This is a genomic window from Acidocella facilis ATCC 35904 (genome assembly GCF_000687875.1).
In the GTDB taxonomy this organism is placed as follows: Bacteria; Pseudomonadota; Alphaproteobacteria; order Acetobacterales; family Acetobacteraceae; genus Acidocella; species Acidocella facilis.
Genome location: NZ_JHYG01000004.1, coordinates 1 through 112,445, shown reverse-complemented (window position 1 = coordinate 112,445; position 112,445 = coordinate 1). Strand labels below are relative to the sequence as shown.

Sequence of the window (112,445 nt, the reverse complement as noted above, 5' to 3'; positions counted from 1 at the left end):
TTAGGGCCGTCCAAACGGCGGACATAATGGCCGGTGGCCAACGCGTCGGCGCCAAGATCCTTCGCCATGTCCAGCAGATCGCCGAATTTCAGATGCTGGTTGCAGGCGATGCAGGGCACCGGGGTCTGGCCGTCCGCGTAGGAATCGGCGAAGGCGGCCATGACGCTCTGTTTGAAGCGGGTTTCGCTGTCGATGACGTAATGGGCGATGCCGAGTCTATCGGCGACGCGCTTGGCATCGCTGATATCCTGCCCGGCGCAGCACGCGCCCTTGCGCCCCACCGCCGCCCCATGGTCGTAGAGCTGCAGCGTGACGCCGATCACCTCGTGCCCCTCGCGCGCCATCAGCCCGGCCACGACCGAGCTGTCGACGCCGCCGGACATGGCGACCACCACCTTCATCTTAGCTCTTTTTGGAGCGCGGCCGCCCCACCATCCCCGCGCTCATTTGCCCGCGTTCCGGGTGGCGGAAGGGAGCTTGACCACCAAGCCGTCCAGAGCCTCGGACATCACGACCTGGCAGCCCAGGCGCGAGGTCTTTTCCAGGCCGAAGGCGAGGTCCAGCATGTCTTCCTCGTCCTCGGACGGGCCTTTCAGCTTCCCGAACCAGTCCGGGTCCACGATCACATGGCAGGTCGAGCAGGCGAGCGAGCCTTCGCAGGCGCCTTCGATGTCGACGCCATGCTTATGCGCCACTTCCAGCACCGACAGCCCGACCGGGGCCTCGACCTCGCGGCTGGTGCCGTCGCGCTCGATGAAAGTCATTTTCGGCATGAAATATCCTTGAATTCGCTTCGGCGGTGCTTACGCCGATTGGACGGTTTTCCGCAAGGCGCGGCGTGCCATGGGCTCATAGGCCGCCTGGAAGGCGCGCACCATTTCAACATCGGCATTCCAGGGCAGAGAGACGCGGATGGCTTGGCCGGCGAGATCCCCCTGCCCCATCGCCAGCAGCACATGGCTGGCGGTGACCTTGCCCGAGGAGCAGGCGGAGCCGGCGGAGACGCAGATGCCCGCCATGTCCAGCCCAATCAGCTGGGTTTCGGCGCGCACGCCGGGCAGAGCGAGGCAGATGGTGTTGGGCAGGCGCGGCGCCCCGGCGCCGATGGCAACCGCCCCCGCCGCCAGGGCGGCCTGTTCGATCTCATCGCGCCAGCCGGCGATCTGCGCGGCGTCGTACGGGGCGCCCAGGGCCGCCGCGAGGCCGGCGATGGCAGGCAGCGCCGGGGTGCCGCCGCGCCTTCCCAGCTCCTGGCCGCCGCCTTTGATCAGCGCCCGGATTTCCAGATTTTCCCGCACCACCAGCGCCCCCGCCCCAGGCGGGCCGCCGAATTTATGGCCGGAGAGGGCAAGGCTGGCGGCCCCCAGCGCCAGCCAATCCTGGTTGCAGCGGCCGATCGCCTGCACCGCATCCACATGCAGCAGCGCCCCGGCCTCGGCACAGAGGGTGGCGGCGGCGGCGATGTCGTGCAGCACGCCGGTCTCGTTATTCGCCGCCATCAGGCAGACCAGGGCGCCGGGATGGGCGACGAGCAGGGATTTCAGCGCGGCGAGATCCACCTGGCCGTCCGGCTGCACCGGGATGATTTCGGCATGGGGTGCGGCGGCGCGGATGGCGTCATGCTCGGTGGCGCCGATCAGGATCGGGCGGTCGTGGCCCAGCGCGTGGAGGGCCAGGGCGTTGGCCTCCGTCGCCCCGGCGCAGAAGATCACATCCGCCGGGCGGGCGGCACAGAATGAAGCCACCCGCTCGCGGGCTTCTTCCAGGATTTTGCGCGCGGCGCGGCCGGCCTGGTGCACGGAGGCGGGGTTGCCGCCTGTCTCCATCGCCGCCAGCGCCGCGGCGCGGGCCTGCGGGCGCAGCGGCTCGGTGGCATTCGCGTCAAGATAGATCATCTTACCGGTTTACAGCCGCTCATCCTGCCGCTCGTGCACCTGCAGCCGGGCTTCCAGCGCCGTCAGCTCAGTGCGCAGCAGCTCGATTTCATGAAACAGCGGGTCGATGCAGGGATCGCAGGGCGTGCCATAGGCGTCGAAACGCGGCTTGCGGGCCTCGCGCTCCACCGGCCGGGCGGGGATGCCCACAACCGTGGTGCCCGCCGGCACCGGGGCCACCACCACCGCATTGGCGCCGATGCGCGCCCCCTCCCCCACCTTGATCGCGCCCAGCACCTTGGCACCGGCGCCGATGATGACATTGCTGCCGATGGTCGGGTGGCGCTTGCCTTGCGCGCTGCTGGTGCCGCCTAGTGTAACCTGATGATAAATATAGACATCATCGCCGATTTCGGCGGTCTCGCCGATCACCACCCCCATGCCGTGATCGATCACCAGGCGCTGGCCGATGGTCGCCCCCGGATGGATTTCGATGCCGGTGAGGAAGCGTCCGAGATGCGAGAGCCAGCGCCCGGCGGTGATGAAACCCGCCTTCCAGACCGCGTGGGCGAGCCGGTGCATCACCACCGCATGCAATCCAGGATAGCAGAGCCAAACCTCCAGCATGGAGCGTGCGGCGGGGTCGCGCTCGCGGTAGGCTCGGGCAGTCTCGCGCAAAAACATGAAAGGCATGCGAATTTCCGTGGATAAACAGCCTGGAAGCAGTCTATATTGAAAAGCCTGAGACGATTTTAGATGTTGAGAGACATCAGTAACCTTAGTCACGATCTTGAAGGAGCATTTAGGTATCAAAGCCTTCCTGGTCAATTAATACGGTTAGCAGGGAGAGTTATTTTCCGCGCAGCGGACAAGCTGTAGAAAATCCTGTCCACACTCTGTGCCAGCCCTGGTGCGTCACGCTTTTCTTTACGGTTTCCAGCCGGGGGAAGGCTTCGAGGATCGGGGCTGCCAAACGATGAAAGACGAGTTCGAGTATGCCTGAAGTGATGTTTGCTGGCCCGGAGGGCCGTCTAGAGGGTCGTTATCACCATGCGAAAGAGCGTGGCGCCCCGCTGGCCCTGGTTCTGCACCCCCACCCGCTGCATGGCGGCACCATGAATAACCGCATCACTTATACGATGTACCAGGTCTTCCAACGCCTGGGCTTCTCCGTGATGCGCTTCAATTTCCGCGGCGTTGGCCGCAGCCAGAGCAAGTTCGATGGCGGCATGGGCGAGATCAACGATGCCGCGGCGGCGTTGGACTGGATGCAGGCGCTGAACCCGGGCCATGGCGGGCTGTGGATCTCCGGCTATTCCTTCGGCGCCTTCGTCGGCATGCAGCTGCTGATGCGCCGCCCGGAAGTCTCCGGCTGGGTGTCCGTGGCGCTGCCCGCCGCCGGCTATGATTTCGGCTTCCTCGCCCCCTGCCCGACTGGCGGGCTGATCATCCATGGCGATGCGGATGAGCTGGTGCCGGAAAATTCCGTGCGCAAGCTGGTCGATAAGCTGAACCAGCAGAAGGGGGTGGCCATCGATTACCGCGTGTTCGAGGGCGCCGACCATGTCTTCGCCAATCATGCGGAGAAGGTGAGCGAGGCGGTGGAAGGCTATGTCAGCCAGTCCTTGGCGCGCAAGCAGATGGCGCTGGCGGCGGACTGAACCGCTCCTTTTGCCCAACAAAAACCGCCGAACAAAAACCGCCCTTCCGGGCGGTTTTTTTATTCGCGTGGCGGCGGTTCAGGCGGCGGCCCTTTCGGCCATTTGCTGCACGCTCTCCTCCGGGATCAAACTGCCAATGGCGAGGATGGAGATGATGCGGTTATCCATCATCACCAGCCCCTGGATGAATTCGCGGGGCATCTCGCTGCCGGTATCGGGGGTGCGCTGGCGCATTTCATCGGTGACGGTGATGATATCGCACACCGCATCCACCAGCAGCCCGGCGGCGCGGCCCTGATGCTCCACCACCACCACCACGGAGGCGGCCCCCGGTTCCGCGGCGGAGAGGCCGAGCCGCTCCGCCAGATCCACCACCACCAGCACGCTGCCGCGCAGATTGATCATGCCTTTGATGAAATGCGGCGCGTAAGGCAGGTGGGTGGAGGCGATCCAGCCGCGAATTTCCCGGATGGAACGGATATCGAACGCGAATTCCTGCGCGCCTAAGCGGACGGAGAGGAACTCCGCGCGATGCTCATTGGCTTTATATTCGGCCTGATGGGACATGATCTCTCGCTTGCGTTGGCTCGGGTTTGGAGGTTTTCGGGTTTTTGACCGGCCGGCCGCCGGCGATTTCAGCCTAGGGCGGACGGGTTAAAATTTGGTGGACGGGATTTAGAACATCTCCAGCTCGCCCGAGATATGCCCCTGATCCAGCGGCACGGGCGCACCTTTCAGCCGATATTGCAGCTCGGCCAGCCGGATCGAGGAGAGCGCGTTGCGGGAATCCACCGCCAGATCATCCGGCAACATCGCGCTGATATCGAGAATATAGCCCGAAAGTGCCGCCAGCCGCTGGGAGAGCAGGTCCAGGGACTGCACATCACGGTGACATTCAGGGTCCAGCGCCAGGCGGCGCACGGCCGGGCTGAGGCTGAGCTGAAAACTATCGGTAAAATGCCCAAGCTCCCGAAATTCCTCACCGATGGCGGTAAGGATGGAGCGCAGGGGGGTATGGTGGTCAGCGGCTTGGGAATTAAAATTTGTCATCATACCACTCCTATGCTTCAGCTTTGCGTCTCCCCCGGCGCTGTGCAGGCCTGCCGGGGTGACCGATCCGTTCAGAACAATTCCACCTGTCCAGCGCCGGAGCGCAGAACCGGTTGGCGCGTGGTTTCTTCGCGCATGATCGATTCTGTCTCCTTCTGCAGCAGCGCCTGGCGGGCCCGCCCGCCAACCGGCCAGAACTGGATGCGCCGCCCATGCACGCCGCGCAGGCTGCCGCCGACCAGCTCGATGCCCTCCTCGCGCAGAAACGCCTCGGCAAAGCTGGCATTGAGAGCGCCGATATCGGTCAACCCCTTGATCATCGCCGCGCCGCCAAACAGCTTCGCCTTCATGCGGGGCTTATGGGCGCCCATGCGCAAAAGATCGTTGATCAGCAGCTCCATCAGATTGACGCCGTAGCGCTGCGCGTCGCTACGCGGTGCCGGGGTGCGGGCATTGGCATCGCCGGGCAGAAGGAAATGGTTCATGCCCCCGACCTTTGCCGCTGGATCCCAGATGCAGGCCGCGATGCAGGAGCCGAGAATGGTGGTCAGCACCGCGTTGGGGTCGTTATCCACATGATGAAAGCCCTGAACGATATTGATCCGCTTCTCCCGCCCGGCGGGCGAGGAGAGATTGGAGAGACTCATGCGACGGAGCTCCTTTGCCGGGTATTGGTCAGGGCAAGGATCTGCCCGCCGATTTTGTCGAGCGGGCATTGCTTGGCCACCGCCCCCAGCTCATAGGCCACACGCGGCATGCCATAGACGACGCAGCTCGCCGCATCCTGCCCCAGCGTCTCGGCGCCGGCCCGGCGCATCGCCAGCAGCCCCTCCGCCCCGTCATTGCCGAGGCCGGTGAGGATCACCCCGACCGCCTGCGCCCCGGCTTGCTTCGCGACGGAATTGAACATCACATCCACCGAGGGGCGATGGCCATTGACCTTGTCCGCCTGGCTGAGCTGCAAGGTGAACTGGCTGCGCCCGGAGATTTCCATATGGTGATCGCCAGGGCAGAGATAGATATGGCCTGTCTCCAGCCGCATGCCCGGTTCCGCCTCGCGGGCCTGCGGGCGGCATAATTTATCCAGCCTGGCGGCGAAGCTGCGGGTGAAGCTGGGCGGCATGTGCTGGCTGACCAAAGTGGGCGGGCAATTGGCTGGGAATTTCGAAAAAATCTCGATCAACGCCTCGACCCCGCCGGTGGAGGAGCCGATCGCGACGATCTTGCCGTCCGGATCGTAATTCTGCACCGGGCTGAACGCGGCTTCGCGCAAGGGCCGGCGCCGCCGCCCCGACTGCGCCGCCGCCTTCACCTTTTCCGCCAGCAGCCGGAAACTATCCGGCGCGTAGGAGGAGGGCTTGGCCACGCAATCAAAGGCACCGATTTCCAGGGCACGCAGATTCACATCCGCCCCGGCCTGGGTGAGGGTGGAGACCATCACCACCGGTGTCGGCCGCAACCGCATGATTTTATCCAGGAAGGAAATACCGTCCATGTTCGGCATTTCGATATCCAGCGTGATCACATCCGGGGCGAGCTGCTTGATCATTTGCCGCGCCTCCAGCGGATCACCCGCCTGGCCGACAACTTCGATCTGCGGGTCCGATCGCAGCGTTGCGGTGATGAGGCCGCGCATGGTGGCGGAATCATCCACGACGATGACACGAATACTCATGTCCTGGCGCCTCCAGCGCGTTTGCGGTAGATGGTCACGCCATCACTGACCAGAAGCTGCTCCGCCGCGCCCGAAACACGTTCGGAATGACCGATATAGAGCGCGCCTGCATCTTCCAGTAATGGCGTGAAGCGCGACCAGATCCGTTCCTGGGTCGGGTTATCGAAATAGATCACGACATTGCGGCAGAAAATAATCTGGAACTTGCCTTTCATCGGCCATTGGCCAATGAGATTCAGCGGCTTGAAGCTGATGAGTTGGCGCAGCTCGGGGGCGGCCTGATGATGCTCCCTGCCATTGCTCACCGGTTTGAACCAGGCTTGCCGCAAAGAAGGCGGCACCGGTTCCAACTGGGAGTCCTCGTAAATGCCCGCCATGGCGGTGGCGAGAACATTCTGGTCGATATCAGAGGCCAGGATGCGGATATCAAAACGCGGCGCGTCCGGCATCTCCTGAAGCAGGGTCAGCGCCATCGAGTAGGGCTCCGGCCCGGAAGAGCAGGCGGCGGACCAGAGCCGGATTTTCTCCCCCGCCCGGGCGCGCCGGATCAACCCGGGCAGCATCTTCGTGCGCATATGCTCGAAATGATGCGGTTCGCGGAAAAACCGTGTCACATTGGTGGTCAAGGCGGCGACCAGCTCACGCCGCTCCTGCTTACCCTCCGGCGCCTCCACCAGTGCGCAATATTCCGCGAAGCCGGGCAAGCCGAGCTTGCGCACGCGCTTGGCGAGGCGGGAATAGACCAGATTGGCCTTCGCGGTGGAGAGGGTGATGCCGGTTTCCTGCATCATCAGCCGGGAGATCACCTCAAGATCGGCCGCGGTAAAGCGGAATTCGCTGTTCTCCACCAAAACTTTGGCTGTGGCGGTGAGCTGGGCCATCAGGCCGCCTCCAGCTCGTCCGCCGGCAGCACGTCGTCCAGCGTGATCAGGCTCACCATGCGCCCATCCATCGGCAATAAGCCCTTGACGAAGCCTTTCACCAGATCCGATGTCACATCCGGCACCGTCTGGATGAGATTATCGTTAGCGGTGAGAATATCCGAGACCGCATCGACGAGAATTCCGATCTGGCGCTGCGCCAGCTGGACCACGATGATGACATTGCGCGCCGTCGGCTCCGTGCCCGGCATGCCGAGCCGGGTGGCGAGATCGACAATTGGCAGCACCGCGCCGCGCAGATTGATGACGCCCTTCACATAACGCGGCGCGCGCGGCAGGGTGGTGGCCGCGGTCCAGCCGCGAATTTCGCGCACCATCATCACATTGATGCAGAATTCCTGCCGGCCAACACGAAAGGCAATCAATTCGCGCCCTTCGCCCAGACGCTCCAAAACATCGCTCATGCCGCCCTCCCGCTCAATTCAAGCGCCTTCATCTCGGCGGAATTGCGATTCATGTCGGCGCCGGCATTCACCACCACCGCATCCACATCGACAATCAACGCCACCCGCCCATCTCCCATCACCGTCGCCGCGGCGACGCCGGGCACGGCGCGATAATTGGCCTCCAGACTCTTGATGACGACCTGGCGCTGGCCGTGGATCGCATCCACCATCAGCACCGCGCGCGCGCCGCCCTCGCCTTCCACCAGCAACGCCACGCTCTGCTCCGGGTCGGCATGTTTCGTGCTGTAGCCTAGGCAAAACGCGACATCGACCACCGGCACATAGCCGCCGCGTAGGGCCAGCATGTTGAGATCCCCATCCAGCGGGAACACATCCTTGGCACGGGGCTTCAGCGTTTCCATGATGGCGCCGAGCGGGATGATCAGCGTGTTGCCTTGGGCGGAAACGACCATGCCATCCAGCACCGCCAGAGTCAGCGGCAGCGAGAGGGTAAAGGTCGAGCCCTGGCCGGGCCGGGAGGAAATCGAAATCCTGCCGCCCAGCGCCTGGATGGATTGGCGCACCACATCCATGCCGACGCCGCGGCCGGAAATATCTGAAACTTTCGCCGCCGTGGAAAACCCTGGCAGGAAGATGAGATTATCGATCTCTTCATCGCTGAGCTGGGCATCCGCGGTGATCACGCCATTTTCGATCGCCTTCTGCCGCACGCGGGCGCGGTTGATGCCGCCGCCATCATCGGCGACTTCCAGCACGATGCGTCCGGAACGATGCACGGCGGTCAGCCGCACCGTGCCCTCGGCCGGCTTGCCGGCGGCAAGCCGCGCCTCTGTGGGTTCCAGCCCATGATCGATGTCATATGGGTCAAAGGATCGGCGATGCGTTCGATGACGGTTTTATCAACCTCCGTCGCCTCGCCTTCGGTGACCAGCTTGACCTGCTTGTTGGTCATCGCCGCCACTTCGCGCACCAGGCGCGGCATGCGCTGGAACACCGAGCGCACCGGCTGGGCGCGGATGGCCATCACGCTATCCTGGATTTCACGGGTCAGATGCTCAAGCTCTTCCAACGCCATGGCCACGCCGGAGGAACGCGCGATGCCGGCTTCCAGCACACGCTGGCTCAGCATCGCCTCATTGATCACCAGCTCGCCCACCAAATCGATCATGCGATCCACCCGGTCGAGATCGACACGGATGGTGGCGCCGACGGCATTCGCGGCCTCGGCCTTGGCGGCCATGGCCTGCACCGCCGGGTTGGCGGGGCCAGGTTCGGGCGGCGCGGCGGGTTTGGGGGGCGGGGGAGCCGCGCGGGGGGGCGCGGCTTCTGGCACGGCCGGGGGCGTGGGCTCCTCCGGCGCCTCATCCTGCGGCTCGGAAGGCGGGAAGAATTCGAAGCAGAAGCCGTTATCGCCGGTGATCACCGTGCCGGGTGCGAAGCCGGATTCATCCGTGGCCGGGGCGGTGGCGCCTTCTAGCCCGGCATCGTGCCGGGTGATGCTGAGCCGGCAATCATCCTCGACAAATTCAAAGAGATCGGCAATTTCTTCCTTGCTGCAATCGCTGTTCAGAAGAATGCGCCAGGAGAGATAGGCACCTTCCGGGTCCAGCTCTTGCAGTTCCGGCAGTTCGCTGTCATCCAGCGTCACCTGCGTTTCGCCCAACCGTTTCAGCTCGCGCAACAGCAAGGCGGCTTCATTGGCCTTGGCATAAAGCGCCGGGTGCGGGGTGAACAATATCTCCCAATGCCCGGCGGCTTCCGGCGCTGGGCTGCTGGGGGGCGTGGATGCGGACTCCGGCGCGGCGCCGGCCTGGTCGATCTGGTTGAACTCCCCCGTCACGGCGGCGATGCGGGCTTCGTCCACGCTGCCGCCATCACGCGCGGCGCGGACGAGATCCGCCAGAATATCCGCCGCGCGCAGGAACACCGCGACCACCGGCGGCGAGGCCACCAGCAGGCCGGAGCGGACCTTGTCCAGCGCGGTCTCGAACACATGCGCGAAGCGCACCAGCGCGTCGAGCGCGAAAATGCCCGCCCCGCCCTTCATCGAATGCACGGCGCGGAATACGGCATTCACCGTTTCGGCTTCGGCGGTGCCATTCTCCATCGCGATCAGCCCGGTTTCCAGTTCTGCGAGCTGCTCCTCGCATTCCTGGAAAAACGTATCTCGGATTGCGGCTAACGGGTCTTCCATGCGGCCCTCCTTGAGGCTCAGGCGGCGACGCGGCGGATCGCATCCACCAGCTTCTCGGGGTCGAAGGGCTTCACGATCCAGCCGGTGGCGCCGGCCTCACGCGCGCGGTTCTTCTTTTCGATATCGACCTCGGTGGTGAGCACCAGCACCGGGGTCGCGCGGCGGGCTTCGTCCTGGCGCACGGCCTGGATGAAGCCGAACCCGTCCATGCGCGGCATATTGATATCGGTCACGATGACATCCGGGGATTCAGAGGCCAGAATCTCCAGCCCGTGCAGCCCGTCCTCCGCCTGGATGACGCGGAATCCCGCCGCCACCAGGGAATGTCGCAACATGTCCCGCATCGCGCGGGAATCATCGACGGTCAAAATGGTCATGCTCATGGTTTCGGTTCCCCGCAAATATCGTTGGACTGGTGCGTCAGATCGTCAGGTTTCAGCCCCATCAGCTCCAGCGAGGCGATGAGATCCTCGGAAGGGCTGTGCAGAAGCAGGCTGTTATCCTCCGCCGCCCAGGCGACACGGGCGGCCAGCAGCACCTGCAGGCACTGCCCGCCCAGCCGCTGCACCTGTGCGCCGTTGAGGCAGACATCCTGGCCGCGCCGTTGCAGGAACATCTCCTGCAAGGCGGGGGCGGCCACCAGATCCATCACCGCCGGCAATTCGATCTCGTCTGTCATGGTCTCGACCTTCGCTGCCAATCATTCATGTTTGGTTACGGGGACTGGATCAGAATTCGTCCCAATCATCCGCGCCGGCGGGTTGCGGCTGCATCGGCGCGGCTGCGGGCGCGCTGGCCCGGGGCGCCGGGGCGGTGTGCTTGGGCGCCGGGCGGGCCGCCTTCGGCTTGGCCGGCGCCGGGCGGGCATGCGCGGCGGGCGCGCTGGCCGGCACATCGCCGATCTTGAACTGGTTCACCAGCCGGGCCAGCTCGTCCGCCTCGGCGGCGAGGGAGTGGCTGGCGGCGGTGCTTTCCTCGACCATGGCGGCATTTTGCTGCGTCACCTGGTCCATCTGGTTGACCGCGCTATTCACCTCGGCCAGGCCTGTCGCCTGTTCCTGGGCGGAGCCGGCGATATCGGTCACCAGCACATTCAGCCGCGCCACCTGTTCGACGATGCGGGTAAGCGCCTGGCCGGTTTCGTTCACCAGCCGCACCCCGACCTGAACCTGCGCGCCGGAGGCGTTGATGAGGGTCTTGATCTCCTTCGCCGCATCGGCCGAGCGCTGGGCCAGGGCCCGCACCTCCGTGGCGACCACGGCGAAGCCCCGCCCGGCATCGCCGGCACGCGCCGCCTCGACCCCGGCATTCAGCGCCAGTAGGTTGGTCTGGAAGGCGATTTCATCGATGACGCCGATGATGTTGGAAATCTTCTTGGAGGATTCCTCGATCCCGCCCATCGCGGTGACGGTCTCGCCGACCACCAGCCCGGAGCGCTCGGCATCCTGTTTCGCCTCGTTCACCACGCCGCGAGCCTCGTTGGCGCCTTCGGAGGATTTACGTACGGTGGCGGTGATCTCTTCCAGCGCCGCGGCGGTTTCCTCCAGGCTGGCGGCCTGCTGCTCGGTGCGGCGGGCGAGATCGTCCGAGCTTTGGGTGATCTCGCCGGCGCTGGCGCGCACGCCCTGGGCGTTGGCGGCAATCTGCTGCATGGTCTGCTGCAGCGTCGCCACCGCCTTGTTGAAATCGGCCCGCAGTTTTTCATATTCGTCGGAGAATTGCTGATCGATCCGGAACATCAGGTCACCCACGGAGAGGCGCTCCAGCCCGTCGGCCAGGCTTTCCACCACCTTCGCCAGCATCGCGGCGGCCTGTTCGCGGGCGGCGGCGGCCTGGGCGCGTTCGGCCTCGGCGGCGGCGGCATTGCGGCGCGCCTCCTCCTCGACACGCTGCTTCTCCAGCCCGGCTTGCTTGAAGACCATGACGGCGCCGGCCATCTGCCCGACCTCGTCCTTGCGGCCCATCTCCGGCACCTCGGCCGCGAGATCCCCGCCGGAGAGGCGCGCCATCGCGTCACGCAGGCGGGTCAGCGGGTTGGAGACCCAGGCGGCGATGGCGAAATAGGCGCCGATGGCCACGGCGGCGAGCGCCAGCACGATGCCGATGAGCGACGTCCACATCGTATAAGCGGCGCCGCGCTGCACAGCATCCAGCTGCGTGGTTGCCAGCTGGGTCAGTTGATCGCGTTCCGCCCGCAAATCCCGGGCCAAAGGCGGGAAGACGTTGGCGCAATTCTGGTTGAATTCTGTCTGCGCCGCCTCGTTACCTGCCAGCGTGGTGGAGGCATTGCCCATCTGCGCCGCTTTGGCGCAGCTGGCATCAAAGGCGGCATCGCCACGTTGGCGCAGCTGGTTCAGAGCATCGGCCTGTGCCGGAACCAGGTTGGCGGCCTGGGTCATGGAATTGTCGAAGACCGCGCGTGCGTCGGTGATTTCCTTGCTGGCCTGCGCGTCGAGGTCAGCCCCCAACGTGATCAGCAGCCATTCCAGCGCGGCGCGCTGGCGCTGCAAGGCGCCGTTGGCATTGGCGACATCCACCGCCGCCTGCATGCTCGTGGCGTTGATCTGCGCGCCCCGGTCGGCGACCGTGCGGATCTGCGTGGCGACGAAGCCGGTGGCGATAAGGGCGACCAGCCCCAACACGCCGAGCACGGCAAGGAATTTAACGATGATCGGCTGGTTCTTCATATCGGCCCCTCGGGAATGGAACGGCCGGGACCTCCGCCCCGGTGGCACCCGCGAAGGGCGCTTGGGGCGGTGATAATGAATGAAACTTAAGGTTCGGTTGCCTGCTTTTCGCGCCCGGGGCGAAGTGTCAGCCCAGTGCCTCGCCGACCAGCACTAGAACCGGGCCGCTGGGCGCGGCGCGCGCCACCGCGCCGGCGAGGCTGGCCAGGGTGGCGCGCAGCACGCGCTGCGCAGGCAGGCTGGCGGATTCCACCGCGATCGCCGGCAGGCCAGGGGCCATGCCGGCTTCCAGCAATTTCTCCACCAGGCCGGGCAGATGCTTGCTGCCCATATAGATGGCGAAGCTGCCGCCGGCGCGTGCCAAAGCGCTCCAATCATGCGCCGGCAGCCCGGCATCCGCGCCATGGCCGGTGATGATGTGCAGGGAGCGGGCGATGCGGCGCTGGGTGAGGGAGAGCTCCAGCCCGGCGGCGGCGGCGGCGGCGGCGGTGATGCCGGGCACCACCTCGAAGCTGAACCCGGCGGCGCGCAGCGCCTCCATCTCCTCGGTCAGGCGGCCGAAAATCACCGGGTCGCCGCCTTTCAGCCGCACCACCATCCGGCCGGTCCGGGCATATTCCACCAGCAGCCGGCAGATTTCCGCCTGCGGGGCGGAGGCGCGGCCGCAGCGTTTGCCGACATCGACCAGCTCGGCGTCAGGGTTGATCAAGGCCAAGATGCCGGGGCCGACCAGGCTGTCATGCAGCACCACCTCCGCCTCGCGCAGCAGCCGGGCGGTTTTCATCGTCAGCAACTCGGGATCGCCCGGGCCGGCGCCGGCCAGGAAGATGCGTGTCATGTCGGGCCTCTCATCAGAGGCCGCTCTTCGGACATCGTGCGCGGGCTGGCAAGGGGGTTGCCGTTCTTTGCCAAAAAACCAAGGTTTTTGCAGCTTTTTGAAAAAAGCTGCACCAAAAACTTTTACTTTTTTAGGGGATTTTTTAGGCGACCAGTTCGGCTTGCGGCTCGGGTTTGCGCGGCGGCGGCAGCTTGATCGCGCCGATGACCGAGCGCACCTCGTTGCGTGCCGCGATGTGGGAGAGGCCCAAAGCGATGCCGATATTGGCCTCCTTCACATCCATCAGCGTCAGCCCTTGCAGGTACAGCTCACGGAAGATCACGCGCTCGCCAAAGCCTTTCAGCGTGCGAAAGCCGATGCGCTTGGCCAGGGTTTCCAGCGTCTCGCCGACATCGCGCTTGTTGCGCGCCTCCACCGCCGCCAGGCGGTTGCGCATCACGATCCAGTCGATCTTGCCCTTGTCGCGGTTGAAGCGGGTTTTGCGAGCTTCCCAGACCATCTCGGAATAGATGCTGGGCTTGATGATGTCGTGATTATCCGCATCCACCTTCGCCAGCATGGAGAAATCCACGAAGCTGTCATTGATCGGGGTGATCAGCGTGTCCGCGAATGAATGGCCGTAGCGGGAGAGGTAGTTGTCGGTGCCCGGGCAGTCGACGACGATGATCTCGGCGCCGGCCTCGACCAGAGAGGCCACGCCTTCGTCGAAATTATTGCGTTCTTCTTCCTCGATCTCGGCGCGGGTATCGGCTTCCGAGCGCGGCACCGGGCGGAATTCGGGTAGCGGCAGCTCGATGCCCTTGGCCTCGACGAAGGCCTGACGCGCGGCCAGCGTGCCGGCCAGCGTGCCCTGGCGGGCGTCGAGATCCATGGCGCCGACCTTATAGCCGTCGCGCAGCAGCGAGACGATGACATGCACCGAGGTGGTGGACTTGCCGCACCCGCCTTTCTCGTTGCCGAGCACGATGAAATACGGTTTTCTCGCCGCCTGCTCCGTCATGCCTCTGCTCCTTCACGCCGCTGAACCGGCCCGCAGGATAGCCGAGTCCCGCGAGTCGCCCCAATGATTCATGCGGCGTGTTTAGCGCCCGTATGCGGCAGGAACGCGGCGGCGAGGCCGATCAAAGGCAGAAAGGCGCAGATTTCATAAACCTTCACGATGCCGATGGCGTCCGCCAGCGTGCCCAGCACCGCCGCCCCGATGCCGCCCAAGCCGAAGGCCAGACCGAAGAACAGGCCGGAGACGGCGCCGATCCGCCCGGGCATCAGCTCCTGCGCATAGACGACGATGGAGGAGAAGGCGGAGGAGAGCACCAGCCCGATGATGACGCTGAGCAGCAGGGTGAGATTGAGCCCGACATAAGGGAGTGCCAGCGCGAAGGGGGCGACGCCCAGGATCGAGCCCCAGATGACGAGCTTGCGGCCGATTTTGTCACCCACCGGGCCGCCGATGACAGTGCCGATGGCGGCGGCGGCCATGAAGATGAACAGATCCACCTGCGCTTCCTGCACCCCCAGATGAAAGCGCTGCATCAGATAGAAGATATAATAAGAGGTGAAGCTGGCGATGTAGAAGAATTTCGAGAACATCAGCGCCAGCAGCACGACCAGGGCGGTGATCACCTGCTGGCGGGGCAGCGCCGGGGCGCTGGCGGCGCGGCGTGGCGCGCGTTTGGCATGGCCCTGGGTGCGGTACCATTGGCCAAGCCCGGTGAGCAGCACGATCGCCCCGAGCGCCACCAGGGCGAACCAGGCCAGGCTGGCGCGGCCATGCGGCAGGATGATGAAGGCGGCCAGCAGCGGGCCGATCGACTGGCCGAAATTGCCGCCGACCTGGAACACTGATTGCGCCAGCCCATGCCGCCCGCCCGAGGCCAGGCGCGCGATGCGTGAGGCTTCCGGGTGGAAGATGGAGGAGCCGACGCCCATCAGGCTCGCCCCCAGCAGCAGAATGCCATAGCCCGGCGCGTAGGCCAGGGTGAGCAGGCCGGACATTGAGAAGGCCATGCCGACCGGCAGCGAGAAGGGCAGCGGCTTTTTATCGGTGAACAGCCCGACAAGCGGCTGCAGCAGCGAGGCGGTGATCTGGTAGGTCAGCGTCAACGCGCCGATCTGGCCGAAATTCAGGTTGAAGCCGCCTTTCAGGATCGGGTAGATCGCCGGCAGCAGCGATTGCACCAGATCATTCAGAAAATGGCAGACACTGACCGCGCCCAGCACCGTGCTGGCGGTGCCGGCTGGGCGCTGCGGCGCGCTGATGACGTCACTCATAGCTTTGCATCCCCGTGCCGCTCGCGTTTCGCGGCGACATATTATTGCGTGTGAGAGGGATAAGACTTAAGGGACGGAGAGCAGGCCCACAACCGCAGGCGGGCCGAAAATTTACGCGAGTGGGCCATGGTCTGGAATAGCCGGGTTGAACTTCTTGACGATGTCGCGCGGCCCTTGCTGGCGCTGGGCACGGATTATGTGGACGGGTTCGCCGTTCCCATGCACCGGCACCGGCGCCACCAGCTTTTGTTCGGCGCGGCGGGGACGGTGATTGTCACCACCAAGGGCGGGAGTTGGATGATCCCGCCGCAACAGGGCATCTGGCTGCCGGCGGGCACCGACCATGCGGTGCGGATGCTGGGCCAGGTGCAGATTCGCAGCCTGTATCTGGAGCCGGAGGCGATCACCTCCATGCCGGCCGATTGCCAGGTGATGGCGATCCCGCCTTTCGTGCAAGGGCTGATGCGCGAGGCGCTGGAACTGCCGGCGGAGTATGACCAGGATAGCCGGGCCGGGGCGCTGATGACACTGCTGCTGCATGAGCTGCAGCACCTGCCCGCCCTGCCCTTGGGTTTGCCGATGCCGGTGCGCCACCCGGCTTTGCTGGCGCGCTGCCAGGGATTTCTGAGCGCGCCGACGCCGCATGCGACGATCGAGGACTGGGCGGCGGCGTTGGGGGTGAGCCGGCGCAGCTTCACCCGGCTGTTTCGCCACGAGACGGGTTTGAGTTTCGCCGCCTGGCGCCAGCGGGCCTGCCTGCATGCCGCCCTGCCCCGGCTGGCCGCCGGGCAGAGTGTCACCAGCGTGGCGCTGGAGCTGGGCTATGACAATCCGGCCGCCTTCACCGCCATGTTCAAGCGCTGCCTGGGGGTGCCGCCACGCCATTATCTGGCGCGGGGGGGCGGGGTGATCAGGCCTGGTTCACCTTCGCCGCGAAGGTGATGAATGCCTCCAGCATTTTCGCCAGGAAGGCGCGGGTAGGTTCGTCAGTGAGTTTGCCGTCCTGGAATTTCGCCCCGGCGCCGCCGATGAAAACCTCCGGCTGGCCGAGCAGATGCAGGTTGAGCACGCCCAAAGTCTGGCGCAGCGGGTACTGGCCGCGGGCGGTGCCCAGCACGCCCGGGGAAACGCCGATGATGGCGGCGGGTTTGTCGGCCCAGACATTGCCGCCGCGCGAGCCCCAGTCGATGGCGTTTTTCAGCGGCGCGGGGATGGAGGCGTTATATTCCGGGGTGGCGAAGAGGATGGCATCGGCGCCGCGTATCTCCTGGCGCAGGCGCTCGACTTCCGGGGGAAAAGTGCCGTCTTTTTCGAGGTCCTGGTTCATCAGCGGCAGATCGCCAATTTCGGCGATGCCGAGGTGATGCTCCGGCAGCAATTCGGCTGCGGCGTGCAGGGCGCTGGTGTTCCAGGAACCGGTGCGCAGGCTGCCGGAAATGCCGAGAATTTTCATGAGGACCTCATCCTTTATGACGCTGCGATTGGAAAATATTTCAAAAATTTTTGGGGTGCAGCCCTTTTTGAAAAAAGGGCTGCAAAACGTCTGGGGTGATGGCAACGGCGTTGCACACGCCCCAACCTCTTCGCCGCTTTTTTGAAAAAAAGCGGCACCAAAAAACATTTGCAAATAAAAAAGCCGCCCTGTTGGGCGGCTTTTCCAAGTCATTTGCCGGTGAGGAGACGTTCCACCAGCTGCTTCACCGAGGGGATGAAGCCGTTGGAATAGAACGGGTCCGAGCCGAAGCGATGGGCGTTATGGCCGGCGAACATCAGATTATTATCCATCGCCGCCTCGTCACCCTCCGCCGCGTGGGCGATGTTCTGCAGCGTCTTCTGGATGCAGAAGCTGCGCGGGTCGGCCTTCTTGCCGTTATCGAAGGTCGGCTCATGCTGGGACCAGTTGGAGAAGCGGCACTGGCTGAGGCAGCCCATGCAGGCCACCTGGTCCTCATGGATTTCCGCCGCCTTCTCAGGGGCGACGAAGATCAGCGTCGAATCCGGGGTGCGCAGCGCCTCGGTGAAGCCCTCATCCTCCCAGGCCTTGGCGCGGGCATAATCAGGTGCGGTGAGATAGACCGGGCGCTTGCGCGCGCCGACGCCATATTCCACCAGATGCTCACCCACCGCCTCGGGGCTGTAGGCCACCTGACGGTCGCTGCGGGCGCGCAGCTCGCGCATGAAATCATTATTCACGGCGGAGGAATAAAAGCCGGTCGGCGAGAAGCGGTTGAGGAAGACGTCACCGGGCTTCAGCTTGAACAGGCGCTCCTTCCAGCTTTGCGGGATCGGGCTTTCCTTGGTCAGCAGCGGGCGGGTGCCGAACTGGAAGGCGATCGGCCCGATTTCGGGATTATTGATGTAATCCTTCCACTCATCCAGGGCCCAGACGCCACCGGCCATGATGATCGGGGTTTCGTGCAGGCCGAAATCGCGCATCACCTTGCGCAGCGCGACCAGGCGGGGATAGGGGCTCTCGGGCTTCGCCGGATCCTCGGAGTTGGAGAGGCCGTTATGGCCGCCGGCCAGCCAGGGATCCTCATAGACCACCCCGCCCAGCAGATCCGCCGCCTTGGAGTAGGCGCGCTTCCACAGCGCCGCGAAGGCGCGGCCGGAGGAGACGATGGGGTAGTAATGCACGTTGAATTTGGCGGCGATGTCCGACAGCCGGTAGGGCATGCCCGCGCCGCAGGTGATGCCGCTGACGATGCCCTTGGTGCGCTCCAGAATGCCGTTGATGACGCGCTCCGCCCCGCCCATCTCCCACAGGATATTGGCGTGGATGCGGCCCTTGCCGCCGGAAATCTCCCAGGCGCGCCGGGCCTGCTCCACCCCGCCATCGATGGCGAACTGGATCAGCTCCTCATGCCGGTCCCGGCGGGTGCGGCCCTTATAGATCTGCGGGATAATGCGGCCCTGATCGTCGAAACTATCGGCATTCACGGCGGAGAAGGTGCCAACGCCGCCGGCCAGCGCCCAATGCCCGGCGCTGATGCCGTTGGAGGCGGAAACGCCCTTACCGCCCTCGACCAGGGGAAGAATATCCATGCCACCCATACGGATGGCGTTAATCGCCGTCATTTCTAAGAAAACCTCATCACCTGGACGTGCTCTCGCCGGAACACAATATGCATCCGCCGTTATTACCAGATTGATAGCGGGCTTGAAAGGCTCTCACGTTTGGTCCCGCGCGCGGAAGCATAATATAAGCCCGCTCATGGATTTGAATTTCTCGGAAGCGGAAATCCAGCGCTATTCGCGGCATATCTTGCTGCGCGAGCTGGGCGGCACCGGCCAGGCCAGGTTGAAGGCCGCGAAGGTGCTCATCGTCGGCGCTGGCGGGCTGGGCTCGCCCTTGGGGCTGTATCTGGCGGCGGCGGGGATCGGCACGATCGGGCTGGTCGACCCGGATGTGGTCGAGCTCTCCAACCTGCAGCGCCAGGTGGCGCATGGCGTGGCGGATCTCGGCCGGGCCAAGGTGGAGAGTGCCGCCGAGTCGCTGGCGCGGATCAATCCGCTGGTGCGGGTCGTGCAGCATCGGGAAAAGCTCGATGCACGGAATGTCGGCCGGCTGCTCGGGGATTACGACCTGATCTGCGATGGCACGGATAATTTCACCAGCCGGTTTCTGGTGGCCGATGCCTGCGTGGCGGCGAAGAAGACCCTGGTCTCCGCTGCGGTGCTGCGGTTTGAGGGGCAGATTTCAACCTTCAAGCCGCATGTCAGCGGGCCCTGTTACCGTTGCCTCTACCCCGAACCGCCGCCCGAGGGGCTGGTGCCGCCCTGCTCCGAGGCCGGGGTGCTGGGCGCGGTGACCGGGGTGATGGGCACGCTGCAGGCAACCGAGGTGATCAAGGAGATCGCTGGTATCGGCCAATCGCTTTCCGGCTTCTTGCTGGTATGGGACGCGCTGGCGGCGGAATTCCGCAAGGTGAAACTGAGAAAGGACCCGGAATGCCCCGTTTGCGGCTGATAGTGCTGCTGTTGGCCCCGCTGCTCTGCGCCGCCGCCCCTGATCCTGGCACCGGCCCTGGCCCTGGCAAAGGCAGCAATACCGGCCTGCCGGTGCCGCGCTTTGTCTCGCTGCGCTCGGATGAGGTGAATGTGCGCGCCGGGCCGGGGTTTCAATATCCGGTGAACTGGGTCTATCAGCGCGCCGGGCTGCCGGTGGAGATCATCGGCGAATTCAATGTCTGGCGGCAGATCCTGGCGCCGGATGGCGGCACCGGCTGGGTGCATGAGGCGACCATCCGCGCCAAGCGCGGCTTCTATATCACCGCCGACAAGGCCGCCTTGCGCAGCGGGCCCAGCGCCGGGGCGGGTGTGGTCGCCTATCTCGCCCAGGGCGTGTCCGGGGCGTTGCTGCGCTGCACGCCCACCAGCGATTACTGCAAGGCTGCCACCAAATATGAGACCGGCTACCTGGCCCGCAGCGATTTCTGGGGCGCCTTTCCGGGCGAGGATGTGAAGCCCTGAGCTGGCGAGTTTGAGTTTTCCACAGAAAAGGACTCGTGAAAACGTCACAAGAGATTGCTACGCCCTCTCGCAGCCTCTACTGTATCTAGTAGTTACAGCATGGAGGCCCACAAAATGGAGTGGACAGACGACAGCATTGCGCGGCTGCGGAGTTTGTGGGCCGAGGGCTTGTCGACCGCGGAGATCGGCCGGCGGCTGAATATTTCCAAGAATGCCGTGGTCGGCAAGGCGCACCGGCTCAATCTGCCGGCTCGCCCCTCGCCGATCCGCCGCTCCACCGGCGAGACCGCGCCGCGCCCGGTGGCGCCCAAGCGCACCCAGGGCCCGACCTTGCCGCCGCTTTCCGCCTCGGTGAGCCAGCCTGTGCCGGTGCTGCGCGCGATCATGCCAGCGCCGAAACCGCAGCAGCCCCGCGCCACCCCGTGCTGCTGGCCAATCGGCGAGCCCGGCAAACCGAGTTTTCACTTTTGTAATGCCGCGGCGGTTTCCGGGAAGCCCTATTGCGAGGACCACGCCGCCATCGCCTATGTCCGCGTGCGCGACAAACGCGAAGACGTGGCCTGACTCCTTGCGAACGTTACGCCGCCGGCACCTTGCCGGCGGCGTTGTTGTTTCAAAAATCCGCTGCAATGCAGCAAAAACTTTGGAATTGATCGTTCCTGGCAAATGCGCTTAAATTCCGTTTCGTCCGGAGCGATCCGGCGAAATGACCCAAGCCCAAAAGAACGGGCAAATAAAACTGGGCAAAGAAAGGCGCCACATGGAAACGATGCAAGACACCCAATCCTCGTCGCAGGCTGAGTCTCAGACCGGCGTGGTGAGATGGTTCAACCCCGGCAAAGGCTATGGCTTCATCGCCCCGGACGAGGGCGGGAACGATATTTTTGTTCATATCAGCGCCGTGCAGCATGCCGGCCTGCGCAAGCTGAATGAGGGCGAGCGGGTGCGCTTCGTTCTGCAGCAGCGCGAGGGCCGCGTTGCCGCCATCGGGATCGAACGGCTGCACTGAATAAGGGGCGGGGTAACCCGCCCATCCTTGCGCTGATCTCTCGCGACCCGGGTGCGCTGGCAGGAGCGCGCCCGGTTTGATCTCTGGGCAGCGCCTTTAGAGCATCAAGTTTTTAGCTTGATGCTCTAAGTTTTGTTTTAGCGAGCAATTTCATGTGTTTATCTTGACGTTGGCGCGTCAACCTAAACACATATTGCTCTAGGTGCCGCGCCGCGCCTTTGCCGCGATGACAGGCCCCCCGCCCCGGCGCTAGCATGCCGGCATGACATATTCCCCTTTACAATTCCTCGACCAACCCTCTGGCCTGGCGCATGTGCCTGGCCCGTCTCTGCCCTTGTACGCGGTACGCCCGGAGGGGCTGGGTGCATGCCTGGCCGCCCTTCCGGAGGCCGCCGCGCAGGCCAGGCTGCTTGGCTTCACCGGCGAGGCCGGCCGCGTGCTGCTTTACGCGGATGCGCAAGGCGCGCTGGCCGGGGCCTTGCTCGGGCTGGGCAACGCGCCGGAGAGCATCGGCTTCGGCGCCGCCGCCGCCGCCCTGCCCGCCGGCAGCCTGTGGCATATCGAGCCCGGCGGGTTCGATCCTGAGCGGGCGGAGCGGGCTTTTCTGCTGGGGGCCTATCGCTACCAGACGCAGCGCGCCCGCCAGGCCGATTTCGCCCAGCTGGCCCCCCAGCGCGCCCAGGCGCAGCCACGCGCGCGCATCCTGGCCGGCAGCATGATGCTGGCCCGCGAGCTGATCAACACACCGCCCAACCTGCTCGGGCCCCCCGAGCTGGCGCAGGCGGCGCTGGATGTGGCGCAGCATTTCGGCGCCGAGGCGGAGGCGATCACCGGTGCGGCGCTGGAGGCCAACTACCCGACCGTGGCGGCGGTGGGTGCCGGTTCGGCGCGCGCGCCAGCGGTGGTGGTGCTGCGCTGGCAGGGCAGCCAGGCGGGGACGGAGGCGAAGCTGGTCTCGCTCTGCGGCAAGGGGGTTTGTTTCGATACTGGCGGCTACAACCTCAAGCCCGGCGGCTCGATGCGGCTGATGCGCAAGGATATGGGCGGGGCGGCGATCATGCTCGGGCTGGCCAGCGCGATCATGGCGCTGGATCTGCCGATCCGGCTGGAGTTGCGGCTGGGCTGCGTGGAGAACAGCGTCTCCGGCCATGCCATGCGCCCCTCCGATATTCTGCGCACCCGTGCGGGGATCAGCGTCGAAGTCGGCGATACGGATGCGGAAGGACGGCTGGTATTGTGCGACCTGCTGCATGAAGCCTGCGGGGCGCAACCGCACTGGCTGATCGACGCCGCCACCCTCACCGGGGCGGCGCGCGTGGCGCTGGGGCCGGATCTGCCGGCGCTGTTCAGCAATGACGACGCACTGGCCCAGACGATTCTTGAATCTGGACTCATCGAGAACGATCCGCTCTGGCGCCTGCCGCTGCACGCGCCTTATGCCGCCTGGCTGGAGACCCCTTATGCGGATTTGTGCAACATCTCTTCAAAGCCGATGGCCGGCGCGGTAACCGCCGCATTGTTCCTGCAACATTTCATTTCAAAAAACACGCATTGGGCGCACATCGACACTTATGCGTGGAACGATGCAACCAGACCGGGCAAGCCCGAAGGCGGAGAGGCGCAAACTCTGCAGGCCTTGCTTGCGGCAATCGAGGGGCTGAGCCGTCCCCACGCCATGTGACGTCCGAAAAATGCAGCGGCCGGGTCTTATTTTTGATCCCGGTCGCGAATCGATAAAATAGGATGCGCACAAACCAGTTTACATATTGTCTTATCAAAACGTAAGATTTCAGCAATAAAGAGCGAATATTTAGTTTTCGCAAAATCAACAAACTTCGTTACAAAACAAATCGTTCGACCGCAGAGGGATCATTTCGCCTTTTCAGTATGTTAGTGATACGGACAAAGAATTTTTCTTAATCATATTGAAGAGATTTTGTATTTACCTATACTATTATGTACTAACGGTTCAGTCTAGAAACGGCTTCGGCGAAATCTTCCGTCTGAAACGGTTTTTATGAGCCTGTTTCCATGGAGTTATAAAATGGCATCCGCTCAACTGTCTTCCGATCAGCTCGTGGGCATTCTACGAGACACGGTCGTGTCCTTGGTTCGCCGTGACGGCGTGGATCTTTCCGCGCGTCAGCTCGGCGTGTTTCTCACCTGCTACCTGAATGAAGGCGGCCATACCGTGCGCGGCCTGGCGCAGGAGCTGAACGTCTCCAAGCCGGCGATCACCCGCGCGCTCGACCGGCTGACCGAGCTCGATTTCGTTCGCCGCAAGGTCGACCCGTCCGACCGCCGCTCGGTGCTGGTGCAGCGCACCGTCAAGGGGGCTGCTTTTCTGCGTGAGACGCGCCATATTATGACCGATGCTTTCTCTGCGAACAAAACCGAGGCCGCCAGCCGCCGCGCGGCGAGCTGATTGTCCCTCCCGCCGCCAAGCCCTTGGGCTGGCGGCTGCCTGTTCAGGGTTGCTGCTCGGGTGGCCATTGGCCGCCCAGGCAGCGCCCTTGGCGCTCACCGCGGCGGATAAGACCCTTATCGCCCAGATCGAGGCCTATCTGAACGCCCAGAAGGGGCTGACCGCCAACTTCCTGCAAGTTGCGGCGGACGGCGCGACGCGCACTGGCAAGGCCTGGTTGCAGCGCCCCGGCAAGATGCGCTTTGCCTATGACCCACCGGACCCGCAACTGCTCGTCGCCGGCTTTGGCCTGCTGGTCTATCACGACCCCGCCCTCGGGCAGACCACCAATATCCCGCTCAGCGCCACCCCGCTTGGCATTCTGCTGGCCCCGCATGTCAATCTTGAATCCGCGGGGGTGTATGTCACCGCCATCAACCGCCAGCCGGGCCAGGTGAATATTTCCCTGGTCCGCAAGGGCAAGGAAGCCGCCGGCACGCTGACCTTGAGTTTCGCGACCGACCCGCTTGAGCTGCAATCCTGGATCGTCACCGATGCGCAGGGCAAACAGACCAGCGTGCATCTCTATGATATAGCGCCGGGCGGACCGTTTCCGGATTCGCTGTTCCAGTATAATCCGTCCTCCGGGCCCAGCACGGTCGGGGGATAGGCAGGCGGTGAAAAGCCTGTAGAGATCCCCCATGACCCTCACCATCGCCACCTGGAACATCAATTCCCTGCGGCTGCGCCAGGCGCATCTGCACCAGCTCGTCGGCCAATTGCAACCTGACGTGATCTGCCTGCAGGAAACCAAGGTTCCTGACGAGCTGTTTCCAGAGGCGATCGCGGCGGAGATTGGATTTCCGCATGTGCTGAAGCGCGGCATGAAAGGTTACAATGGTGTCGCCATATTTTCGCGCCTGCCGTTGATGCTCGCGGAAAACACGCCGGATTGGTGCAATAAAAGTGATTGCCGGCATCTCTCCGCCAGTATCGCCACGCCGCGCGGGCCGCTAACAATCCATAATTTCTACGTTCCCGCCGGCGGCGATGTGCCGGACCGCGCGGCGAACGAGAAATTCGCCCACAAACTTGATTTTCTGGCAGAAACCACCGGGCATTTTTCGGCCTATCCGCCGCAACGCGCGATTTTGGTCGGCGATCTCAACATCGCGCCGCTCGAACATGATGTTTGGAGCCATAAGCAGCTACTGGACGTTGTTAGTCACACCCCGGTTGAGGTGGCGGCCCTGAATGGCTGGCGGGCGCAGGGTTTCTACGATGCGATCCGGCATTTCGTGCCGGAGGACCAGAAATTATATACCTGGTGGTCCTATCGCAACCGCGATTGGGACGCCTCCAACCGCGGCCGCCGGCTGGATCATGTATGGGTGACGCCGGATCTGAAACCGGCCTTGAGCCGCCACCAGATTCTGCGCGAGGCCCGCAACTGGGCGCAGCCCTCTGACCATGTGCCGGTGGCGCTGACCTTGGATCTGGACCGGATCTGAGGCCCGCCCGGCGGGTTGATTCACGCCACGCGCGGCCCAACATACAAAGGCAAGCCTTGCGATAAAGCTTGCATGGCTCCCTGGATGAATCCGCGCATGCGGTTTCATTAAAAATCCGTCATAGGCGGCAGGCCGTTTGTACAGCGCTTGGCGCCACCGGTTTCGCGGGACGGTAAAGGAGTGTTTGACATGAAAGGCTTCATGCCGCCGCCGGCCATCATGATGGTGGCGCTGCTACTCGGGATCGGCATTGCCGCGCTGACCGGCTAGAGCGTATTCCGTTCACGTTGGTGCACGGAATACGCCCTAGCTTTTTGTTCGAGCGAGCAACTTTATCCGATCAAACGAGTCCGTTTGATCGGATGTTGCTCTAGATCCCCAGATCGGGGCTGGTGGCCTGCCAGCCTTCGCCGGTATGGTCACAAAAGATCGGGAGGGCGTGCGCGGTGCGCCCTTCCTTGGGCAGCCCCATGAGTTCGCGCATGGCCCGGAACACGCCGCCATGCGCCACCAGCAGCACCGGCCCCTGCTGCGTTTTCAGGATTCGCCTTAATACCGTCTCGACGCGCCGGGTGAGCGCAGCGAAGCTCTCCGCCCCGTCCGGCGTGGCGCGGCCTTCCAGCCAGTCCGGAAACCAGGGCAGCAAGGGCTCGCCTTCCATGCTGCCGAAGGCGACCTCGCGCAGATCCGGCTCGATGCTGAGCGGCAGGCGCAGGAATTCATTGATGATCTCCGCCGTCTGGCGGGCGCGAAGCAGGGGCGAGGCGATGATGGCGGTGATCTCCTGCCCCGCCAGCAAGGGGCCGGCGCGCTCCGCCTGGGCGCGGCCAGTGGCATTCAAGCCAGCATCGATGCCCGCCCCCTGGGCGAGCCGGGCGGCATTCAGGTCGGTTTCGCCATGGCGAAGGAACCAGAAGGGCCGCGCCGGCAAGGCCATGTTCAGCTCAACCCCTCGCTGGCCAAAGCGCGCTGCACGGCCGGGCGGGCGCGCATGCGCTCCAGATGCGATGCCAGGGCCGGCGGCAGCGTCATCTTGGCGCGCTGCACCCCCCAATGGGTCAAATAGAACAAGGCCGCATCGGCGATCGAGAGATCGCCCAGCAGATAGGCCTTCGCGCCAAGGCTCTGCGCCAGCTGCTTGAAGCCGGCCTCCACAATCTCGCGCCCGGTGCGCTGCACGGCGGGTTCATCCGCCGTGGTCGGGGTGAAATTCGCCGGGCGGAAGATGCGGGTGAAGCCGCGCATATGCACGGTGGCAACCATGTAATCCAGCAATTCCAGCGCCTTCACCTCGCCTTCCAGGGTGGTGGGCAGCAGATGCGCTTCCGGATTGGTCTTCGCCAGATACCAGGCCACGGCCGGCCATTCGGTGATCACGCTGCCATCCTCCAGCGCCAGAGCCGGCACCTTGGATTTCGGGTTCAGTGAAATGAAGGGCTCCTTATATTGCGCCCCGGAGGCGAGATCGACCTTCACCAGCTCGAACGGCTTGCCGATTTCCTCAAGCAGGACATGAATCCCAAGCGAGCAGGCATTCGGGGAATAAAAGAGTTTCATGATGGCTCCCAGCAAATCGCGGCCCTGTGGCCGCCGCCGGGGGAGTTTAGGGCAATAAAAAACCGCGTCCAGCCTGGGGCCGGACGCGGTTTTTTAGGTCGAGACGTGGGGGCTCAGTCGAACAGCGAGGAGACCGAGCTTTCGGTGGAGATGCGGCGCATCGCCTCGGCCAGCAGCTGGGCGACGGAAAGCTGGCGGATATTATGCGCCAGACGTACCGCCTCGGTCGCCATGATCGAGTCGGTGATGGTCAGCATCTCGATCGGCGAGGCGGCGATGCGCGCCACGGCGCCGCCGGAGAGCACGCCATGCGTCACGTACACTTCGACCGACTTGGCGCCATTGGCCAGCAGCGCCTCGGCGGCGTTGCAGAGCGTGCCACCGGAATCGACGATATCATCGACCAGGATGCAATCGCGCCCCTCAACCTCGCCGATGATGTTCATCACCTCGGAGACGCCGGCGCGCTCGCGGCGCTTATCGATGATGGCGAGATCGGTATTCAGCCGGCGGGCGATGATGCGCGCGCGCAGCACGCCGCCAACATCCGGGGAGACGATCATCGGGGTGCGGCCGGCGAAACGCTCCTCGATATCGCGGGAAAAGAGCGGGGCGGCGGGGAGGTTATCGACCGGGATGTCGAAGAAGCCCTGGATCTGGCCGGCATGCAGATCCATGGTCAGCACGCGGCTGGCGCCGGCCTCGGTGATCAGATTGGCGACCAGCTTGGCGGAGATCGGCGTGCGCGGGCCGGATTTACGGTCCTGGCGGGCATAGCCGAAATACGGGATCACCGGGGTGATGCGCCGGGCGGAGCCGCGGCGCAGCGCATCGCAGGTGATCAGCAATTCCATCAGATTGTCATTGGTCGGGTAGGAGGTGGATTGGATGACGAAGACGTCCTCACCACGGACATTCTCGTGAATTTCGACGAACACTTCCATGTCCGCGAAACGCCGGACGGAGGCTTTCGCCAGCGGCAGGTTCAAACCGGCGGCGACAGCCTCGGCCAGAGGGCGGTTGCTGTTGCAGGCTACGATCTTCATGCGCGGTGATCCCCGAATTCAACTCGCGCGCGGTGTAGCAACCAGGGGCCTTAAAGTAAATTAAGCCGAGAGGGCGCGGGAGCGATCCGTGGCGGCCTGGATGGCTTCCCTGAATATTTTTGGCAGAGCGTCATCCGCGCGCAACAGTTTCAGCGCCTCGGCGGTGGTGCCGCCGGGGGAGGTTACAGCCACACGTAGGGCTTCCGGGGTTTCGGCGGAGGCGGCGAGCAGGCTGGCGGAGCCGATCACGGTCTGGCGGGCCATGATGCGGGCGAGATCGGGCGAAAGCCCCTGATCCAGCCCGGCCTGCTCCAGCAATTCGGTCAACAGGAAGACATAGGCCGGGCCGCCGCCGGAAATCGCGGTGACGGCATCCAGCGCGCCCTCATCCTCAACCCAGGCGACCTGGCCGACGGCCTCCAGCAGCCGGGTGGTGAGATCGCGCTGCGCAAGCGAGACGCCCCCACCAGGGAAGGCCACGGTGATGCCCTGGCGCACCGCCGCCGGGGTGTTGGGCATGGCCCGGACCACAGCCTTGGCGCCGCCGAGCAATGAAGCCACGCCCTGGGCGGTTTTGCCGGCCATGATGGAGATGAAGAGCGCGGTTTCGGCGAATTTCGCATAAGCGGGCAGCGCGGCGGCCGCCATTTGCGGCTTCACCGCGAGAATAACCGCTTCCGGCGCGAAATCCGCCGGGAGCTGGGCGGCATCGGCCAGCACGGTCACGTCCGGCCCGGCCAGGGTTTTGGCGCCCTCGGAAGGGTCGATGACGAAAGCGCGGGAGAGGCCCTGCTCACGCCAACCGGCGAGCATGGCGCTGCCCATGCGGCCACCGCCGATGAGCAGAAGAGAGGGAAGAGCGGTCATATAACCGCTCTAACCCATTGAAGGGCGGTTTGGAATGTAGGGGTTACGCCTCGCCGACACATTCCAGCATGGCCGCCTCGAGCGCCTCATCCGCGCTCTTGCCGCCCCAGATCACGAACTGGAAGGCGGGGAAGAAGCGCTCGCACTCGCTGATGGCGATGTCGATCAGGTCCTCGATCGATTCCGAGGCGGCGCTGGGGGCGCCGCGCAGCAGCATGGCGTGGCGATAGACCGGCATGCCGGTCTCTTCATCCATGCCGAAATGGCCGATCCAGAGCCGCTCATTGGCCTTGGCCAGCAATTCATAGAGGCCGGTGCGCTGCTTCGGCGGGGCCTTCATGTCAAAGGCGGCGGAGACATGCATGACGGAAATCTCATCCGACCAGCAGAAATACAGCCCGTAATCGCACCATTTGCCCTGGGCCTCGGCGGCGAGGTCGGACTCGGAGCGGCGGTCGAAGATCCATTCATTTGCTGAGATGACCTGTTCCACGAGGTCGAGCGGATTGGCAACGTTGGTTACGTCGTCATCATTGGCGTAGGCCAGAGCGGTCATGCAAGGAACCTCCTTGTCACCATGAAAACCGGGTGAGACGATACTGGCAAAAGAGCCTGGACTGGCAAAAGAGCTTGGCGTCCCGCGCAGAGTTTCTCCCCACGACTCGGATTTTATGGGGTTTTGTGCGCCGCGTACATTAATATTCCGTCCTTAAAGATTGTTTCGTCTGGCTGTCACCCATCCGCCGCAATGGATTATTATGCTAGAGACCCCCATATGACAGGCCGGATGCCTCAAGGACTCCTGATATGAGCAAATTCTCTCTTCCCCTATTGGCGTTGGCCAGCGGGTTGATGCTGGCCCCTGCCCTGCCCGCGTTCGCGCAGGATGCGAGCCCGCGCCAGATCCAGACGATGATCGATAACGGCCAGAGCGGCCAGGCGATCAGCCAGCTGAAATCCGTGCTGAACACGCACCCGGATAGCGGCACCGCCTGGTATCTGCTGGCCGAGGCGCAGGATGCGCGCGGCAATGAAAACGCCGCCGCCCAGGCGCTGGCCAAGGCCGACCAGTACGCGCCGGGCCTGCCTTTCGCCAATGCGGCGAAGGTTTCGGCGCTGCGGGCGCATATCAATAACGGCTTATCCTCAGCCCAAGCGGGGGAGAGGCATCATGGAGGTGTCAGCATGGTGATGTTGGTGATTGGCGGGTTGATCCTGCTGTTCGTGGTGCTGCGCCTGGTCTCCGGTTTCCGCCGGCAGCAGGTGTACCGCCCGTTCCCGGGCAATCCGAACATGCCGTATAATAATTATCCGCAAGGTGGCCCCGGCCCTTATGGCCCCGGCGGCGGCTATGGTCCGGCGGGCGGCATGGGCGGCGGGCTTGGCAGCTCCATCGTTTCCGGGCTTGCGGCCGGTGCGGGGTTTGCGGCCGGTGAGCGGATTGTGGATGGCATGATGGGCGGGCATGAGGCCCAAGCCGCGCCGCCGCAACAGGATTTCGGCCAGAGCCAGGATGACGGGCTGATGGGCAATCCCGGCTGGGATGATGGCGGCAGCAGCGACGATGATTTGAATAATAACAGCTGGTAGAAAGAAAAAAGCGGCCTTTTTGAAAAAAGGCCGCTTCTTTCATAGCTATGAAACCAACGCTGCATGAGACGCCAAGGCAACCCATGCAGCCATATCGACGACCTAGGGTCGCAGACGTTTTTTGGTCCCGCTTTTTTTCAAAAAAGCGGGTTTTTCTTACCCAATCTTGCGCATCATCGGCCCGTAATACCGGCCGGTGCCGCCCAGCTCCGCCTCGATGCGGATCAGCTGGTTATACTTCGCCATACGGTCCGAACGGGCCAGCGAACCGGTCTTGATCTGGCCGCAATTGGTAGCAACCGCGAGATCCGCGATCGTGGCATCCTCGGTCTCGCCGGAGCGGTGCGACATGACGGCGGTGTAGCCGGCGCGGTGGGCGATTTCGACCGCTTCCAGCGTCTCGGTCAGGGTGCCGATCTGGTTGACCTTGACCAGGATGGAGTTGCCGACGCCAGCGGCGATGCCGCGGGTCAGACGCTCCGGGTTGGTCACGAACAGATCGTCACCGACCAGCTGCAGCTTGCCGCCGAGACGCTCGGTGAGCAGCTTCCAGCCCTCCCAATCATCCTCGGAGCAGCCATCCTCGATCGAGGCGATCGGGTAGCGGGTGCAGAGATCGGCCAGGTAATCGACGAACTGGCCGGCATCGAGTTTCTTGCCCTCGCCTTCGAGGTCGTAAATGCCATTCTTGAAGAATTCGGTGGAGGCGCAATCCATCGCGAAGGTGATGTCCTCGCCCAGCTTGTAGCCGGCCTTCTCGACGGATTTGGCGATGAAGCCCAGCGCCTCGTCGGCGGATTTCAGGTTCGGCGCGAAGCCGCCTTCATCGCCGACATTGGTGTTGTGGCCGGCATCGTGCAGCTGCTTCTTCAGCGTGTGGAAAATCTCGGCGCCGATGCGCACCGCTTCCGCGATGGAAGAGGCGCCGACCGGCTGGATCATGAATTCCTGAATGTCGATCGGGTTGTCGGCATGCTGGCCGCCATTGACGATGTTCATCATCGGCACCGGCAAAGTGCGGGCGGAGACACCACCGATATAGCGATAAAGCGGCAGGCCGTTATCGACCGCGGCGGCCTTGGCCAGCGCCAGCGAGACGCCGAGGATGGCGTTGGCGCCGAGCCGGGCCTTGTTCGGAGTGCCGTCCAGATCGATCAGTATATTATCGATGCCGACCTGGTCTTCGGCGTCCAGCCCGCCGATGGCGTCCAGGATCTCGCCCTCGACGGCGGCGACGGCCTTGAGCACGCCCTTGCCGTTATAGCGGGACTTGTCGCCATCGCGCAGCTCGACGGCCTCATGCGCGCCGGTGGAGGCGCCGGAGGGCACGGCGGCGCGGCCAAAGGCGCCGGATTCCAGCAGCACATCGACCTCGACGGTCGGGTTGCCACGGCTATCGAGAATTTCGCGGGCGACAATGTCGGCAATGGCGGTCATGGACGGCTCCTCTGGTTTGCCCTGGCGAGGTAAACCAGCCCTTGCCACGATGCAAGAAGGCGAAGCGGACCGGAAAACGCGCTGGTTTAAGCCGCGGTGAGCTGCAGCGGCGCTTCCAGCGCGCCGGTGGCGAGACGGTAATTCGCCTGATCCGCATAAACCGCCCGCAGCAGCTGGTTGTTCAGCGCGTGGCCGGTACGGCTGCCGATGAACCGCCCGGAGATGGGCGCGCCGGCGAGATAGAGATCGCCGATCACATCCAGCAGCTTGTGGCGGACGAACTCATCCGCGTAGCGCAGCCCTTCGGGATTCATGATCTTATCGTCATCCACCACCACCGCATTGGCGAGCGAGCCGCCACGGGCGAGCCCGGCCTGGCGCAGCGCCTCGATCTCACCGCGCTGGGTGAAGGTGCGGGCCCGGGCGATCTCATCGGCGAAGCCGGCGGTGGAGAGGTTGAAATGATAGGCCTGGGCGCCGATGGCGCGGGCGGCGAATTCGATGGAGAGGGAGATATCGAACCCGGTGCCGCCATCAGCGTGCGGGCGTAGCTCGGCGAAGGCGCCGTTCTGCTCGACGCGCACCGGGCGCAGAATTTCCAGCACCGGGCGGGCGCCGCCATGCTCGATGACGCCGGCGCTCTCGATCAGAAACAGGAAGGGGGCGGCGGAGCCGTCGAACACCGGCAATTCTGGGGCGTCCACCTCGACGATGAGGTCATCCACCCCGGCTGCGGCCAATGCCGCCATCAGATGCTCGATGGTTCCGATTTTGGCATCGCCGCGCGAAATCAGGGTGCACAGGCGGGTGTCGGTGACATTGTCGAACTTCGCGGCGACATCGACACCGAGATCGGTCCGGCGGAAGACGATGCCGGTATTCAGCGCCGCCGGGCGCAGCGTGAGGCGCACATCCGCGCCGCTATGCAGCCCGCGCCCCACCGCCGAAATCGGCGCCTTCAGGGTGCAGCGGGCGGCAGCGTCGCGCTGGATCATGCTATATCTGTCACGCAAAGACGACATTGAAATCCTGTCCATTAACCAGGCTCTAAATTACGCGTCTCGCTGCATTGCAGCCAATAAATCATTATTTCTGATTATTTCGCCATAACCATCTGATTTTAAATGAAGTTACAGAGCGCAACAAAGGATTGTGGCACGCCGCCTCAGATTGTTTTCGGCTTGTTCACGGGCCGCGCTCAGGCTCTGGTTGCGTAACGAACGCGCGCCGCACCGGTCATAAAAAAACCCCCGGGCTTCTTGCCCGAGGGTTTTTCGGCGGGGAGAGAGGGCCGCCTGGCCGGCTTGCGCCTTACTGGTTGCGGCGCAGGAAGGCGGGAATTTCCAGGCCGACCTCATCCATCTGCGCCGGGCGCACGGCGGCGCGGGGCTGTTCCTGCTCGTCAGCGCGCATCGCCGGCTCCTGGCGGTGCTGCGGCTGCGGCGCCGGGGCGGGCGCCTTGCTGGCGCCGAACCCGAACACGGATTTGAATATGGAGGTGGGCTTCGGCGGCTCCGGGGCACGCACCGGCGCCGGGGCGGGGGCCATGGCGGGGCGCATGGGGGCTGCCGGGCGCGGTGCCGGGGCCGGCTCCATATGCGCTTCGACATGCGCCGGGGCGACTTCATGCGGGCGCTGCTCGACGAAGGCCTTGGAGACCAGCGGCGCGGCCGGCGGCTCCGGCACGTAGCCGGCCGGGCGGCCGGAGCCCTGCTGGGCGGCGTGCTGCGAGGCGACCGCCTGCACGAAATTATTATTTTCGGCGCTGCCGTTGACGACTTTCAAATTCGGCATGGCAACCGGGGCGGAATCGATGCCTGTGGCGACCACGGAGACGCGCACCTTGCCGGCCATGGTCTCATCCAGAGACATGCCGAACATGATGTTGGCGTCGGTATCGACCTCCTCGCTGACGCGATTGGCCGCCTGGTCGATTTCGAACAAAGTGACATCGGAGCCGCCGGTGATGTTGATCAGCAGGCCGCGCGCGCCGCGCATGTTGGTGTCTTCGAGCAGCGGGTTGCTGATCGCGGCTTCGGCGGCGCGGATCGCGCGGTCCTCGCCCTCGGCCTCACCAGTGCCCATCATCGCCTTGCCCATCTCGCGCATCACGGAGCGGACATCGGCGAAGTCCAGATTGACGATGCCGGGCATCACCATCAGATCGGTGACGCCACGCACGCCCATGTACAGGACGTTATCGGCCATCTCGAAGGCTTCTTTCCAGCCGGTGCGCTCATTCGCGACCTTGAAGAGATTCTGGTTCGGAATCACGATCAGCGTGTCCACATAGGCCTGCATCTCGATGATGCCTTCCTCGGCGGAGCGCATGCGGCGCTTGCCTTCGAAGGCGAAGGGCTTGGTGACGACGCCGACGGTGAGGATGTCCCGCTCGCGCGCCATGCGTGCGATCACGGGTGCCGCGCCGGTGCCGGTGCCACCACCCATGCCGGCGGTGATGAACACCATATGGGTGTTCTCAAGATGGCGGGCCAGCTCATCAGCGGCTTCGTCAGCGGAGAGCTTGCCGATATCCGGGCGGCCGCCAGCGCCATTGCCCTGCGTGAGGTGCGGGCCGAGCTGGATGCGCTTTTCCGCCAGCGAGCGCTGCAGCTGCTGCGCATCGGTGTTGGCGACAACGAATTCCACGCCGGGGAGATTCATCTGAATCATGTTGTTGACGGCATTACAGCCGCCGCCGCCGACGCCGAACACGGTGATCCGGGGTGTGAAATCCGTATGTGTGGGCTTATCGACTGACAAATGTAGGACCATGACTCTCTCTCCTCGAACAATACCGCTAAAGACCGCGTCGATTCTCTGTCAAACGCGATTTTTCAAAAAATCGACGAAGCTGCCGAACCAACCGGCACTGCGCTGGGCTTCAAAATTAATGTCCTGCAGGGGCTGGCCATCGCCGGTGGCGAAGGCGAGCAGGCCGACAAGGGTGGCGAAATTCGGCGCGCCAGCCGCATCGGCCAGGCCGATGACGCTGGCCGGATGCCCCTGGCGCACCGGGCGTTCCAGAATTTGCGAGGCCAGATCACGCACCCCGCCAAGCTGCGAGGCGCCGCCGGTGAGCACGACGCGGCCATTGCCGGCGCGGCCGAGACCAGCGGTCTCGAGTCGGTCCTTCACCAGCTCGAAAATCTCCTCGAGTCGCGGCTTGATGCAGGAGATCAGATGCGAGCGCGGCACCTGCGCGATCTGATGTTCCGCCTCGCCAACGGAGGGCACCGGCAGCAATTCCCGCGCATCGTCCGGCGAAGGATGGCAATTGCCGTGCAGCGCCTTGAGACGTTCGGCATGGGCGAGCGGGGTGGAAAGCCCCATCGCGATATCGGCGGTGACGTGATTGCCGCCGACCGGGATCTGCGCGGTATGCACCACCTGGCCTTCGAAGAACACCGCCATGGTGGTGGTGCCGCCGCCCATATCGATGATGGTGGCGCCAAGCTCGCGCTCATCGCGCACCAAAGCCGCCAGCCCCGCCGCGTAGGGGGCGGAGACCAGGGCGGCAATATCCAGCTCGCAGCGCGAGAGGCAGGCTTGCAGCGTGCGCAGCGCGGTGGAGCTGGCATCAACCACATGCAGCTGCGCGGTGAGCGTGTCGCAGAACAGGCCGCGCGGGTCGGTGACACCGGGGGTTTCGTCGGCGGAGAAATTCAGCGGCAGCGCATGGATGGTGACACGGCCTTCGGTGGAGGCGCGGGTGCGGGCCTCGCGCACCACGCGGCGAATATCATCGCTGTTCACCGCGCGGCCATCGACCGGCCATTGCACGTTGAACAAACGCGATTCCGGCTGGCCGCAGGAGAGATTGACATAGACGGATTTCAGCCGCTGATCCGCCATATCCTCGGCGGCGCCGACGGCGGCGCGGATGGTGCGCTCGGCCTGGTCGAGATCGACAATGCCGCCAGCCTTGATGCCCCGGCTCTGCTGCCAGCCAAAGCCCAGAGCGCGCAGCCGGCCATCCGCCTCGGCCCGGCCGATCAGGCAGGCGACCTTGGTGGAGCCGATATCCAGCACCCCGAACGGGCCGGATTTCACCGCCCGGCCGCGCGGCAAATCCTCAGGCAGGGCGGGCTTGTTTTCCAACTGGGCGGCGCGGCGCGTCATGTTGTTCATTGTCCCTCCTGGCGGGTGTCAGGCTTGTTCTTTTTCTTCGACCCGTCGGATGTCGGGGTGGCGTAGGGGCGCACGACCAGCCTGCCATCCTGGCGCAGATCGATCGCCTCCACCGGACGATCCAGCAGCTGCATGGAACTTTGCAGACCGGCGAGCTGGGAGAGCGCATCCGCCTCATGCTCGGCCGGCAGCTTCACCACCGTCTGGTTCTTCAGGATCAGGTTCCAGCGCAGCCCATCCACCCATTCCGCCGCGGCGACATGCGACAACACGCTGGGCACGGCTTGCAATTCCGGGATCAGCTTGGCGGCCTGCTGCGGCGCGCCGGGGCCGGAGATCAGCAGCAGGCCGGGCTGGCGATGCTTCGCCGCCGCCGCATCCTGGTCCTGGATCACGTTGCCCTTCTTGTCGATGAGCTGGAACACCACCTTGCCATTCTGCACGCTCTGCCAGATGGCGTAGACATCGCGCTCGGTGACATTCACCACCAGCGTGCCGGGCAGGATGCGCTCGACCGTGGCACTCTGCACCGGACCCAGCGCCTGCACCCGTTGCTGGATGGTGGCGAGGGAAAAACCAAAGGTGGGATCACCATCCGTCACCCCGATCGCCTGCATCAGCGCGGCATGATCGGTGGTGACAGCGCCGTTCACCTGCACCGCGCCGATGCGAAACCCGATGCCGGCCAGCGCATCCGCGAGCAGGCCGGGCTGCACCACGCGCGCGGGTGCTACAGGCGGCGCCTGGGTGATTTCGGTCGGCGCCTCGGCGACAGCGTGGTGCGGCGCGCTGGGGAGGCTGCGCACCAGTTCTGTTCCCACCACCAGCAGCGCGATGCCGCCCATGATCCACAGGCCCGGCTTCAGGCTGCGTTTCACCCGGCGGAAGAACAGCACGCGTGGGCTGAGCCTATCCTGCGGCGGCGCCTTCTTGCCGCGCGGGCTGTTGCGCCGTGGGCGCGGCGTGGGGGCCAGGGGGCGTTCCAGCGTTTCTACACGCGGCATGCGGCCCTCTCCACCAGCCAGCTGCACAGGGCCGGGAAATCCATGCCCTGATGCGCTGCCTGTTCAGGCAGCAGTGAGGTCGCGGTCATGCCCGGCTGGGTGTTCACCTCGAGCAGGATCAGCCTACCTGTGTCTTCGTCGTAGCGCAGATCCGCGCGCGAGGCGCCGCGGCAGCCCAGCGCCTTATGCGCCGCCACCGCAATCTCCTTGGCGGATTGCGCGATATTTTCGGGCACCTGCGCCGGCAGCACGTGGCGGGAGCCGCCGGCGGCGTATTTGGCGTGATAATCGTAAAATTTCTCAGTCGGCAGAATTTCGGTGACGACCAGCGCGCGGTCTTCCAGCACGCCGACGGTGAGTTCGCGACCGGGGACATATTCCTCCACCATCGCCGCACCGAAATTCCAGGCGGAGACGATTTCCGCGCGGCGATTATCACCGGCCTTGACGATGGAGACGCCGACGGAGGAGCCTTCATTCACCGGCTTCACCACGTAGGGGCGCGGCAGCGGGTCGTGTGCCAGCAGCTCCTCGATCTCGATGATCTTATGCGCGGCGATCGGCAGGCCGGCGGCGGCGAAGATCGCCTTGGCCGCGCCTTTATCCATCGCCAAAGCCGAGGCGCGTACACCGGAATGGGTGTAGGGCAGGCCGATATAATCCAGAATGCCCTGGATGGTGCCATCCTCGCCAAAGCGCCCGTGCAGCGCGTTGAAGACGACATCCGGGCGGGGCTTCAGCGCTTTCAGCAGCGCCTCAAGATCGTCCGAGACGATAATCTCCGTCACCTCGAACCCGGCCTGGCGCAGCGCGCCGGAGACCTGCGCGCCGGTGTTGAGCGACACTTCGCGCTCGGAGGACATGCCGCCCATCAAAACCGCAACACGCATCACGCCGGCACTCCAATTCGTTTGATTTCCCACCGCAGCGAAATGCCGGATTTCTCCAGCACGCGCTTGCGGACTTCCTCGCCCAGCCCTTCCAGCTCAGCCGCCGTGGCGCCGCCGAGATTGAGCAGAAAATTGCAATGCAAGTCCGAGACCTGGGCTTGGCCGATGGTCAGGCCACGGCACCCTGCCCCATCCACCAGCTCCCAGGCTTTCTGGCCGTCCGGGTTGGCGAAGGTGGAGCCGCCGGTGCGGGCGCGGACCGGCTGGGTGGCTTCGCGCTTGGTCTTGATCTCGGCCATGCGCGCGGCAATCAATGCCGCCTCGCCGGGTTGGGCGCGCAGCCGGGCACGCACCACCACCGCATCGGCGGGCAAGTTGGAATGACGGTAGGTTAGCCCCAGTTCCTGCACGGCCAGGCGTTTCAGCTCGCCGGCGCGGGTGACGATCTCGACCCAGTCCAGCACCCCGGCCATGTCGCCGCCATAGGCGCCGGCATTCATCGCCACCGCACCGCCAATGGTGCCGGGAATGCCGGAGAGGAATTCCAGGCCGCTCAAGCCAGCTGATGCCGCGTGCTCGGAGACGGTGATATCCAAGGCCGCCGCGCCGGCGATGATGCCATCCGCCTCGATCTCAACCTCGCCGAAGCCGCGCGCCAGCTTGATGACGACGCCGTTGATGCCGCCATCCCGCACGATCAGGTTGGAAGCGGCGCCGATTACGGTGATCGGCATTTCCAGCGGCAATTGCGCCATGAAATCGCACAGATCCTGGACATCCGCCGGGCGCAGCAGGAACTCCGCCGGGCCGCCGACGCGAAACCACGTCATCGGCGCCAGCGTTTCGTTTTCCTTCAGGCGCCCGCGTGTCGCCGGGATCGTGCTTGCCATCATCGCCTGGCCCCCGCCGCCTTGGCCTGGGCCTGCAGATCGTTGAGCTGATGCGGCAAAGCGGCCGCCCATTGGGTGATGCTGCCGGCACCGAGGCAGACCACGTAGTCGCCATGGCGGGCGATGGCGTGCACCATCTCGGGCAGATGCGCGGGGTCGGCCATCGCCACCACCGAGCGGTGGCCGCGCGCGCGCAGCCCTTCGACCAGAGCTTCCTTATCGACACCTTCGATCGGCTGTTCGCCGGCGGCGTAGACATCCGCGACGATGACGGTGCCGGCATCGTTCATGCAGGCGCAGAATTCCTCGAACAGGCTTTGCAGGCGCGAGAAACGATGCGGCTGCACCACGGCGACCACATCGCGCGCGCCGGCCTGGCGCGCGGCCTTCAGCACCGCGGCGATTTCCACCGGGTGATGGCCGTAATCATCGATCACGGTGATGCCGCCGGCCTCGCCGGTTTTGGTGAAGCGCCGCTTCACACCGGCGAAATTCGCCAAGGCGGCTCTGATGTTCTGCTCGTCCACCTCCATCTCCAGCGCCACGGTGATGGCGGCGAGGGCGTTCTGGACGTTGTGGTTGCCGAGCATCGGCAGCTTGAAGGGGCCGGCGCGGCGGGCACGGCCGGTGATGCGGTCCGAGATGCGGACCTCGAAGGTGGCGCCATCCTTGGACGAGATGATGCGCTCGGCGCGCACATCCGCCTGCGGCGAAAAACCGTAGGTGATGACACGATGATCCGACAGAGCCGGGATCATCTGCTGGACGGCGGGATGGTCGATGCAGAGCACCGCGAACCCATAGAAGGGAATATTGGCGACGAATTGGCGATAGCCGGCTTCCATCGCCTCTTTGCTGCCCCAATGGTCGAGATGTTCCGGGTCCATGTTGGTGACGATGGTGATGACGGCGGGCAGGCGCAGGAAGGAGCCGTCCGACTCATCGGCCTCCACCACCATCCAGTCGCCGGAGCCAAGGCGGGTGTTGGAGCCGTAGGCATTGATGATGCCGCCATTGATCACGGTCGGATCAAACCCCGCCCCTTCCAGCACGCAGGCAACCAGCGAGGTGGTGGTGGTTTTGCCATGGGTGCCACCGATGGCGACGGCCCATTTCAGCCGCATCAGCTCCGCCAGCATTTCCGCGCGGCGCACCACAGGGATCAGCTTGGCGCGGGCGGCGAGGACTTCCGGGTTGTCCTTCGGCACGGCGGTGGAAATAACAACGACCTGGGCCTGGCCAAGGTTTTTCGCATCATGGCCCACGGCGACCTGGATGCCGCCGGCGCGCAGGCGCTGCACATTGGCGTTTTCGGACAGGTCCGAGCCTTGCACCTGGTAGCCCAGCTCATGCAGCACCTCGGCGATGCCGGACATGCCGATGCCGCCAATGCCGACGAAATGGATCGGCCCGATGGAAAGCGGAAGCGCTCTCATGCCGCCATCCTTTCCTGCACCAGATCCGCCAGCCTGGCGGCCGCTTGCGGCTGCCCCAACTGCGCGGCGGCGTCCGCGGCCTTCACCAAACTCTCAGGATTCATCAGTAACGTCTCGATCTTTTCAGCCAGGATGGCGGGGGTGAGACCATTTTGGTCCAAACGCAAAGCGGCACCGAAGGCGGCCAGGGCGTCGGCATTGGCGCGCTGATGGTCGTCAATGGCGCCGGGCAGCGGGATGAAGATGGCGGGACGCCCGGCAACGGCGATTTCCGCGACGCTGGAGGCGCCGGCACGGGAGATGACGAGATGAGCACCCGCCAGCAAGGCGGCGACATCCGCGAAGAAGGGGGAGAGCTCGGCCTCGATGCCGGCGGCAACATAGGCGGCGCGCACGCTGTCCAGATCATCCTTGCGGACTTGCTGGGTGACGTGCAGGCGGGCGCGCAGCGCCTCGGGGAGCATCGCCAGAGCTTCGGGGACCAGGGTGGAAAAGATTTTCGCGCCCAGAGAGCCGCCGAGCACCAGCAGGGCGATCACCTCGCCGGGTGGCGCATAGCCCTGCCCGGCCAAAGCGGCCACCGCCGGGCGGACCGGGTTGCCGACCGCGATGGTTTCGATCTTGCCCGGCAGGCGCGTGGTGTTGGCGAAATTCAAAGCCAAGATGTTGGCGAAGCGCGACAGGAAGCGGTTGGCACGGCCGAGCACGCCATTCTGTTCATGCAGCACCACCAAAGGCTTTTTGCCGCCCAGCAAGGCGGCGGCGAGTACGGGCGGCACTGAAGGATAGCCCCCGAAGGCCACCACCGCGCCGGGGCGCAGGCCGCTCATGATGGCGCGCGCCTGCACCACACCTTGCGCCAGCGCCAACGAGGCTTTCGCCGCGCGCTGCACGCCGCGCCCAGCCAGCCCGGCGCCGGAGAGCACGTGGTTTTCGGTCTGCGCGAAGACCGGGGAGTTGAGCCCGCCGGAGCGCGCATCGGTCATCAGCACCACGCGCTCGCCGCGCGCGATCAGCTCTGCCGCCAGCGCTTCGGCCGGGAAAAAATGCCCGCCGGTGCCGCCGGCGGCGATGACGATGGGAGCGCTCATTGCGGGATTCGCCGCATCAATCGTCATTGCGTGTCCCCCGCATGGCGTTTTCGGGTCAGCGCCAGCAGGAAGCCCATCTGGATGGAAATCGCCAAGGCCGAGGAGCCGCCATAGGAAATGAAAGGCAGCGTCATGCCCTTGGTCGGGATCAGCGAGAGCGAGGAGGCCATGTTGACGAAGGCCTGGAAGCCGAACCCGGCGATCAGCCCGCCGGCGGCCAGCACCACGAACAAATTCGGCTCGCCCAGCAGCCGCACCAAAGCGCGCAGCACGATGGCGGCGAACACGGCGATGATGAAGGCGCAGAAGAACAGCCCGAATTCCTCCCCGGCGACGGCGAAGACGAAATCCGCGCGCGCATCTGGCAGGAAGTGCTTCACCTGGCCCTCGCCCGGCCCGAGCCCGAACATGCCGCCATTGCCGAAGGCCATCAAAGCCGTCTGCGCCTGGCTGCCTTTCGGCGGGTCGATGAACATCATCACGCGGGTATGCACGTGGGTGATGAAGAAGAAGGCGTAAACCCCCGCTAGCGCCACCAGAACTCCCGCGCCGGCCACCCATTTCATCTCCATCCCGTCCAGATAGAACTGGGTGAAGACGATCATGGTGAAGAGGAAGGTGGTGCCGATATCCGGCTGCATCTTCAAAAGTGCCGCGGTGGCGATGAACACCGCGAGGGCGGCGCGCCGGCCGGGAAAGCCCGGGGTGCGGCGGGATTCGGCGATGCACCAGCCAATCACGATGATGAAGGCCGGGCGCAGGAATTCCGAAGGCTGGATGGTGAAGCCCGGCAGCGAGAGCCAGCGCTTGGCGCCATCCACTTCCGTGCCATGCAGCAAAGTGAAGGCGGTGAGCAGATAAAAGATGATGCCCATGCCGAGCGCCGCCAGCTTCACCTGGCGCAGCGAGAGCATCGAGAGGCCGACCATGGTGAGGCCGCCAATGACCAGGAAGCCGATCTGCTTGATCATGTCCTGGGTATGCGGGTCCGAGAGATGCAGCGTGATGCTGGGCATTGCCGCTAGCGCCAGCACGTAGCCGATGCCCAGCAGCACGGCGAGCGCCATCATGGTGACGCGGTCCACACTCCACCACCAGCGGCCGACGATTGACGTATCAGCGCGGGAGAGCGAGGGCATCAGGCTTCTCCTTTCGCCAGAGCGGTGAAACGCGCGCCACGCAGTTCGAAATTCGGGAACTGGTCGAAGCTGGCCGTGGCCGGGGAGAACAGCACGATGCCGCTGCCGGCCTTCGCCGTCGCGTAGGCGGCGGGCACGGCGCGGTCCAGCGTTTCGACAAATTCGTTGGGAATGCCGGCCGCGTTGAGCCGCGCCGCGAATTCCGGGCCGTCACGGCCGATCAGATAGGCTTTCTCGATGCGCGGGAAGAGCGGGGCGAGATCCTCGATGCCGCCTTCCTTGCCGATGCCGCCGGCGATCCAGACGAAGCGCTCATACACCCCCATGGCCCGGGCGGCGGCATCCGCATTGGTGGCCTTGCTGTCATTGATGAAGCGCACGCCGTCGCGTTCCGCGACCAGCTGGGCGCGGTGCGGCAGGCCGGGGAAGCTGATGATGCCTTCGGCGATCGCCGCCTGGGTCACGCCAAGACCCATCGCCAGGGCAGCGGCGGCCAAAGCGTTCTGGGCGTTATGTTCGCCGCGCAAGGCCGGCGCGCCGGTGTCCTGGCCCTTGCCGGAGATTTCCAGCAGCTTGGCCGGGCGGGTGCGCAGCCAGGCCGCCATCTCGCGGGAGGGGGCGTCGTCCATGCCGATCACCGCCAGGCAGGTTTCGTCCTGGCGCGCGAAAATCTCCCGCTTCGCGGCCGCGTAGCCTGCCATGTCGCCATGGCGGTCCAGATGGTCGGGCGAAAGATTGAGCATCACCGCAACATCGAAGCGCAGACTGGCGAGTCTCTCCAACATATAGCTGGACATTTCGAGCACATAGACGCCGTCATCCGGCAGGATCGGCAGCGAGAGCGCCGCCGGGCCGAGATTGGCGCCGGCCTCGGTGGGAATGCCGGCGACGTGCAGGATATGGGCGAGCAAGGCCGTGGTGGTGGATTTGCCGTTGGTGCCGGTGATGCCGGCGAAACGCGCCTTGGAGCCAGAGGCGCGCACCGCCTGATAGAGCAGCTCGGCATCCGTCAAAACCGGGATGCCCTGGGCCAGCGCCCAGGCGGCTTGCGGGTGGGGTTTAGGCAGGCGGTGAGGAATACCCGGCGAGAGCACCAGCGCATCGAAGCGCCGGCCCGATTCGGAAGGTTGGCCAACCGCCAGCCCTTCGGCGGCAGCGGCCTGGCGCGAGGCCTCGCCATCGTCCCAGACCAGCACATCGGCGCCGAGATCGCGCAGACGCCGGGCCGCCGGCAGCCCTGCCCGCCCCAGCCCGACCACCGCGTAGGATTTGCCGGAGAAGAGGCTCATCGGATCTTCAAGGTGGCCAGACCCACCAGCCCGAGAATCATCGAGATGATCCAGAAACGGATCACGATGGTCGGCTCCGCCCAGCCTTTCTTCTCGAAATGATGGTGCAGCGGCGCCATCAGGAACACGCGCTTGCCGGTACGCTTATACCAGAACACCTGCACGATGACGGAGATGGTCTCGACCACGAACAGCCCGCCGACGATCGCCAGCACGATCTCATTCTTGGTCGCCACCGCCACCGCGCCCAGCGCGCCGCCCAGAGAGAGCGAGCCGGTATCGCCCATGAACACCGCCGCCGGCGGGGCGTTGAACCAGAGGAAGCCCATGCCGGCACCGATCAACGCCGAAAGAAAGACGGTGAGTTCACCCACGCCGGGGATGAAATGGATTTCCAGATAGCCGGCGAAGATGCGGTTGCCGACCAGATAGGCGATCAGCCCGAACACGGCGGCGGCGATCATCGTCGGCACGGTGGCCAGCCCGTCCAGCCCGTCGGTGAAATTCACCGCATTGGCGGAGCCCATCATCACCAGAAGCCCGAAGAGGGGGAACATGAAGCCGAGCGGGATCAGGAAATTCTTCAGGAAGGGCACGGCCACACCATCGGCGATGGCATGCGGCATCAGATGCGTCATCCAGAGCGCGGCGATCAGCCCGATCGCGGCCTCGCCCAGCAGGCGGGTGCGGCCCGAAACACCCTTGGTGTTGCGCTTGGTCAGCTTCAGGAAATCATCCGCGAAGCCGATGGCGCCGTAGCCGAAGGTGACCATCAAGGTCGCCCAGACATAGCCGTTGGAGAGATCCGCCCAGAGCAAAGTGGAGGCGCCCAGCGCCAGCAAAATCAGGGTGCCGCCCATGGTCGGCGTGCCCTTTTTCTCGATCAGATGGCGCTCCGGCCCGTCGGTGCGGATCGGCTGGCCGTGGCGTTGCATGGCGCGCAGCTGGCGGATCAAACGCGGGCCGAGCCAGAAGCTGATCACCAGAGCGGTCAGGCAGGCGCCGCCAGCCCGGAAGGAGATATAGCGGATCAGGTTGAAGGCATGGATATGCCCGGCGAGGGGAAGCAGAATCCAATAAAGCATCAGCCGGGACTTTCCAGGGCAGAGATCACGTCACGCATGCGGCTGCCATGGCTGCCTTTCACCAACACCGTGTCACCGTCGCGCAAGGCGGCTTTGACCAGGGGGGCGAGGCTTGCCGCGTCAGGCGCACGCGCGCCCTGAATGGCCCGGGGCAGCGAGTCGAACAAAGCCCCGCAATGCGGGCCGGCGGTAAACACAATGTCAGCGGCCTCGCGTAGGGGGGCGGCCAGGGCCAGATGCTCGGCCTCGGCGAAATCGCCCAGCTCCAGAATATCCCCCAGCACCGCCACATGCCGGCCCGGCTGCAGCTTCAGCACCGAGAAGGCAGCGCGCAGCGAGGCGCCGGAGGCGTTATAGCTCTCATCGATCAGCGCGATGCGCCGCCCATCCTCCAGCCTGATATCCCGCCTTGCGCCGCGCCCGGCGAAGGGGGCGAAGCCATTGAGGGCGGCGGCGGCCATCTCCACATCCAGATCCAAAGCGGCGGCGGCGGTGAGCACGGCGAGCGCGTTGCTGGCCATGTGCCGGCCCGGGGCGCGCAGATGGAAATAGACCTTGGTATCGAGGATTTCGGCGGCGATTTCGGAAGCTTCCGGGCCGTTCAGCACGTCCAGCAGCCGGGCCTCGGCACCGTTGAAGAGCAACGCGCAATGGCCGGCCGGCACCGCCTCGCGCAGCACCTGCAGATAGGCGCTCTCACCGGGGATCACCGCCTTGCCGGCGGCGCTGAGCGCGCCGTAGATGCTGGCCTTTTCCTTGGCGATGGCGAGCTCCGAGCCCATCATGCCCAGATGCGCGCGGTCGACACAGGTGACGATGGCAACATCCGGGCGCACCAGGGCGGCCAGCGGCGCGATCTCGCCAGGATGGTTCATGCCGATTTCGAAAACGCCGAAATCCGCGTCATGCGGCATCCGCGCCAGGGTCAGCGGCACGCCGATATGGTTGTTGAAGCTGGCCTCGGCGGCATGCACCACGCCGAAAGCGGCCAAGGTGCGGCGGAGCATCTCCTTCACCGTGGTCTTGCCGACCGAGCCGGTGACGGCGACGAGCTTGGCCTCCGAGCGTTCACGCGCGGCGATGCCGAGCTGTTCCAGCGCCTTCAGCACGTCCGGCACCAGAATATGCGGGCCCTCCACCGGGCGGGAGACCAGGGCGGCGGCGGCGCCTTTCGCGAAGGCGGCGGCGACGAAATCATGCCCGTCGCGCTCGCCCTGCAGCGCCACGAACAGATCGCCGGGGCGCAGGGTGCGGGTGTCGATGGAGAGGCCGGTAATGTCGTAGCCGGCGCCGAACAGAACCTGCAGCTCCTCGGCGGTCCATAGCGCGCTCATGCCACCCCTCCCAGCGCGCGGATCACCGCGGCGTCGTCAAACGGGATCACCTCACCCTTCACGATCTGCCCCTGCTCATGGCCCTTGCCGGCCACCACCAGCACATCGCCCTCGGCCAAACCTTCCAGTGCGGCCCCGATGGCGGCGTGGCGGTCGCCGATCTCCTTTGCGTCAGGGCAGGCGGCCAGGATGGCGCGGCGGATGGCGGCGGGGTCCTCGCTGCGGGGGTTGTCGTCGGTGACGATGACGACATCCGCCCCCCGCGCGGCTTCCGCGCCCATCAAGGGCCGCTTGCCGGGGTCACGGTCGCCGCCGGCGCCGAAGACGATATGCAGCCTGCCGGTGGCGTGCGGGCGCAAAGCCGAGAGCACGCGGGCGATGGCATCCGGGGTGTGGGCGTAGTCAACATAAGCCGCCGCGCCGTTGGGCAGCACCAGCGCGCGTTCCAGCCGGCCGCGCACCCCGGTGAGCTGCGGCAAATAGGAGAGCGCGTCGGCCACCCCCACCGCTTCGGCCAGGGCGGCGGCCAGGGCGGCGTTATCCGCCTGGAAGCGGCCGGGCAGAGGCAGCGCCACCGCGCGTCCATTCATCGTGAAAGCCTGCCCGTCCGGGCGCGGCGAAACCGCCTCCACCGCGACGGTCTCGAAATTCTGGCCGTGGCGGCGGGCAGCATCGCGCAGGCTGGCCAGCATATCGGCATCCAGATCCGCCATCGCCCGCCCTGCCCCGCCGCGCTTCAGCAGCGCCTCGAACAGCCGCAGTTTGGCGGCGCCATAGGCCTGCATCGAGCCGTGATAATCCAGATGGTCGCGGGTGAGATTGGTGAAGCCGGCGGCGCAGAAGCGCAGACCGTCCAGCCGGTGCTGGTCCAGCCCGTGGCTGGAGGCTTCCATCGCCACATCATTCACCCCTTCGCGCGCCAGACCGGCCAGGGTGGCGGCGAGCGTCACCGGGTCCGGCGTGGTCAGGCTGCCGGCGGGCTCATGCCCCGGCGCGATCACCCCGAGCGTGCCCATCGAGGCCGCCTTGCGCCCTGCCAAGGTGAGGATCTGGCGCAGGAAATCCACCGTGCTGGTCTTGCCGTTGGTGCCGGTGACGGCGACCAGCCGCTCCGGCAGCTTGCCGAAAAACTCCACCGCCAGCTCGGCCAGCTTGGCGCGCGGGTCCGGGGCGGTGATCAGCCGGCGCGGCGGCACGCCGGGGGGCCAGAGCGTGCCCTCGGGGGCGAGCACCGCGATGGCGCCGCGCGCCACCGCCTCGGCGATGAAGCGCCGTCCATCGGCCTTCACCCCCGGCAACGCCGCGAACAGATAGCCCGGCTGCACCGCCCGGCTATCCGCTGTTATGCCGATCACACCCTGCATCTCAACCTTGCTCATATCCGGTGTCCCGCGCCGTCATATGGCTGCCCATCATCGGGGAGACCGGCGCCATCACCCCGTCATGCGTCTTGCGGCCCTTGGAGGCGGCGGGCTTGGCCTGCGCCCCTTGCGGCTCATCCGCCTTGGCGGCGGCGCTGTTGGCCTGGGGCGGCTTCTTGCCCATCAGCTCATAGGCGAAGGCATTCGCTCCCGGCGGCAGCGGATCGCCCGGCCCCAGCGCGCGCTGGCCCGGCGGCGGGGTCGGGTCCAGCGGCACGGTCAGCTTCGCCTCCAGCTGCGCCAGCTGGTCGCCGGTGGACGGCATGATGCCCAGCATCGGCCCCATCCGCGCGATGATCCGCGAGACGGTGGGGGCGGCGATGAAGCCGCCGGTGGTGAAGCCGAAGGTGGTCTTGTCCGGCTTGGGCTGCAGCACCAGCACATAGATCAGATATTGCGGATCCTGCATCGGGAACGCCGCCATGAAGGAGGCATTGTTGGTGTGCAGCAGATAGCGCCCATTCGGCCCCACCACCTGCGCCGTGCCGGTCTTGCCGCCGATGATATAGCCCGGCACCCCGGCATATTTGCCGGTGCCGAACAGCACCACATTGGTCATGATCTTGCGCATCAAGTCCGAGGTGCTCTGCTGCATAATGCGAACGCCCTGGGGCTGCGGCCCGTTCGGGTCCACCTTCAGCAGGGTCGGATCATAGCGGATGCCGCCATTGACGATGGGGATGGTGGCGGTGACCAGCTGCAGCGGCGAAATCGCGATGCCGGCGCCGAAGGACACGGTCATCGTCGCCGCCAGGCCCCAATTATCCTTCGACGGGAAAAGCGGCATCGGCGGGCCGGGGAGCTGGATGTCCAGCGGCTTGAAGAAGCCCTGCTTGGCGTACCAGGCCTGCTCGATCTTCGGCCCCAGAATGGTGGCGATGCGCGAGGCGCCGATATTGGAGGAGACGTTGATGATCTCCGGCAGCGCCATCCATTTATTCGTCGGCTCGAAATCGGTGATGTGGAAACGGCCGATCTTCAGCGGGTGGGTGGTGTCGAAATAATCCCACCAATGGATCAGCCCGCTATCCAGCGCCATCGAGGCGGTCTGCAGCTTGAACACCGAGCCCGGCTCGTAATTGCCGTTGACGCAGCGGTTGAACTGGTTGTTGGGCTTGGCCGAGCCGTAATCATTGACGTCGTAATCCGGCAGGCTGACCATCGCCACCACCTCGCCGGTCTTCACGTTCATCACGATGGCGCAGGCGCCCGGGGACTGGAACTCCTTCACCGCCGAGGCCAGCTCGTCATGCACGATGCTCTCGATGCGGGCATCGATGGAGAGCTGCAGCGGCTGCGGGTCGGTGGTCAGGCGCTTATTGAAATATTCCTCGACGCCGGCCACACCGGAGCTGTCGATGCGCACCCCGCCCAGAATATGCGCGGCGAGATTGCCATCCGGATAATGCCGCTCCTCGCGGTTTTCGAAATACACGCCGGGAATGCCGAGCGAGTTCACCGCCAGCTCTTCCTGCGGGGTCAGCCGGCGGTCGAGATAGACGAATTCCTTGCGCTTCTCGGCGGGCACGCCATCACCCAGCTGATGCGCGAGCCAGGCCTGGTTGGCGCCGGGCAGCGCGTTGGCAAGCACGGTGGCGGCGGCCTGCGGGTCGGGCACCTGCTGCGGGTCGGCGTAAAGCGAGGCGCCGGGCAGCGAGACGGCGAGGATGACGCCGTTGCGATCGACGATGTCGGCGCGCGAGGGCGGCGGCGGGGTCTCGGAGAGCTGCGGGGTCATCGCCGCGATCTGCGCGGCGCTGGGATGGATCGGCGCCACCACCGTCGCCCAGATCAGCTTCAGCCCGAGCAGGCTGAACAGGCCGATGAAGACGAAAGCGCCGATGACCAGCCGGCCCCGGGCGCGCTCCAGCGCGCCGCGCTGGTCGAGATCCGAGCCGGTGACACGCACCTGCTCGGCACGCGGCGAGTCGCCACGGCCCGAAGCCCCCTTCCGGCGGGAAGGAGGCTCATCACCCGGCCGGAGGTTGAGGGTCAATTTTGGCTCCCGGTCTGCGCCATGCCGAGGAGGGAGCCACCGCCCAGCGGGGCGGTGGGCGCGGGTTCAGCCGGCTGTGCGGTGGCGCGCACCCGCACCACCTGCGCGCCCATCGGCAGGCTGGGGCGCGGGGCGGCAACCGGCTGACGCTCACGCGGCGCCGGGGCGGCCGACGCGATCGCGCTGCCGCCGGGCTGATACAGCGACGAGGCGAGCGGCCGCGCCGCGGCTTCGCGCACCGGTGCGGCGAGGTGATGCGGCGGGGCCTCTTCCCGGGCGACGCGCGCCACCGGATGATGCACCGGCGGATGCGCCCGCATATCGGCATGCGCCGGCGCCGTTTCGTGAGGCACGGCGATCTCGGCCACCCGCTCGGCCGGTTTCGCCGGCGCGGCGGGGGCGACGCTGTGCCCGGCCTGCGTTGCCGTGGCGACATGGCCCTGCACCTCGATCGCCGGGCCGTTCGGCGCCGGGATGGCATCGCTCCCCGGCAAGGCCGGTACTTCGTCTTCCGGATTGCTGAAGGGCGCGGCGCTGCCCGGCGGCGGCAGCGTGCTGGCCAGGTCGGCCAGCGTGACCAGCTGCCCCGGCTTCATCGGCTGCAACCCGGTGAATTGCGCGGCCAGCGCGGCGATACGCGAAGGGTCCGCCTCCAGCGCCCACTGCGCCTGCAGCACGCGGATGCTCTGCTCGTCATGCCGGCTGGTTTCGGCCACCTGTTCGAGCTGGTTTTCCAGGGCCCGGCTCTGATGCTTGACCATGAACAGATAGGCGCCGGAGATCGCGAAGAGCAGGCCGGTCAGGAAGGTCAGGGGCCGAACGATCATGCGGCGAGCCTTTCCATGACGCGCAGCTTGGCGCTGCGCGCGCGCGGGTTGGCGCGAATTTCAGCCTGCCCGGGCAGGATGGGGGATTTCGTCACCAGGCGAAATTCCGGGGCGCTGACCTGGGCCAGCCCGGCGGGGTCGTGGCGCGAGGCGCCCGGCGTGCGGCCGGCACTCTGCGCGAAGAAATGCTTGACGATCCGGTCTTCCAGCGAATGAAAGCTGACCACCACCAGCCGCCCGCCCGGCGCCAGCAAGGCGGCCGATTGCGCCAGCGCCGCCTCGATATCGGAAAGCTCCTCATTCACGGCGATGCGCAACGCCTGGAAGCTTCTGGTTGCCGGGTCGATCCCCGATTTATCCGGTCTCACAACGCTCCGTATCACGCCAGCCAAATCCGCCGTCGTCGTAAATTTCTGCGCCTTGCGCCGGTCCACGATCTGTTTCGCGATCCGCCGCGCGGCTTTCTCATCACCATATTTGTACAAAATATCGGCAAGATCGGATTCGGCGCAAAGATTCACGAGGTCCGCGGCGGACTGCCCGTCGCGGCTCATCCGCATGTCCAGCGGCCCGTCCTGGCGAAATGAAAAGCCGCGCGCCGGATCATCGATCTGGAACGAGGACAGGCCGAGATCGAACACCGCGCCATCCAGCCGGGCCACCCCGCGCGCCGCCATCATCTCCGAAATTTCGCTGATGCGGCCAGGGATCAATTCAAACCGCCCGGCATGGGCGGCGGTCAGTTCGGCGGCGCGCGGCAGCGCGTCCGGATCGCGATCGACCCCGAACAGGCGGCACTTGGCACGCTCCAGGATCATCCGCGAATAGCCGCCGCCGCCGAAGGTGCCATCCAGATAGACGCCGTTTTCACGCGGCTGCAGCGCCTCGATCGCCTCGTCGCGCAGGACGGAAATATGTGAAAAATTGCTCATGACGGCGCCCCGAAGCTCAAGCGCGGGGCGAGCGCGCGGGAGGCGTCGCGGAAGGCCTTGCCGGCCTGCGGTTCCCAGATCAGGAAATGATCGCCGCGGCCCATGAAGAACACCGCATCGGAGAGGTTCGCCTGCTCGGCGAGATAGCCGGTGATCAGCACCCGCCCCTGCGCATCCAGCTCGACCTCTTCCGCATCGGAGAAAATCTGCGTCTGCAGCCCGACCTGCTCGGGGCTCATCTCCGGCATCGCCGCGAGCTTCTCCTGGAAGCGCGCGTAATTCGGCAAAGGCCAGGCCTCGACACAGCCTTCGATGAAAGAGGGGCGCAGGATCAGGGTCATCTCCGGATGGTCCTTCCAGGCGGCACGGAACGACGCCGGGACGGATACCCGCCCCTTCGCGTCGCGCTTATTCTCGTGGCTGCCAAAGAACTGCTTCATCGCCCCCGCGCCGCAACACCTTTCACCTCAAACCGAACCTTCAGGGCTCACCCCGAACCCTTTCGGCCTACCCGAAACTCACCACACTCCACCACTTCATGGGAAAACATGGGTTTCTTCACCACTAACATGCACGCGACTCCCCGTCAAAATAAAACCCCAGCGTGACAGCGAGGAAATGCGCCGCGAGACTCGGGGCGCGCTCCTGAAATCTTCTTCATTTGTTCGCTTTTCGTTCGCGCTACATTGCGAAATGGAAATAAAGATCCAGACGGCCTGTAAGCCGGGTTCTGTCCACGCGCCAAAGCGCGCTGGACGGCCATTCCTCTGGGACGGGTGTTGCCACCCGCCTCAAGCAACCAACCCGGGCGGCAAGCCGGAAATGCTTCGCGCCCCTGCCAAGGCAGGACGCCGGCCGCCCCTATTCGGTTTTGCTCCCGGTGGGGTTTTCCCTGCCCTTTGCGTTACCGCAAAGGCGGTGCGCTCTTACCGCACCCTTTCACCCTTACCCCGGCAAGCCGTGGCGGTTTGCTTTCTGTGGCACTGTCCCTGGGGTCACCCCCGCCGGCCGTTAGCCGGCACCGTCTTTCCGTGGAGCCCGGACTTTCCTCTGGCGGTTGCCCGCCAGCGGCCGTCCGGCCGTCTGGATCGGCGCGGTGCCTAGGGAGTTTCGGGGGCCGCGTCAACCAGCCGGCGTAAGGCAGCAGCCCGGCCGGTGGTGGGAGCATCCGGCGCGCCGGTGAGGTGCGCGGGCAGGAAATGGCGCTGAAAGGCGCGGATCACCGCGTCTTGCGGCAGGGTGATATCATAGCCGATGGCGGCGAGATCGGCCATCAGATCGCCGGGCGGGGCGTAATCGTCGGTCCAGATCCCCACCCCATGCGCGGCCAGCCAGGGCCAGTCGAACAGCTCGCCGGGGTCTTGTTTGCGGTTCGGGGCGATGTCGGAATGGGCAACGACATTGCGCGCCGGGATGGCGTGTCGGCGCAAAATGCCCTGGCAGAGCGCCAGCACCGCCTGCATCTGCGCCGGCGGGAAGGCGCGATAGCCCCATTCATGGCCGGGATTGACGATCTCGATGCCGATGGAGGCGCCGTTGAGCGCGCTTTTGCCGCGCCAGGAGGAAATGCCGGCATGCCAGGCGCGCATCGCCTCGGGCACCAGGTTGAAAACGGTGCCATCCTCGTCGATCACGTAATGGGCGGAGACTTTCGCGCGCGGCGCCTTCAGCAGATCGATGGCGGCGCGCCCGGTCGGCATCCCGGTATAATGCAGCACCAGATGCGAGACGGGTTCCTCCCGCGCATCGAAATTCGGCGAGGGCTCGAAGATCATCAGCCGGCCGGGCGGCGGGTGAGCAGCAGGCCGAGACCGAGGCAGATCATCGCCCCGCCCGCCGCCTGGCGCACCCGGATGACGGCATTGCCGCGCCCGGTGAAGAGCCGCTTCAACCTGGCGGCGGCCAGCGCCATGATCGCGTCCGAGGCGGTGTAGAGCAGGATCGCCATCAGCCCGAGGGCGAGGAATTGCAGCGCCACATGGCCGGCCGACGGGGCGATGAATTGCGGCAGGAAGGCCAGGAAGAAGGCGGCGGTTTTGGGGTTGAGGGCGGAGACGGCCAGCCCGTCCCGCCAGGCCCGCGCCAGCCCGGCGCGGCCGCGGATGGGGGCGGTGTTGGTCGCCGCGCCGGCCTTGCGGATGGTGCTGAGGCCGATCCAGATCAGATAGACCGCCCCGGCCAGTTTCAGGACGGTGAAAAGCTGCGCGCTGGCCAGCACCAAAGCCGAAAGCCCGGCCGCGCCCAGCATCACCTGCACCACCCCGCCCGAGCCGGTGCCGAGGCTGGAGGCCAGCCCTTCCAGCGTGCCGCCGGCCAGCGAGCGGCTGATCACGTAGGTCATGCCCGGCCCCGGCAAAATCGCCAGCATCAGGCAGGCCAGGAAAAACACGCCGAGATGCTGGAACATTTTGTCCTCTATGCCTGGGCGCGCTTGATCGCGTCATAGGCGGCGTTGATCCGCGCCACCTTCTGCGAGGCGGCCTCGATCATCGCCGGGGACGCGCCGCGCGCCGCCAGACTGTCAGGATGGGTCTCGCGCATCAGCTGTTTCCAGCGGGCGCGGATTTCATCGGCGCTGGCCTGCCGGCGCACGCCCAGCACCAGATACGGATCCTCGGACGGCGCCTGCGGCGGTGGGGTGCCCTGCCCGGCGCGCCGCGCCGCCGCCTCGCCCAGCCCGAAGGCGTAGGCGACGCGGGAGAGGAAATCCGCCTCCGCGCTGTTCACCGGGCCGTCGGCGCGGGCGATCTGATACAGCCCGGCCAGCACCTGCTCCAGCGGGGTCTTGTCATCGGCGAAGGCCTGGCCGAGCTGGGTGGCGTAGCTCTCGAAACCGGCGACGCTCTCGCGGGCGCTGTCAAAGAGTTTCGCCACCTCGCCCATGCTGGCGGGGGGAATCGCGAAGCTGGCCTTGAAGGCGTCGATTTCCAGCCGGCTCACCGGCCCGTCGCATTTGCACAGCTTGGCCGCCAGCACGGTGACGCCGATGGCGAAAACCTGGTCGCGCCGGCCCATCATCGCCGCCAGACGCAGCGGGTCGAATGGCATGGCGCGGCCGGCGAAGCCCTGCAGATTGGGGGTGAAGCCGTTCAGCTTGCCTTCATCCGCCGCGTGGCCCAGCGCCGCGCCGAACAAAGCCCCCACCGGGCCGCCCATGGCGAAGCCCGCCATGCCGCCGATAAACTTGCCCCAATAGCTCATATACCCCGCCTAGCACAGCGCCGCCCTTGAACCCAACCACACAATGGGACATTCACCATGGCGGGTTTAGGGGGCCAGAGCTCACTAAATGATAAATGAGAGACAGGTTCACAAGCTGACGTGACGCGCAAACATCTTCTTTGGGCCGGCCCGCTGGCGTTGCTGGTGGCGCTGGGGGCCGCGTTGCTGGCGCTGCCCAGCTTTGTCGCGGCGCCGGCGCACCGGACGGCGGTGGAGGCCTTCGCCTCGCGCCTGACCGGGCGGGATGTGCATATCAGCGGCAAGCTCTCTCTGTCCTACTTCCCGCAGCCCGAGATCACCGCCACCGGCATCACCATTTCCGGGCCGGACAAGGAAGTGATCACCGCGCATGCGCTGTCGCTCGATCTGGCGCTGGCGCCGCTGCTGCAAGGCCAGCTCGCCGCCCGCACGCTGGATCTGGACACGCCCAACATCACCTTCCCCTGGCCGCTGCCCGGGGGCATCAGCGCCATCGCCCCGCCGCCCTGGCTGGCGGCGCTGCACGCCCATATCAAGAATGGCCGGATCAATTTCGGCGCCGCCGATTTCACCGATGTCAATGCCGATCTGTTCACCGGCGCCGGCGGCAGCGTCAGCGTCTCGGGCAATGGCAAGCTGCAGACACATGATGTCTCGCTGAGCCTCGCCGTCGGCGAGACGGAGGCGGACGGCGCGGCGCAGATAACCCTGCACGCCGGGCTGGGCGGGGCCAGCGCGCATTTCGCCGGGGCGCTGAACGCGCAGAGCGAGCTGGCCGGGCAGCTGAACCTGGCCCTGCCCGACCATGCCAGCGTCAGCACCCAGATCAGCGCCGACGCGAACGGCATCAGCGCCGAGGATATCAGCGCCAGCCAGGACAAGCTGGCGTTGCACGGCACCGCGCATCTGGCCTTCGCGCCGCTGGGGCTGCGGGCGGATCTGACCGGCCAGGGGCTGGATCTCGACCAGCTGACCAAGCTGTCGCCGCTCTGGCCCGGCGGGCTGGCGACCGAGCTGCATCTCGATGCCGCGAATGTGAGTCTGGCCGGCAGGAGCTTCCCGGCCTTGCGGGCGACGCTGAAGACCAGCCCCGCCGGCAGTGCCGTCTCCGGCCTCACGCTGGGTCTGCCCGGCGGCGCTAGCCTCAGCGGCGATCTGACAACCTCGCCCAACCAGGATCTCTCCGGCAGGCTGAGCCTCGCCGCGCCGGACCTGACGGCGCTGGCAAGCGGGCTAGGGCTGCCGGCCGTGCCCGGCTGGACGAGCGCCAGCCTGCAGGCACAGCTGGGCGGCACGCGCGACGCGCCGGACCTCACCGACATCACCGGCACGCTGGGCGCGGACCATGTGAATGGCCGGGTGGTCCTCTCCGCCGGGCATGCCGCCTTCCGGCTCGCCTTCGACCAGCTCGACCTCGCATCGCTGGCGGCGTGGCTGGCGCAGCGCCCGCTGGGCGGCGGCGTCAGCGTCGCCGGCGAACTCACCGCCGCCCATGCGGTGGCGGGGCCGCTGAAGCTGAGCAATCTGTTCATCGACGCGGATATGAGCGCGCAGCTCGATATCCGCCGCGCCACCGCCTCGCTCTATGGCGGCATCGCCAATGGCAGCGTGACACTGGACCGCGACTTCAAGGTGACCTCCGCCCATGCGGTGCTGGACCTGCCCTCCGCCGCGCCCCTCGCCGCCTTGCTGCCGCAGGATGTGAAGCTACCGGCGGAGCTGCTGCGCCCGCATCTCAGCCTGGTACTGGCCGCCGCCGGGCCGCCCAACGCGCTTTCGACCAGCGCCGTCGCCACGCTGGGGGATTTCACCCTCACCGCCGCACCGGTGATCGATCTCACCAAGCCCAGCGCCAGCGGCGCGCTCTCGCTGCGCCACCCGGACGCGATCGCGGCGCTGAAGCTGCTCGGGCTGGGGGGCGGCTGCTCGCGCATGGCGCCGCTGCCGGGCTATCCGTTCCAGGGTGGGAGCCTGCCTTGCAGCGCCGGGGTGAATGATCCTGGCCTCGCCTTCCCTGGCCCCGGCGCGCTGGCGCTGCGCGCGCGGTTTTCCGCCGCCCCCGGCAGCGCAGGGCTGAATGATTTCGTGCTCAGCGCCGGGCAGCTGAACGCTTCCGGCCAGATCATGCTGACCCAAGACAAATCCGGCGGCAAGCTCAGCGGCCAGATCGATGCCGGCACGCTGGCCTTGCCGAAGCTGCCCGCCAGCCTGCAGATGCCGGGCAGCCTGCCGGTGAGCGGGCAGATCGCGCTGAAGGCGAACCAGGTGCTTTATGCCGGCACGCCGGTCTTTGGCGCCACCGCCGGCACGCTTTCCTTCGCACCGGATCAGGCGCGCCTGACGCTGGATGATGCCGCCATCGGCACTGGCAAGCTCTCCGGCAGCGCCACGCTGAAGCTCGACCCCAAGGCGCCGCCGGCGCTGAGCGCGAAATTCCTTGCGGATGGCATCGATGCCGGAGCGCTGGCCCTGCCGCAGAGCTTCCCGCTGACCCTGACCAGCGGCCAGCTGAGCGCCACCGCGAGCCTCACCGCCAGCGGCTATAGCGCGAAAACCTGGGCGGCGACGCTGGGCGGCAGCGCCACCATCACCGCCAGCAACGGCACGCTGAGCGGGCTCTCGCTGCCGGACCTGGCCAGCGCGCTGAGCACGACACCCCGCCCGGCGCTGAGCAAGAGCCTGTCGGGCGGGACGACGCCGTTTGCCACCTTGTCTCTGGCGGCGACGATCGCGCAAGGCAATTGCACCCTGACCCAGGCGCAGCTCACCGCCCCCGCCGGCACGCTGGCGGCGAGCGGCACGATCGATCTGTTCGAATCGACGCTGGCGCTGAAGTTGGGCGCCACCCCTGCAGTGAAGCCGCAGCTGACGCTGAGCGTTCGGCTCTCCGGCCCGTGGGGCAAGCCGGGGCGAGAATATGATCTGAAGGACGCCACCGGCTGGAAGCCAGGAAGTTAGGGCAAGGAAAAACCCCTTCCGCATCGCGGAAAGGGGTTCGGGTGTCGCAACGCCCCGGCCTCAGGTCGCAAAAGTTTTTTGGTGCCGCTTTTTTTCAAAAAAGCGGCGAAGAACCTGGGGGCAGTTTTACCCCCCTCAAAAACTTTTGCGCTTAGAGCATCAAGCTTTTAGCTTGATGCTCTAACTTTTATTTATGCGAGCAATTTTACGTGTTTATCTTGACGCTCCCGCGTCAACCTAAACACATATTGCTCTAGCGCTCGTCGTCGCCGGCTTCGGTCTGCACGTCGATATCGGCGTCGATGTCGGAGGTGTCGTCCTCCATGTCGTCCGCATCTTCCAGGATGTCGTCATCGTCCGCGTCGTCGGGCACTTCCACATCCACGTCATCCCCGTCGATCGCCGGCTTGGCGACCTTCTTCTGCTCATCCGGCAGCGGCGCGGCGCGCTTCAGGCGCGGCTGCTCGGCCGGCTGCTCGGTGCCGCATTTCGGGCAAACGGCCGGCGCCTTGCCGAGATCGAAGAAGCGCGCGCCGCAGGACACGCAGGTATGTTTTTCGCCAAGCTCAGGTTTTGCCATGTCAAACCTCGGATGAAGGGGCCGTATCAATCAGGGGCGGGGCGATGCCATGCCATCGCTTCTATGTCAAACACCATCAGCCGTGCTAAGCGCGCGCGCATGGATCAGTCATCACCCCGTCCCCAAATCTCCCGCCGCCCGGCGGGCGCGCTCAATGGCCGCCTGCATGTTCCGGGCGATAAATCCATCAGCCACCGCGCTCTGATGTTCGGCGCGCTGGCCGTCGGCCAGACCCGCATCACCGGGCTTCTGGAAGGCGAAGACGTGCTGCGCACCGCCGCCGCGATGCGGGCCTTGGGCGCGGAGATCACCCGCGAGGGGGCGGACTGGCTGGTCAGCGGGCGCGGCATTGGCGGGCTGGTGGAGCCGAAGGATGTACTGGATATGGGCAATTCCGGCACCGCGGCGCGGCTGCTGGCCGGCATCCTCGCCACCCATCCGCTCTACGCGGTGATGACCGGCGATGCCTCGCTGCGCACCCGGCCGATGAGCCGGGTGACCGTGCCGCTGGCGCAGACCGGGGCGCAGTTTTTCGCGCGTGAGGGCGGGCGGCTGCCGTTGACGATTCTCGGTGCAAAAGAGCCGATGCCCCTCACCTACCGGCTGCCGGTGGCTTCCGCCCAGGTGAAATCCGCCGTGCTGCTGGCCGGCCTGAACGCGCCGGGCTTCACCGAGGTGGAGGAGCCGGAGCCGACCCGCGACCATTCCGAAAACATGCTGCGGCATTTCGGCGCGGACGTGACCGTCACCCAGGCCGGGGCCGGCCGGCATATCCGGCTGAAGGGCCAGCCGGAGCTGCGCGCCGCCGATGTGGCGGTGCCGGGTGATCCCTCCTCCGCCGCCTTCCCCGTCGCCGCCGCCTTGCTGGTGCCGGGCAGTGCGGTGACCATCGCCAATGTCGGCCTCAACCCGCTGCGCACCGGGCTGTTCCTGACGCTGCGCGAGATGGGCGCGAAGCTGGTGGTCGAGAACCAGCGTCTGGAGGGCGGCGAGCCGGTGGGTGACCTCACCGCGCATTTCTCCGCGCTGCGCCCAGTGGATGTGCCGGCGGAGCGCGCACCGAGCATGATCGACGAATATCCGGTGCTGGCGGTGCTGTGCGCCGCCGCCAACGGCACCTCGCGCCTGCGCGGCCTGGCCGAGCTGCGGGTGAAGGAGAGCGACCGCCTCGCCGCCACCGCTGCCCTGCTGCGGGTGAACGGGGTGAATGTCGAGATCGAGGGGGATGATCTGCTGGTGCACGGCACCGGCGAAATCCCTGGCGGCGGGCTGGTGGAGACGCATATGGACCATCGCCTGGCGATGTCCGCCCTGGTGATGGGCCAGGCGGCGCGCGAGGCGGTGCGGATCGACGATGCGAGTTTCATCGACACCTCCTTCCCCGCCTTCCTGAAGCTGATGCGCGGCCTGGGTGCTGAGATGGTGGCCGCGTGATCATCATCGCCATCGACGGCCCGGCGGCGGCGGGCAAGGGCACGCTGGCCAAGCGCCTCGCCGCGGCGCTGAAGCTGCCTTATCTGGATACCGGCCTGCTCTACCGCGCCACCGCCAAGCGGGTGCTGGAGAGCGGGGGCGACCCGACCAACGAGCTGGACGCCATCGCCGCCGCCTGGGAGCTGAGCGAGGCCGACACCGCGCGGGGCGATCTGCGCGATGCCGCCACGTCAAAGGCGGCCAGTCAGGTGGCGGGCATTCCGGCGGTGCGCGAGGCGCTGCTGGCCTATCAGCGCGCCTACGGCAACACCAGGGGCGCGGTGCTGGATGGGCGCGATATCGGCACGGTGATTTTCCCGCAGGCGGATGTGAAGCTCTATATCACCGCCAGCGTCGAGGCGCGAGCGAAGCGCCGGCATGCTGAGTTTCTGGCCAAGGGCGAGAGCGTGGCGCTGGCGCAGGTGATCGCGGATGTGGCGGCGCGGGATGCGGCGGATAGCAGCCGGGCGACGGCACCGCTGCTGCCGGCGGAGGATGCCGTGCATATCGACACGACGGAGCTGAACGCCGACGAGGCGTTCGCGGCGGCCTTGCGCGTCGTGCAGCAGAAAACCGGGATCAAAAAATAAAAGTTTTTGGGGGCGTGGGGGCTTTTTGAAAAAAGCCCCCACTTCTTTCTTGGGGTGTTTTTGAAAAAACACCCCAAACCCCCAAAAACTTTTATAACTTTAGGCTGACGCCTTAGGCGCCGGCCTGGGTCACGAATTTGGTGACCAGATAAGGCTCCAGCCCCTCGGCGCCGCCTTCGGAGCCATAGCCAGAATCCTTCACGCCACCGAACGGGGTTTCCGGCATGGCCAGACCGTTATGGTTGATCGTCACCATGCCGGCTTCGATATCCGCGCCCAAAGCCGCCGCCTGACGGGTATTGCGGGTGAAGGCATAGGAGGCCAGGCCATAGTCCAGACGGTTCGCCTCGGCCACCACCTCGTCATAAGTGGCGAAGGGCATGAACGCCGCCAGCGGGCCGAACGGCTCCTCATTCATCACCTTGGCCTCCAGCGTGACATCGGTCAGCACCGTCGGCTCGAAGAAATAGCCCTTGTTGCCGGCGCGCTTGCCGCCAGTGCGCACCTTCGCGCCCTTGGAGACGGCGTCGGCGATGATGCTCTCCATCGCGCTCACACGGCGGTCATTGGCGAGCGGGCCCATCGTGGTGCCTTCATCCAGGCCGTTGCCGAGCTTGATCGCCTGCACCTTGCCGATGAACTTCTCCAGGAACGGCTCATAGGCACCCTGCTGGATCAGGAAGCGGGTCGGCGCCACGCAGACCTGGCCGGCATTGCGGAACTTGGCGGCGGCCAGCACCGTGGCGGCCTGGTCGAGATCTGCATCGTCGAACACGATCGCCGGGGCATGGCCGCCCAGCTCCATGGTCACGCGCTTCATATGCTTGCCGGCCAGAGCCGCCAGATGCTTGCCAACCGGGGTGGAGCCGGTGAAGGAGATTTTCCTCACGGTCGGGTGCGGGATCAGATGTTCGGAGATCTCCGCCGGCACGCCAAAGACGATCTGCACCACGCCGGTCGGCACGCCGGCATCCACATAGGCGCGCACCAGCTCGGCACAGCTGGCCGGGGTTTCCTCCGGGCCTTTCAAGATGAAGGCGCAGCCCGCCGCCAGCGCCGCGGAAATTTTGCGCACCGCCTGGCTGACCGGGAAATTCCACGGGGTGAAGCCGGCAACCACGCCCACCGGCTCACGCACGGAAAGCTGGTACACGCCCGGGGTGCGGGCGGGAATGACACGGCCATAGGCGCGGCGGCCTTCCTCGGCGAACCAATCGATCACATCCGCCGAAACCGTCAGCTCGGTCTTGGCTTCCGCCAGCGGCTTGCCCTGCTCCTGGGTCATCAGCTTGGCGATTTCAGGCGTGCGCTCGCGCAGAATATCCGCCGTCTTGCGCAGAATTTTGCCGCGCTCGAACGCCGACATCTTGCGCCACACGGCAAAGCCCTTGGCCGCCCAGTCCAGCGCCTCGTCCAGATCCGCCTTGCTGGCATGGGCCAGCTTGCCGATCACCTCTTCGGTCGCCGGGTTCAGAATCTCGAGGGTCTTGTTGCCCTCCGCCGCGCGCCATTTGCCGCCAATATGCAGCAATACGTCCTGATACATTCTTGCTCCTCCGGAGTTGTAAACAAACCCGGACCGCATATGGCGGCCCGGGGCTTGGATGTCATCGCTGGATTTTGAAAACCTGCCTCCCGGCGCGGTTTTCCTGGTTCAAAGATCTGCTGAAAATAATCAAAAGTTTTTTGGGGCCGCACCTTTTTTTCAAAAAAGGGGCGGAAAGACGTGGGGAGTTTTTGAAAAAACTCCCCACACCCCCAAAAACTTTTGCCAGTTTTTCAGGGCATTATCTTCATTCCGCCTCTCAGTTTTCCTTCACCAGCTTGCGCATGATGTCGGTCATCTCATTGATCTGCTCGGCCGTGGCGGCAAAAGGCGGCGCCAGCACCAGGCTGTCACCGGCGGAGCGCAGCACCAGCCCCTGCTCGAAGGCCTTGCAGAGGATCTTGAAGCCGCGCTCGCCCGGCTTGCCCTGCGGCGCCAGCTCGACCGCGCCGAGCAGCCCGTAGCCGCGCGTATCCACCACCCCATCCATGCCCTTGAAGCTGCCGATCTGCTCCAGGAAGGCCGGGGCCAGGGATTTCACCCGGTCGAACGTGCCTTCCTCGCGATAGATCTTCAGCGTCGCCAGGCCGGCGGCGCAGGCGGCGGGATGGGCGGAATAGGTATAGCCGTGGAACAGCTCGATGCTGTTTTCCGGCGACGAATCGAAGATCGCCTGCTGCACCTCATCCTTCACCGCCACCGCCGCCATCGGGATGGAGCCGTTGGTCAGCGCCTTGGCCATGGTGATGATGTCCGGGGTGACGCCGAAGGTCTGCGAGGCAAAAGCCTCGCCGGTGCGCCCGAAACCGGTGATCACCTCATCGAAGATCAGCAGGATGCCATGCTTGGTGCACAGCTCGCGCAGGCGCTTCAGATAGCCCTTCGGCGGCACCAGAATGCCGGTGGAGCCGGCAATCGGCTCGACGATGCAGGCGGCGATGGTATCCGCCCCGTGCAGATTGACGAACCGCTCCAGATCGTCGGCGAGGTCGGCGCCATGCGTGCCCTCGCCCATCTCGAACATGTTTTCCTGGATGCGGGTGTGGCGCAGATGCGAAACGCCCGGCAGGCCAGTGCCGAAGGCCTTGCGGTTGGCGACCATGCCGCCGACCGACATGCCGCCCAGATTCACGCCATGATAGCCGCGCTCGCGGCCGATGAAGCGCACACGCTGCGCCTCGCCCCGCGCACGGTGATAGGCCAGCGCCATTTTCAGCGCGGTATCCGCGGCCTCGGAGCCGGAGCCGGCGAAAAAGACGCGGTTGATGCCATCGGGGAGCAGTTGCGCCACCTCGGTGGCGAGGCGGAAGGCGGTCGGCACGCCATATTGGAAGGGCGGCGCGTAATCCAGCTCCTCCATCTGCTTGGCCACCGCCTCGCGAATCTCGCGCCGCCCATGGCCGAGCGGGATGCAATAGAGGCCCGAGGAGCCATCCAGCAGTTTTTCCCCACGCGTATTATAATAATAAACACCCTCGGCCCGGGCGATGAGGCGCGGCTGCTCCTGGAACTGCCGGTTCGCGGTGAAGGGCATCCAGTGATGGATAAGGGGGACGTTGCTTGGGCGGGTCGCGGCGCTCATTGCCAATCACTCCGGTAGATTTGCGGTCAGTTTACAATTTTAAACAGTCTTGCAAAGCGTTTTCTTCCGCCCCGGGGACCGCCAGGCATGAGAAAAAGACGCGGCGGCCATGCATTTGTAAGTTGTCGGCTTTGTTGCTGTGGTACAGATTAACAACGCACGGTTTTGTTACTTTTTTTACGTTGCACGCAGACTTAGAAAGCCAGAAACGAGGCTATATCTATTTGGAAAATCTTATTTCTGCGACAGACGCGTGGCAATGATCGATAGTTTAGCTGGCAGCCGCGCCGTGGCCACCCCAAAGGACGTGTCGCGGCTGATCGAGGCGGGGCATGTCTTGATCGTCGCCGGGGAGGAGGCAACCCTGTCCCAGCTGCCGGCGGGGCGATGGATCGGCGGGACCACCGCCTGGTTCCTGCTGCCGGACGGGGTGGGGCCCGCGCAGGGGCGGCTGATTTATACCGATCTCACCGGCATCGCCCGGCATGCCGCCTTGTTCGCATTCGACGAGACGGAGCTGCCGCATCTCAGCACCTTCTATCCGCCGCATGGCTTCGCGGTGCTGCTGCTGCCCGGGCGCAGCGCCCTGCTGGAGCGCGTCGCCACCGACATGCTGGATTGGGACGGCTTGTATAACGCGCCGCTGACCGGCTGGGTGAGCGGCGTGGCATTGGAGGCGCTGGGGCAAAGCACGCCGAAGATCTTCTGCGGCAATGGCACCCCGCATGATGACCGCGCGGCGCTGCTCTATGTCACCTTGCCGAACGAGCTTTATCCGGAGCTGAGCGTGATCAACCCGTTCGGCGTCGGCGCCGGCCCGGGCATCGTGTTTCCGGATCGCGGCTATGCCAGCGCCGGGCTGTGCCGGATCGGCGGCGAGACGATGCGGCTGCGCGCGTTTCTCGACCAGGCCGTGGCCGATCCGGGGTTGCCGCTGATCGCCGACCGGGATGGCGCCCTCGTCAATAACACCATTCTCAACCCCGGCGCGGCGCAGGAGGCGGTCGAGTTTCTCTGCCCGCTCGATCCCGGCCTGATGTACCGCTTCGCCGAGCCCCTGCCGGCCTATGAGGCCGCCTTTGCCCGCGCCGCGCGCGATCTCGATCTAGGCGGCGCCGTGCTGTCCGCCTTATGTATCGGCAGCGTGCGGCATCTGACCGCCGAAATGCGCCGCTATCTGCCGGCGATCGCGCCGGTGACGTTCGGGCAGATCGGCTACACGGTTTTGACTCAGACGCTGACCTGCCTGAATATCCATCGCCTCGATGAACCGGCGGCGCAATCCAAATGACAGACGAGACAGCCTATAAGATTTTGACCGCGCCGCAATTCGCGGCCTTGCAGGCGGGCCGCTTCGAGGGCGCGCCGGTGGATGTGGCGGATGGCTATATCCATCTCTCCACGGCGGCGCAGCTGGATGAGACGCTGGCCAAGCATTTTGCCGGGCAGGAGGGGCTGGTGATCGCCGCCGTGCCGCTGGCGCGGCTGGGCGAAGCGCTGCGCTGGGAGGTTTCACGCGGCGGCGCGCTGTTTCCGCATTTCTATGGCCGGCTGGAGATGCGCCATGTCAGCGCTTCCACGGCGCTGAGCCGGGATGCGCAAGGGCGGGCTTTGTTGCCTTGAAGCGTAGGGGCTTTTTGGAAAAAGCCCCCCTCATTCAGGCCGGGCGCTTCATGTCGAAGCGGCTTTCGGGGCGGATTTCCGCGTAGGCGGAAGGGCCGCCGGCGCGCAGGATGATGCCGGCATTGAAAGTGTCGAACACGCCATCTTTCAGCAGGCTCTGGTCGATATGCACGGCGACGACCTCGCCCAGCACCAGATAGGCACCGCTGGGCACGCCGGCGGCACTTTTCAGCGTGACGATCTCGGAGAGTTTGCACTCGAAATTCACCATGGCGGCAGCGACCATTGGCGGCGCCACCAGTCTCGCCGGGGCTTTTTCCAGCTTCGCCAGGGTGAACTCATCGGTGCCGTAGGGCACAGCGGCGCAGCTTTCATTCATCTGCTCGGCCAGGGCGCGGTTGGCGAGGTTCCAGACGAACTCACCGGTTTCCTCGATATTGCGCAGGCTGTCCTTGCGGGTGGTGCTGGAGAAGCCGATGATCGGCGGGGTGTAGCAGAAGGCGTTGAAGAAGCTGTAGGGTGCGAGATTGACGCTGCCATCCGCACCTTTGGTGGAGACCCAGCCGATGGGGCGCGGCCCGATGATGGCATTGAACGGATCATGCGCCAGCCCATGGCCGGCCTTCGGTTCATAAAAATGCTTCACGCGCCTCTCCCTCAAAAAACCAAAAGTTTTTGGTGCAGCTTTTTTCAAAAAGCTGCGAAAATGTTTGGGGCGATGGCAACCACGCCGCCAACACCCCGAACGTAAGTAGGGCGCTTTACCCCTCCGGCACCGCCGAAATAATCACCTGCGCGTAGGCATAAGGATATTCATCCGTCAGCGACACGAAGATGCTGGGCTTCATCCCCGGCGGGGTCAGCGCCCGCAGCCGCGCCAACGCGTCGCCATGCAGTTCCATCGTCGGCTGGCCGGAGGGCAGATTGACCACCCGCAGATCCGACATGAACACGCCGCGCGAAAATCCGGTGCCGAGCGCCTTGGCGCAGGCCTCCTTGGCGGCGAAGCGCTTGGCGTAGCTGGGGGCGCGGAAATGCGCCCGGCGTTCGCTGCGCTTACGCTCCAGCTCAGAGAACACCCGTTGCGTGAAGCGCTCGCCATGCTTTTCCAGCACCTGCTCGATGCGGCGGATATCGCAGATATCCGAGCCCAGACCGATGATCATCAGTTACGCGCCCGCTCCACCTGGGCGATGCCGGCGGCCGCCCGCAGCCCCGCCACCACCTGGTTGAGATGGCGGGTGTCGCGCACCTCGATATCCACCAGCGCCTCGAAGAAATCCTGCTGGCGATGCACGATTTTCAGATTGGAGATGGCCCCCTCCTGCTTCGCCACCGCATTGGTGAGCGAGGCCAGGGCGCCGGTGCTGTTGCTGGCGATCACACTCACCCGGCCGGTGAAATTGCGCGCCCGCGCCTCCATCCGGCTCAGCGCCTCCTCGTTCCAGTCGACATCGATGAAGCGCTCGGGCGTGGCGTTGAATTGTTCGAGCTGGGCGCAATCCTTGGCATGGATGGTGATCGGCTTGCCGGTGGTGACGATTCCGACGATCTTGTCGCCCGGCAGCGGATGGCAGCAGCCGGCATAATGCACATCCATCCCGGCGACGAGGCCGGTGATCGGGCTGCCGGCATCGCCGCGCGTGGTGGTGCGCGGCGAACGGGCGGAAAGCGCGCCGCCCATGAAGGCCGGCATCATGCGCGGAGCGCGCACTTCCTTCAGCTCCGGATAGGCGGCGTGCACCACATCCTTCGGCCCGATCAGCCCCGTCGCCACCGCGACGTAGAGATCGTCCACACTCGCCTGCTTCAGCGTTTTGGCAACCGGCTCCAGCACTTTTTCGGAGCCGTCGACACCGTCCTGGCGGAAGGCCTTCATCAGCAGCGACTTGCCGGAATCCCGATGCTGGTCGCGCATCTGCTGGGCGAGGAAGCGGCGGATGCGCGCGCGCGCCTTGCCGGTGGTGACGAAGCGCTCCCAGGCCGGGCTCGGCGTGCCGCCGCGCGCGGTGAGGATTTCCACCTGATCGCCATTCTGCAGCTCATAGCGCAGCGGCATCAGCTTGCCATTGATGCGCGCGCCGACACAGCTATCGCCGATCTGGCTGTGCACCGCGTAGGCGAAATCGACCGAGGTGGCGCCGCGCGGCAGCTGGATCAGCTGGCCCTTCGGCGTGAAGCAGAACACCTGGTCCTGATAGAGCTCAAGCTTGGTGTTTTCGAGAAACTCATCCGGTGCGGCGGAGTTTTCGAGAATTTCCAGCAGGTCCTTGACCCAGCCGAACTGCTTGACGTCGGCGGCCGAGGCGTCGCTCTGTTTATAGAGCCAGTGCGCGGCGACACCGGCTTCCGCCACCGCCTGCATGTCCGGGGTGCGGATCTGGATTTCGATTTTCTGGTTACGCGGCTGGCGTAGCGTCACCCCGGTATGCAGCGACTGGTAGCCATTGCTCTTGGGCGTGGAGATGTAATCCTTGAAGCGCCCGGCGATCACCGGGTAGGCGGCGTGGATGGCGCCCAGCGCCACATAGCATTCCGCGCGCGAGGGCACGATGATGCGAAACGCCATGATGTCCGAGAGCTGCTCGAAGCTGACATTCTGCCGCTTCATTTTCTGCCAGATGGAGAAAGGCGATTTCTCACGCCCGGAGAGCTCGACCACGCTCACCCCGGCCTCCTTGCAGACGCGGGTCAGCTCCTGGCGCACCTCCTCGATGACATCCGCCCCCTGCCCGCGCAGATAATTCAGGCGGGTCTGGATGGTGTCGTAGGCTTCGGGCTCGATCTCGGCGAAAGAGCGGTTCTGCAGCTCGGTCTTCACCGCCTCCATGCCGATGCGCTCGGCCAGGGGGGCGTAGATATCCATCGTCTCGCGGGCGATGCGCACCCGCCGGTGTGCGGCAGAGACCGCGCCCAGCGTGCGCATATTATGCAGCCGGTCCGCGAGCTTGACGATGAGAACCCGGATATCCTTGCTCATCGCCAGCACCAGCTTGCGGAAATTCTCCGCCTGCTTGGTCCGGTCCGATTGCAGCTCCAGCCTTGTCAGCTTGGTGACGCCGTCCACCAAGGCGGCGATTTCCGCGCCGAAGCGCTTCTGCAGCTCCGCCAGCGTGATGCTGGTATCCTCCACCGTATCATGCAGCAAGGCGGTGATGATGGAGGCGGCGTCCAGCTTGTAGCTGGCGAGAATGCCCGCCACCGCCAGCGGGTGGGTGACATAGGGCTCGCCATTATCGCGCTTCTGGTCGGCATGGGCCAGTTCGGCGACGCCGTAGGCCTCGTCGATCAGCGCCGGGTCGGCCTTGGAATCATAAGCGGCGATCCGCGACAGCAATCCCGCGAGTTCGGGATGAAAGCTGGGCGACGCGCCGCTGAGCCCCTCAGGGGCGCGGACCAGGCTCAAACGCCAGCAGCCTGTCCGCAGCATGGTGTCAGCGGCGCGAGGACTTGCCGCCGAGCTCCGCCTCGATCGCGGCCTGGATATCCTCGGCGGACATGATGTCCTCGCCCTCGGCAGCCATGGCGGCGGCCTCTTCCTCGGCGGAGACATCCTGCAGGCCGAAGATGTTCTGGTCGGTCGGGATCAGATCCATCACCTCTTCATCCACCGGCTCCGGCTCGGGCACGCGCGAGAGGGATTTGATCAGATCCTGCTCCAGATGCGGCAGCTCTACCGTCTCATCGGCGATTTCGCGCAGCGCCACCACCGGATTCTTGTCATTGTCCCGGTCAATGGTCAGCTGCTCGCCGCGGCTGATATTGCGGGCACGCTGCGCCGCGAGCAGAACCAGCTCAAAGCGGTTCGGCACCTTCAAAACGCAGTCTTCGACAGTTACGCGGGCCATACGGGGTACGCTCCAAGGCAGAAAATGAAAGAGTGCCTTACCGCAGGCGCGGCAGGGAGGCAAGGTCAATCGGATTATACGGACGGCTCGGCATGCCAGGGTTCGATCTGCTGCGGGGGAAGCTCGGCCAGCAAGGTGGTGACGCTGCGCTTGAACACTGGATGCCGCCAGGAGGAGTTCACATCCAGCAGCGGGCGCAGCACGAAGGCGCGCAGATGCATCCTCGGATGCGGCAATATCGGGTCCGGCGCGGTCCGGATCTGGCCAGCAATGTCAATGATATCAAGGTCCAAGGTGCGCGCCGCATTGGGCACCGAGCGCACCCGGCCGAATTGCGTCTCGATCTCCTGCAGCTGGCGCAGCAAAACCGCCGGGTCGGTCTCGCCGCTCATGCGGATCATGCCATTGCAATAATCCGGCTGGCTGGAAGCCGGAATCGCAGCGCTCCGATACCATGTCGATAAAGCCACGAACGACAAGCCGGGAAGTGCGCGAACCGCCGCCGCCGCCGCCGCGCAGAGCTGCAAGGGCGAGCGCCCATCTTCGGCCGGAAGATTGGCGCCGATCGCGATCAGGATCATGGACTGACGAGGGTCAACGCGGCTAAACTCCCCAAATGGGCACTCGAATGGCGTGCTTTCCTAACATTTATACTATATTTGTGCACCCCCTATAACCCCGGCGAACGGGAAGGAATTTGATGTGAGATTTTCAGACCAGGAGCGGACGGCTTTATTCATCGATGGCGCCAATCTCTACGCGGCGACACGTAGCCTCGGATTTGAGATCGACTACCGCAAATTGTTAGATTTTTTTGAAGGCAAGTCGAATTTGTTACGAGCCTATTATTACTCCGCCTTGCTGGAAACGGAAGAATATTCGCCCCTCAAACCTTTGACTGACTGGCTGGCCTATAATGGCTATGCGCTGGTGACCAAGCCGGCGAAGGAATTCACGGATGCGCTGGGCCGGCGGCGGATCAAGGGCAATATGGATATCGAGCTGGCGATCGACATGCTGGAGCTGGCGGCCTCGCTCGACCATGCGGTTTTGTTCTCCGGCGATTCGGATTTCCGCCGGCTGGTGGAGGCGGTGCAGCGCAAGGGGGTGCGGGTGACGGTGGTCTCCTCCATCCGCACCAGCCCGCCAATGATCGCCGATGAGCTGCGCCGGCAGGCCGACCAGTTCATCGAATTGTCGGACATCGTGCAGCATTTCGCCCGCCGCCCGCAGGAGCCGCGCGCGCGGGGCGAGCGCGAGGACGAGCCGTGAGCGCGATGCAGCCGCATCTGCCGGGGCGCGACTGCCCGCTCTGCCCGCGTTTGGTCGCTTATCGGGAAGAATATAGGGGGCTGCATCCGGACTGGTTCAACGCCCCGGTGCCGAGCTTCGGGCCCCTCGAGGCGCGGCTGCTGGTCGTCGGCCAGGCGCCCGGGGTGAATGGCGCCAACCGCACCGGCCGGCCTTTCACCGGCGATGTGGCGGGCCGGCTGCTCTACCCGGTGCTGGGCAAGTTCGGCTTCGCCCAGGGGGTATTCCAGGAACGGCCGGATGACGGCATGACCCTGGTCGATTGCCGGGTAACCAACGCGGTGCGCTGCGCCCCGCCCCAGCATAAGCTGGAAACCTCGGACAAAAACCATTGCCTGCCTTATCTCGCCGCCGAAATCGCGGCGATGCCGAAGCTGCGTGTGCTGCTGGCGATCGGCCAGAAGGCGCATGAATCGATCCTGCAAGGGCTGAAGCTGAAGCCGGGCGCCTATAAATTCCGCCACGGCGCGCAGCATGCGCTGCCCGGCGGGCTGGTACTGGCGGATAGCTTCCACACCTCGCAATATAACGTGAATACCGGGCGCATCACCGAAGCGATGTTCGAGGAGATCGTCGCCGGCATCAGGGCTTTGCTGGCATAGAGCGAGATGGGTTGACACCCACTCGCTCTATTTATGCTTTGGCGAGCCGCCTTTACTTGTTGCGCAGCAGCCGCGCCTTGTCGCGCTGCCAGTCGCGCTCGGCGGCGGCGTGGCGCTTGTCGGCCTTCTGCTTGCCCTCGGCGATGCCCAGCGTGACCTTCGCCAAGCCGCGATCGTTGAAGAACACGTCCAGCGGCACGATGGTCTGGCGCTCGCGGGCGATGGCATGGAAAATCTGCTGGCGCTGATTGCGCTTGACCAGCAGCTTGCGCATCCCGCGCGTCTCGAAGCGCGACAGCACCCCGCCCTGATATTCGGGGATATACATGTTGAACAGATAAAGCTCGCCGTCGCGCTCGCCGGCCCAGGCCTCGGTGAGCGTGGCGCGGCCGAGCCGCAGGGATTTCACCTCCACGCCGCGCAGCACGATCCCCGCCTCCAGCGTGGAGAGGATCTTATAATCGTGCCTCGCCTTGCGGTTCTGCGCGGCGATGCCGTGCGAGATGAAGGGGTTTTTTTTCGCGTCCTTGCTCAATTGCGTCTCAGTTCAGCAGGCCAACATCCCGCATCGCCGCCTGCATGCGCTGCGCCGTCGCCTCGGAGACCGGCGCCAGCGGCAGGCGCACATGGTTGGCGCCATAGCCCAGCAGCGAGGCGGCATATTTCACCGGGCCGGGATTGCTCTCGGCGAACATCGCATCATGCAGCGGCACCAGCCGGTTCTGGATCTCCATCGCCGCCTTGAAATCGCCCTTGGCCCAGGCATCATGCATCTGCGCGCATAAACGCGGCGCCACATTGGCGGTCACCGAGATGCAGCCATGCCCGCCCGAGGCCATGAAGGCCAGGATGGTATGGTCCTCGCCGGAGAACTGCACGAAATCCGGGCCGCAGGCGCGCGCGGTGTGCAGCGGGCGGGTCAGGTTGGCGGTGGCATCCTTCACCCCGACGATGTTCTTGATCTGCGCCAGCCGCGCCATCGTCTCCACCGACATGTCGATCACCGAACGGCCGGGGATGTTATAGATGAACACCGGCAGCGCCATCGACTCGGCGATGGCCTTGAAATGCTGGTACAGCCCTTCCTGGGTCGGCTTGTTGTAATAGGGGGTGACGACCAGGATCGCATCCGCCCCGGCCTGCTCGGCATGGCGGGCCAGGCCGATCGCCTCGGCGGTGGAATTGGAGCCGGCGCCGGCCATCACCGGCACCCGGCCCTTGGCGGTTTTCACCGCCAGCTCGACCACGCGTTTATGCTCATCATGGCTCAGCGTCGGGGATTCGCCGGTGGTGCCGACGGGCACGATGCCGTCAGTGCCCTCGGCGATCTGCCACTCGATGAGGCGCATATAGGCCTCTTCGTCGATGCGCCCATCCTCGTGCATCGGAGTCACGAGGGCGGTGAATGAGCCGTGAAACATTGCTGGTCCTTGGAAGGCGTTTGGAGAAGGCGTTTTATCCGTTCATTCACCTAATCGCCTCCGCGGGCCGGGGCAAGCGCGCTGCGGTAAGGTTTGGCCCGCGCTGCCAGCGCTGCTGGCGCGTCTTGCGTTCACATGGGGCCGCGAACGACGCGCCCGCTTTTTGTGTGAGCGAGCAACTTTATCCGATCAAACGATACCGTTTGATCGGATGTTGCTCTAGAGAGGGCTCATGAAGTTTCTGGCCGTCTTGCCTCTGCTCCTGATGCCGGCCTGTGCGCTGGCGCAAACCGCCGCGAGCCCGCAGATCATGGAGGATGTCCATGCGGGCAATTTCTCCCAGGCGGACCAGCTGGCGGCCGCCACCGGCGACCCGCTGGTGGAAAAGCTGGTCACTTTCTTCCGCATGACCTCCTCGGGCGGCGCCAGCGCGGATGAGATCGCCGCCTTCATCAAGCAGAACCCGGACTGGCCCGAGCAAGGGCTGCTGGCGCTGCGCGAGCAACAGGCCTCGGGCCTTTATCAGCCCACCACGCCGGAGATGACACCGGATTTCATCACCCAGGTGGAGGCCTTGCACGAGGCCGGGCAGGACCAGCAGGCGGCTGCACTCTGGCAGGCGCAGGGCAAGAGTGCCATGGCCGCCGCCGATGCCGGGCAGCAGCTGATGTTCTGGCCGGCGCAAAACAGCCTCGCCCGCGCTTTGCTGCAGGAGAACGACGCCAAGGACGCGTATCAGGTGGTCATCGCGGTCGACCCGCCGATTGCCGGCAGCACGGCGCGCGAGCAGATCGCCGACCGGGATTTCCTGGCCGGCTTCATCCTGCTGCGCTTCCTCAACCAGCCGCAGGAAGCCGCGACCTGGTTCCAGAACCTCGCCTCCTCCTCCACCGCTGTCATCACCCAGGCCCGGGCCTATTACTGGCTCGGTCGCAGCGAGAGCGGCGCGCAGGCGGCGCAGGATTACGCCCGTGCGGCGAATTACCCCACCACCTTCTATGGCCAGCTCGCCGCCCTGGCGCTGGGCGAGAGCCCGCAGCAGCTGGCGGCGCGCATCAAAGCCGTGCCGGAGCCGGGCTTTACCATGCAGGACGCGCTGGATTTCGGCCTGGGCGAGCTGCCCCGCGCCGGCGTGCTGCTGATGCAGATGGGCGATGCGCATGACGCCGCCATCTTCCTCACCCGCGCCGGGCAGACGGCGGTGGATGACCGCAACCGCATGCTGGCGGCGCGGCTGGCGCTGGCGCTGGGCTTTCCGCAATCCTCCGTCGCCATCGCCCGGCTGGCGGGGATTTCCGGGCAGATGCTGGTGCGCGAGGGCTGGCCGATCCCCTATCAGCCGCCCGCCTCAGCCCTGCCGCCTGCTGTCTCGCTCGGCATCATGCGCCAGGAGAGCAGCTTCAACCCCAGCGTGGTCTCCGGCGCCGGGGCAATCGGGCTGATGCAGCTGCTACCCTCCACCGCCCGGCTCACCGGCCGGCGCTACGGCCTGCCCGCCGACAATCTGTTCGACCCCAGCCAGAACATGGCGCTGGGGGCGGCCTATCTGAGCCAGGAGGTGAATAATTTCGGCACCTGCCTGCCGCTGGCCATCGCCGCCTATAATGCCGGGCCTGGCAATGTCGCCCGCTGGCTGGGCGAAAATGGCGACCCGGAGCTGGGCAGCAACCCTGGCGGGGCGAATATGCTGGACTGGCTGGAGCTGATCCCCTTCAACGAGACCCGCAATTACGTGCAGCGCGTCTCCGAGAATATCACCATCTATGGCGCGCTGCTGAATGGCGAGGCGATCTCGCCGGTGGCGAAATGGCTGACGCAGAAATGAACCTCTCCCGCTTCGTGGCCTCGGGCTTCGGGTCCGGCCTGGCGCCGAAGGCGCCGGGCACGTTCGGTTCGCTGGTGGGCCTCGCCATTGGCTGCGCGCTGCTCCAGGCCGGGCATCTGGCTTTGCTGGCCGGGATTGTCGTGGCCTTTGGCATCGGGCTGCTGGCGATCGGGCGGATGCCGGAAGCCGCCAGCGATCCGGGCTGGATCGTCATCGACGAGATCGCCGGGCAGATGATCCCGCTGCTGGCGCTCTATGAGGTGACCATCTGGGGCGCGCTGATCGCGTTCGTGCTGTTCCGGCTGTTCGATATCTGGAAGCCCGGCCCCGTCGCCTGGGCGGATAAGCGCAAGGACGAATACGGCATCATGGGTGACGACATCATCGCCGGGCTGATGGCCTGGCTGGTGATGCTGGCGCTGCATCTGGTCTCGCCGCTATGAGCGCGGCCGCCTTGGTGGAACTCTACCGCGCCAAAAAGCTGCGCCTGGCCACGGCCGAGAGCTGCACTGGCGGGCTGGTGGCGGGGGCGATCACCGCCGTTCCGGGCTCCTCCGCGGTGTTCACCCACGGCTTCGTCACCTACGCCAATGCAGCGAAAACCCAGATGCTGGGGGTGCCGGAGGCGATGCTGGCCGCCAATGGCGCGGTCTCCGCGCCGGTCGCCCGTGCCATGGCGGAAGGCGCGCGGCGGCTGGCGGAGGCCGATTATGCCGTCTCCGTCACCGGCATCGCCGGGCCGGATGGCGGCAGCATCGAAAAGCCCGTTGGCACGGTGTGGTTCGGCATTGCCGGACGCAATGGCAGCATGGCCCACCATCAGCGCTTCCATGGCGAGCGCGACGAAATCCGCGCCCAGGCTGTGGCCTTCGCCATCAGCCTGCTGGCGCAGGCGGGTACGATTCAGCCTGCTGACGCAGGCGGGGACAATTCAGCCTGCTGACGCAGGCGGGGGAGATGAAGAATGAGCAAAACGCTTAGCGCCTGGGACAAGGCGAAGCGCGAACAGCGCAAAATGACCATGGTCACCGCCTATGACGTCACCGCCGCCAGGCTGGCCGAGGCCGCCGGGGTGGATGCGGTGCTGGTGGGCGATTCGCTGGGCATGATGGTCGGCGGCGAGGCGGATACGCTGCGCGTGACCCTGGAGCAGATGCTCTACCACACCGAAATCGTCGCCCGTGCCGCAACCAACACGCTGGTGATGGCGGACCTGCCTTTCGGCAGCTTCGAGGAAAGCCCAGCCCAGGCCTTCGCCGCCTCGGCGCGGCTGCTGAAAGCCGGCGCGCAGATCGTCAAACTCGAAGGCGGCGCGCCGATGGTCGAGACCGTCGCCTTCCTCTCGCGCCGTGCCGTGCCGGTCTGCGCCCATATCGGCCTCACCCCGCAGCATGTGCGCCAGATGGGCGGCTTCAAACGCCAGGGCAAAACCCCCGAAGCCGCCGCACAGCTGCTGGAAGACGCCCTGGCGCTGGAAGATGCCGGCGCGCGCATGGTGCTGATGGAAGCCATCCCGAGCGACCTCGCCGCCGAAATCACCGCCAAGCTGCGCGTCCCCACCATCGGCATCGGCGCAGGACCCGGCACGGACGGCCAGGTGCTCGTCTTCCACGACATACTCGGCCTCACCCCCGGCCGCGCCCCCGCCTTCGCCAAACGCTACCTCGACGGCGCCCAGCTCATCACCGACGCCCTGGCCGAATATGTCCGGGAGGTCCGGGAGTCCCAGTTTCCGGCTTGAGGGGGGCCGGGTGCTCCCAGGGGGCTCTGCCCCCTGACCCCCGCCAAGGGCCGAGAGGCCCTTGGAACCCACCCGGTTCAAAAAAGAGGGGGGGCCTAAAGGCCCCCCCTCTTTTTTGAACCGAATATGATGGGATCAAAGGGCCTCTCGGCCCTTTGCAGGGGGTCAAGGGGGACAGCGTCCCCCTTGAGTCACCCCCGGCCCCCCAGCCCTTACGCCGGCACCGGCCCCAGACCGCCGACATCCGGCTTGGGCGTGGCGGTGGGCACGGAGCCGCGGCGGTTGTCCGGAGCGGGCTCGTCGACAACTTTGCGTTCGATCTTTTCGCCGCGCAGGACCATCTGGATTTCGTCGCCCGAGAGGGTTTCGTATTCCAGCAGCCCCTGGGCGAGACGCTCCAGATCGCCCTGGCGCTCGGTGAGGATGCGCTTGGCCTCGGCGTAGGCGTGGTCGATGATGCGGCGGACCTCATCGTCGATCTCGCGGGCCGTCGCCTCGGAAACGCTCTTACCGCCGCCAAAGCTCTGGCCGAGATAGCTCTCTTGGCCATCGGCATAGGAAACCATGCCGAGGGTCTCGGACATGCCCCATTCGGTGACCATGCGGCGCGTGGTATCCGTCGCCATCTTGATGTCGCCGGAGGCGCCATTGGAGACCTTGTCGGCGCCGAAGGTCAGCTCTTCCGCCGCACGCCCGCCCATCGCCATGATCAGCTGCTGTAGCAGCTTGATCTTGGACATCGAATAGCGGTCGCCTTCGGGCAGGCTCATCACCATGCCCAAAGCGCGGCCGCGCGGGATGATGGTGGCCTTATGCACCGGGTCGCATTCCGGCAGGGTGATCGAGCAGATCGCATGGCCGCCCTCGTGATAGGCGGTCATCCGCTTCTCCTCGTCGGACATGACGAGCGAGCGGCGCTCCGCCCCCATCATCACCTTGTCCTTGGCGTATTCGAACTCGGCCATGGCGACGACGCGCTTGCCGATGCGGGCCGCATGCAGCGCCGCCTCGTTCACCAGATTGGCGAGATCCGCACCGGAGAAGCCCGGCGTGCCACGGGCGATCACCTTGGCGTCCACGTCGGACGCCAGCGGCACCTTGCGCATATGCACTTTCAGGATCTTCTCGCGGCCGGCGACATCCGGGTTGGGCACCACCACCTGGCGGTCGAACCGGCCGGGGCGCAGCAGCGCCTGGTCCAGCACGTCCGGACGGTTGGTGGCGGCGATCAGGATGACGCCTTCATTGGACTCGAACCCGTCCATCTCCACCAGCATCTGGTTCAGTGTCTGCTCGCGCTCATCGTTACCGCCGCCCAAGCCCGCACCGCGATGCCGGCCGACCGCGTCGATCTCATCGATGAAGATGATGCAAGGCGCGTTTTTCTTGCCCTGCTCGAACATGTCACGCACGCGCGAGGCGCCGACGCCGACGAACATCTCGACGAAGTCCGAACCGGAGATGGAGAAGAAGGGCACATTCGCCTCACCCGCGATGGCGCGGGCCAGCAGGGTTTTACCCGTACCGGGCGGGCCGACGAGCAGACAGCCTTTCGGGATCTTGCCGCCGAGGCGCTGGAATTTCTGCGGGTCGCGCAGGAAGTCCACGATCTCCTGCAGCTCGCCCTTGGCTTCGTCAATGCCGGCCACGTCCTCGAAGGTGATACGGCCCTGCTTCTCGGTGAGCAGGCGGGCGCGGGATTTGCCGAAGCCCATGGCCCGGCCGCCGCCAGACTGCATCTGCCGCATGAAGAAGATCCACACGCCGAGGATCAGCAGCATCGGCGCCCAGTTCAGCAGCGCGCGCAGCAAGGGGTTCATCGTGTCCCCTTCCGGCTTGGCCGAAACATCCACACCGGCATCGGTCAGTTTGGAGACCAGCGACTGGTCGGCCGGGGCATAGGTTTCGAAGCTCTTGCCGTCCTTGGTGGTGCCGGTGATGTCGTGCCCGGCGATGGTGACACTCTGCACCTGGTTGTTCTTCACCTCGTCCAGGAAGCTGGAATAGGCGATTTCGGACGCGTTGCTCTGCGTGCTGGAGGGCTGCAGCACATTGAACAGCACCACCAGGAACAGGGCCACCACCACCCATACAGCGATATTTCGACCCAGATTATTCATCTAGACTTTTCCAATTCTTTCAGTCAGTTCGTCCGCCCTGCACGAGGCACGGAGAGGTCTTCATGAGCTCAACGTGGTCATACTGCACCGGATTCCTAGACCAGCACAAATAAATCCTCGCTAAACAGCGCCGCGAAACGGGGCCTGGGTGGCCGGCAAAGGCGGCGAAAACCGCGCCGGCGCCGGAAAGATCAGCCCGCCCGAGGCAGGCCGCAGCGCCGGCAGGCCGCGCAGCACCAGGGTTGGCAGGCCGTTAAACCCATGAAACGCCGCCGCTTGCGCGCCCAGCGCGCCGAACGATGCGGGGCGTTCGGGATCTTGCAACAAAGTGAAACGGCCATCCCATAGCGCATGGCTGCTCGCCGCAATCGGCGCGGCACAGGCGGCGGCCTCGCGCGCCAGCAGCCAACCGGTGCCAAGCCGCCCGGCCGGGGCGATGCGCACGCCCCCCAGCGTCGCCGGGCGCAATCTGCCCGCCAGCCGCGCCAGCGCGTCGCGCCGTGGCGGGTAGAGCTTGCCGCCGAGCGTGCGCAGCAGCGCCCCCAGCGCGGAGGGCGGGGCGCTACCGGCATCCAGCAGCGCGAAGCCTTCCGGATACATCGCGGCATGGCGGGCGAGGAAGGCGGCATCCTCGGCCTCGCGCGCGGCGCGGGCGGCGGCGCCGTTCGGGCTCAGCCCCGCCGCGTCCTGGCGGATGCGCACGCGCTCGAACCGGCGGGAGAGGTTGGAGGGGTCCTCGACCCAGCCCATGCCCTGGTCGGTGAGATAAGCGCGCAAATGCTCTGGTTCGGTCCGCAGCAGCGGGCGCAGCAGCACCACGTCCCGCCGCGCCGTCCAGGCGGCCATGCCCTCCACCCCACCTTCGCCACGGGCGGCGCGCATCGCCACCGTCTCGCGCTGGTCGGCGGCGTGATGGCCAAGCGCCAGATACAAAAACCCCGCCTGCCGCGCTGCTTCGGCCAGGGCCTCGTGGCGGGCCTCCCGGGCGCGGGCCTGCAATCCCGGCCCCGGCGCCAGCGCCAGGGTGATGATCTTCGCGGCGATGCCGCGCTGGGCGAGGCGGCTTGCGGTCAGCTGAGCTTCCGCCGCTGAGCCAGCCCGCAGCCCGTGATCGAGGATCAGCGCCAGCACCGCGCCGCCCCGGGGGCGGCAATATTCATCGGCCAGCAAGGCCAGGGCGGTGCTGTCCGCCCCGCCAGAGACGCCCAGCGCCAAACGCGGGGTGCTGTGCGGCAACAGCCGCGAAAGCGCCGCCGCGAAAGTGTCCCTTAGGAGCAATGGGCGCGTTTGGCGACCGCGGCGACATCCGCCCGCATCCCGGCGGACTGGTTGGTGAACTGGCTGTTCAGCGAGGAGAGCGTGTCGCAGGCGGCGCCGTTCTGGTTGATCGCGGCCAGCGAGGAGGCCAGCCCCAGCAGCGCATGCGGCGCGTAGGTGCCGTTACGGTTCATGTTGTAGGTGCTGTCATAGGCGATGGCGGCGTTCTGCGGATCGCCCTTGGCGGCGTAGCTCTGCGCCACGAGATACTGGGCGCGATAGGCCTGCGGCGCGGATTTATCCTTCGCCACGATGCCCTGCGCCAGCCGCGCCGAGGCCGCGTAATCATGCTTGCCATAGGCATCCAGCGCGGCCTGCAGGGCGGCCTTCGGGTCGCTTGGCGCGGCGGCCTGCGGCGGAGGCGCGCTGGGGGCGCTGGCGGGGGCGCCGGGGGCTTGGCCGGGCTGCCCGCCCTGCCCGGCCGCGCCGCCGTTCTGAAGCTGGAATTTCAGATCCCCGATATCCTTCTGGGTCTGCGCATTCTGGGTATCCATCTCGTGCTTCAGCTCGGAGACCTGGCCATTGAGGGACTGCACCTGGGATTGCAGCGTCTGCACCTGGGTGAGCAGGCTCGCCACCAGCCCGCCATTGGCAGAATTGCCGGCATTGCCCGATGGCGGCGGCGCGTTGCCCCCCCCCAGCGCGGAGCCGCCATTGCCGCCCCCTTGCGCCTGCATCTGCTGGAGCTGTTGCTGCAGCTGCAGAATCTCGTTCTGCAGGGCGATGCCCTCCTGGCTCTGAATCAGCGGCTGGGCGGATGCGGCCAGCGGCAGGAAAAGCGGGGCAGCGAGAAGCAGGAAACGGGGGCGCATTGAGACTCCAGTCAGGCCGTGAATGGCCTCAAATATAGTCAGGGATAGGCGCAAAACAAAACCGGCGGCCAAAGGCCGCCGGTCTGTAACACAAGGCCCGGCCAGATGGCCGGACGCAGGCCGCAATTACTTGCAGTTCTGCGGGTTGAAGCCCTGCACGGAGGTGATGGCGTTACGGTTCTGCGCGTAGGCGGACTCGTCATTGCCAGCGGCAACCGGGCAATCCTTGCCGTAGGAGATGGTCTGGATGCGCGAAGCGGACACGCCCTGAGCCACCAGATAGTCGCGCGCCGAGTTGGCGCGGCGCTGGCCGAGGGCCAGGTTGTAGGTCTCGGTGCCGCGCTCGTCGGCGTTACCCGCCACCAGCACGTTCACGGAGGGGTACTTGGCCAGCCAGGCGGCCTGCTTGCCCAGGGTCGCGTCGGCATCGCTGGACAGACCGGACTTGTTGAAGGCGAAGAACACGCGGTCGCCGACATTGGCAACCAGATCCTGCTCGGAGCCCGGAGCCGGACCGGTGGAGGAGGTCATGCCCGCGCCGGTGTTGGAGGCGGTGCTGGTCGGGTTGGAAGAGCAGGCTGCCAGCAGGGCCAGGCCGGCAAGAGCGCCCAGAGCTTTGATTTTCATGGTAGGAACCGATCCCTGTCCGAATTGAGTGAGCAAAAATAGCCGTTTGGTTGCGTAATCACGATGATTACGTCACCTTGCGGGCTGTACTCTTCCGCCCTGGGAAGGGTCAAGCGCCACGTTAAGCTAATTTGTTCATATCGCGGGGGTTTCCAGCACCCCGATGTTTTTCTTTACATCTGTTGATTATTTGTAACACCAGAGCAAGCCGCCTGGACTTGCGGCGCGGCGGCGACGGACAGCGCGCGGCTTGACATTTGACCCCGACCGGGCTCTGCCCTGGCCGCGAAAGAGTGAGGCATAATCAAGATGCAGAGCGATGATTTGAAGAGCTTGGTGGAAGCGGCGCTGCCCGCCATCGCGGCCGCGGATGCGGGCGCTTTGGAGGAGCTGCGGGTCTCCCTGCTCGGCAAAAACGGCAATGTGACATTGTTGCTAAAATCGCTGGGCGGGATGGATCCGGACGCGCGCAAACAGGCCGGTGCGGAAATCAATCTGGTAAAAACGCAGATCACCGATGCGCTTTTGGCGCGCAAAACCGTGCTGGATGCGGCTTCTTTGGACGCCAAGCTGGCGGCTGAGCGCATCGATGTCACCGCCCCGCCGCGCCCCGACTCCACTGACGCCATCCACCCGATCAGCCGCACGATGGAAGAGCTGGCGGCGATCTTCGCGCCGATGGGCTTTGCCATCGCCGAAGGGCCGGACATCGAGACCGACTGGAATAATTTCTCCGCCCTCAACATCCCCGCCCATCACCCCGCCCGCGCGATGATGGACACGTTCTATCTGCAGGCGCCCGAAGGGCAGCGCCCGCCGGTGCTGCGCACCCACACCTCGCCGGTGCAGATCCGCACCATGCTGGACTGGGCCAAGGCCCACGGCCTGGCGGAAAACGCGCCGCCGATCCGCATCGTCGTCCCCGGCCGCACCTTCCGCGCCGACCATGACGCCACCCATTCGCCGATGTTCCATCAATGCGAGGGGCTGGTGATCGGCGAGGGCATCCATCTCGGCCATCTGAAAGGCGTGCTGAACGACATGCTGCGCGCCTATTTCGGCGTGCCGGAATTGCCGGTGCGGCTGCGCGCCTCCTACTTCCCCTTCACCGAGCCCTCGATGGAGGTCGATATCGGCTGGAGCCGCAAGACCGGCGAGATCGGCGGCGGCACGGATTGGCTGGAGATCGGCGGCTCGGGCATGGTGCATCCCAACGTGCTGGCGAATTGCGGCATCGATCCGCGCCGCTTCCAGGGCTTTGCCTTCGGCATGGGGCTGGAGCGCATCACCATGCTCAAGCATGGCATCAACGATCTGCGCCTGTTCTATGAGAGCGATGTGCGCTGGCTGCGCCATTACGGCGTCTCCCCGCTCTCCCCCGCCAGCCTGCACGAAGGATTGTGATCCGATGAAATTCTCTTTGTCCTGGCTGAAAAGCTGGCTGCAAACCGACGCCTCCTTGGATCAGATCCTGGCGACGCTGAACAAGATCGGCCTTGAGGTCGAGGGCGTGGAAAACAAGGCCGAGGCGCTGAAGCCCTTCGTGATCGCGGAAGTGATCGAGGCGGTGCAGCACCCGAATGCGGATCGTCTGCGCGCCTGCCGGGTGAATGCCGGCGGGGCGGAGCTGTCCGTGGTCTGCGGCGCGCCGAATGCGCGCACCGGCTTGAAAGTGGTGTTCGCCCCGGCCGGGGCGGTGGTACCGGCCAGCGGCATGGTGCTGAAGGTGGGCGAGATCCGCGGCGTGAAATCCGAAGGCATGCTCACCAGCTTTCGCGAGCTGGGGCTGGGCGAGGAGCATGACGGCATCATCGAGCTGCCGGCGGATGCGCCGGTCGGCGAAAATTACGCGCAATGGGCCGGGCTGGATGAGCCGGTGGTGGAAATCTCCATCACCCCCAATCGCGGCGATGCGCTCTCCATTCGCGGCATCGCCCGTGACCTCGCGGCCGCCGGGCTGGGCACGCTGAAGGAGTTCTCGCCGGCGCCGATCAAGGGCGAAGGGGCGTCCGCCATTCAGTGGGCGAACGAATTCCCTGAAGCCGCCCCCTGGGTGCTGGGCCGCACCATCTCCGGCGTGAAGAACGGGCCGAGCCCGGACTGGCTGGTGAAGCGGCTGGAGAGCATCGGGCTGCGGCCGATCAACGCGCTGGTCGATATCACCAATTTCTTCACCTATGATCTCGGCCGCCCGCTGCATGTCTTCGACGTGAAGAAGATTAACGGTAGGGTATTGACCCTGCGCCGCGGCCAGGAGGGCGACACCTTCCCCGGCCTCGCCGGCAAAGAGGTGACGGCCGGCGCTGAGGATTGCGTGATCGCCGATGGCAGCGGCGCGCAGTCGCTCGCCGGCATCACCGGCGGCGAGGGCACCGGCTGCGATGAAGGCACCACGGAGGTCTTCATCGAATGCGCCCTGTTCGACCATGTCAGGATCGCCCGCACCGGCCAGCGCACCGGCATCTTCTCCGATGCCCGGGCGCGCTTTGAGCGCGGGATCGACAGCCAGCTGCTGCCCGCTGGCCTGGATGCGGCCAGCGCCATGGTGATGGCGATCTGCGGCGGCAGCGCCAGCGAAATTTCCGAGGCCGGCGCCCGCCCGGCCTGGACCCGCCAGGCCAGCCTGCGTTTCGAGCGGCTGCGCAGCTTCGGCGGCTCGGGCATCGCAGCCGCCGATGCGGTGGCCTCCCTGCAGCGCCTGGGCTTTGGCGTTGTCGCCCAGGATGCGCAGCGCGTCACCGTCGCGGTGCCGAGCTGGCGCAATGATGTCGCGCAGCCACCATCGCTGGATCAGGCGCCCGGCCTGCCCGGCGGCACCGAGGCCGCCTTGGGTGCGGCTGAGATCGAGCCGGAGGTCGATCTGATCGAGGAGGTGCTGCGCCTGCAAGGGCTGGATGCGATCGCGCCGGTCTCGCTGCGTGCCGATACCCTCCTGCCCGCCCCCATCCTCACGCCCAAGCAATCGCGCACCTATCTGGCGCGCCGGGTGCTGGCGATGCGCGGGCTGCTGGAATGCGTCACCTTCAGCTTCGCCGACGCGGCAATCTGCGCGCTGTTTGGCGACGCGCCGGAGAGCCTGCGCCTGGCCAACCCGATCGCCGCGGACCTCAACCAGATGCGCCCCACCGCTCTGGTGACCTTGGCGCAGGCGGCGGCGCGCAACCTGGCGCGCGGCCAGGCGGATTTCGGCCTGTTCGAAACCGGCCCTTCCTATGCGGCGGATCTCTCCCAGGCGCTGGTCGCGGCCGGGTTGCGGGTCGGCGGCACGCCGCTCTCAGCGCTCACCCCGGCCCGGCCCTTCGATGCGATGGACGCCAAGGCCGATGCAATGGCCGTGCTCGCGGCGCTTGGCGTGCCGATGGAGGCCGTCACCACCCAGCCGGGCGGGCCCTCCTACTACCATCCGGGCCAGAGCGGCGCGCTGATGCAGGGGCCGAAAACCGTGCTGGCGCGCTTTGGCACGCTGCACCCGACCGTGACCAAGGCGCTGGACCTGCCGGCCAACGCGATCGCCTTCGAGATCTTCCTGGATGCGATCCCCGAGCCCAAGCGCCGCAAGAAATCGGCCCCGTCGCTGCCGGCCTTCCAGCCGCTGCGCCGGGATTTCGCCTTCCTGGTGGATGAGAGCGTCGGCGCCGAAGCGGTGCTGCGCGCCGCCAAGGGGGCGGAGCGCAATCTCGTCACCCATGCGGTGCTGTTCGACCGTTACCAGGGCAAGGGCGTGCCGGAGGGCAAAATCTCGCTCGCCATCGCGGTGACGCTGCAGCCGGCGGAGAAGAGCCTCACGGATGCCGAAATCGAGGCTGTCTGCGCCAAGATCGTCGCCGATGTGGCGAAGAAGACCGGCGCCACGCTGCGCGGCTGAACCAAAAACGGGGCGCTTACGAGCGCCCCGTTTTTTATCCCGTCTTGTTCGCTTCCCGCAGCGCGAACACCCGCAGCGCCGAGGCCAGCGGCCGCTCGCCGCCCCGCTCGGCGTCGATCAAGGTCACCAGCGCCGAGACCGCCATCCCCCGGCGCGCCGCAACCTCCCCCAGCACCGCCCAGAATTCCGGCTCCAGCGCCACGCTGGTGCGATGGCCGGAGAGCGAAAAACTACGCTTTTCGAGCATCGGCGAGGGTGTGCAGCAAGGCCGGCAGGAAGATGAAGGTGGAAACCAGCACCGCCGCCAAGCTGAGGAAGAGCAGATCCCCCATGCTGGCGGTGCCGCGATCCGCCGAGGCGGCGAGCGAGCCGAAGGCGGTGGCGGTGGTCAGCGCCGAGAACAGCACTGCCCGCGCCGTCGCCGAGGCCAGGAAATTGCGCATCCCCGAACGGAAATTCATCACGAAATAGACGTTGAAGGACACGCCCACCCCCAACAGCAGCGGCAGCGCGATGATGTTGGCATAGTTGATCGACATGCCCGCCATCCGCGCGAACAAGGCGGTGAGCAGCGCCGAGAGCGCCAGCGCCGCCAGCACCAGCAAACTGTCACGCAGATTGCGGAACACCGCCAGCAGGATCACCGCGATGGCGATGAAGGCCAAAATCGCCGCTTCCTTGAAGGAGCTGAGAATAGTGCCCGCGGTGGCGATGGTGGAGATCGCCGGGCCGCCGGCATTGGGCGCCGCCGCCAGCACCGCCTTGGAGAAGGCATAGAGCCCCTTGGTAGTCTGCGCCGCCGCCGTCGGGAAAGCTTCCACCCGCACCTGGCCGTCAGGCAGGAACCAGTCCGCCTTGATCGAAGCCGGCAGATTATCCTGGGTGATCGGCTTGGCCTGCAAGGCGCGGGTGAGGTTTTGCAGCTCCAGCGGCAGGAAGCGGGTGATGGCTTCATTCATCGCCATGATCCGCGCATCATCCTCGCCCTGCAGCTGCTTGAGCACCGACGCGATCCCCAAAAGCTCGCTGCCCTTCGGCAGTTTCGCCTGCACATTGGTAATGGCGGCGATGGTCTTGGCCATCGCGTCGCGGATCTCCTGCGCGGTGACCGGCTGCTTGGGCGGAGTGGCGGCGGCCAGCAAGGTGGGCGCCAGGATGGTCTGGGCCTGTGCGAGCATCGCCAGCTTCTGCGGCTGGTCCTGCGGCACGAAGGTGGCGCCGGAAATCGCCTGCGAAACTTCCTTCAGCTGGCTGAGTCTATCCGCCAAGGCCCGCGCCGCATCCAGGTTGGGGGCCAGCGCATCCGCATAGAACGGGTTGGTCTGCGGGTCCGCGAGCAGCGAACGGATGGTGCGCATGCTCTCGGTATTGGGGTCCTTGGTATCCAGCGGGTTGGCATCGAAGCGCAGTGTTACCGCCCCCCACAACCCGGCCAGCGCCAGCGCCCCGAACAGGCCCAGCACCGCCCGGCGGTGGCGGCACAGGAAGTGGTCCGCCTTGGCCCCGCCCGGCAGCGCCACCGATTCCGTCTCAGGATGCGGGCGGAACAGCCGCAACAGCGCCGGCAGGAAGCTGATGGTGCAGAAGAAGGCGATGAACATACCCGCCCCGGCGATCTCGCCCAGCTCCGCGACGCCGACGAACGGGGTGGGCGCGAAGGCGAGGAAGCCGCAGGCGGTGGCGGTGGCGGCGAGCGCGATCTGCGCCCCGGCCAGGCGCGAGGTCTCGCGCAAGGCAGGGCCCAGCTCCGGCTCCATCAGCCGCACCGCGCGCAGCCGCACGCAATATTGGATGGCGAAATCCACCGCCAGCCCGATGAACAGGATCGCGAAGGCCACCGAGATCAGATTGATCGTGCGCACCACGATGGCGGCATAGCTCATGGTCAGCGCCAGTCCCATCACCAGCGTCAGCAAAATCGGCAGGATCAGCCGCCAGGAGCGCAGCGCCAGATAGAGCCAGAGCGCGATCAGCACCACGCTGATGATGCCGCCCAGCACCAGCCCATGGGTGAGCGAGGCGAATTGCTCGTCCGAGAGCGGGATCTGCCCGGTATAATTCACCGTAGCCCGCCCGGCCTTCACATCCGGCAGGGTCTTGGCGATCGCCATCAGCGCCTTGGTCGCCTCACCGCCCGGCTGCAGCGTGCCCTGCTGCAGCTTCGGATGCGCCAGCACGAATTCCGCCCCGCCCTGCCCCGGCGCGCCGGCCATGATCAGGCTTTGCCAGGAGAGCGGCACCGGCTTGCCATTCGCCGCCGCCTGCAAATTCGCCCGCACCCCGGCGATGGCCTGGTTGTAGGGCGAGATATTCGCCCCGGCCTGCACCCCCTGGGTGATCAGCGCCAACCCATCCAGCAGCCCGCGCGCGGAGGGGTCCGCCGCCAGCTGGCCGAGGAAAGGCTGGGCCGCGACGATCTGGTTCAGCAACTTGGCAAGCTGATCCGTGGGCAGCAGCAGCAGCCCTTCATCGGTGTAGAAGCGATCACCGGACGGGTAGCTCGAATCCTTGAAATGCGCGGTATCGGCTTGGAGTGCCGCATTCAGCGCGGTGGCGGTCTCCTTCGCCTCCTCCGGCGTATCGGCGCGCACCACCGCCACGATCAGATCGTTGAATTGCGGGAAATTCTTGTCCTCGGCGATCTGCGCCTGGCGCCAGGCCAGCGAGGAGGCGAAGAGATGATCGGTATCGGTATCGATGGCCAGATGCCGCGCCGTATAGCCCAGCCCCAGCCCGCCCAGCACCAGGAACAGCAGCACGCACAGCACGGCATGGCGGCTGGCCGTGGCGACGATGGAATTGATCAGCCTCACACTTATCCCCTGGCGAGCCGGGCGCTTGCGCAACGTCCCGGCCTTAGAATGCCAGACCGCGCATCACGATCTGACCGTAAAGATCAGCCAGCACCATCTGCAGCGCTTCCAGCAGCAAAATGGCGATGACCGGCGAAATATCGATATTCCCCATATAGGGAATGACTCGCCGGATGGGACGCAAAACAGGGTCCGTGATTCGGGTGAGGAAATCCCCCACCGTATAAACGAACTGATTGCGCGGATTCGCGATGCCGAACGCCACCAGCATGCTCAACACCGCCGCCGCGATAATCGCGAGAATGAGCAGGTGAATCAGTTCGGACGCCAGCCAGAAAATCGCGCCAACCATGGTTTTCCTCAAAAATTTCGGGTGCCAGAGACCTAGCGGGAGGAATGTGTCAAAGCAATGTTGACTTCCGCTTCCGAATGCGCGAAACGCCGCCCCCACGCGGTCATCGCATGACGGGACCGGGGCTGTAGCTCAGTTGGTAGAGCGCGTCGTTCGCAATGACGAGGTCAGGGGTTCGATTCCCCTCAGCTCCACCAGCCGCCCTTCCGACAAAAATTTAATCGAGGTGCCAGATGAATGGTGCTGTTTTGGTTACAAGCTTGTCATGTTTCGGTTTTTCGGGCACCGAGCGCGCAGGGGCTGAATAATGGCCGAGCGGGCGCGCCTCCCGCCCCCGGATGAATAATCTTTCCGGTAGCCGTTTCTTCATCCAAACATTTTAAGGGGATGTGCGGTTGCGAGAGCCTCGATGGAACATGTGGCATCTTACTTAGGGCTGGCGGGCGTTTGCGGTGGGATCGCCGTGGCGGCGTGGCGGCTGCACGGGCGGCGGCTGCGCCGCGCCGAGGCCGCGCGGGCTTTGGAAAGCCATATGGTGGAAGGCATTGCGGCGTTACGGCAAAGTCTGCGGGAGGAACTGCCGGACGCGGATGAAGACGGCCCGCTGATCGATGCCGAACCGCTCTCTGGCGCCTTGACGCATCAGGCCGCGCCGCCAGTGCTGCACTGCGCGGCGTTCGGCCTGGGGTTCGGCGCCAAAATCGTGCTGGACGATCTCAGCTTCACGGTGCCGGCCCAGGGCGTCTGCGTGCTGATGGGGCCGGCCGGCACCGGCAAATCCACGCTGCTGCGCGCCCTCGCGGGGCTATATGCGGAGAATGCGCTTTATAAGAGCTGGGGAGAGGTCTTTTATCAGGGGTTGAAGCTGGGCGCGACGAAACCGCCCGTGCTGGTCGCGCCGCGGCCGGATCTGCTCCGGCGCAGCCTGCTGGAGAGCCTGCTCTTTCATCGCGACTCATCGCTGCCCGCCGCCGCCCGGCGCGGCTGGGCCGCGGGCTGGGTGCGCGAGATGGGCATGGAGGCGCTGATCCCGCTCTTCGACCAGCCGCTGCTGGAACTGCCGCCCGGATTGCGCCGCGCCACGATGATCCTGCGCGAAGCGGCGGCCGGGCCGAAATTGCTGATGCTCGACGAACCGACCAGCGCGATGAGCGACGCGGACGCCCAGATGCTGCTCGGGCTGCTGCGCCGTCTGGGCGCACGCGGCGCCTTGCTGGTGGTGCTGCAGAGCCAGAAACAAGCCCGCGAGATCGCCGACAGCCTGGTGCTGCTGGCCGGCGGTGATCGGCAGGCGGCGGGGCGGGTACGCGGACTCTATCACCGCCCTCCCCAGCCCGCCGGCGGCGGGCTGGAAGCAGGGGCGGCCCTGACTCTGTCCGGCACAGCGGCGCAGCCCAGCGCCACCGCGCCGCGCTGTTCCTCCCCGCCTCTGTCCGGCGCGGGCTGAGGCCATCTGCGCTTGCGGGGGGCGGTGGCGGACCTCATATCATCTTCGCCGCCCCTTCCTGGCGCGGCCTTTTGGGGAGATGAGGCAGACCATGGCGCCCTCCATCTGCACGACCATCACCTCGCCCGTGATGGCGGCCGCGTGCCATCCCAGCGCGCCGCCGGTGACCTGGCATATGGTCCCGCTCTCGCCGATCGCGACGCAATGGGTGCTGGTGCTTTTAAGCGCGTTGCTGGCGACCTTGCTGGCGGACCGGCCGAAAAAATAACCGCCGTTCATTGCTGCTTCGGACGCAACGCAGTTGGCGAAAATAAGCGATTGTGCAGTGCGGCGTAAATCTCCCATTTGAAGGGGCGCCGGCATGCTGCTTGCCGGCGGGCTTTGCCGATCTGGGACGCTGCACATGAATCTTACCGCCTGTCCGGACGCCTTCGAGGCGTATTACGCTTCCACCTGTGATGCCACGGCCCTGCAGGCCGCGAGTGGCTTTCCGGCCAATCAGGTGCCGGCCGTCACCTGGCATGTCGTGCCGCTGTCCCCCTCCGCGACCGAGCTGGTGCTGGTGCTGCTGACCATCCTGCTGGCGACGCTGCTGGTGAGCAAGCCGGAGAAATAAGCCGCAGGGCTTTCGCCGCCCCGCGATCCATGACAGCCTCCCGGGCTGAAGATTTCAGCTGGGATATTGCCATGAGCCTCGACACTGTCCGCGCCTTCTTGGCGGACCACGCGCCTGACATCGAGATCCTGGAGCTTCCCGAAAGCACCGCGACGGTGGCGCTCGCCGCCGCCGGCCATGGCGTCGCCCCCGCGCAGATCGCCAAGACCTTGGCGCTGCGGGTGGGCGAGGAGATCGTGCTGCTGGTGGCGCGCGGCGATGCCCGGCTGGATAATAAGAAGGCCAAGACCGCCTTTGGCGGCAAGGTGAAGATGGTGCCGGTGGAGGAGGTGGCGGCGCTGACCGGCCATCCTGTCGGCGGGGTCTGCCCGTTCGGGCTGGCCAGCCCGCTGCGGGTCTATTGCGACATCTCGCTGCAGGCATTTGAGGAGGTGCTGCCCGCCGCCGGCTCCACCAATAGCGCGCTGCGCATCAGCCCGGCGCGGATGGTGGAAATCACCCAGGCGGACTGGGTGGATGCCTGCCAACCGCCGGAGGCGGCTTAAAAATCAAAAGTTTTTTGGTGCCGCTTTTTTACAAAAAAGCGGCGAAAACGTCCGGGGCGCTGGTAACGGCGTTGCCAAAACCCCAAACGTTTGTGGGGACTTTTTGAAAAAAGCCCCCACACCCCCAAAAACTTTTGATAAGTTTAGCGCGCGGTCTCCAGAATTTTCACCAAAGTCGTCATCGCCGCATTCACCGGGGTGGGAATGCCATGCGCCGCCCCACGCCGCACCACATGGCCGTTGAGATCATCGATCTCGGTCTTGCGCCCCCGGATTATGTCTTGCGCGGTCGAGGAGAGCTGCCCCTTCATCGCCTGCGCCGCTTCGATGCAGCGCTCGGCCTGGTCCGGCGCCAGCCGCACCCCGTCCGCCGCCGCCACCGCCACCGCCTCATCCACCAGGGCGCGGATCAGCGCAGGCGCGCCCTCCACCGCGACAATATGCCCATACGGCGCCCGGGTGACGGCGGAAACCGCGTTATAGGCGCAGTTCAGCACCAGCTTGGTCCACAACACCGCCTCGACATCCTCGGCGATCTCGGTCGGGATCGCGGCATCGTTCAGCAAGGCCGCCAATTCCCGCGCCCCATGACCCTGACCCAGCTTCAGCTCGCCCCGGCCATGATGGCGAACATGGCCAGGCCCGGCCATTTCGGTGGCGACATAGACCGCCGCCGGCAACACGCCCCGCCCCAAGGCAGCTGTGAGACGCTGGGCATTGCCGACCCCGTTCTGCAGGCTGATCAGCATCGCCTCCGGCGCCAGATGCGGCGCCATCTCAGCGGCAACCTGCGCGGTATCGGCGGATTTCACGCAGACCAGCACCAGCCCGGCGCCCTGCACGCCCTGCGCCCCGGTGGCGGCCTGCAGCTTCACGTTTTCGGTGCCCGAGGCACGCTCCAGCAGCAGCCCCCGGGCCTGGATGGCCTCCACATGCGCCGCGCGGCCGATCAGCACCACCTCATGCCCCGCCTTGGCCAGCAGCGCGCCGAAATAGCACCCCACCGCACCGGCCCCCATCACCGCGATCTTCATGGCAGCTTTCCTTCCTTTTCGCCCTGAGCGATGGCCAGAGCCCCCGCCATTATGCTAGGCCCCGCCCCTGAACCCAAGGACGCTTATGACAGACCCGACCCGCAATGCTGGCTTCACTCTGCTTCACGCCGTACTGGCGAAGGGCCGGCCGCTCGATGCAGCGCTTGATTCGCTGCCGCGCATCGAGCCACGCGACAAGGCCGCCGCGCACCGGCTGGCGGCCTGCGTGCTGCGCCATGTCGGCACGCTGGATGCGGTGCTGGAGCCCTATCTGCGCCGCGACCCGCCGCCGGAGCTGCGCATCATCCTGCGCATGGGCGCGGCCGCCTTCCTGTTTCTGGACACACCCGCCCATGCCGCCGTCGCCACCTCGGTCGAGCTGGCGCGCTCACGCAAGCTCACCCCCTTCGCTGGGCTGGTGAATGCGGTGCTGCGCAAGGTGGTGGCCACCGGCCCGGCGGCGCTGGAGGAGCTGGACATGCCGAGGCTCGACACCCCCGCCTGGGCCTGGGCCAGCTGGGGCAAGGAGGCGCGGGCGATTGCCGAGGCGCATGCGCATGAGGCGGCTTTGGACGTCTCCGCCCTGCCCGGCTTCGTGCCCGAGGGCGGCTTGGCCTTGCCCAGCGGCTCCTACCGCTTTCCCGCCGGGACGCCGGTGATGGACATCCCGGGCTTCGCCGAGGGCAAAATCTGGGTGCAGGACGCCGCCGCCGCGCTGCCGGCCAAGCTGCTGGCCGCCCAGAAGGGCGAGCGCGTGCTGGATCTCTGCGCCGCCCCCGGCGGCAAAACCGCCCAACTCTGCGCCGCCGGCGCCGCGGTAACGGCGGTGGAGCGCGACAAATCCCGCATGGCGACGCTGCGCGGCAATCTGGAGCGGCTGCATCTTGCCGCCGAAACCGTGCTGGCCGATGCCACCAGCTGGCAGCCGCCTTCCCCCTTCTCCGCCATCCTGCTGGATGCCCCCTGCAGCGCCACCGGCACCGCCCGGCGCCATCCGGAGCTGCTGCATATCCGCAAGGCCCGCGACATCGACACCGTCACCGCCCTGCAGGACAAGCTGCTGGACGCGGCGGCCGCGATGCTCGCCCCTGGCGGACGGCTGATCTACGCCGTCTGCTCCTTGCAGCCGCAGGAAGGTGCCGCGCGGGTGGACGCCGCCTGCGAACGGCTCGGGCTCAAGCGCGACCCGCTCAGCCTGCCCGAACTGCCCGAGGCGGTGACCGCGCAAGGCGATATCCGCACCCATCCCGGCCTCTGGCCGGCGCAAGGCGGCATGGACGGGTTCTTTATTGCCAGGCTGGTTCGTGCCTGACCTTCCAGGCCAGCGCAGCCCCGGCCGCAGCGACCAGCGGAAAGAGGAGGAGGTGCGTCAGCATCACCGCGACGACGTCTGTGTAGCCGGCCATCAGCCACAACAGGCAGGCCGCGAAACGCTGCCAACCTTTACAAACCACAACCAGCGCCCCCATGGCGACCGAGAACGCCACGAGGTCGTACATGAAGCCATGGGGAACAATCCACACATTCAGGCAAACCGTAATAATAACCCTCGGCATTAACTTTAACCGACCTGGCGCCCAGCAATGCCAGATCAGACAGATCGCCAAAATAGCGGCCAAGCCTTGCACCACCAAGGCACTTCGATCAGCCAGCCCAAAGCTTCGCACCATGTCGTAAACCGTGATCGCGGCACCTGGAAAAACTTGCTTAATAGGGCGCGAAGCCCATAGCCATTCGTCATGCTGTGCGATGCCGAAAAACCACACCCAGCCGTGCAGCCCCCACAAGTATGTCGCCGCAACCGCCAGGAAAAACGCCACTGCCACAGCCCAGCCGATCATTCGCCAAGCCCGCAGCCGCAGCGCCGCAACCGCCACACCTACGCCTAAATGAGGCTTGAGGCTCAACAGCCCGGCGCAGAAACCGGCAAGACGATTGCCGTGTCCTGCGAGCAGCAAAGCCGCAAGCAGCCAGGCGCCGGTCAGCGTGCCATTCTGGCCGTTGGTGAAGTCATGCAAAGCGGCCGGGCTGGCCAGACCAAGACTGATGATCTGCCAACTCAGCCCTGCCCTGCGCAACAGCAATGCGGCGACACAAACGCTGAAGAGCCGCCACACCCAAAACGCCTCCCCTAATGGCAACAAGGCAAATGGGGCAACGAGGAAACCCATTGTTGGCGGGTAGGGCCAAGCCTGGTCGATCGGCGACTGCGGGGAGAGGATATCGTTCTGGCAAACCTGCCGAAATGACTGCGAAAAATGAAAATGAAAACTTTGCGCCAGCTGCGAAATCAGGCCATTCCCGGCACACCAAAACAAACCAAAATCTTTCTGAGGCAGCTGATGCTCACCTCGCAAAACTTCCGTCTGGCCGTGCATTTGATATAAAAGCACCAGATGCGCTGCCAGAAATGCCAGATAAAGGCCAACGACCAGTGCTGCCGCTAGGACAAAGGAAAACCTGACCTGGGCCGTCGCCCCTGCCGCTGAAGACGAAGCTTGCATATCTTGCGCCTGCCACAGGGGCATCTTGGATATCAACCCCCCCGCTTGTGAATCCTCCACCCTGCCGGTTACAACAAAGCATCATGACCGCCTCCCCGACTCGACCGCTCATCGCCCCGTCCCTGCTCGCCGCCGATTTTGCCCGGCTGAAGGAGGAGGTGATCGCCGTCGAACAGGCCGGCGCGGACTGGCTGCATCTGGATGTGATGGACGGGCATTTCGTTCCCAACATCACCTTCGGCCCGCTGGTGGTCAAAGCGCTGCGACCGCACACCAAAATGCCGCTCGACGTGCATCTGATGATCGCCCCGGCGGACCCGTATATCACCGCCTTCGCCGAGGCCGGGGCGGATCATATCTCCGTGCATCCGGAATCCGGCCCGCATCTGCACCGCACGCTTCAGCATATCCGCGGCCTGGGCAAGAAATCCGGGGTGGTGCTGAACCCGGCCACGCCGATCGACGCGGTGGCGCATGTGCTTGATCTCACCGACATCATCATGGTGATGACGGTCAATCCCGGCTTTGGCGGGCAGGCCTTCATCGCCTCGCAGCTGCCGAAAATCGCAGCGCTACGACGCATGATCGACGAGAGCGGGCATGATATCGTGCTGCAGATCGATGGCGGCATCACGCCCAAGACCACGCCCGGCGTGCTCGCCGCCGGCGCCACCTGCCTGATCGCCGGCACCGCTGTTTACGGCGCCCCTGATTACGCCCAGGCGATCACCGAGATCCGCACCGCCCTGCCCGCTTTGCCGGCGCAGACCAGCATCAGCCAGGGCGGATGAGCGAAGGCCCCGCCAAGCCGGTTGGCCTCGGCCGCCAGGCCCGCACCTGGTTGACCAGGCTGCAAAATCTGCGCCCCGCCGGCGGGCCGGATGCGCCGGCGCTCTCGCTGCGCGACCCCTGGCCGGGGGATCCCGCGCGCGGCGCCCGGCTGGTCAAGGCGGAGCTGGAATTTGGCGGCGCGGTGCTGCCCCTCCATCACGATATTTTCAGCCATGCCCCCGGCTGCACAAGGCTGCTGCGCGCGCATCTGCACGGCTTCACCTGGCTGCGGGATCTGCGCGCCCTGGGCACCGATGCCGCCCGCTCCCGCGCCCGCGCGCTGGCCATGGATTACATGGACACGCCCAAGCCCGAGCCGATTTCCTATGCGCCGGATGTGGTGGGTGCGCGGCTGGCGGCCTGGCTCGGCCATTATGATTTCTTCGCCGCCTCGGCCGATGACGCCTTCCGCCAGGCGCTGATGCACCGGCTGGTGCAGGATGCCCGCACCCTCTCCGCCGCTCTGCCGGCCGAGTTTCTGGATGGCCGCGCCCTGACCGCGCTGAAAGGGCTGGCCGCCGCCTCCATCGCCATGCCCGAGCATGTGCAATATCTGCCCCGGGTGCAGAAAATCCTGCTGCCGGAGCTGGCGCGGCAATTCTACGCCGATGGCGGCCATATCGAACGCAGCCCGGCGGCGCATCTGCTGGCCTTGCAGGACCTCACCGAGATCCGCGCCTTGATGCAGGCAGGCTCCAAAACCCCGCCGACCGAGCTGGTCACCGCCATCGAGCACGCCGCCGCCGCGCTGCGCGCCCTGCGCCATGGCGATGGCGGGCTGCCTTTGTTCAACGGCTCCCAGGAGGAGCTGGCGACTTTGGTGGATCTGGTGCTGGCCCAGGCCGGGCGGGCGCGCGGCACGCTGGCGCATCTGAAAGCCTGCGGGCTGTTTCGCCTCGCCGCCGGCAAGGCGGTTTTGTTCATGGATGCCGGCGTGCCCACCGCGCCGGGGCTGGACCGTTTCGCCCATGCCGGCACGCTGGGCTTTGAATATTCCTTCGGCAAGGACCGGCTGATCGTCAATTGCGGCGCCGCCCCGGCTTTGGCCAGCGACTGGGCCGGGGTGCTGCGCGGCACCGCCGCCCATTCCACCTTGATTATCGCCGACACCTCCTCCGCCGAGATCAAGGAGACCGGGCTCGGCCGGCGGCCCTTGAATGTGAATGTGCAGCGCCAGGAGGCCGGCGGCATCGGCTGGATCGAGGCCAACCACGATGGCTGGAGCAAGCCCTTCGGCGCCATCCATCATCGCCGCCTCGGCCTCTCCGAAAATGGCGAGGAATTGCAGGGCGAGGATCTGATCGAGGCGGAAACCCCGCAGCCTTTCGCCATACGCTTCCATCTCCACCCCAACGTCACCGCCAGCCTGGTGCAGGATGACGAGACGGTGCTGCTGCGCACCCCCTCGGGGCGCGGCTTCCGGCTGAAGGCCGAGGGGGCGGCGCCGAGGATCGAGGAGAGCGTGTATTTCGGCCAGGCCGAGCCGCGTCGCGCCGAGCAGATCGTGCTGCCGGGCCATCAGGATGGCCCGCAGCATATCAAATGGACCATTACCAAGGCCTGATCCCATGCGCATTCTGTTGACCGGCGGCGCCGGCTATATCGGCTCCCACACCGCCGCCGTGCTGGCCCAGCGCGGCCACGAGATCGTCATTCTGGATAATTTCGCCAATGCCGAGCGCGACGTGCCGGCCCGGCTCGCCCGCCTCACCGGCCAAGAGATGACGGTGATCGAGGCCGATATCCGCGACACCGCGGCGGTGAGCGCAGCGCTGAAGGCGCATCCGGTCGAGGCGGTGATCCATTTCGCCGCGCTGAAGGCGGTGGGCGAGAGCGAGGCCGACCCGCTGCTTTATTACGACATGAACATCATCGGCACGATCCGGCTGATGCAGGCGATGCAGGCGACCGGGGTGGCGCGGCTGGTATTCTCCTCCTCCGCCACGGTCTATGGCCAGCCGGACAGCTCGCCGATTCTGGAGGACGCGCCGACGCGGGTGGAGAACATCTATGGCCGCACCAAGCTGGTGATGGAGGATCTGATCCGCGATCTGGCCCGCACCGGCAAGCTCAAGGGGGCTGCCAATCTGCGCTATTTCAACCCGGTCGGCGCGCATCCCTCCGCGGTGATCGGTGAGACGCCGCGCGGCGTGCCGAATAATCTGATGCCTTACGTGACCCAGGTGGCCACCGGCGAGCGCGCTCAGCTTAACGTGTTCGGCAATGACTATCCCACCCGCGATGGCACCGGCGAGCGCGATTATATCCATGTGATGGATCTGGCGCTGGCGCATGCGCTGGCGGTGGAACATATCACCGCCCATGATGTCTCCGTCACCGTCAATCTCGGCACCGGCAACGGCACCACGGTACTGGAGCTGGTAAAGGCGTTCGAGGCAGCGACGGGCCGGGAGATCCCGGTGAACATCGCGCCGCGCCGCGCGGGCGATGTCGCCAGCTATTACGCCAACCCGGCGCTGGCCGAGAAGCTTTTTGGCTGGAAGGCAGAGCGGGGGGTGGAGGATATGTGCCGCGATAGCTGGCGCTGGCAGGCGGCGCAGGCCGGGATCAACGATATTTAGGCAACATCCGATCAAATGGTATCGTTTGATCGCATGTTGCTCTAGATCCGCTGCATGCCCGACCAACGCCCCACCCTCGTCTTTCTGCTGATGGAAGACTGGTTCTTCGCCTCGCATTTCTGGGCACGTGGCCTGGCCGCCAAGGCGGCGGGCTGGCGGGTGGTGCTGATCACCCGTGAAAACCAGTCCCGCGCCGAAATCGAGGCCTCGGGCATCGAATTCATCGCCGCCGATCTCGACCGCAAGCGCCTCAACCCGTTCAAGGAGCTGGCCTTTTCGCTCTGGCTGGCGCGGCAATATCAGCGGCTGAAGCCGGATGTGGTGCATCATATCGCGCTGAAGCCGATCATTTTCGGCGGCATCGCCGCCCGGCTGGCGCGCGTACCCGCCGTGGTCAACGCGCCGATCGGGCTGGGTTTCGTGTTCTCCTCGCAAAAGCTGCTGGCGAAGCTGCTGAAGCCCCTGGTCTCGCTCGGGCTGCGCGCCACCATGAGCCCGCAACACGGCATCGCCATCTTCGAAAACCCGGACGATCTGAACGCGATGGTCGAGGGCCGCATGGTAGCCCGCGAGCGCACCGCGCTGATCCGGGGGGCCGGCGTGGATATGACGCGGTTTGCCCCGATGACGGAAGCCGAGGGCCGGCCGCGCATTCTGCTGGCGGCGCGGCTGATCCGCGAGAAGGGCATTCCGGATTTCGTCGAGGCGGCGCGGCTGCTGAAAGGCCAGGCGGAATTCTGGCTGGCCGGCGCGCCGGACCTCTCCAACCCCAACCCGATCACCGAGGCCGAGCTGCGCGGCTGGGAGGCGCAAGGGCTGATCAAATGGCTCGGGCCGGTGAAGGACATGGCCGGGCTGCTGCGCGAGATTCATATTTTCACCCTGCCCTCGACCTATCGCGAAGGCCTGCCGAAGGCGCTGCTGGAGGCGATGTCCGCGGCGCGGCCCGCGGTGGCGACCGACATTCCCGGCTGCCGCGAGGCGGTGGTTGATCACGAGACCGGCTTTCTGGTGCCGCCGCATAATCCCCAGGCCCTGGCCGCCGCCCTGGCCCGGCTGATCGCCAGCCCCAGCCTGCGCGCCCGGCTGGGGGCAAATGGGCGGGCGCGCGTCGCCGCGCATTTTTCTGACGAAATCGTCTGCCAGAAGACGCTGGCGATCTATGACGGGTTGAAGGAGATACGGCGTTGAGGGGATTTCTCTATCGCGCGCTGGCCGTGCTGCTGGCGATTCTGGTGCTGATCGGGCTGTTTTTCTGGCTGGTGATGCCCCATGGCGGCGCGCGGCATCAGATCGGCGCGGTGAGCACGAATTTCCGCTGGTTCGGCCCCAATGACAAGGTGGTAGTGGAGCGCTTCGACGATCCGAAGATCCCCAATATTTCCTGCTATGCGGCCTCAGCGCAGACCGGCGGCATTGCCGGCGGGGTGGGGCTGGCGAGCGATCCGAGCGAGTTTTCCCTCAATTGCATCGCCCATGGGCCGGTGAATTTGCCGGCGGACCTGCCGCGGCAAGAGCAGATCGGCGCGATCTCGGCCTCGCTGATCTTCAAGCATTTCATCCTGACGCGCATCCTCGACGATAAGAAAGATGCGGTGATCTATGTGCTGACCAGCACCAAGGTGTTGAAAGGCTCGCCGGCCAACGCCGTCTCCGCCGTGGCGGTGCAGGCGCAGCCGGGGGCGTAAACCCTACTGGCCGGGGGAAAGCTCGGCCAGATCGGTGTTGACCTTCTTCAGATCGCTCTGGGTCAGCCTGCCGCCGGAGAGGCTGGCGAGCTGGGAGAGGCTCATCGAGGAAAACAGCTCATAGCGCGGATCGCTGATCAGCCCCGGCATGTCGCGGTTCAGCACCGCCTTGCCGCGCGCATCCGCCGCGATCTTGTCGATCGGCGTCTGCACCGAAAATTGCGGCGCCGCCGGCTTGGCGGCCGCTCTCGGTGTCACCGGGGTGGGGACCTGCACCGATGCGTCGGTGACATGCGGCCCGGGTGCGGCCATCGCGCAGGCGCTGATCGCCGCGACCCCCGCCACCCCGGCGAAAACAAAACCCTGCCAACTTTGCCTGACCATGCTCAAAACCTCCTGAACCACAGCCTGACCGGGGCGCCGCCCCGGCCTGTTTACTTCATACAGCAAAACTTGATTACACTGCGACAAATTTGCCACAGGCGAGGGGCTTTAAATTTAGGACATGCCTGCGTTACCCCCAGCGCTTGCCTGCTTGCATCCGGTTTTGCCGCATGCGAAACCGCGCCGGCCCGCACGTGACTGGCGCTCAGATGGCTACCATCGGGGAGCGTGGGGGAGTTCGCCGCGCGCCTGGGCATTGCATCGTCGCCAATAACGGAGCCGCCTCGTGTCAGACATCGTCCCTATCCGCACCGCTTTGATTTCCGTCTCGGACAAGACCGGATTGGTCGAATTCGCCCAGAGCCTGGCGGCGACGGGGACCAAGATCCTCTCCACCGGCGGCTCGGCCAAGATGCTGCGCGAGGCCGGCGTGCCGGTCACCGAGGTTTCCGAACATACCGGCTTTCCCGAAATCCTGGATGGCCGGGTGAAGACGCTGGTGCCGCAGGTGCATGGCGGCATTCTCGGCCGCCGGCACGACCCCGCCCATATCGAGCAGATGGCCGCCCACGACATCGCGCCGATCGACCTGGTCGCGGTCAATCTCTACCCGTTCGAGGCGACGGTGGCGCGGGGAGCGGTGTTCGAGGATTGCATCGAGAATATCGATATTGGCGGCCCGGCGATGATCCGCTCCGCCGCCAAGAACCATGAGAGTGTCGCGGTGCTGACCGAGCCCGCGCATTACGCCAAGGTTCTGGAAGAGATCGCGGCGCATGGCGGCACCACTTTGGAGACCCGCCGCAAACTGGCCGCCGGCGCCTATGCCCGCACCGCCGCCTATGATGCCGCCATTTCCGGCTGGTTCGCGGGGCAGCTGGGCGAGGAATATCCCGAGCGCTTCTCTTTCTCCGGCGAGAAGAAGCAGGCTTTGCGCTATGGCGAGAATCCGCACCAGTCGGCGGCATTCTATACCTCCTCCCCGTCGCGCTTCGGGGTTGCCACCGCCACCCAGCACCAGGGCAAGGAACTGTCCTACAACAACTTCAACGACACCGACGCCGCCTTCGAGTGCGTGGCGGAGTTCGACGCCCCCTCCATCGTCATCGTCAAGCACGCCAACCCGTGCGGGGTGGCGAGCGCGCAGAGCATGTCCGCCGCCTGGGATCTGGCCCTGGCCTGCGACCCGGTTTCGGCCTTTGGCGGCATCGTCGCGCTGAACCGCACGCTGGATGAGGAAACCGCCGCGAAGATCGCCACCATCTTCACCGAGGTGATCATCGCCCCGGAGGTGACGGAGGGCGCCAAGGCGCTGCTGGCGGCGAAGAAGAATCTGCGCCTGCTGAGCACGGGCGGCGTGCCGAGCCCGATCGAGACCGGGGTCACCTTCAAGTCGCTGGCCGGCGGCTTCCTGCTGCAGAGCCGCGACGCCGGGCGGGTGGAGGCGGCGGACCTGAAGGTGGTCACCAAGCGCGCCCCCACCGCGGCGGAGCTGGAGGACATGCTGTTCGCCTTCCGCGTCGGCAAGCATGTGAAGTCCAACGCCATCGTCTATGCCAAGAACAAGGCCACCATCGGCGTCGGCGCCGGGCAGATGAACCGGGTGGATAGTGCCCGCATCGCTGCCTGGCGCGGCAAGGAGGCGAAGCTGGATTTCACCGGCTGCGCCGTGGCCTCCGACGCCTTCTTCCCCTTTGCCGACGGCCTGGAAGCGGCGATTGCCGCCGGGGCGAGCTGCGTGATCCAGCCGGGCGGCTCGATCCGCGATGCCGAGGTGATCGAGGCGGCTGACAAAGCCGGGATCGCCATGGTGTTCACAAATATGCGGCATTTCCGGCACTAATTCGTTATGATGAGGCTATGCTGATGACCCTGCCCTTCACTCTGCCGGACTGGATGCCGGGCTGGCTGTTCCTGGCCCTCGCCGTGCCGGCTTTGCTCTGGTTCCTGGCCTTCCTGATGGTGCCCTTCAATGTCTTCGGCCTGAAAGCCCGGCTGGAGACGATCGAGGGGGAGCTGGAGGATATGCGCGAGGAGCTGCGGGTGATGCAGATGCGCGCCAGCGGTGTCATCCAGACCCCGGTGCGCGCCATGGACAGCTATGACGAAACCCCGAATTTCGCCCAGCTGAAACGCGCCCGCCAGGCCCCCGTGGAGGAGCCCCCGGCCCCGGCCCGCGCGCCGATTCCCAATAGCCGTGGCTTCGCGGACCGGGATTTCTCCGCCACCCGCGAACCCCGCCCCGCCGCCCCGCAGCGGCCAAGGCGCAGCGAGCCGAGGCTGGATTAGAGCAATATGTGTTTAGATTGACGCGACAGCGTCAACCTAAACACATGAAACTGCTTGCCAAAACAAAACTTAGAGCACCAAGCTAAAGGCTTGATGCTCTAAGCAAAAGCCGCCTGAGAGGGCGGCTTTTTTGCAGCTCTTTGAAAAAGCCGCCACGAAAAATGTCTGCAAACTTAGCCCCCGGTGATGGCTGGATGATCGCCTGAAAACCATGTGGTATGAAAATACCACATGCCAATCTATTGACCTTTTCCCTGGGCTTGCTCATAAGCCCGCCACTATTCTTTGGGTGAGCATATGAAAACGACGATTTCCATCAAGCCCGCGGATGTCAAGAAGGACTGGATCCTGATTGACGCCGAAGGTCTGATCCTCGGCCGCCTCGCGGCCATTGTGGCCACGCGCCTGCGCGGCAAGCACAAAGCCACCTTCACCCCGCATGTCGATTGCGGCGATAACATCGTCATCGTCAACGCGGAGAAGGTGAAACTGACCGGCAAAAAGCTGGAAGACAGCATCTTCTACTACCACACCGGCTATGCTGGCGGCATCAAGGAGCGTTCCATCAAGGACCGTCTGGCCGGCAAGCATCCTGAGTCCGTGGTCGAGAAGGCGGTTGAGCGCATGATCACCCGTGGCCCGCTGCAGCGCCAGCAGATGAAGAACCTGTATGTCTATGCTGGTCCCGAGCACCCGCATGGCGCCCAGCAGCCGAAGGCGCTCGATGTCGGCGCGCTGAACTCCAAGAACAAGAGGGCTTGATTCCAATGTCCGAAACCAATGCTTTCGCCGGTCTGAAGGACCTCCAGGCCACCGCCGGCGCCGCCACCCCGGACGCCGCCCCCCAGAAGCGTGAACCGAAGAAGGACGCGCAAGGCCGCTCCTACGCCACCGGCCGCCGCAAGAACGCCATCGCGCGCGTCTGGGTGAAGCCCGGCAAGGGCGATATCATCGTGAACGGCAAGACCGCCCCGGTCTATTTCGCCCGCCCGGTGCTGCGCATGCTGATCACCCAGCCCTTCCTGGTGGCTGACCGCTACAACCAGTTCGACGTGTATTGCACCGTCACCGGTGGCGGCCTCTCCGGCCAGGCTGGCGCCGTGCGCCACGGCATCTCCCGCGCGCTGACCTTGTTCGAGCCGGATCTGCGCCCGATCCTGAAGGCCGCCGGCTTCCTGACCCGCGACAGCCGCATGGTCGAGCGTAAGAAGTACGGCAAGCCGAAGGCCCGCCGCTCCTTCCAGTTCTCCAAGCGCTAAGTCTTAGGCTTCAATTTATTCAATTAAAACAGGGGTTTGGCGAAAGCCAGGTCCCTGTTTTTACATTCACAGACGCTTTACAGACCCTTGTTTCCAACGCTGTTTCCAGTTAGAGTTTTGCACAGAACTTTCACAGAAATTGTGGAGTTTGGATCATGGTCGAGAGCTTCTACCAGCAAGCCCACCGCCTCCGGGACGGGGCCGTCATGGTGTACCGGCGCGGCGACACCAACCAGCAGGTCTATCAGGCCCGCCTGAAAATCCCCGGTGTCACCGGCTACATCATCCGGTCCCTCAAGACCCGCGACCTTCCCACCGCCCTCAACCTGGCTGAGGACCTGTTCTACGAACTCCGGGCCGAACAGAAGCTCGGCGTGGATGTGAGGATCGCCGGGAACCTCAAATTCAAGGACCTATGGAAGCGCTTCTACAGCGCTCACGAAACCGGCCTGTCGGTTCATCGCCAGCGGCTGCATAAGTTCATGTCCGAGAAATATTTTATCCCTTTCTTCGGGGATGCCCGCGTGAACGACATGCCGGATGCCTTCGTCGAGCAATATTGGGATTGGCGCATCAACTACCACAATCCTGAGAAATGGGAGGATGACGAGGACATTCCGGCCAATGCCGCCCGCGTGCCCGCGCAAAAGACTCTCGACATGGAAGCCGGGATGCTCCGGCAGATATTCCGCTGGGGTAAGCGCATCGGCTTTGTCAAACGCGAACCCTGGATCAAGGCCACCAAGGTCAAGCACACCAAAGGGGTGGAGCGCAGACCGTCCTTCGATGAAGCTGAGTGGAAACAGGTCTATACCTACCTGCGTGAGTGGGTGAAGGAGGGGCTGGTTTTAACCCCGGAAGAACGGGGCGGTCGGCTGCACCGCTCCGGCCCGAATGCGATGCACCGCTACCAACGCGAGCTTCTGCGGAACTACCTTCTCTTCATGGCCAATTCCGGCCTTCGGCCCAACGAAGCCCGGCAGCTCTGCTGGCAGGACCTGCGGATAGAAAAGGACACAGAGAACAAACCCGCTCTTGTTGTGGAGGTCGCGCCCACAACCAAGACCGGCGCGCGCACCGTGGTGTGCCGTGAAGGCACGCAAGCCTATCTGGACCGGCTCAAACAACTCTCGCGGCACGTCGAGCTTGGCGATCTGGTATTCTGCGGCTATGACGGCAAGCCGGTGGAAAACTTCAACAAGACGTTCGCCAGCATTCTATCGCGCTTGAAGCTGCTCGACGACCGCTGGGGCAAGCGGCGGACGGTTTACAGCTTGCGGCATTTTTATTGCACGCAATGCCTGCTGTCCGGCATCCCAGTCCACATCCTCGCCAAGAACATGGGGACTTCGATCTCGTACATCGAGAAGCATTACAGCCACGTGCTGACGGTGATGCAGGCGAAGGAGCTACAGACAAAGAAATTCAAGGCGAAAGCTTAGGAGTGCCGTTCGCATTGCCGCCGATGGGCGCGGGCGTCAGATGACGCCTTTGGCCAGCCGCCATGGAGATGGCGGCTTTTAAGCGCCGCCCGAAGGGGCGGCGCGGATTGGGCGTGGAGCCACTTTGCTCTCATCTGATAGGTCAGTCAGCAGGCAACGCGTCACCAGGCCAGACACATGCCCCAGCCTGTCAGAACATCGCGGAATTGCCCCGACGCCAATCAGGCGGTTATTCATAAGCAACACCAGATCAGCAGGGACCAATGGCGCTAAAGAAATCAGAACTTTATTCCTCCATCTGGCAATCCTGCGATGAACTGCGCGGCGGCATGGACGCGTCCCAATACAAGGACTACGTCCTGGTCCTCCTCTTCATCAAATACATCTCGGACAAATACGCGGGCGTACCCTACGCCGCCATTACCGTGCCGCCAGGGGCAAGCTTCGCGGATATGGTCAAGCTCAAGGGCAAGGCGGACATCGGGGACCAGATCAACAAGAAGATCATCGCCCCCCTGGCGCGTGAAAACCGCCTCGCGGACATGCCGGATTTCAATGAGGACAGCAAACTTGGCTCCGGCAAGGAGAAAGTGGAGCGCCTCACCAACCTCATTGCTATTTTTGAGAATTCGGCCCTCGACTTCTCCAAGAACCGCGCCGATGGCGATGACATTCTGGGCGATGCCTATGAATACCTCATGCGCCACTTCGCCACCCAGAGCGGCAAGAGCAAGGGCCAGTTTTATACCCCGGCGGAGGTCAGCCGGATCATGGCGCAGGTTATCGGCATTCATGCGGCCAAAACCACCAGCGGCACCACGGTGTATGACCCCACCTGCGGCTCAGGCTCCCTTCTGCTGAAGGTGGCGGATGCCGCCACCAGCAAGGTCACGCTCTACGGGCAAGACAAAGACTCCGCCACCTCCGGCCTCGCTCGCATGAATATGATCCTCCACAACGCGCCGGAGGCGCTAATCGAACAGGGCAACACCCTGGCCGACCCCAAATTCAAGGATGGCGACGCGCTCAAAACCTTCGATTTCGTGGTCGCCAACCCGCCCTTCTCGGATAAACGCTGGGGCAATGGGCTGGACGCGCAAGCCGACCCGTTTGACCGCTTTGCCGCCTTCGGCATCCCCCCGGCCAAGCAGGGGGATTATGCCTATCTGCTCCATATCGTCCGCTCGCTGAAGCGGAGCGGCAAGGGTGCTTGCATTCTCCCGCATGGGGTATTGTTCCGGGGCAATGCGGAGGCGGAGATACGCAAGAACCTCATCCGCAAGGGCTATATCGCGGGCATCATCGGCCTGCCGCCCAATTTGTTCTACGGCACCGGCATCCCCGCCTGCATCATCGTGATCGACAAGCAGGACGCGCCATCCCGCAAGGGCATTTTCATGATCGATGCCAGTGCGGGCTTCATGAAGGATGGCCCAAAAAACCGCCTGCGGGATATGGACATCCACAAGATTGTGGACACCTTCATAAAGCGCCAGGACGTGCCGAAATACGCCCGCATGGTCGGGTTTGATAAAATCGAGAAGAACGATTTCAACCTCAACCTGCCCCGTTATATCGACAGCCAGACGCCGGAGGATGCGCAGGACATCGCGGGCCATTTGCAAGGCGGCATTCCGGTGGCGGATGTGGATGCGCTGCAAGCCTATTGGGCCATCTGCCCTAAATTGCGCAAAACCCTGTTTACCCCCAACCGCGCGGGCTATGTGGACCTTGCGGTGGAAAAATCCGCCATCAAGGCCAAAATCCACGCACACCCGGAATTTGCCGCCTTCATCTCCGGCATGAACGCGCATTTCGCCGCGTGGCGGGAAAAACGCCTGCCCTGGCTGAAGACGCTGAAACCAGGCTGCCACCCGAAACAGGTGATTGCCGAGTTGGCCGAGGATTTGCTGGCCCATTACCAGGGCCAACCGCTCATCAACCCTTACGATGTTTATCAGCACCTCATGGATTATTGGGGGGAGGTGATGCAGGACGATGTTTATGCCATCGCCGCCGATGGGTGGAAGGCGGAGACGTACCGCATCATCGAGAAAACCAAGAAGGGCGAGAAGGATAAAGGCTGGGCCTGCGACCTTATCCCCAAACCGCTGATTGTGGCGCGGTATTTTGCAACGGCGCAGAAAGCCATCGATGATCTGGCAGCAGGGATGGAAACCATAGAGGCCAATGTTGCGGAGCTTGAGGAAGAACATGGTGGAGAAGAAGGCTTCTTCTCTGACCTGGATAAGCTGGACAAAGCAAATGTCGCGGCGCGGCTCAAAGAGATAAAAGCCGATAAATCCGCCAAGGATGAAGCAAAGGCGTTGAATGAGTGGCTGAAGCTGACCAGTGAAAAGGCAGAGTTGAAGAAGGTACTGAAGGAAAACGAAGCCGCGCTGGATGCGAAAGCCTATGCGAAATATCCCAAGCTATCGGAAGCCGAAACAAAAACCCTGGTGGTGGAGGATAAATGGCTGGCGGCATTGGATGAAGCCATTCATGGCGAGATGGAACGCATCAGCCAAGCCTTGACCCAGCGTGTGAAGGAGTTGGCGGAGCGGTATGAGACGCCATTACCGGAACTGGCGGCGAGTGTCGCGGCGCTAGAGAAGAAGGTGAACCGGCATCTGGTCAAGATGGGGTTCTCGTGGTGAGGGCGGAATATCGCAAAACCGACGCTGGTGTTATTCCAAAAGATTGGCAAGTCCTTAAGATTAACGATGTCTGCAAGCTCATCAATGGACGTGGTTTTAAGCCACACGAATGGGAGGCTTCTGGCCTTCCGATAATTCGCATTCAGAACCTAAATGGTAGTGAGGACTTCAATTTCTATACAGGCGCCTACGACAAAAAGATCGAAATTGAACCCGGCCAGCTTCTATTTGCGTGGTCTGGCAGTCGCGGCACATCCTTTGGACCTCATATTTGGAACGGTCCTCTCGGACTATTAAACTATCATACCTGGAAAGTCGTCGTCCAAGAGGAAAGGATTTCACAATCCTATTTTAGACATGCCCTTAAACGGCTAACGACATTCATAGAAGAGCGTGCGCATGGCGCTTCCGCGCTTGTTCACGTTCAAAAATGGGAAATGGAAGGGTTCAAATTTCCTGCACCTCCTACGGTTTTAGAGCAAGAAGCCATCGCCGGGGCGTTGAGTGATGCGGATGCGCTCATTGAATCCCTGGAGCAACTCCTCACCAAAAAACGCCAGATCAAACGAGGCGCGATGCAGGAATTACTCACCGGCAAACGCCGCCTTCCGGGGTTTAAGGGGAAGTGGATCACTACAGACCTTGCTAGGGTGTGCTCTATGAAGAGCGGCCAAAGCATAACAAATGCTGACATAAATTGGTATTCGGAATTCCCATGTTATGGGGGTAATGGGCTGCGCGGCTACACACAGACATTCACTCATAATGGGCAATTTTCCTTAATAGGACGCCAGGGGGCATTGTGTGGAAATGTCTCGTTTGTTGAAGGTAGGCTGTTCGCATCAGAGCACGCTATTGTGGTAACAGCGCTGCCTCACGTAGCAATAAAATGGCTTACGCTTGTGCTTTGGAAAATGAATTTGAACAAATATTCTGAGTCGTCGGCTCAGCCTGGCCTTTCTGTTTCTAAACTGCTTAGTCTAGAAATTAACTGCCCACCAGGGAGGGACGAACAAACAGCTATTGCTTCCGTTCTATCCGACATGGATGCCGAAATCGCTGCCCTCGAAGAAAAACTCACCAAGGCCAAAGCTCTTAAACAAGGCATGATGCAGGAACTGCTCACCGGAAGGATCAGGTTGGTATGAGCATCATCGGTCAGCCGGAACGCGCCACGCAAAACCGCGTCATCACCCTGTTCCGTGAGGAGCTGGGCTACCGCTATCTGGGTGACTGGACTGACCGCGCAGATAACAAGAATATCGAGGAAAAACTCCTCACCCAGCATTTGGCAAAGAGCGGCTATAGCGCCGGGCAAATCGGCCGCGCCCTCCACGCCTTCACTACCGAGGCGAACAACCCCACGCGCGGCCTGTATGCCAACAACCAGGCCGCCTATAGAATGCTGCGCTACGGCGTGCCGGTAAAGCTGGAAGCCGGTGCGGTGACGGAGACGGTGCATCTCATCAACTGGCGCAAGCCGGAGCAGAATGATTTCGCCATCGCCGAGGAGGTGACGCTGAAAGGCGGGCTGGAGCGCAGGCCGGACATCGTGCTCTACATCAACGGAATCGCCATCGCGGTGCTGGAATTGAAAAACAGCCGCGTTTCCATCGGCGACGGTATCCGCCAGAACCTCTCAAACCAGAAGCCGGAATTCAACGGCTGGTTCTTCAGCACCATCCAGTTTGTGTTTGCAGGAAATGATTCCGAAGGGCTGCAATACGGCACCATCAGCACGGGCGAAAAATATTTTTTGAAGTGGAAGGAAGACGAGCAGGATAATTCCCGCTTCAAGCTGGATAAATACTTGCTGAAGCTCTGCAACAAGGCGCGGATGCTGGAACTCATCCATGATTTCGTGCTGTTCGATGGCGGGGTAAAAAAACTGCCCCGCGTGCATCAATATTTCGGCATCAAGGCGGCGCAGGCGCGGGTAAAACAGCGCCAAGGCGGCATCATCTGGCATACCCAGGGCAGCGGCAAATCCATCGTCATGGTACTACTAGCCAAGTGGATTCTGGAAAACAACCCCGCCGCGCGCGTGGCGATCATCACCGACCGCGATGAGCTGGACAAGCAGATCGAGCGCGTCTTCCACGATGCCGGGGAAAGCATAAAGCGCAGCGGCAGCGGGCGGGAGTTGATGAGCCAGCTTGCCAAGCCCGCGCCCCGGCTGCTGTGCTCGCTGGTGCATAAATTCCGCGCGAAGGATGAAGGGGATTTCGAGGCTTACCTGAAAGAGCTGCAAGCCCAGCCTAGCCCCGTGGTAGGGGAGGTCTTCGTGTTCGTGGATGAGTGCCACCGCACCCAAAGCGGCAAGCTGCACAGAGTGATGAAGGCGCTTATGCCCAATGCCGTTTTCATAGGCTTCACCGGCACACCGCTTTTGAAGAAGGATAAAACAACCAGCCTGGAAGTGTTCGGCAGCTATATCCATTGCTACAAATTCAGTGAGGCGGTGGAAGATGAGGTGGTGCTGGACCTCGTTTATGAAGCGCGAGACATCGACCAACGGCTAGGGTCGGAAGACAGGATCGATGCGTGGTTCGAGGCCAAGACAAAAGGCCTGAACGAGTGGCAGCGCGATGAGCTGAAGAAACACTGGGGCACGATGCAGAACGTGCTCAGCTCCCGCTCGCGCATGGACCGCGTGGTGGCGGACATCATCTTCGACTTCAACGTGAAGCCGAGGCTTTCCAGCGCGAAAGGCAACGCCATTCTGGTGGCATCAAGCATCTTCGAGGCGTGCAAGTATTTTGCGCTATTCCAGAAGACGATGTTCAAAGGCCAATGCGCGGTCGTAACCTCCTATAATCCCCAAGCCAAAGACATTACAAAGGAAGAAACGGGCGCGAATACAGAGACGGATAAGCAATTCATCTACAATACCTACACCGAGTTGCTGAAGCACGTTGCCGCCAAGCCCGGCATGAACAAGACGGAGACCTATGAGGAGCAGGTGAAAGCCCTGTTCATCAAGGAGCCCGCCAACATGAAGCTGCTGATCGTGGTGGATAAGCTCCTCACCGGCTTCGATGCGCCGCCTTGCACGTATCTCTATATCGACAAATCCATGCAGGACCATGGCTTGTTCCAAGCTATCTGCCGCACCAACCGGCTGGATGGCGCGGATAAGGACTTTGGCTACATCGTCGACTATAAGGACTTGTTCAAGAAAGTCGGGAAGGCGCTGGCGGTGTATAGCTCGGAGCTAGACCATAGCGCCCCAGGTGCCTCGCCTGAGGTGCTGCTTCAGGACAGGCTGGCCATGGGCCGGGAGCGGCTGGATGCCGCGCTGGAAGCCCTGGCGCTGATCTGCGAGCCGGTAGAACCACCAAAGGGGGAGCTGGAGCATATCCATTATTTCTGCGGCAATACCGAGATCGCCACGGACCTTCAGGAACGTGAGCCACAGCGCGCGGCGCTATATAAAGCAGCCGCCGGGCTAGTCCGCGCCTATGCCAATATTGCCGATGAGCTGGATGGTGCCCGGTATGATGAGGCCGGGGCCAAGAGCGTGAAGGATCAGATCGAGCATTATCTGAAAATCCGGGAGATCATCCGCCGCGCGAGTAACGAAACGCTAGACCTTAAAGCCTATGAAGCGGATATGAGGCATTTGATCGATACTTATATCGAGGCAGATGAACCCAGGAAAATTTCTCCGTTCGAGAATATGGGGCTGCTGGACCTGATCGTGAAAACAGGTATCGCGGATGCCATCGCCGCGCAGCTTGGTGGGCTGAAGGGGAATAAGGCAGCGATAGCGGAGACGATCGAGAACAACGTGCGGAGTAAGATCGTCAAGGAGCAGCTAAACGACCCGGCGTATTACGAGAAAATGTCGGCGTTGTTGGATAAGATTATCGCCGCCAGGAAGGCCAAGGCCATCGAGTACGAAGAGTACCTACGCCAGATTGCCCAGTTGGCGACGCGCGTTGAAGCCGGGCAAGCAGATGACACGCCGGAGGCGTTGAACACGCCGGGGCGGCGGGCCTTGTGGAACAATTTGGGGCATGATGTGGATTTGGCTATCAAGATCGATGCCGCTGTGAAGCAGGTTAAGCCGGATGGGTGGCTTGGCGTGCAGACCCGTGAAAATATCATCAAGCAGGCCCTATATAACATCTTGAAGGATGTGAACGAGGTCGAGCGCGTGTTCCAGATCATCAAGGCTCAGACTGAATACCGATGAATACTCATCTCACGCTCGGGGATATTGATGTCGAGGTGGTGCTGAAGGACATCAAGAACATCCACCTCAGTGTTAATCCACCGACGGGGAAAGTGCGTATTTCCGCGCCAAACCGTACCAGCATGGATGCAATACGGCTGTTTGCGATTTCAAAGCTGGGGTGGATCAAGCAGCAACAGCAGAAATTAGAGGCGCAGACCCGCGAGGCGCCCAGGGAGTACGTCGAGCGGGAGAGCCATTACCTGTGGGGCAAACGCTATCTTCTGTCGGTACAGGAGGCTAATCGCGCGCCATCCGTCGAAGTACGGCACCGCAAGATATTGTTGAGTGTCCGCCCCGGCACCGGCGCCACCCGGCGGCAAGAGGTTTTGGATGAATGGTATCGGAGGCAGGTCCGGGCTGCGGTGGTGCCGCTGCTGGAGAAGTGGCCCACGATCATGGGTGTGCGGGTTGAAAAACTATTCATCCAGAAAATGAAGACAAAATGGGGGAGCTGCACCCCAGAGCGGCAATACGTCCGATTGAATACTGACCTGGCCAAAAAGCCTGTCGAGTGTCTGGAGTATGTACTGGTTCACGAAATGACACACATACTGGAGCGCCATCATAATCAGAGATTTGTGGAGATCATGAATGGTTTTTTTCCAAATTGGCGCCTGCTTCGTCAAAAATTGAACGAAAGCCCATTGTCTCATGTTGAATGGGAATATTGAACTTGGCACCGGTGGAGGATCGACCGAGTTATTCACAGAATTAAGTTTTTGGCGTTCGGCTTGTGACTTAGAATTATCATATGCCAAAGCCTGCCACGTTCACCCTAGTTGAAATATCAGCTTTAGCTGATCGGCTGAGGGAGATTTGGCGGCCAGGGAGCCAGATTACGCCCTGGCTGCGTGACAATGCCGCGCGGCTCACGAAATTGAACCGTGAAGAGCGGTTCAGTTGGGCAGCGATAGCCGCGGCCTTAAACGAGGTTGGGATTGTATACCGCACGGGCAACCCATGGACAGCGAGCAACTTGGCCAAAGCCGTCAGCGAGGTCCGCCCCGGCGGGCGCGGCAATCCAACGCCTGAGCAGCGCGCCGAGCTAGCGGCCTGGAAAGCCGGGCAAGATGCCGCCAAAGCCAAAGAGGACGCCGCCTTTGCGGCTGAATGGGGTGCCATGCCCCGCGAAGAACAAAACAACCTGCTTGATTTATGGCGGCAGACCAATGAGTTGTCCGGAACCGCTGCCGCCCGGTATCTATCGAGAACTGGCTACCGCAAGGCACTTCCTGGCAGCAGATGAACCACCTCCAGTGTGCCAACTGCCAACTATCATTCGGTGGATTATTCCGGGAATTATTCAGTGTTATAGTCAGAGTATCACTCCGGGATAGTTTCCGTTGTCACATCCGTGGATAATTCCCAGCTTTATCAGTGGTAATATGTTATGTGGTTTCTACAGACCAAGGAATGCTAGCGCATACTGCGTTATCGTAACGACTGCGGATTCCGAGGCAAGCCGGCCGGGGATTCCGATTTGATGTCGGCCACCATTCCGAGATGAAGCCGGCCAGGATTCCGATTTAAATCCGGCCACCTGGCGGGGCTATTTCCGGCGTTTTCGGGTGGGTCAGCAACTCGGGCATTTGCGCCTCGTGAACACTCACGGGGAGAGACGGATGCCGGCGAAGAGAGAGCTGACGATGAGGCAGATACGATACACATTACGGCTGGCCAGCGAGGGCATCAGCGCGCGGGCGATCGGGCGGATGCTGGGTGTGGCGCGGAGCACGATCCAGGACAATCTGAAGCGCGCCCAG

At 64.7% G+C, this 112,445-nt stretch carries 111 protein-coding genes, 1 tRNA gene, 1 other RNA gene and 1 riboswitch (1 of these 114 running past the window's edge); of the genes, 46 read left to right on the top strand and 67 right to left on the bottom strand.

The features are described 5' to 3' along the window. The 4 genes in view from mnmA to cysE are tightly spaced (at most 42 nt apart) and all read right to left on the bottom strand, a layout consistent with a single transcriptional unit that may run on beyond the window. Positions 1-401: the 5' portion of a tRNA 2-thiouridine(34) synthase MnmA gene (gene mnmA, locus T331_RS0106700; RefSeq protein WP_026439477.1), read on the bottom strand. 643 nt of this gene lie to the left of the window's left edge; 401 of the gene's 1,044 nt are visible here — the first part of the coding sequence; it begins with the start codon at positions 399-401; its stop codon lies beyond the left edge, outside the window. 42 nt (positions 402-443) lie between these two features. Further along, positions 444-773: a ferredoxin family 2Fe-2S iron-sulfur cluster binding protein gene (locus T331_RS0106695; RefSeq protein ID WP_026439476.1), complete on the bottom strand. Its 330-nt coding sequence runs from the start codon at positions 771-773 to the stop codon at positions 444-446. A 30-nt stretch (positions 774-803) separates the two neighbouring features. Continuing rightward, entirely contained in the window at positions 804-1,895 is a 1,092-nt protein-coding gene (locus T331_RS0106690) for a cysteine desulfurase family protein (RefSeq protein WP_035179460.1), read from the bottom strand. A gap of 9 nt (positions 1,896-1,904) precedes the next feature. After that, entirely contained in the window at positions 1,905-2,567 is a 663-nt protein-coding gene (gene cysE, locus T331_RS17590; RefSeq protein WP_035179457.1) for a serine O-acetyltransferase, read from the bottom strand. 302 nt (positions 2,568-2,869) lie between these two features. On the opposite strand from cysE, the gene T331_RS0106680 reads away from it, so the two are divergent. Then, on the top strand, positions 2,870-3,535 hold the full coding sequence (locus T331_RS0106680; RefSeq protein ID WP_008493499.1) for an alpha/beta hydrolase: 666 nt from the start codon (positions 2,870-2,872) through the stop codon (positions 3,533-3,535). Positions 3,536-3,613: 78 nt separating this feature from the next. On the opposite strand, the gene T331_RS0106675 is transcribed toward T331_RS0106680, so the two are convergent. The 14 genes from T331_RS0106675 to T331_RS0106615 all read right to left on the bottom strand — a co-directional run bounded on the left by T331_RS0106675 (position 3,614) and on the right by T331_RS0106615 (position 15,598). Further along, the gene (locus tag T331_RS0106675) at positions 3,614-4,102 is read right to left on the bottom strand and encodes a chemotaxis protein CheW (protein WP_008493500.1); all 489 of its coding nucleotides are present in this window, start codon (positions 4,100-4,102) and stop codon (positions 3,614-3,616) included. 108 nt (positions 4,103-4,210) lie between these two features. Continuing rightward, positions 4,211-4,585, bottom strand: coding sequence for a hypothetical protein (locus T331_RS0106670; RefSeq protein WP_155992633.1), 375 nt, complete (start codon positions 4,583-4,585; stop codon positions 4,211-4,213). A 71-nt stretch (positions 4,586-4,656) separates the two neighbouring features. Then, on the bottom strand, positions 4,657-5,232 hold the full coding sequence (locus T331_RS0106665; protein ID WP_008493502.1) for a chemotaxis protein CheD: 576 nt from the start codon (positions 5,230-5,232) through the stop codon (positions 4,657-4,659). Further along, the gene (locus tag T331_RS0106660; RefSeq protein ID WP_008493503.1) at positions 5,229-6,260 is read right to left on the bottom strand and encodes a protein-glutamate methylesterase/protein-glutamine glutaminase; all 1,032 of its coding nucleotides are present in this window, start codon (positions 6,258-6,260) and stop codon (positions 5,229-5,231) included. Before T331_RS0106660 ends, T331_RS0106665 begins: the two co-directional genes overlap by 4 nt. After that, entirely contained in the window at positions 6,257-7,141 is an 885-nt protein-coding gene (locus T331_RS0106655) for a CheR family methyltransferase (RefSeq protein WP_026439473.1), read from the bottom strand. The genes T331_RS0106660 and T331_RS0106655 overlap by 4 nt, the downstream gene beginning before the upstream one ends. Beyond that, positions 7,141-7,605, bottom strand: coding sequence for a chemotaxis protein CheW (locus T331_RS0106650; RefSeq protein ID WP_008493506.1), 465 nt, complete (start codon positions 7,603-7,605; stop codon positions 7,141-7,143). Before T331_RS0106650 ends, T331_RS0106655 begins: the two co-directional genes overlap by 1 nt. Further along, positions 7,602-8,399, bottom strand: a complete 798-nt coding sequence (locus tag T331_RS20395; RefSeq protein WP_244876906.1) for a chemotaxis protein CheA — start codon at positions 8,397-8,399, stop codon at positions 7,602-7,604. Before T331_RS20395 ends, T331_RS0106650 begins: the two co-directional genes overlap by 4 nt. Beyond that, on the bottom strand, positions 8,390-9,802 hold the full coding sequence (locus T331_RS20390; protein ID WP_244876905.1) for an Hpt domain-containing protein: 1,413 nt from the start codon (positions 9,800-9,802) through the stop codon (positions 8,390-8,392). Before T331_RS20390 ends, T331_RS20395 begins: the two co-directional genes overlap by 10 nt. 17 nt (positions 9,803-9,819) lie before the next feature. Further along, a complete protein-coding gene (locus T331_RS0106640) occupies positions 9,820-10,185 on the bottom strand; it encodes a response regulator (protein ID WP_008493509.1) in 366 nt (121 codons plus the stop codon). Beyond that, on the bottom strand, positions 10,182-10,481 hold the full coding sequence (locus tag T331_RS17580; protein WP_155992632.1) for an STAS domain-containing protein: 300 nt from the start codon (positions 10,479-10,481) through the stop codon (positions 10,182-10,184). The genes T331_RS0106640 and T331_RS17580 overlap by 4 nt, the downstream gene beginning before the upstream one ends. 49 nt (positions 10,482-10,530) lie before the next feature. Further along, the gene (locus T331_RS0106630; RefSeq protein WP_026439472.1) at positions 10,531-12,489 is read right to left on the bottom strand and encodes a methyl-accepting chemotaxis protein; all 1,959 of its coding nucleotides are present in this window, start codon (positions 12,487-12,489) and stop codon (positions 10,531-10,533) included. A gap of 127 nt (positions 12,490-12,616) precedes the next feature. Next, positions 12,617-13,327 carry a uroporphyrinogen-III C-methyltransferase gene (gene cobA / locus T331_RS17575; RefSeq protein WP_051622217.1) on the bottom strand — a complete coding sequence of 237 codons (711 nt, stop codon included), beginning with the start codon at positions 13,325-13,327 and terminating at the stop codon, positions 12,617-12,619. A gap of 142 nt (positions 13,328-13,469) precedes the next feature. Further along, positions 13,470-14,327, bottom strand: coding sequence for a division plane positioning ATPase MipZ (locus tag T331_RS17570; RefSeq protein WP_035179453.1), 858 nt, complete (start codon positions 14,325-14,327; stop codon positions 13,470-13,472). 68 nt (positions 14,328-14,395) lie between these two features. Continuing rightward, positions 14,396-15,598 (bottom strand): MFS transporter, encoded by a 1,203-nt coding sequence (locus tag T331_RS0106615; RefSeq protein WP_026439471.1) that lies wholly within the window; start codon positions 15,596-15,598, stop codon positions 14,396-14,398. A gap of 126 nt (positions 15,599-15,724) precedes the next feature. Here T331_RS0106615 and T331_RS17565 point away from each other — a divergent pair, with 126 nt between their 5' ends. Continuing rightward, positions 15,725-16,540 (top strand): AraC family transcriptional regulator, encoded by an 816-nt coding sequence (locus T331_RS17565; protein WP_051622216.1) that lies wholly within the window; start codon positions 15,725-15,727, stop codon positions 16,538-16,540. Here T331_RS17565 and T331_RS17560 read toward each other — a convergent pair. Continuing rightward, positions 16,509-17,051 carry an NADPH-dependent FMN reductase gene (locus T331_RS17560; RefSeq protein ID WP_035179450.1) on the bottom strand — a complete coding sequence of 181 codons (543 nt, stop codon included), beginning with the start codon at positions 17,049-17,051 and terminating at the stop codon, positions 16,509-16,511. The genes T331_RS17565 and T331_RS17560 overlap by 32 nt on opposite strands. Between T331_RS17560 and T331_RS20260 the strand changes: the two genes are divergently transcribed. Further along, positions 17,050-17,196 carry a hypothetical protein gene (locus tag T331_RS20260; RefSeq protein ID WP_211248687.1) on the top strand — a complete coding sequence of 49 codons (147 nt, stop codon included), beginning with the start codon at positions 17,050-17,052 and terminating at the stop codon, positions 17,194-17,196. The genes T331_RS17560 and T331_RS20260 overlap by 2 nt on opposite strands. Positions 17,197-17,260: 64 nt before the next feature. Here T331_RS20260 and T331_RS0106600 read toward each other — a convergent pair whose 3' ends face one another. Next, positions 17,261-18,676 (bottom strand): NAD(P)H-dependent flavin oxidoreductase, encoded by a 1,416-nt coding sequence (locus tag T331_RS0106600; RefSeq protein WP_026439470.1) that lies wholly within the window; start codon positions 18,674-18,676, stop codon positions 17,261-17,263. Between the two features lie 136 nt (positions 18,677-18,812). Between T331_RS0106600 and T331_RS0106595 the strand changes: the two genes are divergently transcribed. The 8 genes from T331_RS0106595 to xth all read left to right on the top strand — a co-directional run bounded on the left by T331_RS0106595 (position 18,813) and on the right by xth (position 24,995). Next, the gene (locus T331_RS0106595; protein ID WP_026439469.1) at positions 18,813-19,568 is read left to right on the top strand and encodes a HesA/MoeB/ThiF family protein; all 756 of its coding nucleotides are present in this window, start codon (positions 18,813-18,815) and stop codon (positions 19,566-19,568) included. After that, on the top strand, positions 19,550-20,071 hold the full coding sequence (locus tag T331_RS0106590) for an SH3 domain-containing protein (RefSeq protein ID WP_026439468.1): 522 nt from the start codon (positions 19,550-19,552) through the stop codon (positions 20,069-20,071). The genes T331_RS0106595 and T331_RS0106590 overlap by 19 nt, the downstream gene beginning before the upstream one ends. Before the next feature lie 114 nt (positions 20,072-20,185). Further along, positions 20,186-20,635 (top strand): GcrA family cell cycle regulator, encoded by a 450-nt coding sequence (locus T331_RS0106585; protein WP_026439467.1) that lies wholly within the window; start codon positions 20,186-20,188, stop codon positions 20,633-20,635. 196 nt (positions 20,636-20,831) lie between these two features. After that, entirely contained in the window at positions 20,832-21,080 is a 249-nt protein-coding gene (locus T331_RS0106580) for a cold shock domain-containing protein (protein WP_008493524.1), read from the top strand. 262 nt (positions 21,081-21,342) lie between these two features. Next, complete coding sequence (locus tag T331_RS0106575; RefSeq protein WP_051622215.1) at positions 21,343-22,761, top strand: leucyl aminopeptidase family protein; 1,419 nt, start codon at positions 21,343-21,345, stop codon at positions 22,759-22,761. Between the two features lie 363 nt (positions 22,762-23,124). Beyond that, positions 23,125-23,505: a MarR family transcriptional regulator gene (locus T331_RS0106570; RefSeq protein ID WP_026439464.1), complete on the top strand. Its 381-nt coding sequence runs from the start codon at positions 23,125-23,127 to the stop codon at positions 23,503-23,505. Positions 23,506-23,593: 88 nt separating this feature from the next. Beyond that, the gene (locus tag T331_RS0106565; protein WP_008493527.1) at positions 23,594-24,154 is read left to right on the top strand and encodes a LolA family protein; all 561 of its coding nucleotides are present in this window, start codon (positions 23,594-23,596) and stop codon (positions 24,152-24,154) included. Positions 24,155-24,185: 31 nt separating this feature from the next. Beyond that, positions 24,186-24,995, top strand: coding sequence for an exodeoxyribonuclease III (gene xth / locus T331_RS0106560; protein WP_026439462.1), 810 nt, complete (start codon positions 24,186-24,188; stop codon positions 24,993-24,995). Between the two features lie 370 nt (positions 24,996-25,365). On the opposite strand, the gene T331_RS0106550 is transcribed toward xth, so the two are convergent. The 5 genes from T331_RS0106550 to T331_RS0106530 form a co-directional block, all read right to left on the bottom strand. Further along, positions 25,366-25,932, bottom strand: coding sequence for a histidine phosphatase family protein (locus T331_RS0106550; protein ID WP_026439461.1), 567 nt, complete (start codon positions 25,930-25,932; stop codon positions 25,366-25,368). A gap of 2 nt (positions 25,933-25,934) precedes the next feature. Then, the gene (locus T331_RS0106545) at positions 25,935-26,552 is read right to left on the bottom strand and encodes a glutathione S-transferase family protein (protein ID WP_026439460.1); all 618 of its coding nucleotides are present in this window, start codon (positions 26,550-26,552) and stop codon (positions 25,935-25,937) included. 113 nt (positions 26,553-26,665) lie between these two features. Beyond that, the gene (locus T331_RS0106540) at positions 26,666-27,598 is read right to left on the bottom strand and encodes a ribose-phosphate pyrophosphokinase (protein ID WP_008493533.1); all 933 of its coding nucleotides are present in this window, start codon (positions 27,596-27,598) and stop codon (positions 26,666-26,668) included. 60 nt (positions 27,599-27,658) lie between these two features. Continuing rightward, entirely contained in the window at positions 27,659-28,465 is an 807-nt protein-coding gene (gene proC, locus T331_RS0106535) for a pyrroline-5-carboxylate reductase (RefSeq protein ID WP_026439459.1), read from the bottom strand. A gap of 43 nt (positions 28,466-28,508) precedes the next feature. Further along, complete coding sequence (locus T331_RS0106530) at positions 28,509-29,021, bottom strand: type III secretion system chaperone family protein (RefSeq protein WP_008493535.1); 513 nt, start codon at positions 29,019-29,021, stop codon at positions 28,509-28,511. A gap of 251 nt (positions 29,022-29,272) precedes the next feature. Between T331_RS0106530 and T331_RS0106525 the strand changes: the two genes are divergently transcribed. Beyond that, the gene (locus T331_RS0106525) at positions 29,273-30,055 is read left to right on the top strand and encodes a tetratricopeptide repeat protein (protein WP_026439458.1); all 783 of its coding nucleotides are present in this window, start codon (positions 29,273-29,275) and stop codon (positions 30,053-30,055) included. Positions 30,056-30,211: 156 nt separating this feature from the next. Here T331_RS0106525 and eno read toward each other — a convergent pair whose 3' ends face one another. The 22 genes from eno to T331_RS0106420 all read right to left on the bottom strand — a co-directional run bounded on the left by eno (position 30,212) and on the right by T331_RS0106420 (position 54,158). Next, a complete protein-coding gene (gene eno / locus T331_RS0106520; protein ID WP_026439457.1) occupies positions 30,212-31,492 on the bottom strand; it encodes a phosphopyruvate hydratase in 1,281 nt (426 codons plus the stop codon). Between the two features lie 86 nt (positions 31,493-31,578). Then, complete coding sequence (gene lpxC, locus T331_RS17555; RefSeq protein WP_008493538.1) at positions 31,579-32,487, bottom strand: UDP-3-O-acyl-N-acetylglucosamine deacetylase; 909 nt, start codon at positions 32,485-32,487, stop codon at positions 31,579-31,581. 316 nt (positions 32,488-32,803) lie between these two features. Next, positions 32,804-34,267 (bottom strand): cell division protein FtsZ, encoded by a 1,464-nt coding sequence (ftsZ, locus tag T331_RS0106510; protein WP_026439456.1) that lies wholly within the window; start codon positions 34,265-34,267, stop codon positions 32,804-32,806. Between the two features lie 48 nt (positions 34,268-34,315). Then, complete coding sequence (gene ftsA, locus T331_RS0106505) at positions 34,316-35,623, bottom strand: cell division protein FtsA (RefSeq protein WP_026439455.1); 1,308 nt, start codon at positions 35,621-35,623, stop codon at positions 34,316-34,318. Continuing rightward, positions 35,620-36,627 carry a cell division protein FtsQ/DivIB gene (locus tag T331_RS0106500; RefSeq protein ID WP_051622213.1) on the bottom strand — a complete coding sequence of 336 codons (1,008 nt, stop codon included), beginning with the start codon at positions 36,625-36,627 and terminating at the stop codon, positions 35,620-35,622. Before T331_RS0106500 ends, ftsA begins: the two co-directional genes overlap by 4 nt. Then, the gene (locus T331_RS0106495) at positions 36,615-37,517 is read right to left on the bottom strand and encodes a D-alanine--D-alanine ligase (protein ID WP_211248686.1); all 903 of its coding nucleotides are present in this window, start codon (positions 37,515-37,517) and stop codon (positions 36,615-36,617) included. Before T331_RS0106495 ends, T331_RS0106500 begins: the two co-directional genes overlap by 13 nt. Then, positions 37,517-38,410: a UDP-N-acetylmuramate dehydrogenase gene (gene murB / locus T331_RS0106490; protein ID WP_026439452.1), complete on the bottom strand. Its 894-nt coding sequence runs from the start codon at positions 38,408-38,410 to the stop codon at positions 37,517-37,519. The genes T331_RS0106495 and murB overlap by 1 nt, the downstream gene beginning before the upstream one ends. Next, on the bottom strand, positions 38,407-39,843 hold the full coding sequence (gene murC, locus T331_RS0106485; RefSeq protein WP_008493546.1) for a UDP-N-acetylmuramate--L-alanine ligase: 1,437 nt from the start codon (positions 39,841-39,843) through the stop codon (positions 38,407-38,409). Before murC ends, murB begins: the two co-directional genes overlap by 4 nt. Then, a complete protein-coding gene (gene murG, locus T331_RS17550) occupies positions 39,840-40,934 on the bottom strand; it encodes an undecaprenyldiphospho-muramoylpentapeptide beta-N-acetylglucosaminyltransferase (RefSeq protein ID WP_051622212.1) in 1,095 nt (364 codons plus the stop codon). The genes murC and murG overlap by 4 nt, the downstream gene beginning before the upstream one ends. Positions 40,935-40,957: 23 nt before the next feature. After that, positions 40,958-42,073 (bottom strand): FtsW/RodA/SpoVE family cell cycle protein, encoded by a 1,116-nt coding sequence (locus T331_RS17545; RefSeq protein WP_035179442.1) that lies wholly within the window; start codon positions 42,071-42,073, stop codon positions 40,958-40,960. Continuing rightward, the gene (murD, locus tag T331_RS0106470; RefSeq protein ID WP_026439451.1) at positions 42,073-43,362 is read right to left on the bottom strand and encodes a UDP-N-acetylmuramoyl-L-alanine--D-glutamate ligase; all 1,290 of its coding nucleotides are present in this window, start codon (positions 43,360-43,362) and stop codon (positions 42,073-42,075) included. Before murD ends, T331_RS17545 begins: the two co-directional genes overlap by 1 nt. Continuing rightward, the gene (gene mraY, locus T331_RS0106465; RefSeq protein ID WP_026439450.1) at positions 43,359-44,447 is read right to left on the bottom strand and encodes a phospho-N-acetylmuramoyl-pentapeptide-transferase; all 1,089 of its coding nucleotides are present in this window, start codon (positions 44,445-44,447) and stop codon (positions 43,359-43,361) included. Before mraY ends, murD begins: the two co-directional genes overlap by 4 nt. Next, positions 44,447-45,781, bottom strand: a complete 1,335-nt coding sequence (locus T331_RS0106460) for a UDP-N-acetylmuramoyl-tripeptide--D-alanyl-D-alanine ligase (protein ID WP_026439449.1) — start codon at positions 45,779-45,781, stop codon at positions 44,447-44,449. The genes mraY and T331_RS0106460 overlap by 1 nt, the downstream gene beginning before the upstream one ends. After that, positions 45,778-47,160, bottom strand: a complete 1,383-nt coding sequence (locus T331_RS0106455; protein WP_026439448.1) for a UDP-N-acetylmuramoyl-L-alanyl-D-glutamate--2,6-diaminopimelate ligase — start codon at positions 47,158-47,160, stop codon at positions 45,778-45,780. The genes T331_RS0106460 and T331_RS0106455 overlap by 4 nt, the downstream gene beginning before the upstream one ends. Further along, on the bottom strand, positions 47,147-49,198 hold the full coding sequence (locus tag T331_RS17540) for a peptidoglycan D,D-transpeptidase FtsI family protein (protein ID WP_155992631.1): 2,052 nt from the start codon (positions 49,196-49,198) through the stop codon (positions 47,147-47,149). The genes T331_RS0106455 and T331_RS17540 overlap by 14 nt, the downstream gene beginning before the upstream one ends. After that, positions 49,195-50,025, bottom strand: coding sequence for a cell division protein FtsL (gene ftsL, locus T331_RS19100; RefSeq protein WP_026439447.1), 831 nt, complete (start codon positions 50,023-50,025; stop codon positions 49,195-49,197). The genes T331_RS17540 and ftsL overlap by 4 nt, the downstream gene beginning before the upstream one ends. Continuing rightward, positions 50,022-50,957 (bottom strand): 16S rRNA (cytosine(1402)-N(4))-methyltransferase RsmH, encoded by a 936-nt coding sequence (gene rsmH / locus T331_RS0106440; protein ID WP_026439446.1) that lies wholly within the window; start codon positions 50,955-50,957, stop codon positions 50,022-50,024. Before rsmH ends, ftsL begins: the two co-directional genes overlap by 4 nt. Next, the gene (locus T331_RS0106435; RefSeq protein ID WP_008493557.1) at positions 50,954-51,397 is read right to left on the bottom strand and encodes a division/cell wall cluster transcriptional repressor MraZ; all 444 of its coding nucleotides are present in this window, start codon (positions 51,395-51,397) and stop codon (positions 50,954-50,956) included. The genes rsmH and T331_RS0106435 overlap by 4 nt, the downstream gene beginning before the upstream one ends. Positions 51,398-51,660: 263 nt before the next feature. Continuing rightward, positions 51,661-52,044: RNase P RNA component class A (rnpB, locus tag T331_RS19135), an RNA gene on the bottom strand. Positions 52,045-52,057: 13 nt separating this feature from the next. Then, positions 52,058-52,732 (bottom strand): N-acetylmuramoyl-L-alanine amidase, encoded by a 675-nt coding sequence (locus T331_RS0106430; protein ID WP_026439445.1) that lies wholly within the window; start codon positions 52,730-52,732, stop codon positions 52,058-52,060. Next, on the bottom strand, positions 52,732-53,364 hold the full coding sequence (locus T331_RS0106425; RefSeq protein ID WP_026439444.1) for a LysE family translocator: 633 nt from the start codon (positions 53,362-53,364) through the stop codon (positions 52,732-52,734). The genes T331_RS0106430 and T331_RS0106425 overlap by 1 nt, the downstream gene beginning before the upstream one ends. 8 nt (positions 53,365-53,372) lie before the next feature. Continuing rightward, complete coding sequence (locus T331_RS0106420; protein WP_026439443.1) at positions 53,373-54,158, bottom strand: TerB family tellurite resistance protein; 786 nt, start codon at positions 54,156-54,158, stop codon at positions 53,373-53,375. Positions 54,159-54,278: 120 nt separating this feature from the next. On the opposite strand from T331_RS0106420, the gene T331_RS0106415 reads away from it, so the two are divergent. Then, a complete protein-coding gene (locus T331_RS0106415; RefSeq protein WP_026439442.1) occupies positions 54,279-57,116 on the top strand; it encodes an AsmA family protein in 2,838 nt (945 codons plus the stop codon). 253 nt (positions 57,117-57,369) lie between these two features. Here the strand turns inward: T331_RS0106415 and T331_RS0106410 are convergent, their stop codons facing one another. After that, positions 57,370-57,696 (bottom strand): FYDLN acid domain-containing protein, encoded by a 327-nt coding sequence (locus T331_RS0106410; RefSeq protein ID WP_008493563.1) that lies wholly within the window; start codon positions 57,694-57,696, stop codon positions 57,370-57,372. A 99-nt stretch (positions 57,697-57,795) separates the two neighbouring features. Here T331_RS0106410 and aroA point away from each other — a divergent pair, with 99 nt between their 5' ends. Together aroA and cmk are read left to right on the top strand one after the other, a co-directional pair. After that, positions 57,796-59,130 carry a 3-phosphoshikimate 1-carboxyvinyltransferase gene (gene aroA, locus T331_RS0106405; RefSeq protein WP_026439441.1) on the top strand — a complete coding sequence of 445 codons (1,335 nt, stop codon included), beginning with the start codon at positions 57,796-57,798 and terminating at the stop codon, positions 59,128-59,130. Continuing rightward, entirely contained in the window at positions 59,127-59,759 is a 633-nt protein-coding gene (gene cmk, locus T331_RS0106400; RefSeq protein ID WP_026439440.1) for a (d)CMP kinase, read from the top strand. The genes aroA and cmk overlap by 4 nt, the downstream gene beginning before the upstream one ends. 112 nt (positions 59,760-59,871) lie before the next feature. Here cmk and T331_RS0106395 read toward each other — a convergent pair whose 3' ends face one another. Together T331_RS0106395 and T331_RS0106390 are read right to left on the bottom strand one after the other, a co-directional pair. Next, positions 59,872-61,305, bottom strand: coding sequence for an NAD-dependent succinate-semialdehyde dehydrogenase (locus tag T331_RS0106395; protein ID WP_026439439.1), 1,434 nt, complete (start codon positions 61,303-61,305; stop codon positions 59,872-59,874). 259 nt (positions 61,306-61,564) lie between these two features. After that, positions 61,565-62,887, bottom strand: a complete 1,323-nt coding sequence (locus tag T331_RS0106390) for an aspartate aminotransferase family protein (RefSeq protein WP_026439438.1) — start codon at positions 62,885-62,887, stop codon at positions 61,565-61,567. A 259-nt stretch (positions 62,888-63,146) separates the two neighbouring features. Here T331_RS0106390 and T331_RS0106385 point away from each other — a divergent pair, with 259 nt between their 5' ends. After that, positions 63,147-64,178 (top strand): DUF6976 family protein, encoded by a 1,032-nt coding sequence (locus tag T331_RS0106385; protein WP_026439437.1) that lies wholly within the window; start codon positions 63,147-63,149, stop codon positions 64,176-64,178. Further along, on the top strand, positions 64,175-64,510 hold the full coding sequence (locus T331_RS0106380; RefSeq protein ID WP_026439436.1) for a DUF952 domain-containing protein: 336 nt from the start codon (positions 64,175-64,177) through the stop codon (positions 64,508-64,510). Before T331_RS0106385 ends, T331_RS0106380 begins: the two co-directional genes overlap by 4 nt. Before the next feature lie 34 nt (positions 64,511-64,544). Here the strand turns inward: T331_RS0106380 and T331_RS0106375 are convergent, their stop codons facing one another. The 5 genes from T331_RS0106375 to folK form a co-directional block, all read right to left on the bottom strand. Then, positions 64,545-65,156: a flavin reductase family protein gene (locus T331_RS0106375; RefSeq protein ID WP_081822146.1), complete on the bottom strand. Its 612-nt coding sequence runs from the start codon at positions 65,154-65,156 to the stop codon at positions 64,545-64,547. A gap of 115 nt (positions 65,157-65,271) precedes the next feature. Next, positions 65,272-65,676: a holo-ACP synthase gene (acpS, locus tag T331_RS0106370; protein WP_026439434.1), complete on the bottom strand. Its 405-nt coding sequence runs from the start codon at positions 65,674-65,676 to the stop codon at positions 65,272-65,274. After that, the gene (locus T331_RS0106365; RefSeq protein WP_051622210.1) at positions 65,676-67,940 is read right to left on the bottom strand and encodes a RelA/SpoT family protein; all 2,265 of its coding nucleotides are present in this window, start codon (positions 67,938-67,940) and stop codon (positions 65,676-65,678) included. The genes acpS and T331_RS0106365 overlap by 1 nt, the downstream gene beginning before the upstream one ends. A gap of 4 nt (positions 67,941-67,944) precedes the next feature. After that, the gene (gene rpoZ / locus T331_RS0106360) at positions 67,945-68,358 is read right to left on the bottom strand and encodes a DNA-directed RNA polymerase subunit omega (protein ID WP_026439432.1); all 414 of its coding nucleotides are present in this window, start codon (positions 68,356-68,358) and stop codon (positions 67,945-67,947) included. Positions 68,359-68,432: 74 nt separating this feature from the next. Further along, positions 68,433-68,939, bottom strand: coding sequence for a 2-amino-4-hydroxy-6-hydroxymethyldihydropteridine diphosphokinase (gene folK / locus T331_RS0106355; RefSeq protein WP_026439431.1), 507 nt, complete (start codon positions 68,937-68,939; stop codon positions 68,433-68,435). A gap of 121 nt (positions 68,940-69,060) precedes the next feature. On the opposite strand from folK, the gene T331_RS0106350 reads away from it, so the two are divergent. Together T331_RS0106350 and T331_RS0106345 are read left to right on the top strand one after the other, a co-directional pair. After that, a complete protein-coding gene (locus T331_RS0106350) occupies positions 69,061-69,630 on the top strand; it encodes a LabA-like NYN domain-containing protein (RefSeq protein WP_026439430.1) in 570 nt (189 codons plus the stop codon). Between the two features lie 5 nt (positions 69,631-69,635). Beyond that, positions 69,636-70,271: a uracil-DNA glycosylase gene (locus T331_RS0106345; protein ID WP_155992642.1), complete on the top strand. Its 636-nt coding sequence runs from the start codon at positions 69,636-69,638 to the stop codon at positions 70,269-70,271. A gap of 52 nt (positions 70,272-70,323) precedes the next feature. Here the strand turns inward: T331_RS0106345 and smpB are convergent, their stop codons facing one another. Both smpB and dapA read right to left on the bottom strand, forming a co-directional pair. Then, a complete protein-coding gene (gene smpB, locus T331_RS0106340; protein ID WP_026439428.1) occupies positions 70,324-70,806 on the bottom strand; it encodes an SsrA-binding protein SmpB in 483 nt (160 codons plus the stop codon). Positions 70,807-70,813: 7 nt separating this feature from the next. Next, positions 70,814-71,692, bottom strand: a complete 879-nt coding sequence (gene dapA, locus T331_RS0106335) for a 4-hydroxy-tetrahydrodipicolinate synthase (protein ID WP_008493580.1) — start codon at positions 71,690-71,692, stop codon at positions 70,814-70,816. 232 nt (positions 71,693-71,924) lie between these two features. Between dapA and T331_RS17530 the strand changes: the two genes are divergently transcribed. The 4 genes from T331_RS17530 to panB are packed head-to-tail and all read left to right on the top strand — an operon-like array spanning position 71,925 to position 75,258. Then, positions 71,925-73,517 (top strand): lytic transglycosylase domain-containing protein, encoded by a 1,593-nt coding sequence (locus T331_RS17530; protein ID WP_051622209.1) that lies wholly within the window; start codon positions 71,925-71,927, stop codon positions 73,515-73,517. Beyond that, complete coding sequence (locus T331_RS0106325; RefSeq protein ID WP_051622208.1) at positions 73,499-73,960, top strand: phosphatidylglycerophosphatase A family protein; 462 nt, start codon at positions 73,499-73,501, stop codon at positions 73,958-73,960. Before T331_RS17530 ends, T331_RS0106325 begins: the two co-directional genes overlap by 19 nt. Then, a complete protein-coding gene (locus T331_RS0106320) occupies positions 73,957-74,460 on the top strand; it encodes a CinA family protein (RefSeq protein WP_008493585.1) in 504 nt (167 codons plus the stop codon). Before T331_RS0106325 ends, T331_RS0106320 begins: the two co-directional genes overlap by 4 nt. A gap of 21 nt (positions 74,461-74,481) precedes the next feature. After that, on the top strand, positions 74,482-75,258 hold the full coding sequence (gene panB, locus T331_RS0106315; protein ID WP_026439426.1) for a 3-methyl-2-oxobutanoate hydroxymethyltransferase: 777 nt from the start codon (positions 74,482-74,484) through the stop codon (positions 75,256-75,258). Between the two features lie 212 nt (positions 75,259-75,470). On the opposite strand, the gene ftsH is transcribed toward panB, so the two are convergent. The 4 genes from ftsH to pal all read right to left on the bottom strand — a co-directional run bounded on the left by ftsH (position 75,471) and on the right by pal (position 80,134). Beyond that, positions 75,471-77,378: an ATP-dependent zinc metalloprotease FtsH gene (ftsH, locus tag T331_RS0106310; protein WP_026439425.1), complete on the bottom strand. Its 1,908-nt coding sequence runs from the start codon at positions 77,376-77,378 to the stop codon at positions 75,471-75,473. 120 nt (positions 77,379-77,498) lie between these two features. Further along, entirely contained in the window at positions 77,499-78,656 is a 1,158-nt protein-coding gene (gene tilS, locus T331_RS17525; RefSeq protein WP_081822145.1) for a tRNA lysidine(34) synthetase TilS, read from the bottom strand. Beyond that, positions 78,647-79,507: a tol-pal system YbgF family protein gene (locus T331_RS0106300; RefSeq protein WP_026439424.1), complete on the bottom strand. Its 861-nt coding sequence runs from the start codon at positions 79,505-79,507 to the stop codon at positions 78,647-78,649. Before T331_RS0106300 ends, tilS begins: the two co-directional genes overlap by 10 nt. A gap of 126 nt (positions 79,508-79,633) precedes the next feature. Further along, the gene (pal, locus tag T331_RS0106295) at positions 79,634-80,134 is read right to left on the bottom strand and encodes a peptidoglycan-associated lipoprotein Pal (RefSeq protein ID WP_008493592.1); all 501 of its coding nucleotides are present in this window, start codon (positions 80,132-80,134) and stop codon (positions 79,634-79,636) included. A gap of 309 nt (positions 80,135-80,443) precedes the next feature. Between pal and pheS the strand changes: the two genes are divergently transcribed. Both pheS and pheT read left to right on the top strand, forming a co-directional pair. Beyond that, entirely contained in the window at positions 80,444-81,538 is a 1,095-nt protein-coding gene (gene pheS, locus T331_RS0106290; RefSeq protein ID WP_026439423.1) for a phenylalanine--tRNA ligase subunit alpha, read from the top strand. Between the two features lie 4 nt (positions 81,539-81,542). Next, the gene (gene pheT, locus T331_RS0106285; protein WP_026439422.1) at positions 81,543-83,999 is read left to right on the top strand and encodes a phenylalanine--tRNA ligase subunit beta; all 2,457 of its coding nucleotides are present in this window, start codon (positions 81,543-81,545) and stop codon (positions 83,997-83,999) included. Positions 84,000-84,033: 34 nt separating this feature from the next. Here pheT and T331_RS0106280 read toward each other — a convergent pair whose 3' ends face one another. The 3 genes from T331_RS0106280 to T331_RS0106270 are packed head-to-tail and all read right to left on the bottom strand — an operon-like array spanning position 84,034 to position 87,164. Beyond that, entirely contained in the window at positions 84,034-84,246 is a 213-nt protein-coding gene (locus tag T331_RS0106280) for a ribbon-helix-helix domain-containing protein (RefSeq protein ID WP_008493595.1), read from the bottom strand. After that, positions 84,230-86,812 carry an MMPL family transporter gene (locus T331_RS0106275; RefSeq protein ID WP_026439421.1) on the bottom strand — a complete coding sequence of 861 codons (2,583 nt, stop codon included), beginning with the start codon at positions 86,810-86,812 and terminating at the stop codon, positions 84,230-84,232. The genes T331_RS0106280 and T331_RS0106275 overlap by 17 nt, the downstream gene beginning before the upstream one ends. A gap of 43 nt (positions 86,813-86,855) precedes the next feature. After that, on the bottom strand, positions 86,856-87,164 hold the full coding sequence (locus T331_RS0106270) for a YggT family protein (RefSeq protein ID WP_008493597.1): 309 nt from the start codon (positions 87,162-87,164) through the stop codon (positions 86,856-86,858). A 121-nt stretch (positions 87,165-87,285) separates the two neighbouring features. Here T331_RS0106270 and T331_RS0106265 point away from each other — a divergent pair. The 5 genes from T331_RS0106265 to T331_RS0106245 all read left to right on the top strand — a co-directional run bounded on the left by T331_RS0106265 (position 87,286) and on the right by T331_RS0106245 (position 89,772). After that, positions 87,286-87,361, top strand: a tRNA-Ala gene (locus T331_RS0106265). Positions 87,362-87,582: 221 nt separating this feature from the next. Beyond that, a complete protein-coding gene (locus T331_RS19095) occupies positions 87,583-88,611 on the top strand; it encodes an ATP-binding cassette domain-containing protein (protein ID WP_162173884.1) in 1,029 nt (342 codons plus the stop codon). A gap of 91 nt (positions 88,612-88,702) precedes the next feature. Beyond that, positions 88,703-88,879 carry a hypothetical protein gene (locus T331_RS19815; protein WP_162173883.1) on the top strand — a complete coding sequence of 59 codons (177 nt, stop codon included), beginning with the start codon at positions 88,703-88,705 and terminating at the stop codon, positions 88,877-88,879. 135 nt (positions 88,880-89,014) lie between these two features. Continuing rightward, a complete protein-coding gene (locus T331_RS0106250; protein ID WP_008493599.1) occupies positions 89,015-89,227 on the top strand; it encodes a hypothetical protein in 213 nt (70 codons plus the stop codon). A 71-nt stretch (positions 89,228-89,298) separates the two neighbouring features. After that, positions 89,299-89,772 carry a YbaK/EbsC family protein gene (locus T331_RS0106245; RefSeq protein ID WP_026439420.1) on the top strand — a complete coding sequence of 158 codons (474 nt, stop codon included), beginning with the start codon at positions 89,299-89,301 and terminating at the stop codon, positions 89,770-89,772. A 143-nt stretch (positions 89,773-89,915) separates the two neighbouring features. Here the strand turns inward: T331_RS0106245 and T331_RS0106240 are convergent, their stop codons facing one another. Beyond that, positions 89,916-90,806 (bottom strand): ketopantoate reductase family protein, encoded by an 891-nt coding sequence (locus T331_RS0106240; RefSeq protein WP_026439419.1) that lies wholly within the window; start codon positions 90,804-90,806, stop codon positions 89,916-89,918. An 85-nt stretch (positions 90,807-90,891) separates the two neighbouring features. Between T331_RS0106240 and T331_RS0106235 the strand changes: the two genes are divergently transcribed. After that, the gene (locus T331_RS0106235) at positions 90,892-92,118 is read left to right on the top strand and encodes a transcription antitermination factor NusB (RefSeq protein WP_026439418.1); all 1,227 of its coding nucleotides are present in this window, start codon (positions 90,892-90,894) and stop codon (positions 92,116-92,118) included. Here the strand turns inward: T331_RS0106235 and T331_RS0106230 are convergent. Continuing rightward, the gene (locus T331_RS0106230) at positions 92,093-93,310 is read right to left on the bottom strand and encodes a glycosyltransferase family 87 protein (RefSeq protein ID WP_211248685.1); all 1,218 of its coding nucleotides are present in this window, start codon (positions 93,308-93,310) and stop codon (positions 92,093-92,095) included. The two genes, T331_RS0106235 and T331_RS0106230, sit on opposite strands and share 26 nt — an antisense overlap. A gap of 83 nt (positions 93,311-93,393) precedes the next feature. Here T331_RS0106230 and rpe point away from each other — a divergent pair, with 83 nt between their 5' ends. From rpe to T331_RS0106205, 5 genes are read left to right on the top strand one after another with little or no spacing between them, the layout of a single operon-like run. After that, positions 93,394-94,101: a ribulose-phosphate 3-epimerase gene (gene rpe, locus T331_RS0106225; protein ID WP_008493604.1), complete on the top strand. Its 708-nt coding sequence runs from the start codon at positions 93,394-93,396 to the stop codon at positions 94,099-94,101. Beyond that, positions 94,098-95,705, top strand: a complete 1,608-nt coding sequence (locus T331_RS0106220; RefSeq protein WP_051622205.1) for a heparinase II/III family protein — start codon at positions 94,098-94,100, stop codon at positions 95,703-95,705. The genes rpe and T331_RS0106220 overlap by 4 nt, the downstream gene beginning before the upstream one ends. Before the next feature lie 4 nt (positions 95,706-95,709). Continuing rightward, the gene (galE, locus tag T331_RS0106215; protein ID WP_026439415.1) at positions 95,710-96,723 is read left to right on the top strand and encodes a UDP-glucose 4-epimerase GalE; all 1,014 of its coding nucleotides are present in this window, start codon (positions 95,710-95,712) and stop codon (positions 96,721-96,723) included. A 54-nt stretch (positions 96,724-96,777) separates the two neighbouring features. Then, entirely contained in the window at positions 96,778-97,914 is a 1,137-nt protein-coding gene (locus tag T331_RS0106210) for a glycosyltransferase family 4 protein (RefSeq protein ID WP_026439414.1), read from the top strand. Further along, positions 97,911-98,411 carry a CreA family protein gene (locus T331_RS0106205; protein WP_051622204.1) on the top strand — a complete coding sequence of 167 codons (501 nt, stop codon included), beginning with the start codon at positions 97,911-97,913 and terminating at the stop codon, positions 98,409-98,411. Before T331_RS0106210 ends, T331_RS0106205 begins: the two co-directional genes overlap by 4 nt. Positions 98,412-98,414: 3 nt before the next feature. On the opposite strand, the gene T331_RS0106200 is transcribed toward T331_RS0106205, so the two are convergent. Continuing rightward, positions 98,415-98,795 (bottom strand): hypothetical protein, encoded by a 381-nt coding sequence (locus T331_RS0106200; protein ID WP_035179433.1) that lies wholly within the window; start codon positions 98,793-98,795, stop codon positions 98,415-98,417. 184 nt (positions 98,796-98,979) lie between these two features. Continuing rightward, positions 98,980-99,057: riboswitch (ZMP/ZTP riboswitch) on the top strand. Between the two features lie 24 nt (positions 99,058-99,081). Between T331_RS0106200 and purH the strand changes: the two genes are divergently transcribed. The 10 genes from purH (at position 99,082) to T331_RS19810 (ending at position 111,928) form a co-directional block, all read left to right on the top strand. Continuing rightward, on the top strand, positions 99,082-100,638 hold the full coding sequence (gene purH, locus T331_RS0106195) for a bifunctional phosphoribosylaminoimidazolecarboxamide formyltransferase/IMP cyclohydrolase (protein WP_026439411.1): 1,557 nt from the start codon (positions 99,082-99,084) through the stop codon (positions 100,636-100,638). Between the two features lie 23 nt (positions 100,639-100,661). Continuing rightward, entirely contained in the window at positions 100,662-101,084 is a 423-nt protein-coding gene (locus T331_RS19090; protein ID WP_162173882.1) for a hypothetical protein, read from the top strand. Positions 101,085-101,381: 297 nt separating this feature from the next. Beyond that, complete coding sequence (gene rplM, locus T331_RS0106185) at positions 101,382-101,846, top strand: 50S ribosomal protein L13 (protein ID WP_008493613.1); 465 nt, start codon at positions 101,382-101,384, stop codon at positions 101,844-101,846. A gap of 5 nt (positions 101,847-101,851) precedes the next feature. Then, complete coding sequence (rpsI, locus tag T331_RS0106180; protein ID WP_008493614.1) at positions 101,852-102,343, top strand: 30S ribosomal protein S9; 492 nt, start codon at positions 101,852-101,854, stop codon at positions 102,341-102,343. Between the two features lie 155 nt (positions 102,344-102,498). Next, positions 102,499-103,785 (top strand): tyrosine-type recombinase/integrase, encoded by a 1,287-nt coding sequence (locus tag T331_RS0106175; protein WP_026439410.1) that lies wholly within the window; start codon positions 102,499-102,501, stop codon positions 103,783-103,785. A gap of 263 nt (positions 103,786-104,048) precedes the next feature. Further along, complete coding sequence (locus T331_RS0106170) at positions 104,049-106,442, top strand: type I restriction-modification system subunit M (protein WP_026439409.1); 2,394 nt, start codon at positions 104,049-104,051, stop codon at positions 106,440-106,442. Continuing rightward, positions 106,439-107,590, top strand: coding sequence for a restriction endonuclease subunit S (locus T331_RS19420; RefSeq protein WP_155992629.1), 1,152 nt, complete (start codon positions 106,439-106,441; stop codon positions 107,588-107,590). Before T331_RS0106170 ends, T331_RS19420 begins: the two co-directional genes overlap by 4 nt. Then, on the top strand, positions 107,587-110,640 hold the full coding sequence (locus T331_RS0106160) for a type I restriction endonuclease subunit R (RefSeq protein WP_026439408.1): 3,054 nt from the start codon (positions 107,587-107,589) through the stop codon (positions 110,638-110,640). The genes T331_RS19420 and T331_RS0106160 overlap by 4 nt, the downstream gene beginning before the upstream one ends. Continuing rightward, positions 110,637-111,353: a M48 family metallopeptidase gene (locus tag T331_RS0106155; RefSeq protein ID WP_026439407.1), complete on the top strand. Its 717-nt coding sequence runs from the start codon at positions 110,637-110,639 to the stop codon at positions 111,351-111,353. Before T331_RS0106160 ends, T331_RS0106155 begins: the two co-directional genes overlap by 4 nt. 305 nt (positions 111,354-111,658) lie before the next feature. After that, complete coding sequence (locus T331_RS19810; protein ID WP_155992628.1) at positions 111,659-111,928, top strand: hypothetical protein; 270 nt, start codon at positions 111,659-111,661, stop codon at positions 111,926-111,928. The last annotated feature ends 517 nt before the right edge of the window (positions 111,929-112,445 follow it).

Bases quoted from the DNA above. Each gene is read 5' to 3' on its own strand.
- T331_RS0106695 (WP_026439476.1), bottom strand. From the start codon at position 773: ATGCCGAAAATGACTTTCATCGAGCGCGACGGCACCAGCCGCGAGGTC.
- T331_RS0106690 (WP_035179460.1), bottom strand. From the start codon at position 1,895: ATGATCTATCTTGACGCGAATGCCACCGAGCCGCTGCGCCCGCAGGCC.
- cysE (WP_035179457.1), bottom strand. From the start codon at position 2,567: ATGCCTTTCATGTTTTTGCGCGAGACTGCCCGAGCCTACCGCGAGCGC.
- T331_RS0106680 (WP_008493499.1), top strand. From the start codon at position 2,870: ATGCCTGAAGTGATGTTTGCTGGCCCGGAGGGCCGTCTAGAGGGTCGT.
- T331_RS0106675 (WP_008493500.1), bottom strand. From the start codon at position 4,102: ATGTCCCATCAGGCCGAATATAAAGCCAATGAGCATCGCGCGGAGTTC.
- T331_RS0106670 (WP_155992633.1), bottom strand. From the start codon at position 4,585: ATGACAAATTTTAATTCCCAAGCCGCTGACCACCATACCCCCCTGCGC.
- T331_RS0106665 (WP_008493502.1), bottom strand. From the start codon at position 5,232: ATGAGTCTCTCCAATCTCTCCTCGCCCGCCGGGCGGGAGAAGCGGATC.
- T331_RS0106660 (WP_008493503.1), bottom strand. From the start codon at position 6,260: ATGAGTATTCGTGTCATCGTCGTGGATGATTCCGCCACCATGCGCGGC.
- T331_RS0106655 (WP_026439473.1), bottom strand. From the start codon at position 7,141: ATGGCCCAGCTCACCGCCACAGCCAAAGTTTTGGTGGAGAACAGCGAA.
- T331_RS0106650 (WP_008493506.1), bottom strand. From the start codon at position 7,605: ATGAGCGATGTTTTGGAGCGTCTGGGCGAAGGGCGCGAATTGATTGCC.
- T331_RS20390 (WP_244876905.1), bottom strand. From the start codon at position 9,802: ATGGAAGACCCGTTAGCCGCAATCCGAGATACGTTTTTCCAGGAATGC.
- T331_RS0106640 (WP_008493509.1), bottom strand. From the start codon at position 10,185: ATGAGCATGACCATTTTGACCGTCGATGATTCCCGCGCGATGCGGGAC.
- T331_RS17580 (WP_155992632.1), bottom strand. From the start codon at position 10,481: ATGACAGACGAGATCGAATTGCCGGCGGTGATGGATCTGGTGGCCGCC.
- T331_RS0106630 (WP_026439472.1), bottom strand. From the start codon at position 12,489: ATGAAGAACCAGCCGATCATCGTTAAATTCCTTGCCGTGCTCGGCGTG.
- cobA (WP_051622217.1), bottom strand. From the start codon at position 13,327: ATGACACGCATCTTCCTGGCCGGCGCCGGCCCGGGCGATCCCGAGTTG.
- T331_RS17570 (WP_035179453.1), bottom strand. From the start codon at position 14,327: ATGACGGAGCAGGCGGCGAGAAAACCGTATTTCATCGTGCTCGGCAAC.
- T331_RS0106615 (WP_026439471.1), bottom strand. From the start codon at position 15,598: ATGAGTGACGTCATCAGCGCGCCGCAGCGCCCAGCCGGCACCGCCAGC.
- T331_RS17565 (WP_051622216.1), top strand. From the start codon at position 15,725: ATGGTCTGGAATAGCCGGGTTGAACTTCTTGACGATGTCGCGCGGCCC.
- T331_RS20260 (WP_211248687.1), top strand. From the start codon at position 17,050: ATGAGGACCTCATCCTTTATGACGCTGCGATTGGAAAATATTTCAAAA.
- T331_RS17560 (WP_035179450.1), bottom strand. From the start codon at position 17,051: ATGAAAATTCTCGGCATTTCCGGCAGCCTGCGCACCGGTTCCTGGAAC.
- T331_RS0106600 (WP_026439470.1), bottom strand. From the start codon at position 18,676: ATGACGGCGATTAACGCCATCCGTATGGGTGGCATGGATATTCTTCCC.
- T331_RS0106595 (WP_026439469.1), top strand. From the start codon at position 18,813: ATGGATTTGAATTTCTCGGAAGCGGAAATCCAGCGCTATTCGCGGCAT.
- T331_RS0106590 (WP_026439468.1), top strand. From the start codon at position 19,550: ATGCCCCGTTTGCGGCTGATAGTGCTGCTGTTGGCCCCGCTGCTCTGC.
- T331_RS0106585 (WP_026439467.1), top strand. From the start codon at position 20,186: ATGGAGTGGACAGACGACAGCATTGCGCGGCTGCGGAGTTTGTGGGCC.
- T331_RS0106580 (WP_008493524.1), top strand. From the start codon at position 20,832: ATGGAAACGATGCAAGACACCCAATCCTCGTCGCAGGCTGAGTCTCAG.
- T331_RS0106575 (WP_051622215.1), top strand. From the start codon at position 21,343: ATGACATATTCCCCTTTACAATTCCTCGACCAACCCTCTGGCCTGGCG.
- T331_RS0106570 (WP_026439464.1), top strand. From the start codon at position 23,125: ATGGCATCCGCTCAACTGTCTTCCGATCAGCTCGTGGGCATTCTACGA.
- xth (WP_026439462.1), top strand. From the start codon at position 24,186: ATGACCCTCACCATCGCCACCTGGAACATCAATTCCCTGCGGCTGCGC.
- T331_RS0106550 (WP_026439461.1), bottom strand. From the start codon at position 25,932: ATGGCCTTGCCGGCGCGGCCCTTCTGGTTCCTTCGCCATGGCGAAACC.
- T331_RS0106545 (WP_026439460.1), bottom strand. From the start codon at position 26,552: ATGAAACTCTTTTATTCCCCGAATGCCTGCTCGCTTGGGATTCATGTC.
- T331_RS0106540 (WP_008493533.1), bottom strand. From the start codon at position 27,598: ATGAAGATCGTAGCCTGCAACAGCAACCGCCCTCTGGCCGAGGCTGTC.
- proC (WP_026439459.1), bottom strand. From the start codon at position 28,465: ATGACCGCTCTTCCCTCTCTTCTGCTCATCGGCGGTGGCCGCATGGGC.
- T331_RS0106530 (WP_008493535.1), bottom strand. From the start codon at position 29,021: ATGACCGCTCTGGCCTACGCCAATGATGACGACGTAACCAACGTTGCC.
- T331_RS0106525 (WP_026439458.1), top strand. From the start codon at position 29,273: ATGAGCAAATTCTCTCTTCCCCTATTGGCGTTGGCCAGCGGGTTGATG.
- eno (WP_026439457.1), bottom strand. From the start codon at position 31,492: ATGACCGCCATTGCCGACATTGTCGCCCGCGAAATTCTCGATAGCCGT.
- lpxC (WP_008493538.1), bottom strand. From the start codon at position 32,487: ATGATCCAGCGCGACGCTGCCGCCCGCTGCACCCTGAAGGCGCCGATT.
- ftsZ (WP_026439456.1), bottom strand. From the start codon at position 34,267: ATGGTCCTACATTTGTCAGTCGATAAGCCCACACATACGGATTTCACA.
- ftsA (WP_026439455.1), bottom strand. From the start codon at position 35,623: ATGAACAACATGACGCGCCGCGCCGCCCAGTTGGAAAACAAGCCCGCC.
- T331_RS0106500 (WP_051622213.1), bottom strand. From the start codon at position 36,627: ATGCCGCGTGTAGAAACGCTGGAACGCCCCCTGGCCCCCACGCCGCGC.
- T331_RS0106495 (WP_211248686.1), bottom strand. From the start codon at position 37,517: ATGCGTGTTGCGGTTTTGATGGGCGGCATGTCCTCCGAGCGCGAAGTG.
- murB (WP_026439452.1), bottom strand. From the start codon at position 38,410: ATGATGGCAAGCACGATCCCGGCGACACGCGGGCGCCTGAAGGAAAAC.
- murC (WP_008493546.1), bottom strand. From the start codon at position 39,843: ATGAGAGCGCTTCCGCTTTCCATCGGGCCGATCCATTTCGTCGGCATT.
- murG (WP_051622212.1), bottom strand. From the start codon at position 40,934: ATGAGCGCTCCCATCGTCATCGCCGCCGGCGGCACCGGCGGGCATTTT.
- T331_RS17545 (WP_035179442.1), bottom strand. From the start codon at position 42,073: ATGCCCTCGCTCTCCCGCGCTGATACGTCAATCGTCGGCCGCTGGTGG.
- murD (WP_026439451.1), bottom strand. From the start codon at position 43,362: ATGAGCCTCTTCTCCGGCAAATCCTACGCGGTGGTCGGGCTGGGGCGG.
- mraY (WP_026439450.1), bottom strand. From the start codon at position 44,447: ATGCTTTATTGGATTCTGCTTCCCCTCGCCGGGCATATCCATGCCTTC.
- T331_RS0106460 (WP_026439449.1), bottom strand. From the start codon at position 45,781: ATGAGCGCGCTATGGACCGCCGAGGAGCTGCAGGTTCTGTTCGGCGCC.
- T331_RS0106455 (WP_026439448.1), bottom strand. From the start codon at position 47,160: ATGAGCAAGGTTGAGATGCAGGGTGTGATCGGCATAACAGCGGATAGC.
- ftsL (WP_026439447.1), bottom strand. From the start codon at position 50,025: ATGATCGTTCGGCCCCTGACCTTCCTGACCGGCCTGCTCTTCGCGATC.
- rsmH (WP_026439446.1), bottom strand. From the start codon at position 50,957: ATGAGCAATTTTTCACATATTTCCGTCCTGCGCGACGAGGCGATCGAG.
- T331_RS0106435 (WP_008493557.1), bottom strand. From the start codon at position 51,397: ATGAAGCAGTTCTTTGGCAGCCACGAGAATAAGCGCGACGCGAAGGGG.
- T331_RS0106430 (WP_026439445.1), bottom strand. From the start codon at position 52,732: ATGATCTTCGAGCCCTCGCCGAATTTCGATGCGCGGGAGGAACCCGTC.
- T331_RS0106425 (WP_026439444.1), bottom strand. From the start codon at position 53,364: ATGTTCCAGCATCTCGGCGTGTTTTTCCTGGCCTGCCTGATGCTGGCG.
- T331_RS0106420 (WP_026439443.1), bottom strand. From the start codon at position 54,158: ATGAGCTATTGGGGCAAGTTTATCGGCGGCATGGCGGGCTTCGCCATG.
- T331_RS0106410 (WP_008493563.1), bottom strand. From the start codon at position 57,696: ATGGCAAAACCTGAGCTTGGCGAAAAACATACCTGCGTGTCCTGCGGC.
- aroA (WP_026439441.1), top strand. From the start codon at position 57,796: ATGGATCAGTCATCACCCCGTCCCCAAATCTCCCGCCGCCCGGCGGGC.
- T331_RS0106395 (WP_026439439.1), bottom strand. From the start codon at position 61,305: ATGTATCAGGACGTATTGCTGCATATTGGCGGCAAATGGCGCGCGGCG.
- T331_RS0106390 (WP_026439438.1), bottom strand. From the start codon at position 62,887: ATGAGCGCCGCGACCCGCCCAAGCAACGTCCCCCTTATCCATCACTGG.
- T331_RS0106385 (WP_026439437.1), top strand. From the start codon at position 63,147: ATGATCGATAGTTTAGCTGGCAGCCGCGCCGTGGCCACCCCAAAGGAC.
- T331_RS0106380 (WP_026439436.1), top strand. From the start codon at position 64,175: ATGACAGACGAGACAGCCTATAAGATTTTGACCGCGCCGCAATTCGCG.
- acpS (WP_026439434.1), bottom strand. From the start codon at position 65,676: ATGATCATCGGTCTGGGCTCGGATATCTGCGATATCCGCCGCATCGAG.
- T331_RS0106365 (WP_051622210.1), bottom strand. From the start codon at position 67,940: ATGCTGCGGACAGGCTGCTGGCGTTTGAGCCTGGTCCGCGCCCCTGAG.
- rpoZ (WP_026439432.1), bottom strand. From the start codon at position 68,358: ATGGCCCGCGTAACTGTCGAAGACTGCGTTTTGAAGGTGCCGAACCGC.
- folK (WP_026439431.1), bottom strand. From the start codon at position 68,939: ATGATCCTGATCGCGATCGGCGCCAATCTTCCGGCCGAAGATGGGCGC.
- T331_RS0106345 (WP_155992642.1), top strand. From the start codon at position 69,636: ATGCAGCCGCATCTGCCGGGGCGCGACTGCCCGCTCTGCCCGCGTTTG.
- dapA (WP_008493580.1), bottom strand. From the start codon at position 71,692: ATGTTTCACGGCTCATTCACCGCCCTCGTGACTCCGATGCACGAGGAT.
- T331_RS17530 (WP_051622209.1), top strand. From the start codon at position 71,925: ATGAAGTTTCTGGCCGTCTTGCCTCTGCTCCTGATGCCGGCCTGTGCG.
- T331_RS0106325 (WP_051622208.1), top strand. From the start codon at position 73,499: ATGGCTGACGCAGAAATGAACCTCTCCCGCTTCGTGGCCTCGGGCTTC.
- T331_RS0106320 (WP_008493585.1), top strand. From the start codon at position 73,957: ATGAGCGCGGCCGCCTTGGTGGAACTCTACCGCGCCAAAAAGCTGCGC.
- panB (WP_026439426.1), top strand. From the start codon at position 74,482: ATGAGCAAAACGCTTAGCGCCTGGGACAAGGCGAAGCGCGAACAGCGC.
- ftsH (WP_026439425.1), bottom strand. From the start codon at position 77,378: ATGAATAATCTGGGTCGAAATATCGCTGTATGGGTGGTGGTGGCCCTG.
- T331_RS0106300 (WP_026439424.1), bottom strand. From the start codon at position 79,507: ATGCGCCCCCGTTTCCTGCTTCTCGCTGCCCCGCTTTTCCTGCCGCTG.
- pal (WP_008493592.1), bottom strand. From the start codon at position 80,134: ATGAAAATCAAAGCTCTGGGCGCTCTTGCCGGCCTGGCCCTGCTGGCA.
- pheS (WP_026439423.1), top strand. From the start codon at position 80,444: ATGCAGAGCGATGATTTGAAGAGCTTGGTGGAAGCGGCGCTGCCCGCC.
- pheT (WP_026439422.1), top strand. From the start codon at position 81,543: ATGAAATTCTCTTTGTCCTGGCTGAAAAGCTGGCTGCAAACCGACGCC.
- T331_RS0106280 (WP_008493595.1), bottom strand. From the start codon at position 84,246: ATGCTCGAAAAGCGTAGTTTTTCGCTCTCCGGCCATCGCACCAGCGTG.
- T331_RS0106270 (WP_008493597.1), bottom strand. From the start codon at position 87,164: ATGGTTGGCGCGATTTTCTGGCTGGCGTCCGAACTGATTCACCTGCTC.
- T331_RS19815 (WP_162173883.1), top strand. From the start codon at position 88,703: ATGGCGCCCTCCATCTGCACGACCATCACCTCGCCCGTGATGGCGGCC.
- T331_RS0106250 (WP_008493599.1), top strand. From the start codon at position 89,015: ATGAATCTTACCGCCTGTCCGGACGCCTTCGAGGCGTATTACGCTTCC.
- T331_RS0106245 (WP_026439420.1), top strand. From the start codon at position 89,299: ATGAGCCTCGACACTGTCCGCGCCTTCTTGGCGGACCACGCGCCTGAC.
- T331_RS0106240 (WP_026439419.1), bottom strand. From the start codon at position 90,806: ATGAAGATCGCGGTGATGGGGGCCGGTGCGGTGGGGTGCTATTTCGGC.
- T331_RS0106235 (WP_026439418.1), top strand. From the start codon at position 90,892: ATGACAGACCCGACCCGCAATGCTGGCTTCACTCTGCTTCACGCCGTA.
- T331_RS0106230 (WP_211248685.1), bottom strand. From the start codon at position 93,310: ATGCAAGCTTCGTCTTCAGCGGCAGGGGCGACGGCCCAGGTCAGGTTT.
- rpe (WP_008493604.1), top strand. From the start codon at position 93,394: ATGACCGCCTCCCCGACTCGACCGCTCATCGCCCCGTCCCTGCTCGCC.
- T331_RS0106220 (WP_051622205.1), top strand. From the start codon at position 94,098: ATGAGCGAAGGCCCCGCCAAGCCGGTTGGCCTCGGCCGCCAGGCCCGC.
- galE (WP_026439415.1), top strand. From the start codon at position 95,710: ATGCGCATTCTGTTGACCGGCGGCGCCGGCTATATCGGCTCCCACACC.
- T331_RS0106210 (WP_026439414.1), top strand. From the start codon at position 96,778: ATGCCCGACCAACGCCCCACCCTCGTCTTTCTGCTGATGGAAGACTGG.
- T331_RS0106200 (WP_035179433.1), bottom strand. From the start codon at position 98,795: ATGGTCAGGCAAAGTTGGCAGGGTTTTGTTTTCGCCGGGGTGGCGGGG.
- T331_RS19090 (WP_162173882.1), top strand. From the start codon at position 100,662: ATGACCCTGCCCTTCACTCTGCCGGACTGGATGCCGGGCTGGCTGTTC.
- rplM (WP_008493613.1), top strand. From the start codon at position 101,382: ATGAAAACGACGATTTCCATCAAGCCCGCGGATGTCAAGAAGGACTGG.
- rpsI (WP_008493614.1), top strand. From the start codon at position 101,852: ATGTCCGAAACCAATGCTTTCGCCGGTCTGAAGGACCTCCAGGCCACC.
- T331_RS0106175 (WP_026439410.1), top strand. From the start codon at position 102,499: ATGGTCGAGAGCTTCTACCAGCAAGCCCACCGCCTCCGGGACGGGGCC.
- T331_RS0106170 (WP_026439409.1), top strand. From the start codon at position 104,049: ATGGCGCTAAAGAAATCAGAACTTTATTCCTCCATCTGGCAATCCTGC.
- T331_RS0106160 (WP_026439408.1), top strand. From the start codon at position 107,587: ATGAGCATCATCGGTCAGCCGGAACGCGCCACGCAAAACCGCGTCATC.
- T331_RS0106155 (WP_026439407.1), top strand. From the start codon at position 110,637: ATGAATACTCATCTCACGCTCGGGGATATTGATGTCGAGGTGGTGCTG.